The organism is Actinoplanes sp. G11-F43 (assembly GCF_050589265.1).
In the GTDB taxonomy this organism is placed as follows: domain Bacteria; phylum Actinomycetota; class Actinomycetes; order Mycobacteriales; family Micromonosporaceae; genus Actinoplanes.
On the sequence record NZ_JBNZCE010000023.1, the window covers coordinates 171209 to 282450 of the forward strand.

At 71.9% G+C, this 111242-nt stretch carries 116 protein-coding genes and 1 pseudogene (2 of these 117 running past the window's edge); 61 read left to right on the forward strand and 56 right to left on the reverse strand.

From position 1 onward, the window contains the following. A protein-coding gene (locus ACQ0O7_RS26450; RefSeq protein ID WP_430785381.1) for a response regulator crosses the window boundary here: on the reverse strand, window positions 1-477 show its 5' portion. Its footprint begins 150 nt before the window's first position; only the first 477 of its 627 coding nucleotides appear in the window; it begins with the start codon at window positions 475-477; the stop codon falls past the left edge of the window. After that, window positions 474-1262, reverse strand: a complete 789-nt coding sequence (locus ACQ0O7_RS26455; protein ID WP_430785383.1) for a sensor histidine kinase — start codon at window positions 1260-1262, stop codon at window positions 474-476. Before ACQ0O7_RS26455 ends, ACQ0O7_RS26450 begins: the two co-directional genes overlap by 4 nt. Before the next feature lie 227 nt (window positions 1263-1489). Between ACQ0O7_RS26455 and ACQ0O7_RS26460 the strand changes: the two genes are divergently transcribed. Next, complete coding sequence (locus ACQ0O7_RS26460) at window positions 1490-2611, forward strand: ABC transporter substrate-binding protein (RefSeq protein WP_430785385.1); 1122 nt, start codon at window positions 1490-1492, stop codon at window positions 2609-2611. A 27-nt stretch (window positions 2612-2638) separates the two neighbouring features. Here ACQ0O7_RS26460 and ACQ0O7_RS26465 read toward each other — a convergent pair whose 3' ends face one another. The 3 genes from ACQ0O7_RS26465 to ACQ0O7_RS26475 all read right to left on the reverse strand — a co-directional run bounded on the left by ACQ0O7_RS26465 (window position 2639) and on the right by ACQ0O7_RS26475 (window position 5332). Beyond that, on the reverse strand, window positions 2639-3772 hold the full coding sequence (locus ACQ0O7_RS26465; RefSeq protein ID WP_430785387.1) for a MinD/ParA family ATP-binding protein: 1134 nt from the start codon (window positions 3770-3772) through the stop codon (window positions 2639-2641). Between the two features lie 73 nt (window positions 3773-3845). Then, a complete protein-coding gene (locus ACQ0O7_RS26470; protein ID WP_430785389.1) occupies window positions 3846-4511 on the reverse strand; it encodes a class F sortase in 666 nt (221 codons plus the stop codon). Then, on the reverse strand, window positions 4508-5332 hold the full coding sequence (locus ACQ0O7_RS26475) for a DUF4397 domain-containing protein (RefSeq protein WP_430785391.1): 825 nt from the start codon (window positions 5330-5332) through the stop codon (window positions 4508-4510). Before ACQ0O7_RS26475 ends, ACQ0O7_RS26470 begins: the two co-directional genes overlap by 4 nt. 163 nt (window positions 5333-5495) lie before the next feature. Between ACQ0O7_RS26475 and ACQ0O7_RS26480 the strand changes: the two genes are divergently transcribed. From ACQ0O7_RS26480 to ACQ0O7_RS26495, 4 genes are all read left to right on the forward strand, one after another. Next, a complete protein-coding gene (locus ACQ0O7_RS26480; protein ID WP_430785393.1) occupies window positions 5496-6074 on the forward strand; it encodes an RNA polymerase sigma factor in 579 nt (192 codons plus the stop codon). After that, complete coding sequence (locus ACQ0O7_RS26485) at window positions 6028-6720, forward strand: anti-sigma factor (RefSeq protein ID WP_430785395.1); 693 nt, start codon at window positions 6028-6030, stop codon at window positions 6718-6720. Before ACQ0O7_RS26480 ends, ACQ0O7_RS26485 begins: the two co-directional genes overlap by 47 nt. A gap of 307 nt (window positions 6721-7027) precedes the next feature. Next, window positions 7028-12067: a fibronectin type III domain-containing protein gene (locus ACQ0O7_RS26490; protein ID WP_430785397.1), complete on the forward strand. Its 5040-nt coding sequence runs from the start codon at window positions 7028-7030 to the stop codon at window positions 12065-12067. 110 nt (window positions 12068-12177) lie between these two features. Beyond that, window positions 12178-13560 carry a hypothetical protein gene (locus ACQ0O7_RS26495; protein WP_430785399.1) on the forward strand — a complete coding sequence of 461 codons (1383 nt, stop codon included), beginning with the start codon at window positions 12178-12180 and terminating at the stop codon, window positions 13558-13560. A 52-nt stretch (window positions 13561-13612) separates the two neighbouring features. On the opposite strand, the gene ACQ0O7_RS26500 is transcribed toward ACQ0O7_RS26495, so the two are convergent. Next, window positions 13613-16141, reverse strand: a complete 2529-nt coding sequence (locus ACQ0O7_RS26500) for a tetratricopeptide repeat protein (protein WP_430785401.1) — start codon at window positions 16139-16141, stop codon at window positions 13613-13615. A 205-nt stretch (window positions 16142-16346) separates the two neighbouring features. Here ACQ0O7_RS26500 and ACQ0O7_RS26505 point away from each other — a divergent pair, with 205 nt between their 5' ends. Beyond that, on the forward strand, window positions 16347-18113 hold the full coding sequence (locus ACQ0O7_RS26505) for a BTAD domain-containing putative transcriptional regulator (protein ID WP_430785403.1): 1767 nt from the start codon (window positions 16347-16349) through the stop codon (window positions 18111-18113). On the opposite strand, the gene ACQ0O7_RS26510 is transcribed toward ACQ0O7_RS26505, so the two are convergent. The 3 genes from ACQ0O7_RS26510 to ACQ0O7_RS26520 all read right to left on the reverse strand — a co-directional run bounded on the left by ACQ0O7_RS26510 (window position 18035) and on the right by ACQ0O7_RS26520 (window position 21409). Next, window positions 18035-18436: a protein kinase domain-containing protein gene (locus ACQ0O7_RS26510; RefSeq protein WP_430785405.1), complete on the reverse strand. Its 402-nt coding sequence runs from the start codon at window positions 18434-18436 to the stop codon at window positions 18035-18037. The two genes, ACQ0O7_RS26505 and ACQ0O7_RS26510, sit on opposite strands and share 79 nt — an antisense overlap. 61 nt (window positions 18437-18497) lie before the next feature. Next, window positions 18498-20861: an aminopeptidase N gene (pepN, locus tag ACQ0O7_RS26515; protein WP_430785407.1), complete on the reverse strand. Its 2364-nt coding sequence runs from the start codon at window positions 20859-20861 to the stop codon at window positions 18498-18500. Window positions 20862-21109: 248 nt separating this feature from the next. Next, a complete protein-coding gene (locus ACQ0O7_RS26520; protein ID WP_430785409.1) occupies window positions 21110-21409 on the reverse strand; it encodes a hypothetical protein in 300 nt (99 codons plus the stop codon). Window positions 21410-21578: 169 nt separating this feature from the next. On the opposite strand from ACQ0O7_RS26520, the gene ACQ0O7_RS26525 reads away from it, so the two are divergent. The 4 genes from ACQ0O7_RS26525 to ACQ0O7_RS26540 all read left to right on the forward strand — a co-directional run bounded on the left by ACQ0O7_RS26525 (window position 21579) and on the right by ACQ0O7_RS26540 (window position 24680). After that, window positions 21579-22040 carry a GNAT family N-acetyltransferase gene (locus ACQ0O7_RS26525; protein WP_430785411.1) on the forward strand — a complete coding sequence of 154 codons (462 nt, stop codon included), beginning with the start codon at window positions 21579-21581 and terminating at the stop codon, window positions 22038-22040. A gap of 70 nt (window positions 22041-22110) precedes the next feature. Next, entirely contained in the window at window positions 22111-22848 is a 738-nt protein-coding gene (locus tag ACQ0O7_RS26530) for an SDR family oxidoreductase (RefSeq protein ID WP_430785413.1), read from the forward strand. A 19-nt stretch (window positions 22849-22867) separates the two neighbouring features. Continuing rightward, window positions 22868-23497, forward strand: a complete 630-nt coding sequence (locus tag ACQ0O7_RS26535) for a TetR/AcrR family transcriptional regulator (protein WP_430785415.1) — start codon at window positions 22868-22870, stop codon at window positions 23495-23497. A 292-nt stretch (window positions 23498-23789) separates the two neighbouring features. Then, window positions 23790-24680, forward strand: a complete 891-nt coding sequence (locus ACQ0O7_RS26540) for a DUF1963 domain-containing protein (protein WP_430785417.1) — start codon at window positions 23790-23792, stop codon at window positions 24678-24680. 362 nt (window positions 24681-25042) lie between these two features. On the opposite strand, the gene ACQ0O7_RS26545 is transcribed toward ACQ0O7_RS26540, so the two are convergent. Then, entirely contained in the window at window positions 25043-25321 is a 279-nt protein-coding gene (locus tag ACQ0O7_RS26545; protein ID WP_430785419.1) for a hypothetical protein, read from the reverse strand. 251 nt (window positions 25322-25572) lie between these two features. Here ACQ0O7_RS26545 and ACQ0O7_RS26550 point away from each other — a divergent pair, with 251 nt between their 5' ends. The 3 genes from ACQ0O7_RS26550 to ACQ0O7_RS26560 all read left to right on the forward strand — a co-directional run bounded on the left by ACQ0O7_RS26550 (window position 25573) and on the right by ACQ0O7_RS26560 (window position 28520). After that, complete coding sequence (locus ACQ0O7_RS26550; RefSeq protein ID WP_430785421.1) at window positions 25573-26214, forward strand: MerR family transcriptional regulator; 642 nt, start codon at window positions 25573-25575, stop codon at window positions 26212-26214. Between the two features lie 191 nt (window positions 26215-26405). Further along, window positions 26406-27092, forward strand: a complete 687-nt coding sequence (locus ACQ0O7_RS26555; protein WP_430785423.1) for an alpha/beta fold hydrolase — start codon at window positions 26406-26408, stop codon at window positions 27090-27092. A 45-nt stretch (window positions 27093-27137) separates the two neighbouring features. Further along, complete coding sequence (locus tag ACQ0O7_RS26560) at window positions 27138-28520, forward strand: hypothetical protein (RefSeq protein WP_430785425.1); 1383 nt, start codon at window positions 27138-27140, stop codon at window positions 28518-28520. On the opposite strand, the gene ACQ0O7_RS26565 is transcribed toward ACQ0O7_RS26560, so the two are convergent. The 3 genes from ACQ0O7_RS26565 to ACQ0O7_RS26575 form a co-directional block, all read right to left on the reverse strand. After that, window positions 28447-29409 carry a hypothetical protein gene (locus tag ACQ0O7_RS26565; protein WP_430785427.1) on the reverse strand — a complete coding sequence of 321 codons (963 nt, stop codon included), beginning with the start codon at window positions 29407-29409 and terminating at the stop codon, window positions 28447-28449. The two genes, ACQ0O7_RS26560 and ACQ0O7_RS26565, sit on opposite strands and share 74 nt — an antisense overlap. Then, window positions 29363-30013: an MFS transporter gene (locus tag ACQ0O7_RS26570; protein ID WP_430785429.1), complete on the reverse strand. Its 651-nt coding sequence runs from the start codon at window positions 30011-30013 to the stop codon at window positions 29363-29365. Before ACQ0O7_RS26570 ends, ACQ0O7_RS26565 begins: the two co-directional genes overlap by 47 nt. A 300-nt stretch (window positions 30014-30313) precedes the next feature. Next, the gene (locus tag ACQ0O7_RS26575) at window positions 30314-30751 is read right to left on the reverse strand and encodes a hypothetical protein (protein ID WP_430785431.1); all 438 of its coding nucleotides are present in this window, start codon (window positions 30749-30751) and stop codon (window positions 30314-30316) included. Between the two features lie 459 nt (window positions 30752-31210). On the opposite strand from ACQ0O7_RS26575, the gene ACQ0O7_RS26580 reads away from it, so the two are divergent. Beyond that, the gene (locus tag ACQ0O7_RS26580; protein WP_430785649.1) at window positions 31211-32212 is read left to right on the forward strand and encodes an RNA polymerase subunit sigma-70; all 1002 of its coding nucleotides are present in this window, start codon (window positions 31211-31213) and stop codon (window positions 32210-32212) included. Here ACQ0O7_RS26580 and ACQ0O7_RS26585 read toward each other — a convergent pair. Then, on the reverse strand, window positions 32198-32869 hold the full coding sequence (locus ACQ0O7_RS26585; protein ID WP_430785433.1) for a TetR/AcrR family transcriptional regulator: 672 nt from the start codon (window positions 32867-32869) through the stop codon (window positions 32198-32200). The two genes, ACQ0O7_RS26580 and ACQ0O7_RS26585, sit on opposite strands and share 15 nt — an antisense overlap. Window positions 32870-32968: 99 nt before the next feature. Between ACQ0O7_RS26585 and ACQ0O7_RS26590 the strand changes: the two genes are divergently transcribed. Beyond that, a complete protein-coding gene (locus tag ACQ0O7_RS26590; protein WP_430785435.1) occupies window positions 32969-33880 on the forward strand; it encodes an SDR family NAD(P)-dependent oxidoreductase in 912 nt (303 codons plus the stop codon). A gap of 267 nt (window positions 33881-34147) precedes the next feature. On the opposite strand, the gene ACQ0O7_RS26595 is transcribed toward ACQ0O7_RS26590, so the two are convergent. After that, window positions 34148-35197, reverse strand: a complete 1050-nt coding sequence (locus ACQ0O7_RS26595) for a pyridoxal-phosphate dependent enzyme (RefSeq protein WP_430785437.1) — start codon at window positions 35195-35197, stop codon at window positions 34148-34150. Then, on the reverse strand, window positions 35194-36285 hold the full coding sequence (locus ACQ0O7_RS26600; RefSeq protein WP_430785439.1) for an amidohydrolase: 1092 nt from the start codon (window positions 36283-36285) through the stop codon (window positions 35194-35196). The genes ACQ0O7_RS26595 and ACQ0O7_RS26600 overlap by 4 nt, the downstream gene beginning before the upstream one ends. Window positions 36286-36422: 137 nt before the next feature. Between ACQ0O7_RS26600 and ACQ0O7_RS26605 the strand changes: the two genes are divergently transcribed. Then, entirely contained in the window at window positions 36423-37334 is a 912-nt protein-coding gene (locus ACQ0O7_RS26605) for a LysR family transcriptional regulator (protein WP_430785441.1), read from the forward strand. On the opposite strand, the gene ACQ0O7_RS26610 is transcribed toward ACQ0O7_RS26605, so the two are convergent. Next, on the reverse strand, window positions 37226-37597 hold the full coding sequence (locus ACQ0O7_RS26610; RefSeq protein WP_430785443.1) for an ankyrin repeat domain-containing protein: 372 nt from the start codon (window positions 37595-37597) through the stop codon (window positions 37226-37228). The two genes, ACQ0O7_RS26605 and ACQ0O7_RS26610, sit on opposite strands and share 109 nt — an antisense overlap. Before the next feature lie 54 nt (window positions 37598-37651). On the opposite strand from ACQ0O7_RS26610, the gene ACQ0O7_RS26615 reads away from it, so the two are divergent. After that, entirely contained in the window at window positions 37652-38311 is a 660-nt protein-coding gene (locus ACQ0O7_RS26615; RefSeq protein ID WP_430785445.1) for an MSMEG_1061 family FMN-dependent PPOX-type flavoprotein, read from the forward strand. Between the two features lie 49 nt (window positions 38312-38360). Then, complete coding sequence (locus tag ACQ0O7_RS26620) at window positions 38361-39047, forward strand: FKBP-type peptidyl-prolyl cis-trans isomerase (protein WP_430785447.1); 687 nt, start codon at window positions 38361-38363, stop codon at window positions 39045-39047. 340 nt (window positions 39048-39387) lie between these two features. Here ACQ0O7_RS26620 and ACQ0O7_RS26625 read toward each other — a convergent pair whose 3' ends face one another. Continuing rightward, a complete protein-coding gene (locus ACQ0O7_RS26625; protein WP_430785449.1) occupies window positions 39388-40095 on the reverse strand; it encodes a hypothetical protein in 708 nt (235 codons plus the stop codon). Between the two features lie 178 nt (window positions 40096-40273). Between ACQ0O7_RS26625 and ACQ0O7_RS26630 the strand changes: the two genes are divergently transcribed. Next, a complete protein-coding gene (locus ACQ0O7_RS26630) occupies window positions 40274-40765 on the forward strand; it encodes a hypothetical protein (RefSeq protein WP_430785451.1) in 492 nt (163 codons plus the stop codon). Between the two features lie 65 nt (window positions 40766-40830). Here the strand turns inward: ACQ0O7_RS26630 and ACQ0O7_RS26635 are convergent, their stop codons facing one another. Next, on the reverse strand, window positions 40831-41316 hold the full coding sequence (locus ACQ0O7_RS26635; RefSeq protein ID WP_430785453.1) for a topology modulation protein: 486 nt from the start codon (window positions 41314-41316) through the stop codon (window positions 40831-40833). Window positions 41317-42785: 1469 nt separating this feature from the next. Here ACQ0O7_RS26635 and ACQ0O7_RS26640 point away from each other — a divergent pair. After that, window positions 42786-43091, forward strand: coding sequence for a hypothetical protein (locus tag ACQ0O7_RS26640; protein ID WP_430785455.1), 306 nt, complete (start codon window positions 42786-42788; stop codon window positions 43089-43091). A 445-nt stretch (window positions 43092-43536) separates the two neighbouring features. Beyond that, window positions 43537-44250, forward strand: coding sequence for a hypothetical protein (locus ACQ0O7_RS26645; RefSeq protein WP_430785457.1), 714 nt, complete (start codon window positions 43537-43539; stop codon window positions 44248-44250). On the opposite strand, the gene ACQ0O7_RS26650 is transcribed toward ACQ0O7_RS26645, so the two are convergent. Then, window positions 44213-45319, reverse strand: coding sequence for a DUF418 domain-containing protein (locus tag ACQ0O7_RS26650; protein WP_430785459.1), 1107 nt, complete (start codon window positions 45317-45319; stop codon window positions 44213-44215). The two genes, ACQ0O7_RS26645 and ACQ0O7_RS26650, sit on opposite strands and share 38 nt — an antisense overlap. Before the next feature lie 81 nt (window positions 45320-45400). Here ACQ0O7_RS26650 and ACQ0O7_RS26655 point away from each other — a divergent pair, with 81 nt between their 5' ends. Together ACQ0O7_RS26655 and ACQ0O7_RS26660 are read left to right on the forward strand one after the other, a co-directional pair. Next, a complete protein-coding gene (locus ACQ0O7_RS26655) occupies window positions 45401-46558 on the forward strand; it encodes a sensor histidine kinase (protein ID WP_430785461.1) in 1158 nt (385 codons plus the stop codon). Continuing rightward, window positions 46555-47220, forward strand: a complete 666-nt coding sequence (locus ACQ0O7_RS26660) for a response regulator (RefSeq protein ID WP_430785463.1) — start codon at window positions 46555-46557, stop codon at window positions 47218-47220. The genes ACQ0O7_RS26655 and ACQ0O7_RS26660 overlap by 4 nt, the downstream gene beginning before the upstream one ends. On the opposite strand, the gene ACQ0O7_RS26665 is transcribed toward ACQ0O7_RS26660, so the two are convergent. Then, on the reverse strand, window positions 47195-47989 hold the full coding sequence (locus ACQ0O7_RS26665; protein WP_430785465.1) for an aminoglycoside N(3)-acetyltransferase: 795 nt from the start codon (window positions 47987-47989) through the stop codon (window positions 47195-47197). The two genes, ACQ0O7_RS26660 and ACQ0O7_RS26665, sit on opposite strands and share 26 nt — an antisense overlap. A gap of 174 nt (window positions 47990-48163) precedes the next feature. Between ACQ0O7_RS26665 and ACQ0O7_RS26670 the strand changes: the two genes are divergently transcribed. From ACQ0O7_RS26670 to ACQ0O7_RS26685, 4 genes are all read left to right on the forward strand, one after another. Further along, complete coding sequence (locus ACQ0O7_RS26670) at window positions 48164-49039, forward strand: class I SAM-dependent methyltransferase (RefSeq protein WP_430785467.1); 876 nt, start codon at window positions 48164-48166, stop codon at window positions 49037-49039. Beyond that, complete coding sequence (locus ACQ0O7_RS26675) at window positions 49026-49628, forward strand: hypothetical protein (protein ID WP_430785469.1); 603 nt, start codon at window positions 49026-49028, stop codon at window positions 49626-49628. The genes ACQ0O7_RS26670 and ACQ0O7_RS26675 overlap by 14 nt, the downstream gene beginning before the upstream one ends. A 105-nt stretch (window positions 49629-49733) precedes the next feature. Then, window positions 49734-50174, forward strand: coding sequence for a hypothetical protein (locus ACQ0O7_RS26680; RefSeq protein ID WP_430785471.1), 441 nt, complete (start codon window positions 49734-49736; stop codon window positions 50172-50174). A 119-nt stretch (window positions 50175-50293) separates the two neighbouring features. Beyond that, a complete protein-coding gene (locus ACQ0O7_RS26685) occupies window positions 50294-52333 on the forward strand; it encodes a prolyl oligopeptidase family serine peptidase (RefSeq protein ID WP_430785473.1) in 2040 nt (679 codons plus the stop codon). A gap of 60 nt (window positions 52334-52393) precedes the next feature. Here ACQ0O7_RS26685 and ACQ0O7_RS26690 read toward each other — a convergent pair whose 3' ends face one another. Beyond that, window positions 52394-52741: a VOC family protein gene (locus ACQ0O7_RS26690; RefSeq protein ID WP_430785475.1), complete on the reverse strand. Its 348-nt coding sequence runs from the start codon at window positions 52739-52741 to the stop codon at window positions 52394-52396. A gap of 254 nt (window positions 52742-52995) precedes the next feature. Here ACQ0O7_RS26690 and ACQ0O7_RS26695 point away from each other — a divergent pair, with 254 nt between their 5' ends. Next, a complete protein-coding gene (locus ACQ0O7_RS26695; RefSeq protein ID WP_430785651.1) occupies window positions 52996-53832 on the forward strand; it encodes a phosphotransferase family protein in 837 nt (278 codons plus the stop codon). An 80-nt stretch (window positions 53833-53912) separates the two neighbouring features. Here the strand turns inward: ACQ0O7_RS26695 and ACQ0O7_RS26700 are convergent, their stop codons facing one another. Then, complete coding sequence (locus ACQ0O7_RS26700) at window positions 53913-54365, reverse strand: MarR family winged helix-turn-helix transcriptional regulator (protein ID WP_430785477.1); 453 nt, start codon at window positions 54363-54365, stop codon at window positions 53913-53915. 64 nt (window positions 54366-54429) lie between these two features. On the opposite strand from ACQ0O7_RS26700, the gene ACQ0O7_RS26705 reads away from it, so the two are divergent. Next, on the forward strand, window positions 54430-54798 hold the full coding sequence (locus ACQ0O7_RS26705; protein ID WP_430785479.1) for a VOC family protein: 369 nt from the start codon (window positions 54430-54432) through the stop codon (window positions 54796-54798). A gap of 404 nt (window positions 54799-55202) precedes the next feature. On the opposite strand, the pseudogene ACQ0O7_RS26710 reads toward ACQ0O7_RS26705, so the two are convergent. The 4 genes and pseudogenes from ACQ0O7_RS26710 to ACQ0O7_RS26725 all read right to left on the reverse strand — a co-directional run. After that, a pseudogene (locus ACQ0O7_RS26710) lies at window positions 55203-55247 on the reverse strand (hypothetical protein); the annotation flags it as partial. Next, window positions 55244-55405, reverse strand: a complete 162-nt coding sequence (locus tag ACQ0O7_RS26715) for a hypothetical protein (protein ID WP_430785481.1) — start codon at window positions 55403-55405, stop codon at window positions 55244-55246. The gene ACQ0O7_RS26715 and the pseudogene ACQ0O7_RS26710, both read right to left, overlap by 4 nt. Window positions 55406-55407: 2 nt before the next feature. Further along, on the reverse strand, window positions 55408-55728 hold the full coding sequence (locus ACQ0O7_RS26720; protein ID WP_430785483.1) for a transcriptional regulator: 321 nt from the start codon (window positions 55726-55728) through the stop codon (window positions 55408-55410). Beyond that, on the reverse strand, window positions 55725-56408 hold the full coding sequence (locus ACQ0O7_RS26725; RefSeq protein ID WP_430785485.1) for a hypothetical protein: 684 nt from the start codon (window positions 56406-56408) through the stop codon (window positions 55725-55727). Before ACQ0O7_RS26725 ends, ACQ0O7_RS26720 begins: the two co-directional genes overlap by 4 nt. A gap of 86 nt (window positions 56409-56494) precedes the next feature. Here ACQ0O7_RS26725 and ACQ0O7_RS26730 point away from each other — a divergent pair, with 86 nt between their 5' ends. Further along, window positions 56495-57763: a cytochrome P450 gene (locus ACQ0O7_RS26730; protein ID WP_430785487.1), complete on the forward strand. Its 1269-nt coding sequence runs from the start codon at window positions 56495-56497 to the stop codon at window positions 57761-57763. Window positions 57764-57911: 148 nt separating this feature from the next. After that, the gene (locus ACQ0O7_RS26735) at window positions 57912-58301 is read left to right on the forward strand and encodes a hypothetical protein (RefSeq protein ID WP_430785489.1); all 390 of its coding nucleotides are present in this window, start codon (window positions 57912-57914) and stop codon (window positions 58299-58301) included. Window positions 58302-58389: 88 nt separating this feature from the next. Here the strand turns inward: ACQ0O7_RS26735 and ACQ0O7_RS26740 are convergent, their stop codons facing one another. Together ACQ0O7_RS26740 and ACQ0O7_RS26745 are read right to left on the reverse strand one after the other, a co-directional pair. After that, a complete protein-coding gene (locus ACQ0O7_RS26740; RefSeq protein ID WP_430785491.1) occupies window positions 58390-59577 on the reverse strand; it encodes a HEAT repeat domain-containing protein in 1188 nt (395 codons plus the stop codon). Window positions 59578-59624: 47 nt separating this feature from the next. Beyond that, window positions 59625-60737, reverse strand: coding sequence for a hypothetical protein (locus tag ACQ0O7_RS26745; RefSeq protein WP_430785493.1), 1113 nt, complete (start codon window positions 60735-60737; stop codon window positions 59625-59627). A gap of 50 nt (window positions 60738-60787) precedes the next feature. On the opposite strand from ACQ0O7_RS26745, the gene ACQ0O7_RS26750 reads away from it, so the two are divergent. The 3 genes from ACQ0O7_RS26750 to ACQ0O7_RS26760 all read left to right on the forward strand — a co-directional run bounded on the left by ACQ0O7_RS26750 (window position 60788) and on the right by ACQ0O7_RS26760 (window position 62525). Then, a complete protein-coding gene (locus ACQ0O7_RS26750; protein WP_430785495.1) occupies window positions 60788-61450 on the forward strand; it encodes an AzlC family ABC transporter permease in 663 nt (220 codons plus the stop codon). Continuing rightward, window positions 61447-61761: an AzlD domain-containing protein gene (locus ACQ0O7_RS26755; RefSeq protein WP_430785497.1), complete on the forward strand. Its 315-nt coding sequence runs from the start codon at window positions 61447-61449 to the stop codon at window positions 61759-61761. Before ACQ0O7_RS26750 ends, ACQ0O7_RS26755 begins: the two co-directional genes overlap by 4 nt. Window positions 61762-61871: 110 nt before the next feature. Beyond that, complete coding sequence (locus ACQ0O7_RS26760; protein WP_430785499.1) at window positions 61872-62525, forward strand: DUF998 domain-containing protein; 654 nt, start codon at window positions 61872-61874, stop codon at window positions 62523-62525. 24 nt (window positions 62526-62549) lie between these two features. Here the strand turns inward: ACQ0O7_RS26760 and ACQ0O7_RS26765 are convergent, their stop codons facing one another. From ACQ0O7_RS26765 to mraY, 5 genes are all read right to left on the reverse strand, one after another. Beyond that, a complete protein-coding gene (locus ACQ0O7_RS26765) occupies window positions 62550-63701 on the reverse strand; it encodes a M50 family metallopeptidase (protein ID WP_430785501.1) in 1152 nt (383 codons plus the stop codon). After that, window positions 63686-64222 (reverse strand): TetR/AcrR family transcriptional regulator, encoded by a 537-nt coding sequence (locus ACQ0O7_RS26770; RefSeq protein ID WP_430785503.1) that lies wholly within the window; start codon window positions 64220-64222, stop codon window positions 63686-63688. The genes ACQ0O7_RS26765 and ACQ0O7_RS26770 overlap by 16 nt, the downstream gene beginning before the upstream one ends. A gap of 250 nt (window positions 64223-64472) precedes the next feature. Further along, window positions 64473-64613, reverse strand: a complete 141-nt coding sequence (locus ACQ0O7_RS26775; protein ID WP_430785505.1) for a hypothetical protein — start codon at window positions 64611-64613, stop codon at window positions 64473-64475. Continuing rightward, entirely contained in the window at window positions 64610-65533 is a 924-nt protein-coding gene (locus ACQ0O7_RS26780; RefSeq protein WP_430785507.1) for a DUF2332 domain-containing protein, read from the reverse strand. The genes ACQ0O7_RS26775 and ACQ0O7_RS26780 overlap by 4 nt, the downstream gene beginning before the upstream one ends. Before the next feature lie 172 nt (window positions 65534-65705). Then, entirely contained in the window at window positions 65706-66809 is a 1104-nt protein-coding gene (mraY, locus tag ACQ0O7_RS26785; protein WP_430785509.1) for a phospho-N-acetylmuramoyl-pentapeptide-transferase, read from the reverse strand. Window positions 66810-66902: 93 nt separating this feature from the next. Here mraY and ACQ0O7_RS26790 point away from each other — a divergent pair, with 93 nt between their 5' ends. Beyond that, window positions 66903-67670, forward strand: coding sequence for a GNAT family N-acetyltransferase (locus ACQ0O7_RS26790; RefSeq protein WP_430785511.1), 768 nt, complete (start codon window positions 66903-66905; stop codon window positions 67668-67670). A gap of 59 nt (window positions 67671-67729) precedes the next feature. On the opposite strand, the gene ACQ0O7_RS26795 is transcribed toward ACQ0O7_RS26790, so the two are convergent. The 4 genes from ACQ0O7_RS26795 to ACQ0O7_RS26810 form a co-directional block, all read right to left on the reverse strand. Then, window positions 67730-68398 (reverse strand): alpha/beta fold hydrolase, encoded by a 669-nt coding sequence (locus ACQ0O7_RS26795; protein WP_430785513.1) that lies wholly within the window; start codon window positions 68396-68398, stop codon window positions 67730-67732. Between the two features lie 483 nt (window positions 68399-68881). Continuing rightward, on the reverse strand, window positions 68882-69355 hold the full coding sequence (locus ACQ0O7_RS26800; protein ID WP_430785515.1) for a macro domain-containing protein: 474 nt from the start codon (window positions 69353-69355) through the stop codon (window positions 68882-68884). Between the two features lie 497 nt (window positions 69356-69852). Next, a complete protein-coding gene (locus ACQ0O7_RS26805) occupies window positions 69853-70599 on the reverse strand; it encodes an SAM-dependent methyltransferase (RefSeq protein WP_430785517.1) in 747 nt (248 codons plus the stop codon). 483 nt (window positions 70600-71082) lie between these two features. Continuing rightward, window positions 71083-72006: an EamA family transporter gene (locus ACQ0O7_RS26810; protein WP_430785519.1), complete on the reverse strand. Its 924-nt coding sequence runs from the start codon at window positions 72004-72006 to the stop codon at window positions 71083-71085. Between the two features lie 83 nt (window positions 72007-72089). Here ACQ0O7_RS26810 and ACQ0O7_RS26815 point away from each other — a divergent pair, with 83 nt between their 5' ends. Together ACQ0O7_RS26815 and ACQ0O7_RS26820 are read left to right on the forward strand one after the other, a co-directional pair. Next, window positions 72090-72563, forward strand: coding sequence for an Lrp/AsnC family transcriptional regulator (locus ACQ0O7_RS26815; protein WP_430785521.1), 474 nt, complete (start codon window positions 72090-72092; stop codon window positions 72561-72563). Between the two features lie 70 nt (window positions 72564-72633). Continuing rightward, window positions 72634-73401: an AfsR/SARP family transcriptional regulator gene (locus ACQ0O7_RS26820; RefSeq protein WP_430785523.1), complete on the forward strand. Its 768-nt coding sequence runs from the start codon at window positions 72634-72636 to the stop codon at window positions 73399-73401. Window positions 73402-73410: 9 nt separating this feature from the next. Here the strand turns inward: ACQ0O7_RS26820 and ACQ0O7_RS26825 are convergent, their stop codons facing one another. Then, on the reverse strand, window positions 73411-73818 hold the full coding sequence (locus ACQ0O7_RS26825) for a hypothetical protein (protein ID WP_430785525.1): 408 nt from the start codon (window positions 73816-73818) through the stop codon (window positions 73411-73413). A 156-nt stretch (window positions 73819-73974) separates the two neighbouring features. Between ACQ0O7_RS26825 and ACQ0O7_RS26830 the strand changes: the two genes are divergently transcribed. Genes ACQ0O7_RS26830 through ACQ0O7_RS26840 form a run of 3 tightly spaced genes read left to right on the forward strand, consistent with a single transcriptional unit; the run spans window position 73975 to window position 76297 of the window. After that, window positions 73975-74574, forward strand: coding sequence for an RNA polymerase sigma factor (locus ACQ0O7_RS26830; protein ID WP_430785527.1), 600 nt, complete (start codon window positions 73975-73977; stop codon window positions 74572-74574). Continuing rightward, the gene (locus ACQ0O7_RS26835; RefSeq protein ID WP_430785529.1) at window positions 74564-75049 is read left to right on the forward strand and encodes a hypothetical protein; all 486 of its coding nucleotides are present in this window, start codon (window positions 74564-74566) and stop codon (window positions 75047-75049) included. The genes ACQ0O7_RS26830 and ACQ0O7_RS26835 overlap by 11 nt, the downstream gene beginning before the upstream one ends. A gap of 18 nt (window positions 75050-75067) precedes the next feature. Beyond that, window positions 75068-76297 carry a S8 family peptidase gene (locus ACQ0O7_RS26840; RefSeq protein ID WP_430785531.1) on the forward strand — a complete coding sequence of 410 codons (1230 nt, stop codon included), beginning with the start codon at window positions 75068-75070 and terminating at the stop codon, window positions 76295-76297. A 4-nt stretch (window positions 76298-76301) separates the two neighbouring features. On the opposite strand, the gene ACQ0O7_RS26845 is transcribed toward ACQ0O7_RS26840, so the two are convergent. Continuing rightward, entirely contained in the window at window positions 76302-78944 is a 2643-nt protein-coding gene (locus ACQ0O7_RS26845; RefSeq protein ID WP_430785533.1) for a CHAT domain-containing protein, read from the reverse strand. A 212-nt stretch (window positions 78945-79156) separates the two neighbouring features. On the opposite strand from ACQ0O7_RS26845, the gene ACQ0O7_RS26850 reads away from it, so the two are divergent. Beyond that, on the forward strand, window positions 79157-79603 hold the full coding sequence (locus ACQ0O7_RS26850) for a VOC family protein (RefSeq protein ID WP_430785535.1): 447 nt from the start codon (window positions 79157-79159) through the stop codon (window positions 79601-79603). Between the two features lie 769 nt (window positions 79604-80372). Here the strand turns inward: ACQ0O7_RS26850 and ACQ0O7_RS26855 are convergent. Beyond that, on the reverse strand, window positions 80373-80753 hold the full coding sequence (locus tag ACQ0O7_RS26855; protein WP_430785537.1) for an NUDIX hydrolase: 381 nt from the start codon (window positions 80751-80753) through the stop codon (window positions 80373-80375). 325 nt (window positions 80754-81078) lie between these two features. Between ACQ0O7_RS26855 and ACQ0O7_RS26860 the strand changes: the two genes are divergently transcribed. From ACQ0O7_RS26860 to ACQ0O7_RS26885, 6 genes are all read left to right on the forward strand, one after another. Continuing rightward, window positions 81079-81852: an alpha/beta fold hydrolase gene (locus tag ACQ0O7_RS26860; RefSeq protein ID WP_430785539.1), complete on the forward strand. Its 774-nt coding sequence runs from the start codon at window positions 81079-81081 to the stop codon at window positions 81850-81852. 436 nt (window positions 81853-82288) lie between these two features. After that, entirely contained in the window at window positions 82289-82867 is a 579-nt protein-coding gene (locus ACQ0O7_RS26865) for a sialidase family protein (RefSeq protein ID WP_430785541.1), read from the forward strand. Then, entirely contained in the window at window positions 82830-83270 is a 441-nt protein-coding gene (locus tag ACQ0O7_RS26870) for an exo-alpha-sialidase (protein WP_430785543.1), read from the forward strand. Before ACQ0O7_RS26865 ends, ACQ0O7_RS26870 begins: the two co-directional genes overlap by 38 nt. After that, window positions 83267-83896 carry a lipoprotein gene (locus ACQ0O7_RS26875; RefSeq protein WP_430785545.1) on the forward strand — a complete coding sequence of 210 codons (630 nt, stop codon included), beginning with the start codon at window positions 83267-83269 and terminating at the stop codon, window positions 83894-83896. Before ACQ0O7_RS26870 ends, ACQ0O7_RS26875 begins: the two co-directional genes overlap by 4 nt. A gap of 103 nt (window positions 83897-83999) precedes the next feature. After that, window positions 84000-86252, forward strand: a complete 2253-nt coding sequence (locus ACQ0O7_RS26880) for a hypothetical protein (RefSeq protein ID WP_430785547.1) — start codon at window positions 84000-84002, stop codon at window positions 86250-86252. A gap of 40 nt (window positions 86253-86292) precedes the next feature. Next, window positions 86293-86607 carry a hypothetical protein gene (locus ACQ0O7_RS26885; protein WP_430785549.1) on the forward strand — a complete coding sequence of 105 codons (315 nt, stop codon included), beginning with the start codon at window positions 86293-86295 and terminating at the stop codon, window positions 86605-86607. On the opposite strand, the gene ACQ0O7_RS26890 is transcribed toward ACQ0O7_RS26885, so the two are convergent. From ACQ0O7_RS26890 to ACQ0O7_RS26900, 3 genes are read right to left on the reverse strand one after another with little or no spacing between them, the layout of a single operon-like run. Then, window positions 86600-87154 carry a DinB family protein gene (locus ACQ0O7_RS26890; RefSeq protein ID WP_430785551.1) on the reverse strand — a complete coding sequence of 185 codons (555 nt, stop codon included), beginning with the start codon at window positions 87152-87154 and terminating at the stop codon, window positions 86600-86602. The two genes, ACQ0O7_RS26885 and ACQ0O7_RS26890, sit on opposite strands and share 8 nt — an antisense overlap. Window positions 87155-87166: 12 nt before the next feature. Then, the gene (locus ACQ0O7_RS26895) at window positions 87167-88330 is read right to left on the reverse strand and encodes a molybdopterin molybdotransferase MoeA (RefSeq protein ID WP_430785553.1); all 1164 of its coding nucleotides are present in this window, start codon (window positions 88328-88330) and stop codon (window positions 87167-87169) included. 46 nt (window positions 88331-88376) lie between these two features. Continuing rightward, the gene (locus tag ACQ0O7_RS26900) at window positions 88377-89213 is read right to left on the reverse strand and encodes an NAD(P)H-binding protein (RefSeq protein WP_430785555.1); all 837 of its coding nucleotides are present in this window, start codon (window positions 89211-89213) and stop codon (window positions 88377-88379) included. Window positions 89214-89458: 245 nt separating this feature from the next. Between ACQ0O7_RS26900 and ACQ0O7_RS26905 the strand changes: the two genes are divergently transcribed. The 7 genes from ACQ0O7_RS26905 (at window position 89459) to ACQ0O7_RS26935 (ending at window position 94171) form a co-directional block, all read left to right on the forward strand. Further along, window positions 89459-89851, forward strand: a complete 393-nt coding sequence (locus tag ACQ0O7_RS26905; RefSeq protein ID WP_430785557.1) for a VOC family protein — start codon at window positions 89459-89461, stop codon at window positions 89849-89851. A 135-nt stretch (window positions 89852-89986) separates the two neighbouring features. Then, window positions 89987-90583 (forward strand): DUF6518 family protein, encoded by a 597-nt coding sequence (locus tag ACQ0O7_RS26910; RefSeq protein ID WP_430785559.1) that lies wholly within the window; start codon window positions 89987-89989, stop codon window positions 90581-90583. 9 nt (window positions 90584-90592) lie between these two features. Beyond that, window positions 90593-91852: a serine hydrolase domain-containing protein gene (locus tag ACQ0O7_RS26915; RefSeq protein ID WP_430785561.1), complete on the forward strand. Its 1260-nt coding sequence runs from the start codon at window positions 90593-90595 to the stop codon at window positions 91850-91852. 89 nt (window positions 91853-91941) lie between these two features. Beyond that, window positions 91942-92379: a hypothetical protein gene (locus ACQ0O7_RS26920; protein WP_430785563.1), complete on the forward strand. Its 438-nt coding sequence runs from the start codon at window positions 91942-91944 to the stop codon at window positions 92377-92379. 27 nt (window positions 92380-92406) lie between these two features. After that, a complete protein-coding gene (locus ACQ0O7_RS26925; RefSeq protein WP_430785565.1) occupies window positions 92407-92865 on the forward strand; it encodes a DUF1992 domain-containing protein in 459 nt (152 codons plus the stop codon). Then, window positions 92853-93509: a hypothetical protein gene (locus tag ACQ0O7_RS26930; RefSeq protein ID WP_430785567.1), complete on the forward strand. Its 657-nt coding sequence runs from the start codon at window positions 92853-92855 to the stop codon at window positions 93507-93509. The genes ACQ0O7_RS26925 and ACQ0O7_RS26930 overlap by 13 nt, the downstream gene beginning before the upstream one ends. Before the next feature lie 491 nt (window positions 93510-94000). Further along, window positions 94001-94171, forward strand: a complete 171-nt coding sequence (locus tag ACQ0O7_RS26935) for a hypothetical protein (RefSeq protein ID WP_430785569.1) — start codon at window positions 94001-94003, stop codon at window positions 94169-94171. A 532-nt stretch (window positions 94172-94703) separates the two neighbouring features. On the opposite strand, the gene ACQ0O7_RS26940 is transcribed toward ACQ0O7_RS26935, so the two are convergent. The 3 genes from ACQ0O7_RS26940 to ACQ0O7_RS26950 form a co-directional block, all read right to left on the reverse strand. Further along, window positions 94704-95585, reverse strand: a complete 882-nt coding sequence (locus ACQ0O7_RS26940) for a hypothetical protein (RefSeq protein ID WP_430785571.1) — start codon at window positions 95583-95585, stop codon at window positions 94704-94706. Between the two features lie 281 nt (window positions 95586-95866). Further along, window positions 95867-96535, reverse strand: coding sequence for a DUF4166 domain-containing protein (locus ACQ0O7_RS26945; protein WP_430785572.1), 669 nt, complete (start codon window positions 96533-96535; stop codon window positions 95867-95869). Beyond that, entirely contained in the window at window positions 96532-97161 is a 630-nt protein-coding gene (locus ACQ0O7_RS26950; protein WP_430785573.1) for a hypothetical protein, read from the reverse strand. The genes ACQ0O7_RS26945 and ACQ0O7_RS26950 overlap by 4 nt, the downstream gene beginning before the upstream one ends. A gap of 127 nt (window positions 97162-97288) precedes the next feature. Between ACQ0O7_RS26950 and ACQ0O7_RS26955 the strand changes: the two genes are divergently transcribed. Together ACQ0O7_RS26955 and ACQ0O7_RS26960 are read left to right on the forward strand one after the other, a co-directional pair. Then, the gene (locus ACQ0O7_RS26955; protein ID WP_430785575.1) at window positions 97289-98005 is read left to right on the forward strand and encodes a helix-turn-helix domain-containing protein; all 717 of its coding nucleotides are present in this window, start codon (window positions 97289-97291) and stop codon (window positions 98003-98005) included. After that, entirely contained in the window at window positions 98002-98925 is a 924-nt protein-coding gene (locus tag ACQ0O7_RS26960) for a sigma-70 family RNA polymerase sigma factor (protein WP_430785577.1), read from the forward strand. The genes ACQ0O7_RS26955 and ACQ0O7_RS26960 overlap by 4 nt, the downstream gene beginning before the upstream one ends. Here the strand turns inward: ACQ0O7_RS26960 and ACQ0O7_RS26965 are convergent. From ACQ0O7_RS26965 to ACQ0O7_RS26985, 5 genes are all read right to left on the reverse strand, one after another. Further along, on the reverse strand, window positions 98900-99463 hold the full coding sequence (locus ACQ0O7_RS26965; RefSeq protein WP_430785579.1) for a dihydrofolate reductase family protein: 564 nt from the start codon (window positions 99461-99463) through the stop codon (window positions 98900-98902). The genes ACQ0O7_RS26960 and ACQ0O7_RS26965 overlap by 26 nt on opposite strands. 55 nt (window positions 99464-99518) lie before the next feature. Beyond that, window positions 99519-100331, reverse strand: coding sequence for an inositol monophosphatase family protein (locus tag ACQ0O7_RS26970; RefSeq protein ID WP_430785581.1), 813 nt, complete (start codon window positions 100329-100331; stop codon window positions 99519-99521). 9 nt (window positions 100332-100340) lie between these two features. Beyond that, window positions 100341-100823 (reverse strand): GAF domain-containing protein, encoded by a 483-nt coding sequence (locus ACQ0O7_RS26975; RefSeq protein WP_430785583.1) that lies wholly within the window; start codon window positions 100821-100823, stop codon window positions 100341-100343. Between the two features lie 68 nt (window positions 100824-100891). Then, window positions 100892-101287 carry a hypothetical protein gene (locus ACQ0O7_RS26980; RefSeq protein WP_430785585.1) on the reverse strand — a complete coding sequence of 132 codons (396 nt, stop codon included), beginning with the start codon at window positions 101285-101287 and terminating at the stop codon, window positions 100892-100894. Between the two features lie 40 nt (window positions 101288-101327). Next, the gene (locus tag ACQ0O7_RS26985; RefSeq protein WP_430785587.1) at window positions 101328-102398 is read right to left on the reverse strand and encodes a hypothetical protein; all 1071 of its coding nucleotides are present in this window, start codon (window positions 102396-102398) and stop codon (window positions 101328-101330) included. 122 nt (window positions 102399-102520) lie between these two features. On the opposite strand from ACQ0O7_RS26985, the gene ACQ0O7_RS26990 reads away from it, so the two are divergent. After that, the gene (locus tag ACQ0O7_RS26990) at window positions 102521-103495 is read left to right on the forward strand and encodes a hypothetical protein (RefSeq protein ID WP_430785589.1); all 975 of its coding nucleotides are present in this window, start codon (window positions 102521-102523) and stop codon (window positions 103493-103495) included. Window positions 103496-103561: 66 nt separating this feature from the next. Further along, on the forward strand, window positions 103562-103768 hold the full coding sequence (locus tag ACQ0O7_RS26995; protein WP_430785591.1) for a DoxX family protein: 207 nt from the start codon (window positions 103562-103564) through the stop codon (window positions 103766-103768). 127 nt (window positions 103769-103895) lie between these two features. Here ACQ0O7_RS26995 and ACQ0O7_RS27000 read toward each other — a convergent pair whose 3' ends face one another. Further along, a complete protein-coding gene (locus tag ACQ0O7_RS27000) occupies window positions 103896-104135 on the reverse strand; it encodes a hypothetical protein (protein WP_430785593.1) in 240 nt (79 codons plus the stop codon). 151 nt (window positions 104136-104286) lie between these two features. Between ACQ0O7_RS27000 and ACQ0O7_RS27005 the strand changes: the two genes are divergently transcribed. Further along, window positions 104287-104892: a DNA-binding response regulator gene (locus ACQ0O7_RS27005; RefSeq protein ID WP_430785595.1), complete on the forward strand. Its 606-nt coding sequence runs from the start codon at window positions 104287-104289 to the stop codon at window positions 104890-104892. Here ACQ0O7_RS27005 and ACQ0O7_RS27010 read toward each other — a convergent pair. Both ACQ0O7_RS27010 and ACQ0O7_RS27015 read right to left on the reverse strand, forming a co-directional pair. After that, window positions 104868-107444: a tetratricopeptide repeat protein gene (locus ACQ0O7_RS27010; protein ID WP_430785597.1), complete on the reverse strand. Its 2577-nt coding sequence runs from the start codon at window positions 107442-107444 to the stop codon at window positions 104868-104870. The two genes, ACQ0O7_RS27005 and ACQ0O7_RS27010, sit on opposite strands and share 25 nt — an antisense overlap. A gap of 244 nt (window positions 107445-107688) precedes the next feature. After that, the gene (locus ACQ0O7_RS27015; protein WP_430785599.1) at window positions 107689-108747 is read right to left on the reverse strand and encodes a LacI family DNA-binding transcriptional regulator; all 1059 of its coding nucleotides are present in this window, start codon (window positions 108745-108747) and stop codon (window positions 107689-107691) included. A gap of 59 nt (window positions 108748-108806) precedes the next feature. On the opposite strand from ACQ0O7_RS27015, the gene ACQ0O7_RS27020 reads away from it, so the two are divergent. Beyond that, window positions 108807-110012: an MFS transporter gene (locus ACQ0O7_RS27020; RefSeq protein WP_430785601.1), complete on the forward strand. Its 1206-nt coding sequence runs from the start codon at window positions 108807-108809 to the stop codon at window positions 110010-110012. 210 nt (window positions 110013-110222) lie between these two features. After that, window positions 110223-110690, forward strand: a complete 468-nt coding sequence (locus ACQ0O7_RS27025) for a hypothetical protein (RefSeq protein WP_430785603.1) — start codon at window positions 110223-110225, stop codon at window positions 110688-110690. Between the two features lie 339 nt (window positions 110691-111029). Here the strand turns inward: ACQ0O7_RS27025 and lexA are convergent, their stop codons facing one another. Continuing rightward, window positions 111030-111242, reverse strand: partial view of a transcriptional repressor LexA gene (lexA, locus tag ACQ0O7_RS27030; RefSeq protein ID WP_430785653.1) — the 3' end only. 528 nt of this gene lie beyond the right edge of the window; the window shows 213 of its 741 coding nt (coding positions 529-741); its start codon lies beyond the right edge, outside the window; it ends in the stop codon at window positions 111030-111032.

Sequence of the window (111242 nt, forward strand, 5' to 3'; positions counted from 1 at the left end):
CCCCCGGGCCACCAACCGCATCACCTCCACCTCACGGCGGCTGAGCGCCGACTCCGGATCGATGAGGTGGCTCAGCATGTGCGCCGCCGCGGTGGGACCGAGGCTCACCTCACCGCGGGCGGCCGCGCGGACCATCCGGAACAGCTCCTCCGGTTCGCCGGCCTTGAGGGCGTAGCCACGTGCTCCGGCCTGCATCGCCCGCAGTACGTCGGATTGCGTGCTGTAGCTGGTGAGCATCACCACGGGAGTGCCGGAACCCACCGTGATCAGGCGGGTGGCCTCGACCCCGTCGACCCCGCCGTCGGCCAGGCGCAGGTCCATCAGCACCACGTCGGCCGACGACGTGGCGGCCAGCCGGACCGCGTCGGCGCCGTCCCCGGTCTCGCCGACGATCTCCAGGTCCGTCTCGCTCTCGAGCAACGCTCGCAGGCCGGCCCGGAACATCCGGTGGTCGTCGACGAGCAGCAGCCGGATCATCCGGCGACGGCGAGTCTCGTCGCGGGCAGACGTCCGGTCAGCACGGTGCCGCCGCCGAGCGTGCTTTCGACGCTCAGCTCGCCACCGTGTGACCGGAGCCGCTGCCGCATGCCCGCCAATCCGTACCCGCGTGCCGGCTCGCCGGTGGAGCCGGGCATGGTGAAGCCGCTGCCGTCGTCGCTGACCCGGAGCGCGACTTCGCCGTCGCGGTGTTGCAGGGTGATCCGGACGTGGCGGGCGTGGGCGTGTTCCCGGACGTTCGCGAGCGCGCCCTGGGCGATACGCAGCAGCGTCGCGGTCTCCGGTGGCCCCAGCACCGGTGGATCGCCGATCGCCTCGAACTCGACCTCGGCCGCGGTGCCGCGGGCCCGCTCGCGCTCGCACAGCAGATCCAGAGCCGACACCAGGTCACGATCCTCCAGCTCGTACGGGGTCAGATCAGCGATCATGCGGCGTACCTGGGTCAGGTTGTCACCGAGTGACTCGGTGACGCTGAGCATCCGGCCGCGCGCCCGCTCGGGGAACGCCGGCCAGTCCCGGTCGGCGGCCTGCAACAGGGTGCGGTGCGCGGCGAGATCCTGTGCCAGCGTGTCGTGGATCTCCCGGGCCAGGCGGGCCCGCTCGCTGAGGACACCGGCCTGGTGCTGCCGGCGGGCCAGTTCCTCGCGGGCGCCGCGGAGCTGGTCGATCAGGTTCTGGCGCAGTTCGGCGTCGCGCATCTGACCGCGGTACAGCGCGGCGGTCGCCCAGACGACGGCGATCGGCGCGGCGGCCAGGTCGACCACGACGGCGCCGGGCTGGAACGCGCGATGAGGAAGAAGGCCGCGTGCAACAGGCGTTCGGCGTGCATGCCGGCCTCCCCATTCTCCGAAGATCGTCGGCACCACGATAACCATACCGGCGCGGTGTCCATCGAAAGGTTGAATCCGGGTTCAGTCGTAGCCGTGACGCGGCTCGGCCCCGGTGACCGGCACAGTTGCGGTCGTCGACAAGATCAGAAGGGAACGATGTGATGACCAGCTTCAGCAGACGCCGGGTGCTCGGCGCGGGCGCGGGCGTCGCGGTCGGGGCGACGATGGGCTCGGCCGGGTGGGCCGCACCCGGCAAGTCGTCGAAGGGCGCCACCGAGGAGCGTCGTTCGCTCGACGAGTTGTACGCCGACGCGCTGCGCGAGGGCGGCGAGCTGATCGTCTATGCCGGGGGAGACACCCCGGATCAGCAGCAGTTCACGCAGCAGGCGTTCCTGTCCGCCTTCCCCGCGATGAAGCTCACCATCGTGGTCGATTACAGCAAATATCATGATGTACGGGTCGACAACCAGATCGCCACCAAGACCCTGGTCCCCGACGTGGTGCAGTTGCAGACCGTCCAGGACTTCGTCCGGTGGAAGGAGGCGGGCGTCCTGCGGCCGTACAAGCCGGCGGGCTTCTCCGCGTTGTACCCGGCCTTCCGGGACCCGGACGGAGCGTGGACCGGCATCTCGCTGATCGGCTTCAGCTACCTGTACGACGCGGCCCTCAGCAACGCCCCGGCATCCCCGCGCGACCTGGTCGACCCACGCTGGAAGGGCGCGATCGCCTCGGCCTACCCGCACGACGACGACGCCGTGCTGTACCTCTACCGGCTCTACGTCCAGGCGTACGGCTGGGAGTGGGTGGCGAAGCTCGCCGCGCAGCAGGTGCGGTTCGCCCGGGGCAGCCACAGCCCCGGCGCCGCCGTCGCGAGCAAGGAGAAGGCGATCGGCATCGGCGGCGCCGGCTCCCTGACGGCCGCACCGACCGCGCCCGTGCGCTGGGCGGTGGCCGACGGTCATCCCTTCATGGCGTGGGCGCAGCGGGCCGCCATCCTGGCCGGCGCCCGCCACGTCGCCGCCGCGAAGCTCTACCTGAACTGGCAGATCTCCCGGGCCGTCCAGGAGAACACGTTCAACGGCTGGTCGGTGCGCACCGACGTCCGCCCACCCGCCGGGCTCCGGCCGATCTGGCGGTATCCGAACGCCAACCTGAGCGGGTTCCCGCGTTTCATGGCCGACCGGGCCGAGGTCGAGCGCTGGAAGCAGACCTTCGCGCTGTACTTCGGGGAGGTACAGGGCGCGCCGACACCCGGCTCGCTCGGCCTGCACCCGGGCCGCTGAGCCGGTCCGGCCGGCCGCCCGGCGGGTTCAGAGCCCGTCGGCGACGGCGGCGGTCACCCGCAGCCAGGCGGAGCGGCTGGCGGGGCTGAGAGCGTCGTAGGCGACCGGCCCGCCGGCGACCAGGGCGGGATCGTGCGGCACGTCGAGGACGGCCCGGGTCAGTTTGCCGAAGTGCCGGTGCAGCCGGTCGCGCAGTGCCGTGTCGGGGGTGCGGGTGGGTGCGGCCAGGACCGTGACGGCGTTCTCCACCAGGGCTTCGTGGCCGGTGGCGCGCAGTGCGTCGGCCAGCCAGGCGGCGCTCTGTGAGGTGTCCTCACGGATGGTGGAGACGATGACGAGCTGGTCGGCGGTCTCGATGGAGGCGCGCCAGTTGGAGGCCCGCATGTTGTTGCCGGTGTCGATGCACAGGATGCGGTAGAAGCGGCTGAGGGTGCGGTGCATCTGGCGGAAGGCGTCGGCGTCGATGCTGGCGGCGCCGGCGGCGTCCTCGTCGCTGGCCAGCACGTCGAACTGGGCGTCGCCCTGGCTGCGCACGTAGTTGTCGAGGTCGCCGACCCGGGAGCTGCGGTCGTTGAAGCGGTCCAGGTCGCCGAGCAGGTCGACGGCGGTGTTGGTGTGCCGGGCCGGGGTGGCGCGCCAGCCGAGCGTGCCCCGGGTCTCGTTGTTGTCCCAGGCCAGGACATAACCGCCACGGTGGACGCCGAAGGTGGCGGCCAGCAGCAGGGTGGCGGTCGTCTTGTGGGCGCCGCCCTTGGGGTTGACGACGACCACCGTCTTGGGGCCGCGCAGGCTGCGCTGCACGGACTGGACGGCGAGGCGGTGGCTCAGTTCGGCCGGCCCGGGGCCGGGGGTGATGAGGCCGCCGGTGACCCGGCCGACCGCCGCCCGCCAGCCGGTCCTGGCCGGGCCGGTCGGTGGGGCCGGCCGGTCGGCGAGCAGGTCGTCGAGCGTGGGCGGTGGTTCGGCGCGGTGCGGCCCGCCGGCCGGCGGCGCCCCACCGGCCGGCGACGGCGAGCTCCTGATGACCGCCGGGGAGGAGACGGCCGCGGGGGAGGGGCCGGTGGTCCACGGCGACGCCGGCCTGCCGGCCGCGGGCGAGGCGTTGTCGACAGTGGTGTCCAGACCGTCGTGTGGCCAGGTCGGGTCGGCGGTGTCAGGCATGCGTCCTCCGTGCTCAGGCGGTGGTGGCGTGCGGCGTCTCGGATGTCACGGCCGCCCCCCATACATCGACGATCTACTCTCGACTGCCGAGAGTAGCCGGGTCCACCGCCTTCGGTGACCCGAGAGCCTCGGCCGCTGTGATCACGACGTTGTCCCGGTAGTGCCGGGTGGCGGTGTCGAACGGTCCGCCGCAGGTGATCAGGGTGAGCCGTGGGGCGCCGTCCCGGGCGAAGTAGCGGTCCAGCGGGATCGCCGTCTTGCGGTACCGTTCGCGGGCCACCACCGCGAACGCCCGGGTCCGCCCACCCGGCCCGGTCAACGTCACGGTGTCTCCCTCGGCCAGCGAGCCGAGCCGGAAGAAGGCGCCCTCGCCCTGATCCGCGCTGTCCACGTGACCGGCGATCACGATCGAACCGCCGGTGGCGGCGAAGCCCGGCCCGAACCGGTACCAGCCGACCGACGCCACGTCGGCGGGGATCGCGACCTCACCGGTCCGGTCGTCGACTCCCACGGCCCGGACCGGCGCGTCCACCCGCAGGGCGGGAATCCGGAGCCGGGCCGGCGCCTGTTGAGCGGCCGGTGCCGTCGCGGTCACCGACGGCGGCACGCTGACCGGCGGTGACGCCACGGTGGTGACCACGAAGTCGGCCTCCGGCGCGGAGCCCACGACGGCCACCGCGGCCCCGCCGGTCAGGGCGAGGCCGGTGGCCACCACGAGCAGGCGGGGTACGGCACTCATCGCCGCCCGGCCACCAGGCGGGTGATGCCGAACAGGGCGAGCAGGATCCCGGCCGCCCCGATGCCGTACCAGGTGACGGGGTGGTTCTGATCGGCCCTGCCACCGTCGCCGCCGGGCACACCGCCGGGCGCCGAGTGCAGGCCCTCGATGCTCTGCGTCACCAGATCGAGGGTGTCGTCGTCGGCGGACCCGATCGCGTACACGATGGTCGCGGTGCCCTCGGCCAGGTCGAGGTCGGCCGGGCCGAGCACCCGGTCATCGGTGCCGGCCAGCACCACGTCGGCGGCGACGGTTCCGGCGTCCACGTCGGCCTTCGCCTCCTTCGGGTTGGTCAGGTCCTCGAAGACCGGCCGGCCACCGGCGCGGACGTCCACCGCGGGCGCCGCCGCGGTGTGCCGGACGATCAGGCGGGCCTTGCCCGCGCCCACCTTGCCGGTGTCGTTGACGAACGGGGTGAGCACCGGCTCGCCGTCCGTGCCGAGATGGGCCACCAGGCTGACGTTCGCGCCGCCCGGCACCGCGGCGTCGTCCACCGTCAGCAGCGCGTCGCCGATCGGATCACCGGGCTTGGTCAGGGCGATGTCGTACTCGCCGGCCGGCAGGCTCAGCGGTCCGGCCGTCTTGCCCGGCTGGAAGTCCGGGACCGTCTTCTTCCCGTCCACCCACACGTCGACCGGCTGGCCGGGGATGCCGTGCACGACGGTGACCTTCGCGTTCGCCGCCGCCGCGGCCGGGGAACCACCGAGCGCGCCGGTGGCGCCCAGAGCGATCAGGGTGACCGTGCCGGCCGCGGCCGTGCGGAGCGGGGACATGATGCGCATGCTGACTCCTTCGTGGTGACGCCGGTGGATCTCGTCGGCTGTGCCCGGTCCTTCGCCGTGGAGCCGGCCGGCGGATGCGGGCCGCGGATGTGAGCAATCTCGTGCATCCATCGGCGCCCTCCGCGACGAAGGAAAGAGAGGCCTAGGGAAGGAAGGGGGGTCGATGGGTTCCGATGACGAGCTCGCCCAGCGGTTACGCGACGGTGACGAGAAGGCGCTGCGGGTGGCGTACGACCGGCACGGTGCTGCCGTGCTGTACCTGGCGCAGCGGCTGCTGGGCAACCGGGCCGACGCCGAGGACATCACCCAGGTGACGTTCGTGGCGGCGTGGAACGGGCGCGACGGCTTCGATCCGCGGCGCGGATCGATGCTGAGCTGGCTGCTGGGCATCGCCCGGCGCAAGGCCGTCGACCGGATCCGGGCGGCGGTGCGCGAGGACCGGGTGGTCGAGTCGGTGCGGGAGCAACCGCCGCCCGGCACGGATGGGGAGACACCCGAACGGATCGTCGACCGGCTGGTCGTCGCCGACGAACTCGGGCGGCTGCCCGACGAGCAGCGGCGCACGCTGGAGATGGCGTTCTTCGACGATCTCACGCATCCGCAGATAGCGGCGGCCACCGGGCTGCCGCTCGGTACGGTCAAGAGCCATATCCGGCGTGGAATGGCCAACCTACGACGCCGTTGGGAGGTGGACGGTGCAGCATCTGGATCCCGATCGGCTGGTCCTACTCGCGCTCTCTGAGGACCATGAGGACTCGGTCGAGGCGGATCACCTGGAGCACTGTGCCGGCTGCCGGCACGAACTGACCGCGTTGCGCGACGTCGCCGCGATCGGCGCGCAGACGCACGGCCTGCACGACCTTCCGCCGCCACCGGACCGGATCTGGCAGGCGATCGAGGCGGGCATCGCCCCGGTCGTACCGCAAGCTCCGGTCGTTGATCTGACCGCACATCGGCGCCGGCGGCCACGGTGGCTGACACCGGTGATCGCCGCGGCGGCCGCCGCCGTGCTGGCGGTGGCCGGCACGGTCGCGGTGAACCGGTCCGCGCCCGCGCAGGTGACCGCGCGGGCGACGCTGGCCCCGCTGCCCACGGTTCCGGCGGCGGCCGGCGGGGACGCCCTGGTGCTGGACGGCGGGCGGCTGCGGCTGGACGTGCGCAACCTGCCGCTGACCACCGGTTTCCACCAGGTGTGGCTGATCGACCCGGACGATCTGACCAAGATGATCGCGCTGGGCAACCTCAGCGCCGGTGCGGAGGTGGTGCTGCCGGTGCCGCCGGGCACCGATCTGAACCGGTTCCGGCTGGTCGACGTCAGCGACGAGGCCTACGACGGCGACGCCACCCACTCGGGCCGGAGTCTGCTCCGCGGAATCCTCACCAGCTGAGCGCATCCACGGCGCGGGCCGCGGGTACGGGTGGCGGCGCCGAAGCCGCCACCCGTACCGGAAAGGACGCTCGCCATGAGGGCGGGCCGCGCCGGCACCAGCGGATCCCGCTGATCGACGCCGACCGCAACCCGCGCTGAACCGCTTCGACATCGACGAGGGCGACCGGGTGCTGCGCCCGGTCGACCTGCCCTGTCGCACGGCCCACGGTGCCGGCCGCGAGACCACCGGTACGGCCCGGATGGTCCCGCGGACCGGCGGGCGCGCAATGTGCCGTGGATGTACACGTCCTCCCTACCGTCGGGCCGTGATCCGACGATGGTGTTCCGCGTTTCTGTCCTGTCTGGTGGTGACCGCCCTCGTCCTGGTGCCGTCACCGGCTCCCGCGCCGGCGGCTCTGCAGCCCGCGGCGGGGCAGTTCGTGCCGGTCACCCCAGTCCGGATCATGACCGGGGTCAAGGCCGCCGTGGCCAAGAGCGCCACGATCAGCCCGCTGGGCAAGGCCGGCGTACCGCTCACCGGGGTCTCGGCGGTGGCCTTCCAGCTGTCGGCGACCAGTGACGGCAGCGGCTGGCTGGTGGTCCATCCCAGCGGCGCGAACCGCCCGGCCGCCTCGCATCTCAACTATCAGGCGGGCGTGACCGCCACCAACCAGGTCGTCACGGCACTCGGCGCGGACGGCACGGTGGCCGCCTACAACGGTGGCACGGCCGCCGCGGTGGGACTGGACGTCGACGTCGTCGGATACTTCACCGCGGGCGCGGACCGGGGGGCGGGCTCGACGTTCGTACCGCTGGCGCCGGCCCGGATCGTGAGCGCGGTGCCGGTCAAGGCCAAGGTGGCCGCGCCGGTGGCCCCGCTGGGGATCGGCGGCATCCCCACCACCGACGTCACCGGGGTCCTCGCGCATCTGACGATGACCGCGACGGCCGACGGGACGGCCACGGTCCACTCGAGCGACGTCGCCACACCTGCCACCGTGGACGTGACGTTCGGCAGCACCCCCAACCACACCAACCTGGTGCACGCGCAGCTGGGCGCCGACGGCACGTTCCTGGTGCACAGCACCCGGGCCGCCACGATGACCATCGACATCGTCGGGTACTACCAGAAACCCGCCGGCACCGCCGTCGGGTCGAGTTACGTCGCGGTCCCGGCGACCCGGTTCATCGCCGGGGAGACGGTGGCGAAAGACAGCACGAACGACTACACCGTCGCGGGGGTCGGCGGGGTTCCGGCCGGCGGTGTGGCCGCGGTGGTGTTCAACCTGACCGCGAACCAGGCCACCAAGGCGGGCGCGCTCAGCGTCCGGGCCACCGGCACCGACCGGCCGGTGGCCCGGCAGCTGTCCTACCGGCCCGGCGGGAGCTGGCCGACCCTCCAGGTCAGCCGGGTCGGCGACGGCGGCAGGATCTCCATCTTCAACTCCGGCGACCCGGTGCGGCTGCTGGGCGACATCGTCGGCTACTACCGGACGGCGACCGCACCCGGCGCACCCGGCACGGTACGCGCGGCAGCCGACGCGGGGACGGCGACGGTCTCCTGGGACCCGCCCGCGACCGACGGGGGTGCGGCGGTCACGCGATACACGGTGACCGCCTCTCCCGGCGGCGCCACTGCGACGACCACGGGCGACAGCACCAGCGTGGCGGTGCCCGGCCTGGCGAACGGGACCGCGTACACCTTCTCGGTGACCGCCACCAACGCGGCCGGCACCTCGCCCGCCTCGGCGCCCTCCGCCGCGGTCACCCCGTCGGCGCCCGCGCCGCCCGGCCCGCCGTTCGTCACCGAGGTGCTGGCCCGCGACGGTGAGGCCGAGGTGATCTGGAGCCCGCCACCGGCCGGGGCGGGCACGGTCACCGGCTATCTGCTGGAGGCGACGCCGGGCGGGGCGTCGGCCGAGGCCGGCGGCGACGTGACCCGGGCGATCCTGCCGGGCCTGAGCAACGGCACGGCCTACCGCATCACCGTCACCGCCCGTAACGGCAACGGTGCCGGCCCGCCCTCGGCGCCCTCCGCCACCGTCGTTCCGGAACCCGGGCGGCTGCCCCTGAGCCCCATGGTCACCTCGGTCGTCGCCTTGAACCAGCGGGCCGACGTGCAATGGGTGGCACCGCCCGACGGCGGCGCGACGATCACCGGCTACACCGTCCGGGCGAGTCCCGGCGGCCAGGTGGTCCGGGTCCCGGCCGGGACGACGGTCGCCTCGGTCACCGGCCTGGCCAACGGCACCGCGACCACGCTGTCCGTCACGGCGAGCAACAGCGCCGGCGAGGGGCCCGCCACCCAGGTGACCGCCACGCCGTCGGCCTCCCGGGCGCCCGCCGCCCCGACCGACCTGCGGGTGTCGGCGACCGGCGCCGGGCAGCTCACCGTCGCCTGGAACGCGCCCGCCGACGTCGGCACCAGCACGATCACCGGGTACACCGTCACCGCGTCGCCGGGCGGCGCCACGGCCACCGTCGGCGCGGCGGCCACCACGGCGGTCCTGACCGGACTCGGCGCGACGACGGCGTACACGGTCACGGTGAAGGCGGTCAACGCCGCCGGAACCGGCCCGGCGAGCGCCGCCTCCGACCCGGTCACGCCCCAGGTGACGATGAAGGCCACCCCCGTCGTGCTGTCGGTCGCGTCGATCGCGACGTTGCGCACCGCACAGCAGGACGGCACGCTCACCTTCGAACAGCCCACCGCCCAGGTGTCGGCCCTCAAAGCCGGCACGCTGCTGATCCTGACCGCGAACCCGGTCACCCCGAAGGGCTTCTACGGCCGGGTCGCCAGCGCGTTGTCACGGTCCGGGCGGTTCGTGGTCGGCACCACCGAGGCCGGACTCGACGAGGCGTTCACCGCCGGTGGCCTGTCCGTCGACGGCCGGCTCACCACGAACGACGTCGTGTCGTTCACCCCCACGGCGCCCGGCGCCCGGCTGGCCGCTCCCACCATCGAGGGCCGCACGCTGGCCGAAGGCGCGCCACCGGTGAAGATCGGGACCCCCGACATCGGCATCCGGGACGGCGCGCTGGTGCTGGAGTACGCGTTCGCACCACAGCAGGACTCCGCCGGGCATGGCGCCCGGACCGAGATGCAGACCAAGATCACACCGAAGTACGACGGCCGGCTCGACTACCGGTTCCCGGTCGGACCGGCCGGCGAGTTCACCCTGGGCGCGAAGACCGAGAGCCAGATCCAGGCCAAGGTCGGGTATTCGGCCAACCTGCTGGACTGGCGCCGCAAGCTGGGCACGATCCGCGGCACCTGCGTGACCGTCCCGATCGGCATCGTGCCGGTGGTGATGTGCCCCGAGTTCGCCGTCGAGGCGGTCGCCAAGATCTCCGCCGGTGGTGGGTACAGCTTCTCGTTCGCCTTCGACCGCTCCTTCTCCGTCGGCATGAAGATCGACGGCACCCGGGTGACCCCGTCGGCGACGAACTGGTCGGACGGCTCGCCGAAGGCCACCATCAACGCGTTCGGCGACGCCAACGCCGAGGTCGAGTCGCCGGTGTCGATGACACTGTTCTTCTACGGCGCGGCCGGACCGAGCGTGCTCTTCACCCCGTACGTGCGCTTCTTCGCCGACACCACCCAGGATCCCTGGTGGGAGGCGCGGGTCGGCCTGCGCGTCAACGCGGAGCTGACCTCACGGCGCATCCTCGGCGTCAAACTGGAGTTCTCCAGCCCGAACATCGTCAACCTGTTCCTCACGGTGGCCCAGGCGGCCGGCCCGTACTCCGGCATCGCCATCACGCCGAAGACGCCCCGGACGTCGGTGAACGTCCCGCTCGACCTCGGCGTCACGGTGGTCGGCTGGCCCGACGACATCCCGATCGAGTGGTCGGTCGACGGCGGGCCCGGCCGCATCGACCAGAACGGGGTCTTCACCTCCCCGCAGGAGGGATCCGCCACGATCAAGGCGAGCAGCCCCGGCGACCCGCACGCCCCGCGCCCGCCGATGGAGTCCACCGTCGTCGTCACCGTCGGCGGCCGGGTTCCGGACGCGCCCCGCGACGTCACCGCGGTTCCCGGCGCCTTCTCCGCGAAGGTGAGCTGGCAGCCGGGTCCCGACAACGGGTCGGCGATCACCGGCTACACCCTCACCACGCTGCCGCCGACCACGACGGTGAGCGTGCCGGCCGCGACGAGGACCGCGCTGCTCACCCACCTGTCGCCCGGGACCGGCTATCTGATCCACGTACGGGCGACGAACGCCAAGGGTGTCAGCCAGCCCGGTTCGCCCGCGTCGCAGGTGTCACCGCGCGACGACAGCTTCCTGCCGATCGAGTCGCGGCCGGTCGACATCACCGCCGCCGACTCCGGCATGACCCGGCTGCACTCCAGCGAACCGGCCCTGTCGTTCAGCGGGCGCTACGTCGTCTACCCGCTCCGGCCGACCAGCGTGCTCGCCCCGGCCGACCTCATCGGCGCCACCGGCAGCAGCTACCTGGTCCGGCACGATCTGCTCACCGGGGAGATCATCCTGGTCAGCCGGGACACCGACGGGCGTACCCCGGTGCCGGCCGGCAACCCGTCGATGGACAGCTCCGGCACCGTCGTGTCGTATCTCGTCGGTGCCGGCGACACCGGCCGGATCCTGGTCGCGGACCTGGCCCGGGGGACGGTCCGGGACGCGACGCCGGCCGACCGGTCGGTGCGTCCCATCCGGCAGGAACTCAGTGCCGACGGCACGACCCTGCTGATCCACACGCAGGAGGCCGGCACGCTGCGCGGCGCGTTGTGGCGCCGGACGGTCGGTGCGGCCACCACCACCCGGGTGAGCCGGTGCTGGGCGGAGTACCCCTGCACCTCCGGGCCGTACGCCAAGGACGGCAAGCGGTTCGCGATCTCCGGGACCGGGCGCTACGTCGTCTACGCCGAGCAGGCCGAGAACGGGTTCCTGACCAACTATCTGTACGACGCCGCCACCGGCAACTGGAAGGAGATGACACCGCAGTCCACCGATTCCGCCGGGTACGAGGTGAGCACGATCTCCGCCGACGCCGCCCGGACCGCGGGCTTCTTCGGCACGGTCGGCAGCACCGGCACGTACACCATGGGCCCGTACGTGCGGACCGGCCGCGCCGGAACGCCCACCGCGGCCGACATCGTGCTGCGGACCACGCCCGGTCAGGTGACGTGGCTGGTGCCGCAGCTCAGTGCGGACGGCGGGGTGGCGCTGGTCTACCACGAGTCGGCGGCGGCCGGCGGCGGCAGCGGCTTCACCGTGGTGAGTGCCGGCACCACCACCGAGATCGGGGTCCCGGCGAGGTGGGGCGCGCTGAGCGGCGACGGCCGGGTGGTCGCGGTGCTGCGGGAGGACGCGGCGGGGGTGTGGCTGCAACGGGTCGGCTGATCCACCCATCGGTGTACGCGCAATGTGCGGGCGCTGTGCGACCCGTCCGTAGGTTCCGTGCGGTAGGCGATTCCAGGTACGAGGGGTAAAAAGTGCGCAGATCAAGGTTCATGAGCCTGGCGCTCGCGGGGCTGCTGGCCGGCACCGGGGTGGCCGTGACCGGTCCGGCCGGCCCGGCGGTGGCGGCGCCGGCGACCATCGAGGACACCGGTACGGTGAAGTACTCGTCCGGGTGGGGGGACTGTTCCGGCAACTGCGACAAGGCGGCCGACGGCAGTTTCAAGTGGGCGAGCACGCCCGGCGCCACGGCGATCATCGAGTTCACCGGCAAGCAGGTCTCGCTGTTCGGGATGAAGGAGCCGTGGGGCTACATCGCCACCGCCACCATCGACGGCGGCGCCCCGGCGGACGTGGACTACTACGCGCCCCAGACCAGCGCCACGACCACCAACGTGTGGACGTCGCCGGTGCTCGAGGAGGGCACCCACATCCTCGTGCTGACCCACACCAACCGGAAGAACCCGGCGTCGGCCGGTGGCCGGTCCATCGGATTCGACAAGGCGGTGGTCGACGGCGGTTCCCAGCCGGCCGGCCGGGCCAGCGGCCTGCCGTGGAGCTCGGGCGTCAACCCGCAGGATCAGACGACCCAGCGGGTCACCCAGTTCGAGCAGTTCCGGGGTGCGCCGGTGGACAACGTGACGCTGTTCCCGCCGCGTGACAACTGGTCCACCGTGTCGGACGAGAACTGGATCCGGGCCGGTCTGCCGGCGGGCTTCGTCCCGGCCCGCGACGACCTGGTGATGACGGTCCCGCTGTGGCCGGGCAGCAACAGCGTCAGCAACACCGGCACCCAGGCGCAGTGGCAGAACCTCGCCAACGTCATCGCCCGGCAGGACGCGAACGCCTACGTCCGGCTCGGCTGGGAGATGAACCTGCCGGCCTGGCACTGGAAGCTCACCGACGCCAACCGGACCGCGTGGCAGGCGTCGTTCATCCAGGCCGTCACGTGGATGAAGGCCGTGCAGCCGAACCTGCGGATCGTCTGGAACCCGAACAAGGGCGGCGACCAGACCTGCAGCAACTGCAGCCGCGCGGTGTTCCAGGCGGTGAAGAACCACGTCGACGTGTACGCCATCGACTCCTACGATTCGTGGCCGCCGGCGATCAACGCCACCAACCGCCAGGTCCACCTGCGCGACCTGCTGGGTGAGTCACTCGCCTACGCCAAGGCCAACGGCAAGAAGTTCGCCGTCGCGGAGTGGGGTGTCGCCTGCAACACCACCGGCTGCCAGTGGAGCGGCAACGCCGGTGGCGACAATCCGCTCTACATCCAGGACTACCTCGGCTTCTTCGCCGCCAACGCCGGTGACCTCGCCTTCGAGTCCTACTTCGACGAGCCCAACCCCTACATCCGCTCGGCGCTGAGCACCAACCCGATCGGCCCGAACGCGCCGGCCGCCTACAAGGCCGGCATCCAGGCCCACCGGTCCTGAGACAGCCGGGCTCCCCGGGCCGCCCGCGACACCTGTCGCGGGCGGCCCGCCGTCACGGCTCCGCCAGCGCGGCCAGCGCGCCGCGGACCAGCCCGGCCTCCGGCACCCCCAGCTCGGTGAAGATGGCCAGTGCCCGCCGGTAGTGGCCGGCGGCGGCCGCCGGATCAGCGAGTGCCCGGAACGCGTCGCCCAGGCCGTCGCGGGCCTGCGCGGCGCCGTACCGGTCACCGGTCTCGGCGCTGATGGCGATCGCCGCCTCGTGCAGCGGCACCGCGTCGGCCGGCTCGCCGCGGGCGGTGGCCGCACGGCCGAGACCGTTGATCGAGGCGGTCTCGCCCTCGCGGTCGCCGGTCTCCCGGAACATGGTCAGCGCCCGCTGGAGCACCTCCCCGGCGTGCGCCGGCTCGCCCTCGTGGATGTGCATCCGGCCCAGCCCGGTCAGGGCCCAGGCCTGGCCGGTGCGGTTGCCGAGCCGGTCGAACAGCAGCGCGGAGCGGCGCAGGTGACCCGCCGCCTCCGGGTAGCGGCCCAGCCAGGTCTTGGCGATGCCGAGGTTCGTCAGCGCCCGGGCCTCGCTGGTGCGGTCCCCGCTGCCCCGGCACAGCTCGATCACCTCCCGGAGGTGGCCGACCGCCGGTCCGTAACGGCCCAGCTTCACCTCGACGTTGCCCAGGTTGCCCAGCGCCCGCGCGATGCTCGCCGGATCATCGGCCGCCCTGCTGACCGTCAGCGAGCGTTCCAGCAGCTCCAGCGCCGGGTCGTAGCGGCCCAGACCGGTGTCGACGTTGCCGAGGTTGTTGAGCGTCCGGGCCTGGCCGAGCAGGTCACCGGCCTGTTCGAACAGCGGCAGCGCCCGCCGGAACTGCTCGCCGGCCAGCACGAACCGGCCCAGCTGACCGTGCACGGTGCCGATGCTGGTCAGGGCATGGGCGTGTGCCGCCGGGTCGCCGAGCCGTTCCGCGGCCGCGCAGGCGTTGCCGTGCACGGTGAGCGCGTCGGTGTGGTGGCCGCCGTCGAGGAACCGGAAGAGCACCGCCGACAGCTGGACCGGCACCCGGTCACCGGCCGGGGGGTGCCCGCTGAGCGCCACCAGGGAGGGCCGTTCGGCGGTCAGCCACGCCTTGGCCGCCTCCGGCGTGGCGAGGCGGGGCACGGGCGTGGCCGGCACGGCGACCCGGGGCCGGCCACGCGCCTCCGCCGGGAACAGCACGTCCATCGCGGCGGTCGCCGTGGCCAGGTAGTAGCCGCACAGGGCGGCCGTCGCGGCACGCTGAGCCGACGGTGGCTCCTCGTCGCCGGCGCGGCCCATCGCGTACGCCCGGACCAGGTCGTGGAAGCCGAAGCGCCCACCCGGCGCGGACAGCAGCAGGTGGTCGCGGGCGAGCCGGCGCAACCGCCGCCGGGACTCGGTCACGCCCGCGCCGGTCAGGGCGGCTGCCGCGTACGCGTCGGCGTCCGCGCCCGGATGCAGGGCCAGCAGCCGCAGCACGCGCTGCTCCTCGGCCGGCAGACTCCGGTAGGACAGGTCCAGCGCGTGCGTGACTCCGGTGTCCAGTCGCCGGCCGGCGTGCCGTTCGTCCAGCCGGTCGGCGTGGTCGGTCAGCGTCCAGCCGGTGGTGCCCCGGATGTGCCCGGCGACCAGGGCGAGCGCGAGTGGCAGGTGCCCGCAGCGGTGTGCGATGCGGGCGACGGCCCGCGGGTCCGGGCCGATGGGTGTCTCCCGCACCGCGTCGCTCAGCCACCGGTGCGCCTCGGCTGCCGGGAAGACGTCCAGCGGCAGGCCGGGCAGCCCGGCGAGTCGCCGGCGGCTGGTGACCAGGGTGAGGCAGCCCGGGGCGGTGGCGAGCAGGGCGGTGGCCTGCTCCTCGCCGGCGACGTTGTCCAGCACGACCAGCAGCCGGTTCCGCTCGCAGAGGCGCTGCCACATGGCCGCCCGCTCGGTGGGATCGTGCGGCACCTGCGCCGCCGGCACGTCCAGCAGCCGCAGGAACGCCTCCAGCACCGCCGCCGGCTGGGCGGGTCCCTGCGCCGGGTCGGGGTGGAAGCCGCGCAGATCGGCGAAGAGTGTGCGGTCGAACGTGTGGCCGGCGGCGAAGTCGTGTGCGGCCCGGACCGCGAGTGTGGTCTTGCCGACGCCGGCCATCCCGGAGACGGCCAGCACACGCTCGCCGCGCCCGTGGGCCCGGCGCAGCCGGTCCAGTTCGGCGGCGCGGCCCCGGAAGCGCGGCGCCGGCGGGGGCAGCACGTCGCGAACGGTGACCCGCAGTTCGGCCCGGGTCCCCACGGACACCGCGCGCAGCGTCTCCCGCCAGCGCGTCAGGTACTGGTCGTCGGGGCACAGCGCCCGGACGATCGCGAGCACCAGGTCGGTGTTGAGCCGGCGGCGGCCGGGCCGGAAGCAGTCCAGCACAGTGGTCCGCCCGACCAGTTCGGTCGCCGGCCGGCCCGCCCCGGTCCAGGCCGCGTTGACCCGGCCTTTGATCACCTCGTACGAGGGGTCGCCGGCCCAGGAGCGCAGTTGCCGTAGTCGATCGACCAGATCGTCCAGCGTCGCGGCGGGGGCCGGGTCGGGCGGCGGCATCGAGGACCCTTCTCGGCGGATGATCGTCAACGGTGTTCACAGTAGCGATCGATATAACTCTCCCCACAGCGCCCGGGGGACCGTCAAATGTGGACAAAGGCGGGCCTTGCAGTCGGGAAACCGTCGGGATCGGTCGGAATCCGCTGCTTCGTGTGCGAGATCACCGGATAGTCGCAAGCCGATGGATCAAGCCGGGGAGCGTGTGGTGACCACAGACGTACTGACGCCGGGACGGCCGGCCTTCCGGCTGCTCGGCCCGCTGGGAGTGGCCGCCGGCGGCGATCCCGTCCCGCCCGGCCGTCCCCGGACCATGCTCGTCGCCCTGCTGCTCGGCAACGGGCGGCCACTGCCGGCCGACCGGCTGGTCACCGCGCTCTGGGAGGACGAGCCACCGGTGTCGGCACGGGCCAACCTGCGCACGTACGCCGCTCGGCTGCGCCAGGCGCTCGGGCGGCACGGCAGCCGGCTGACCGGTGTGGCCGGCGGCTACGCCCTGCGTGTCGAGCCGGACGAGGTCGACCTGCACCGGTGGGAGGCCCTGCTCGCCCGGGCGAACACCGCCCTGCGGGCCGGCCGCAGCGGCGAGGCGGCCGACGTGCTGTCGGCGGCGCTGCGGCTGTGGTCCGGCCCGGCCGCCGACGGCATCCCCCGGCAGGGCCCGGTCGGCCGGCACCTGGACGCTCTCGACCAGGCCCGGCGGACCGCGGTGGAGCAACTGGCCCAGGCCTATCTGGCGACCGGCCGCAACGAGGAGGCCGCCGGCTGCCTGCGGCCGCTGCTCGTCGAACAACCCACCCGCGAAGTCGCGTGGCAGCACCTGATCACGGCGCTCGCCGGCCTCGGCGACCGGGCCGGCGCGCTGCAGGCGTACGGTCAGGCCCGCGCCGCCCTCATGGGTGAGCTGGGGGTGGCCCCGGGCCCGGCGCTGCAGCGGCTGCTGCGCCGGCTGACGGCGAACCCGCCGGAACCGGCCCGCCCCTCGGCGCCCCGCGTGGTGCGCATGCTGCCTCCGGAACCCGAACTGGCCGGCCGCGACCGCGAACTGGACGCCGTCACCACGACGCTGCGGACCCCGGGCATCGTCGCCCTGCACGGCCCGGCCGGATCGGGCAAGTCCGCCCTCGCCGTCCGGGCGGCGTGGCGGCTGGCCGCACACCACCCGGACGTGCAGCTCTACCTGGATCTGGGCGCCGGCGACCCGGCGGCCGTCCCGGTCCCGGCGGACGAGGCGGCCGGCCACCTGCTGCGGGCGCTGGGCGGGCCGGCCGCCCCGCCCACGCCGGACGCGGCCCTCGCCGACCTGGCCGCCGCCCTCGGCGGGCGCCGCACCGTCGTCGTGCTCGACAACGTGGTGGACGCCGCCCAGATCCGCCCTCTGCTGCGGGCGCTGGCCGGGGCGGCCGTCCTGATCACCAGCCGTGCCGCGCTGCCCACCCTGGACATCACCCGGTGGCTGGGCGTGGGCCGTCTCCCCGCCGGGGACGCGGTGACGCTGCTGGCCCGCTACGCCGGCCCGGGCCGGACCGCCGGGCTGCCCGAGCTGGCCACCCTCTGCGACCACCTGCCGCTCGCGCTCCGCATCGCCGGGGCGCGGCTGGCCGCCCACCCCGACTGGCCGGTCGCCGCGCTCACCGCCCGGCTCACCGACGAGCGGCACCGGCTGGACGAGCTGCAAGCCGACGACCTCGCGATGCGCACGGCACTCGCCGCGGCCTGCCGCACGGTGCGCGGGCGCCCGGCCGGGCCGGCGGCACTCGACCTGCTGGCACGCTGGGCGGCCGGTGACCCCACGGCGGTCCGGGCGGCCACCGCGGGGTCACCGGCGACGGGGGACCGTGCCCTGCTGGAACTGCTGGCCCGCGAGCGCCTGATCGAGCCCGCCGGGGCCGGCGCCTACCGGATGGACGACCTGGTCCGCGCGTACGGCCGGGAGTGCGCCGGCACCACCGGCCGGCTCTGGGGCGGACTCTGACCGCCCCCCTCGCCCATCCGGGGCCTGCCGGAGACGACCAGCTCCGTCACGATCCACGGCTCGCCTCCCTCGTGCAGCACGTCGATGACCCGGACCCCGTTCGGATGGTCGACCCGGGTGATCGCCCGAGCCTCCCGGAGCACCCGATCGCGCAGCTCGTCACGCTCGGCGGCGGTCAGGCCCCGCGGGGTGAACATCTCCTTGACCGCCACCTCGCGGCCGAGCAGCTCGTCGGGCGCGGACCGGACCCGGCCCATGCCGCCCTCGCCGATGACCTCCAGCAGCCGGTAGCGTCCATGGTGCCACGCCGGTGACGGTGACAAGCTCTCCTCCGGAGGACTCGTACAAAGACGTGGATCATGTGGAAGCCGACGGCGGTACGGGTCAGATCGCGGCAGGGCTCCAGCGGTCGTCCCACTCGTCTGACCAGAGACGCCTCAGGACCGTCGGGACCTCGCCGTCCAGGGCCTGCCGGAACCGGTCCGACTGCTCGGCGGACAGCGGGAACGCCGGGAACGCCCGGCCCACCGCCGCCGCGAAGGCCTGACCGCGTTCGGCCAGAGACGGGGCGGCCTCGAAGTACGCGTCCACGTACGGCCCGGTCAACGAGGGCTGCGACAGCGACCACAGACCGGCCGCCAGCGCCTGGAACCGGCGTACCGAGATCGTGGGATCGGTGGACATCTCGGCCCATGCCGCCGACTTCGCCCCGGCCGACGGGCGTGCGGCCAAGGCCGTGGCAGCACCCAGATCACCCGCCGCCGTGCCGTCGCGACGGCGTTCGGCCTCGATGCCCGCCGCGTCCAGACCGCCCAGCTCGGCCAGCCGGTGGATCACCGGCCAGCGCAGCTCCGGGTCGAGTCTCACTCCGGCGGCGGTCTCGCCGGTGTCCAGCCAGCGCCGCAGCAACTCCTGGTCGGAGGTGCTCCAGGACAGCCCGTGGGCCAGGGCCACCGCACGCTGCTCGTCCGGCTCGGTGTCCGCGGCGCAGGCCGCCGCGATCACGGCCAGGGCGGCCGGCACCTCCGGCGGCGGCAGCGCACGCTGCACCAGATGCCGCCGGGTCCGGTCGAGGGCCGCACTGATCAGGGTCGGTGACGTCTCATGCGGCAGCTGACGGGCGAGCAGATCCAGATCGAGGGCCGCCGACCACAGATTGGCACGGACCAGCGGATCGGGGAGTGAGGCGAGGTGGTGCGACACGGCCTCGTACGAAATCGGGTCCAGGTCTATCCGGGCGAACGTCTCACCGTGAGCGTTGGGGACGACGGCGAGCCCGGCCCACTCCGGCAGTTCGAGGGGTTCATCGGCGAGGTCGACCAGGCGGGAACCGGCCGGCACGAGCTGCGGGGTGTACGCCGTCACGGTGAACCGGTGCGGCCGGATCCCGTCCCGGACCAGCACCGGCACGTCCCCGGAGCGGGCGACCCGGATGGTGTCGTGACCGGACTGCCGCAGCCACACCCGCGCCCACCCGCGCACATCCCGGGGTGACGCCGCGTCCAGCGCGGACAGCAGATCGTCCAGGGTGGCGTTGGCGAACCGGTGCCGGGTCAGGTGCGCGTTGACCCCGGCGAGGAAGTCCCGTTCACCGAGCCACGTGACGAGCTGGCGGATGACGGCGTTGCCCTTGCCGTACGAGATCTGATCGAAAATGGTCGCCGCGGTGTCGACGTCGGGCACTTCCCCGGCGGCCGGCGCGACCGGGTGGGTGGACCGGCGGCGATCGGCGATCAGGGAGTCCGGCTTGAACCGCGCCTCGAACGACACTCGTGTGCCCGGATATCCGGCGCCGGTCTCGGCCACCTGGAAGCCCATGTAGTCGGCGAACGACTCGTTGAGCCAGGCGTCCTCCCACCACACCGGCGAGACCAGGTCGGCGAACCACATGTGTGACATCTCGTGGGCGATCACCATGGCGCGGCGCCGCCGGTCGTCGTCGGTGACCCGTTCGCGGGGGAGCAGGAACTCGTTGACGGTGACGCAGCCGGGGTTCTCCATGGCGCCCCAGTTCAGGTCGGGGACGAACACCTGGTCGTAGGAGTCGAACGGGAACGGCTCGGTGAAGATCACCGCGTAGTGGTCGTAGCAGGCCTCGGTGATCCGGCGCAGCTCGCCGACGTCGCGGTCCAGGGCGGCGGCCAGCGAGCGCCGGGCGTGCCAGCCCATCGGCCGGCCGCCGTACTCCCAGCGCACCGAATGGTACGGCCCGGCGACCACGGTCAGCTGGTCGCAGGGGATCGGCGGGGTGGTCGCGAATCCACCGTCGCCGAGGGCCCGGCCGTTGGACAGGACCGTCCAGGAGGGGTCGGCGGTGACGCGGACCGTGATCGGCGCTTTGAGGTCGAGCTGGTCGAAGCAGGCGAACAGCCGCTGGGTGATGTTCAGCCCGAGATAGGCCCCGACATACCGCTCGCCGTCGACCGGATCGGTGAAGGTGTGCAGCCCTTCACCGTCGGTCACATACCGCATCCGCGCGTCGACGACCACCTCGTGCCGCCCGGCCGCGAGACCATCGAGCAGGATCCGATTTCCGTCGTACGCCGGATCCACCCCCACCCCGTCGACGGTCATGGTGACCGTCTCGGCCCGGTGCAGTTCGAGGAACGTGTCGCCGCCGGCACTGTGGAACCGCACGGTGACCACACTGCGAAAGGCTTCCGTGGCACGCACGTCGAGCGCGAGCTCGTAGGACACCCCGGACAGCTGGGCGGCTCGCCGGCGAGCCTCGTCAAGAGTCAGCGACACCCGCCCGAGCATAGTCCCGGCGGTGGGCCGGGCCGGGGACGGTGGCGAGCACCGAACCCCGCACCGCACCATCACGCGAAGTTGATCTCGACCATGCCCAGTGCCGACGCCACCCCCAGCCCGGCGAGGAGCAGAGCCACGAGCAGGATCGCGGCGATGGCGAGGTTCATGACGACGCGGCCCATCACCCCAGGGTCGCATCATCCCGGCCGGTGACGCATCCCCGGCACCGTGGCGCTTGACGGCCGTCACAGCACGGTGAAGTAGAGGCCGGGTGCCGCGATGACGTGCACGACGCAGCTGGCGAGCAGCACCAGCCCGATCACCAGTTCGGCGACGACCCGGCGGAACAGCTCGTACCGTGCCTCCGGCTCGGTGCACCGCCGCCACCGGTGGCCGGTCCAGGACGGCACCGCGAACGCGACAGCGGGCAGCCACGAGTACAGCACGGCCTCCAGCTCCAGCGTGATCCGCCCACCGTTCACGGCGGCCCCGACCCCGGCCAGGAACAGCAGATACAGCACCAGCAGCACGGGCGCGACGACCATCAGGCCACGGTGGAGCCGGGTCACGGGCGCGGTTTCGACGTCAGTCATACCGGGGTGTACGCCCCACTCCCGGATTCGTTCGAGATCATCGGGGGCCGGGTACCGTACGCCGATGGATGGTCTTGGATCTGCCGGGTGGCCCCCGGAACCGGTCAGGAGCGAGCGGCTCGTGCTCCGGGCGTCCGAGGCGCGGGACCGGGCGACCTTCATCGAGTTGCTCGCCTCGCCGCGGGTGCACACCTACCTCGGTGGCGCCCGGTCCCGCGAGGAGCTGGAACGGGAGACGCCCGAGGTGCCGGAGAGCTGGCCCGGCAGTTTCGTCGTCGAGCTGGACGGGGCGATGATCGGCCACATCCTGCTCCGGCGGGCGTCCCGGCACCGCCCGGCCGCGGTCGGGAAGGTCGACCTCGGTTACCTGTTCCTGCCGCGGGTGTGGGGCCGCGGGTACGCCGCCGAGGCGTGCGCGGCGGCGCTCGGCTGGTTCGACGGCCGGTTCCCCGGTGAGCCGGTGGTGCTGGCCACCCAGACCGCGAACGCCGGTTCGATGCGGCTCGCGGCGAGGCTGGGGTTCGTCGAGGTGGAGCGGTTCCACGCCTGGGGCGCGGAACAGTGGCTCGGCATCCGGCAGTGATGTGGACGGGTTGTACATTTCTAGCGGGAGCATTAATGTACAACTAGTCCACATCAAGGGAGGGTTCACCATGACCGGCACCATCGACCGCGTCGCCATCGTCACCGGGGGCTCCGGCGGGATCGGGCGGGCCAGCGCCCTGCGCCTGGCCGGCGACGGCATGGCCGTCGTCGTGCACTACAACGGCAACAAGGACCGCGCCGAGGAGACCGTCCGGGCCATCACCGGCGCCGGTGGCCGGGCCGTCACCGCCGGTGCTGACATCGCCGACGAGACCGCCGCGACCGAGCTGTTCGACACCGCGGCCCGCGAGTTCGGTGGCGTCGACGTGCTCGTGCACACCGCCGGCATCATGCCGCTGGCCCCGCTCGCACAACTCGACCTGGCGGTCTTCGACCGGATCCAGCGGGTCAACGTGCGCGGCACCTTCGTCGTCGACAAGCTCGCCGCCCAGCGGCTGCGCCCGGGCGGGGCCATCATCAACTTCTCCACCTCGATCACCCGGCTGCAGCCTCCGGCGTACGGCGCGTACGCCGCCTCGAAAGCCGCCGTCGAGGCGATCGGCCTCATCCTGGCCCGGGAGCTGCGCGGTAAGGACATCACCGTCAACACGGTGGCGCCCGGCCCGACCGCCACCCCGCTGTTCCTGGACGGCAAGAGCCCCGAGCTGATCGAGCAGATCGCCGGCAACAACCCGTTCCAGCGCCTGGGCGAGCCCGGCGACATCGCCGAGGCGGTCGCCTTCCTGGCCGGCCCGGCCCGCTGGGTCAACGGCCAGACCATCTTCGTGAACGGCGGCGCCGCTTGAGACCCGCGACGGAGGCACGATGACGGACAGTACGACGGCCCGGCGAGGCAGGGGCCGCCGGCCGGCCGCCGAGGTACGCGCCAACGTCCTCGAAGCCACCGGCCGCCTGCTGCTGGAGGAGGGCATCCAGGCGATCACCTTCGACCGGGTGGCGAAGGAGGCCGGCTCCAGCAAGATGACCCTCTACAAGTGGTGGCCGACGCCCGGCGCCCTGGTGGCCGAGGCGTACTTCTCGCGGAGCCAGCCGGTCCTGGAATTCCCCGACACCGGCGACATCCGCACCGACCTGATCACCCAACTGCGGTCTTTCGTGCACTGGCTGACCGGCGCCGGCCGCACCGTCACCGAGTTGATCGGCGCCGCCCAGCTGGATCCGGAGCTGGCCCGGGCCTGGGCCCACCACTACGCGACCCCCCGCCGCGAACTGGCCCGGGCCCGCCTGGCCACCGCCCGCGACCAGGGCCAGCTGACCCCCGAAGCCGACCTGCACATCATCGTCGACCAGCTGTGGGGCGCCTGCTACCACCGCCTGCTGGTCCTGATGGTCCCCCTGGACGACACGATCGTGGAACGCCTCGTCGACCAGGCCCTCTACGGAGCGGCAAACCCTTCCGGGGGTACGCCCGGCGGCTCCACCGAAATCGGGTAGTCCCGTCTCGTCCGCGCAAACCGGGCGACCCACCGGACCGCCCGGCGACCGCCGGGCGAATGCGCCGGTCAAGGGCCCGGCAGCGCGGTCCGGCGACCAGTTCCCGCGGGAGCGCGTCATACCACGGTGGGCACCCGGTCGGCACTCATCGCCCCGCGCCTGCCGCCGCCCCGGCGCCGGCCGGTTGCCCGTGACCGTCACGGGTCCCGGCCGGCCGGGAAGTGCGCCGCTCGCGTCATGACGTGCTGTGCTCGCCGGACACCGATCCATTGATGTGACACTATGCGCGGTCATGGATCATCGAGAACGATTCCACAGGGCGGCTGTCGAGCGGGGGATTCCGGAGGAGGAGATCGCGGCGTTTGCCGGGTTTCTGCGGTTCGCCATCGGGACGGGGCCCGGCTACGACGGGGTGATCGTCGGGCAGATGGGTGGGCTGCCCCGGCTGCCTGTGGGGATGTCGTGGCCGGTCGGTGACGGCACGATGCCGCTGCCGTTCATCGCCTCCCTGGACTGTGCCGCTCTTCCCCGGGTCGATGACGTGCCGCTGCCGGCCGACGGCACGCTGCTCTTCTTTCTGCACCACGACCGGGCGTTCGACGAGCGCGAGGAGTGGGACAAGGACGACGAGAGGGAGTACGCGCGGGTCGTGTACGTGCCGGCCGGCACCCCGATGGTGAGCGCCGAGAAACCGGATCATCCCGAGGAGGTCTTCTACAACACGAGACTGTCGTTCGTCGGCGCGGAGCAGCGGCTCGCCGCAGCCGTGCACGCGGAGTTGCCGAGATGGTTCGAGGACGACGAGCCGGCGGCGCCGGCCGGGGACGACGACCACCTGGGTCTGCGGCTGCCGCACCTGGCGCAGCTGTGTGACCTCGCCCGGAAGCTGTGGCCGGAGAACCGGGCCTCCCTCCAGCTCGGCGGATACACCTGGGGCACCGGGGCGCTGGCGACCAGGCACATGTCCCACACCCCGGAGGTCGAGATGGCCGAGCGGAATCTCGGCCCCGGGAGGCGCGGCGCGGAACTGGAGCGGGAGACGCTGCGGATCATGCGGGAGTGGGTGACGCTGGCCCAGTTCGTGCCGGAGGACGTCTACCGGGCCCGGTTCCTGATCCGCCGCGACGACCTGGCCGCCGGGCGGTTCGACCGGGCGCTGTCCCTCACCGCGTTCACCGCATAGCACCCGTCAAGGGCTGACAGCCGGTTCCGGTGCTGCTGGAGGCCGGCCGGGGTGATGCCGCTCGCGGCGTGACCGCAACGGGTCGGGGCGGTCGGTTTCGGTCACGCCGGCGCCGGCCACGGTCCGTTCCCGAGAATGCGCCTCGATCATCGGCATCAGGTCCGCGAAGATCGCCCGCCCGCCCGTTCGGGGTGGTAATGGCCGGCGAGGGTCTCTCCTGTCGTCGTCGGCCGGACTCGGGAACCGACGACGACAGGAGGCGCCCGCGAGCTCAGCGGCGCACCGGGTCACCGACCCGTGTGCGGCGCGACGCCATCCCGGCTGTCATGCCGCACAGCATGGTCACCGTCGCGGCGAGCGGATCAGAACGGTGCGGGCCCACTCCCGGAGAGGGTCATCAGGATCTGTGTCGCGAGCAGTTTCCGGACGCCGGTGACGGACACCGACCCGATCTGGTCGTACGGCAGCTCCAGGGAGAGCCCTTCACCGGCGTTGCGGAGGTCCGCGCTGTTCTGATCCGGGCGGAAGGTGCCGCCCCAGCCCACGAGGCCTCCGCGCTGATTGGTGCTGAGTGAGGCCATGCCGGGCACTTGAGCGCCGTCGGCGAGGGTCAGCCTGGCCGGACCGGAGTAGGTCGTCATGCTGCCCAACGTTAACCGCCCCCTCCTGGTTGCGGTTCAACGGTGGCCGATCTGCCCGGCTCCCGATCCCACCCGAACGCCCACCGGCGGATGTCCGATCTTTCCCCGGTCGATGCCGGCCGAGATCCCGCATCGCGGCACGCGGCGACGCGGCCCGCGCCGGCCCGTCGATCCGATCGCGGCCGGAACCGGCTGCCCGGTACGGATCGGGGCGTCCGGGCCGGTGAACTTCGGCCGGTCGGTCACGTCCGGTGTGGACGGAGGCGGCCGTCCCATCCGCTCAGGTCATCCACCGGCTCCGGCAGCTCGACGTGCCGCTCGCCGCCGTCAAGTCGATCATCGCCACTGATGATCCGGAACGGCGGGCCGGGTTCATCGCCGGCCACCTGGAGCGGTTGGAGGCCGAGCTCGACCGGACCCGGCGGGCGGTGGTCTCGCTGCGGCGACTGCTGCGGCCGGAGACGGAGGAACCCGGGGTCGAGCTGCGGGCCGTGCCCGCACGGACGGTGGCGGCGATCAGCTCACCGTCCGTGCGGGTCGAGGAGTCGATCGGCTGGTTCGACGCCGCGATGGACGAACTCGACACCGCCTTTCCGGCTGCGGAACGGGACGGCGCCCCGGGCGGGCTCTACGCCAACGAGCTGTTCAGTGAGGGGGCCGGGGCGATGACGGTGTTCCGGCCGGTGCGGCTGCCCCGACCGTACGGCCGGATCCAGGTCCTTGAACTGCCCGCCGCGGAGATCGCGGTCACCGTGCACGCCGGGTCACACGACGACATGGACGTCACCTACGGTCGCCTCGGTGCCTGGGTGGTCGCGCACGCCCTCGGGGTCGACGGGCGACTTCCCGGGCGGCACCGTCGACCTGCACTACCGGTTCACCCTCGACGGTGACCGGATCACCGAGCTGATCATCGAACCGTAGCGCCGGCCGGGAACCCCGCACAGACGGGACCCAATCCGCCCGGCGTGCCTCCGGTGATGAACCAAGCCCTCATGGCTACGTCCTCCTGTTCGACAGACGCCGGCGCTGACCCTCCCCCGGGGAGGGCCGACGCCGGCCGGACCGATGAGAGGAAAGATCGATGGAGATCAGGAACGTGGTGCTGGTGCACGGCGCGTTCGCCGACGGCTCGGGCTGGCGCGGGGTGCACGACCGGCTGACCGCCCGGGGCTTCCGGGTGACGATCGTGCAGAACCCGCTCACCTCGCTGGCCGACGACGTGGCCGCGACCACCCGGGTGCTCGACCGGCAGGACGGGCCGGTGATCCTGGTCGGTCATTCGTGGGGCGGCACGGTGATCACCGAGGCGGGTGTGCACCCGAAGGTAGCCGGCCTGGTGTACGTGTCGGCGCTGGCACCCGACGCCGGGGAGACCACCGCCCAGCAGTACGAGGGGTTCGCCCCGACGCCCGACTTCGTCATCGACGTCGGCGCCGACGGGTTCGGTTTCCTCGACCCGGAGCTGTTCAAGGCCGGGTTCGCGGCGGACACCACCGACGCCGACGCCGCGTTCCTGCGCGACAGCCAGGTGCCGGTCGACATGTCGGTGTTCGGTACCGCGCTGACCAACGCCGCCTGGCGGACCCGGCCGAGCTGGGCCGTGATCGCCACCGAGGACCGGGCGTTCGACCAGGCGATGCTGCGGCACATGGCCAAACGCATCGGCGCGACGGTCACCGAGGTTCCGGGCAGTCACGCGCTGTTCATCACGCAGGCCGCGGTGGTGGCCGAGATCATCGCCGAGGCAGCCGCCGGCAGCGTCCGGTAACGATCACGGGTATGCTCCCCCGGTTTTGAGCAGCGGGGGATGCGCATGAACAAGAGGTGGCCCGGCGTGGTGGCCGCGGTGGGGCTGATCGCCGCGGTGGCGGTGGCCGTGGTGGTGACGTCCGACGCCGACGGTGAGTCGCTGGCGGCCCAGCCGATCGTCGGGGCCTCGCAGCAGGCGGCGGTGGACCAGTTGCGGACTCGGCTGCTCACCGAGCTGGTCCAACGGCGTACCCAGGCGCTGGTGTCCGGAGACGAGGCCGGCTGGCTGGCCGACGTCGACCCGCGGCGGGAGGACACCGTCGCGTACGAGCGGATGCGGTTCCAGAACCTGCGCCGGCTGGAGCCGGCCCATTTCCGGATCCTGCCGGGGGAGAGCTCGCTGCACGAGTACAAGGCGGCGCCCCTGGAGTTCGACATCCTGGTCACCCAGGTGATGCGGCTGCCGGAGGACGTGCGCAGCTCGGCCAACGACTACCGGTGGTACGTCAGCGTCACCGACGACAGGATCACCATCGGGGGTGTCGACGAGAAGCCGATGCCGGTCGGCCAGGACGCCGCCCGCAGCCCGGCCTGGGACGACGTCGCGCTGCGCACCGTCCGCGGCGAGCGGGCGACGGTGGTGTCCGCCCAGGACGGCGCCTGGGATCCGCAGGCCTACACGGCTGCCGCCGAACGTGCCGCCCGCCGGGTCCAGGAACTGTGGCGGAGCCGGAAGAGCCCGAGCCGGTTCATCGTCTTCCTCGCCGACGACAGCCAGTTCAGCAGCTGGTTCGACAACCATCGCGCGCCGATGGGCAGCACCATCGGGGTGGCCACCCTGCCGCAGATGGTCGCCGACGACGGCGGGCGCTACCCGTCCCAGCGTGACCGCAGTGCCGGGCTCGGGTCGAGCACGAAGCCGAGATATCTGGACCGTGCCGCCGGCGCCCGGATCATGCTGCGAATGTCCAAGATCAAGGACATGGCGCACGCCGAGGCCGTGATGGTGCACGAGATGACCCACGCGCTCGGCCCGCATCTGATCTCCCCGGACAGCATCGACTTCGGCACCGAGGGCCGGATGGACCAGCCGGTCTGGGCCATCGAGGGCTTCGCCCGCTACGTCGAGCACAAGTCCCGGCCGGGCACGGCAGAGCAGGGCGCCGCCTTCGTACGCCGCAACATGAGCAAGTGGGGCGCCAAGGGCTTCCCGGTCAACAAGGACTTCTACTCCGAGGACCAGGACCGGACGACGTTCAACTACGAGATCGGCGCCGCGTTCTTCCTGGCCGCCGAACGGGCCGGCAACGCCCAGAAGGCCGCCGACCTGTACATCGCCCTCACCAACAGCACCCAGCTGACCAGCGGCTTCATCAACCAGGACATCGCCGCGGCCGGCCTGGACCCGGACCGGGTCTGGGCGGCGTACCGCAAGCTGGTCGGGTAGGCCCGCTGGTCGTCATCGGCCGTCGCGGATCCGTCAGGGCCTCGGCGACCACCTGGCTCAGCCGGGCGTGCTGGTGCAGGAACATGTCGCCGAAGGCATGGTCGAGCGCGTCCGGGTCGGCCGCCCGGAGCACGGCGGTGGCTTGCGGGTCGGTGGCCAGGCCGGGGGAGAGGGCGGCGCAGACCCGGACGCCCAGGTGCGGGTCGGTCAGCCAGTCCCGGGTGGAGCCGCCCAGTTCACCGAGGTCGAGCAGCATGCCGGCCCGGTGCACCGATGTCCCGGCGGTGGCTTCGTCCCGATGGAAAGCGATCACCTGATCCCGGTGACCGCGCAGGTCCGGGTGGGACACCAAGGCCGCGGCGGCACCGGCGGCGGCCGACCGCAGGCGTTCCGGAGCGTCGGTGGCGAGCAGCGGCGACACCAGTCGGTACGTCGCGGGCAGATAGTCGTGGCAGTCCACCCGGGCGGCGGCGAGCAGCACCCGGCCCGGCTCGTCGCCGGCATCCCAGTCGAAGATCGACCGCTGCTGCCTCAGGTGCTCGTCGAGCCAGGCGTGCACCACCGGCTCGTCGCGGTGGGCGGCCACCGAACGGTCGTCGCCCAGGTCGAGGACGGCACGGGCGACGTCACGGATCCACCACAGCACGGCCCATCGCAGGCTCGGATCCGGGCCACCGAAGTCGTCAGCGGCCACCGCCGGGGCGAGGAAACGCAGGCCGAGGTACGTGGCCGGAGTGATCCGCCCACCGCAGTAGAGCGCCGACCACAGAAACGTGTACGGCTGTAGCCACCCGGCGTCCTGAACGAAGTCCGCATCCCCGGTCCGGAGCCGATCCAGCAGGTCATAGCCGGTGTCGGCCGGCCCGTACGCGTGAAAAGCCCGGTCCACCACCCACACCTCGTCCCCGGCTCAGGATAGGCGAACGCACGTCGTTCCGGGGGGTGCCGGCTGCCATCGCCACCACACCGGGTGCCAGGGCCAGCAGCGCACAGCCGGCGGTGAGAACCGTACCGGCGCCGAGCAGCACCGCGGTCCCCGCCGACACCAGGCACAGGGCCAGAGCCAGACCCGCCCACGGTACGACCATCGCCCCCAGCCCCGTGACCAGCACCGGCCCGATCAGGAACGCGGCGTCGTTGACCGCGCCGTCCAGGGACAGGGCGGTGGCCGGTTCCGGTTCGGCGATCACCCGCCAGCGTGCCGCCGACAGCGCTCCGATCGGCGGTATCGTCGCACCGACCCACCCGGCCAGCCCGGCCAGCACCGACGCCGTCATCGACTGGGCGCACGCGGCCACGAGCAGCACCCCGCCGAGGGTGAACATCCCGGCGGTGATCGAGACGACGCGGCGTTGCCCGTACCGGTCGGTCAGTCGGCCGGCCCACGGCCCGGCAACCGCCTCGCCGACAGCGAACGCCCCGGTGGCGGCCCCGGCCACCCCGAACGATCCGGACGCCCCGTGCACCGCCCACATCACCCCGAGCCCGGTCATGGCAGCCCCGATCCGCCCGACCGAGGCGGGCAGAAAAAACCGAAGGGCGCCGGGAAGCCGGAGAACACGACCTGTACGCACAGCGAAACTCCAGCGGCATCACCACCGCGAGCCGCCAGACAGGTCGGACTGGAACATCAACTCGCACGAACGCCGCAACCCTACACGGCCGTCCACAGGCATCCAGGTGTCAGCTGGTCAGCCGGCCGTCGGCGGGGTCGACCACGAAGCACGCGCAATCCGGGATCAAGCGCACGGGCGGCGGCGGATGCGGACGTGTGACCGCTGTTCGTGCCGGGCTCAGCGTCCCCGCCGCAGGTCCTGCTCGGAAAGCGTCGTCCGGCCCGCGAACCGCAACCGAGAAAACGTGAGGACCCGGATCACGTCGACGGCAGCCTCAGGCAGGTGGCTGACATCGATCGCGGACTCCGGGGCGGCGACCAGCCGATAGGGGCCGCCGTCGATGTCCGCGTCGAACGCGTACAGTCCGCGTTCCGCGACCAACTCCCACGTGTTCTCGTTCTGCGCCGCCGGCAGCGGCGCGAAGCGGGCCGAGGTGCTGGCCGGGCCGGCCAAGACGGCCCGGATCGCGTTCGCGTGGGCATCCGTGTCCAGCAAGAACGCGTCGGGCGGGTAACCACCGCCCGCGGTGGTGAACAGAGCTACGTGGCCATCCTGGTCACCGGCAAGCCAGTCATACTCGGCGCCCCAGATGTCGTCCGCGGACTTCGCACCCATGCGCCCCCCAGGCATTCATCAAGAGAATGCGCCCATCATGCCCCGCGGCCCGGATCCAAGGCAGAGTTGTCCGTTCATCGGGAGCTCAGCTGTTCAGCTCGGGCGGACAGCCTCGACGGTTCACCGCGTAGCGGGTGCGGATCACATCGGCCGGCCATCTCTCGTCCTCTTGCGGTCGCGGAGACACGGGGCGGTCATCACGTGTGCGAGTAAGGGCGTTCCCTTTCCCAGGAGGATGGGAGCGACGTTCGGTGCGGACCCGGCCAGGCTAAGCGCCGGCGAAGGGAACCGCTGACCCTGACACAGCTCAGCTACTGCCACGGCGTGTGGTCCCTGGGGCGTCCCGCCCGGCGCGGGGCCGGCGTCGGCACCCCGTTCCTGTCGCATCCCCCGGTGTGCCCAGTGGTGGCCCTGGCCCCGCCCACGGGCCGGTGATGAGTTCTCGTGGCCGCCGCCGTCATACAGGCGACGGACCCGACGAGACGTGAGGATGACGAGATGGACACGCTGACCGAACCCGCCTTCACCGGCATGGCCGAGCGGCACCGCCGGGAGCTGCACGTGCACTGCTACCGGATGCTCGGCTCGTTCGAGGACGCCGAGGACACCGTGCAGGAGACGTTCCTGCGGGCCTGGCGGCGCCGGGAGACGTACGCCGGGCGCTCCACGTTCCGGGCCTGGCTGTACCGGATCGCCACCAACGCCTGCCTGGACCTGCTCGCCAAGCACCGCCCGGAACCGGCCGGCGGCGGCGAGGTGCCGTGGCTGCAGCCGTACCCGGACCGGCTGCTCGACGAGCTGCCCGCGGCCGGCGCCGACGAGCCGGAGACGATGGCCGTCAGCCGGGAGACCATCGAACTGGCGTATCTGGTCGCGGTCCAGCATCTCGCCCCGCGCCCGCGGGCCGTGCTGATCCTGCGGGATGTGCTCGGCTGGCCCGCCAAGGACGTCGCCGACCTGCTCGGCGACACGGTCAACTCGGTCAACAGCGCCCTGCAGCGGGCCCGCGCCGGCATGCGCGCGCACCTGCCGGCCGAGCGCCAGGACTGGACCGGTGGGGACGAGGACGATCAAACCCGCGATCTGGTACGCCGATTCACCGCCGCCAGTGTGGCCGTCGACATTCCGGCGCTGGCCGCGATGATGCGTGACGACGTCCGGTGTTCGATGCCGCCCACCCCGGGCCTGCACCTGGGCCGGGACGCGGTTCTCCGGGACTGGACCGCCGAAGGCTACCCGCAGATCACCGGCCTGCGAGCCGTCCCGGCGACGGCGAACCGTCAGCCGGCCACCGCCTTCTACCACTGGCGCGAGCGGGAGAACGCCTACCTGCCGCTGACCCTCGACGTGCTGCGGATCTCCGGCGGCGTGGTCACCGAGATCACCACCTTCCACGCCGACCGTTTCCCGTCGTTCGGCCTGCCCGCCCGCCTGTCCGCCGACGGGTCAGTCGCGGGGTAGCACGCCCAGCAGGCTCGCGGTCAGGGCCAGCCGCAGGGAGTCGTCCAGGGGCATGTGGAAGCGGGCCAGCTCGGGTTCGGCCTGGTAGGCGGTCCGCAGGCTGGGCGGGGGAGTGCTGTAGGCGGACAGCGCGCCGGCCAGCACCATGGTCTGCAGGCTGAACAGGGTGGCGTTCTCGCCCAGCTCCGGAAGGTACTTGTGGATCAGATCGGTCATGGTGGTCAGCCGGTGCAGGGAGGCGCGTTTGTAGCGGGCCACCACCTCGACGGAGACGTTGTGTTCCAGGACGCCGCCCTGCGCGCCGAACAGATCGCACAGCACCACCCGGCTGGAGAGTGAGCGGCTGAGGATCCCGGCCACCGCCGTCGCCCGGTCGGGCATCGGCCGGCTCTCGTCGACGCCGGTGGCCAGCTCGCCCTCCAGCGCGGTCAGCCAGTCGCGCAGGAAGAGGTCCAGCAGTTCGAGGAGTACCGCCTCGCGGGACTCGAAGTAGCGCAGCACGTTGGGTTTGGCCAGGCCGACCCGGCGGCTGAGTTCGTTGAGGGTGACCGCGGCGACCGGCATCTCGTCGAGCATCGCCGATGCGGTGTCGAGGATGGCCCGCCGGCGGATCTCCCGCTGTTCGTCGGTTCGTGCCCGCTGGAATGTCACGATCACCAGCCTAACTTAAGTACCTTCGGTACGTTGACAGCGTACCGAAGGTACTTTAATGTCGTCCTAGCAAGATACCTTCGGTACTTTAGTGGGGAGCCCGACATGAGCGACAAGTGGACGACCGCGAACATCCCGGACCAGCACGGGCGGGTGGCAGTGATCACCGGCGCCAACACCGGACTCGGCTACGAGACCGCCAAAGCCCTCGCCGAGCGCGGCGCCACCGTCGTGCTCGCCGTGCGCGACGTGGCCAAAGGCGAACGGGCCGCGGCCGGCATGACCGGCGACGTGACCGTGCAGGCCCTCGACCTGACCTCACTCGACTCGGTCCGCACCGCCGCGGCAGCCCTCCGATCCCGGTTCAGCCGGCTCGACCTGCTGATCAACAACGCCGGCGTGATGTACACCCCGAAGCTGGCCACCCGGGACGGCTTCGAGATGCAGTTCGGCACCAACCATCTCGGCCACTTCGCCCTCACCGGCCTGCTGCTCGACCGGATGCTGCCGGTGCCCGGGTCCCGCGTCGTCACCGTCAGCAGCACCGGCCACCGCATCCGCGCCGCCATCCACTTCGACGACCTGCAGTGGGAACGGTCGTACAGCCGGATCGGCGCCTACGGCCAGTCCAAACTCGCCAACCTGATGTTCACCTACGAGCTGCAGCGCCGCCTCACCACCCACGGCACCACCGTCGCGGTCGCCGCCCACCCCGGCGTGTCCAGCACCGAACTGGCCCGCAACACCCCCACCGCCCTCCGCCTGCCGATCACCTGGCTCGCCCCACTGATCACCCAGACCCCGGAGATGGGCGCCCTGCCCACCCTGCGCGCCGCCACCGACCCGGCGGTGCTCGGCGGCCAGTACTACGGACCCGGCGGCCGCAACGAGGTCCTCGGCCACCCGCGGTTGGTGACGTCCAGCCCGCAGTCCTACGAGCCGGCGCTCCAGCAACGCCTGTGGGCCGTCTCCGAAGACCTCACCGGCGTGACGTTCCCCGCCCTCCAGCCCGTGTGAGCCCGTCCGGCGGTCCACCACAAACGTCACGGATCCCCGGGGTGATCGGACCACCCCAGGCCGGGCCGGCCCGCTGCGAGAGCCGCAGGGTCGTCGCCGTCCGGGCCGCGCGGGATCTCGAAATCGGCGGGATGGACGACGCCGTCGATCCCCGACGTGGTGTGGGCGGCGACGGAGCCGGGTTCGGGGCTGTTCTGTCAGCCACCGACGTCGAGGTTCCCATCGTCGACGATCTGGCGGTGTTCACCGGCGACGTCGTCATGGATGTCAATCGTGGGTGCGATGTTGTCCGTGGCTTCGTGCGGACGGGCTCGCCCGGAGCGGCGGGGCAGTGGCACGAGATGTAGCGGGCCCGGCCGGGTTGGCGGCGGTGCCCTCGGTGGCCAGCAGGACCACGGTTCCGGTTGTCGGGATCGCGGGCAGGGCGGCCAGCGGGGCGGCCCCGCACGGGCCCGCGTCGATGCCCGCGGCGGCCAGACGGTGGGCGGCCTCGGACACCTCGGCGTCGGTGACCACACAGCAGCCGTCCAGGCCGGGGCGGATCAGGGGCCAGGCCAGGGTGGAGACGGTTCCGCAGTTCAGGCCGGCCATCGTCGTGCGGGCGGTCGGGACCGTCACCGGGTGGCCGGCCGCCACGCTCGCCGCCACGCACGCGGCCGTGGACGGTTCCACGCTCACCACCCGGGTCCGGGCCGGGTCCGGGCGGCTGCGGTAGTGCGCCAGCGCGGCCTGCAACAGCGAACCCACCCCGGCGGGTACGAGCACCAGGTCCGGCTGCCGGGACAGTTGCGTGTCGATCTCGGCGAACAGGGTGGAGTAGCCGTCGACGATCCAGCCCGGGATCTCCTCGTACCCAGGCCAGGCGGTGTCCTGGACCAGCAGCCCACGCCGCACCGACGCGGCCGCCTTGACCGCCGTGTCGTAGTCGCCGGGGACGTGGACCACCGTGGCGCCCTCGTCGCGGATCGCGCGCACCGCGTCCGGATGCACCCCGTCGGGGACGAAGATCTCGGCGCGCCGGCCGAACCGGCGGGCGAAATGTGCCACCGCCCGGCCGTGGTTGCCATCGGTCGCGGTCACGATCGTCGCCGGGCCGCCGGTGACGTCCGGTAACGCCCGGTGGACGGCCCAGGACGCGCCGAGCGCCTTGAACGCGGGCAGCCCCAGCCGTGACGATTCGTCCTTGACGAGGACACCGTTCATCAGCGGGACCAAGGGTGTGGGGGAGTAGCCGGGCAGCGCACGGTGGAATGCCAGCACCTCCGGCGGCGCCGGCCGGCTGACCCAGCGCGGGTCCCGCCCCGGATTGGTGATCATCGGGCCGGGAGCGCGGCGCGCACCAGATTGACGTAGAAGTCCACACCGACCGGCAGGATGTCGTCGTTGAAGACGAACTCCGGACTGTGCAGGGACGCGCTGTCACCGTTGCCGAGCATCGTGAAACACCCGGGCACCACCTGCGCGAAGACGCCGAAGTCCTCGCTGCCGGTCCACGGCGCGGCCGCCCCGTCGACCCGGTCGGCGCCGACGGTGGCGATCGCCGCCCGGACCGCCTGCTCCACCGCGCCGGCGTCGTTGACGGTCGGGGTGAACTCGTGGGTGTACGTCACCGTCGCCGTCGCCCCGTGGGCCGCGCAGACGCCCTCGGCGATCCGCCGGATCCGGTGTTCCAGCAGGGCGCTCACCTCGGGGCGGAAGCTGCGGGTGTCACCGCGGATCACCACCCGACCGGGCACCGCGTTGCGCGCGCCGTCGGTGGTGATCTCGGTGCACGACACCACCGCCGGATCGACCGGGTCGACGTCGCGGGCCACGATGGTCTGCAACGCCAGGATGATCTCGGCGGCGATCGGGATCGGGTCGATCAGCATGTGCGGCCGGGAGGCGTGACCGCCCCTACCCCGTACCGCGATCTCGAAATTGTCCTCCCCGGCCATCAACCCACCGGCCCGGGTGCTGAACGTCCCGGCCGCATGCCCGGGCATGTTGTGCAGGCCGTAGATCGCCGACATCGGGAACCGGTCGAAAAGGCCGTCGGCGATCATCGCCTTGGCGCCCAGCCCGTGCTCCTCGGCCGGCTGGAACACCAGGTGCACGGTGCCGGCGAAGCCACCCTCCGACGACAGCCGGCTCGCCGCGCCGAGCAGCATCGCCATGTGCCCGTCGTGCCCGCACGCGTGGGTCACCCCGCCGGGCAACGGCAGGGCGTCCATGTCGGCGCGCAGGCCGAGCGCGGCACCCGGACCGGTGGAGATGGTGCCGACCAGCCCGGTGCCGCCCACGCCCCGGGTGACCGGCACGCCCATGGCGTCGAGGAGCGCGGCGACGTGATCGGCGGTGCGGAACTCGCGCAGGCCCGGTTCGGCGAGCGCGTGCAGTTCGTGGCGCCACTGGACGACGTTCACGAGACCACCTCGGCGCCGATCTTTCGAGCCGTATCGGATCGCGTCATGCCGTTCAGCCTGCGGCCGAGGCCCATCCGCCGTCCAGCGAATGCTTTCGAGCGGTATCGTTCGGCCCAGCCGAACAATGGGGGCCGCCGATGCTGGACCTGCGCCGCCTGCGGCTGCTGCGCGAACTCGCCCACCGGGGCACCCTGCACGCCGTCGCCACCGCGCTCAACTACAGTCCGTCGACCGTCTCCCAGCAGCTCGCCCAGCTGGAGACCGAGGTCGGCGTGCCGCTGCTGGAACACGTCGGGCGGCGGGTCCGGCTCACCCCGCAGGCGCAGATCCTGGTCGGTCACACCGAGCACATCCTGGAACGCCTCGAACAGGCCCGCGCCGACGTCGCCGCCAGCACCGAGGGGGTCACCGGGACGGTGCGGGTGGCGGCGTTCCCGACCGCCGCGTACACGCTGCTGCCGGCCGCGCTGACCCGGCTTGCCGGGGAGCATCCGCGGCTGCGGGTGCATCTGACCGTCGCCGAACCCGAGCAGGCCGTCCCGGCGCTGCTGGCCCGGGACTTCGACCTGGTGGTCGCCGAGGAGTATCCGGGGCGGCCCCGGCGGTACGACGCCGATGTGGCGGAACTGCTCAGCGACCCGATCCGGCTCGCGCTACCGGCCGGGTCCGATCCGCCGCCGGCCGGGCAGGCGTGGGTGATGGAACCGGCCGGGACCGCCGCCCGGGACTGGGCCGTCGCGGAGTGCCGGGCGGCCGGGTTCGAGCCCGACGTGCGCTACGAGTCCAGCGATCTGCTGCTGCACGTGCGGCTGGTCGAAACCGGTCACGCGGCGGCCTTCCTGCCCGACCTGGTCTGGGGCGGGCGCCCGCCGTCCGTCCCGGTTCGCCCACCGTCCGCCGAGCGCCGGATCCGCACCGTGGTCCGCCGCGGGCAGGCCGGTCATCCGGCGATCCGGGCGCTCCGCCAGTCGTTGGCGGTCATCCCGTCCCGCTCCGGGCGATCCGGGTCGGCGCCGGCCCGCAGCAGCGCCTCCGCGACGTCGTCGTGACCGTGGCAGACCGCCGCACACAGCGGTAGTCCCTCATCACCGGCGGCGCTCTCCCGGTTGGCGTCGGCACCGGATTGCAGCAGCATGCGTACGATCTCCGCCCGCCCCTGCACACTCGCCCGGTAGAGGGGAGTGGTCCCGTCGGCGTCCGGCAGATCCGGATCGGCGTGCTGGTGAAGCAGCCGCACCACGTCCCGCACGTCACCCCACCCGGCGGCCTCGACGAGCCGCCGCTGGAGTTTCTTCCGCCGTCGTCGCCGCATACCGGTAAGACTAGCCTCCTAGGATGGCCTGGCGGGTGTGCGTAGAGTCGCGATATGACCTCAGAGCTCGTCACCACCGCCTTCGACACGCTGCGTCGCGACGCCCTGACCGATCTCGACGCGCTGCGCCGGGTCTACGAGCAACCCGGCGACGCGGCCGTGCGTAAACAGATGACCGAGCTCACCGAGCAGACCCGGCAGCTGATCGCCTGCTCGTCGCTGGTGCTGGTGGCCAGCGTGGACGCCGACGGCAACTGCGACGTGTCCCCGCGCGGCGGCCCGGCCGGCTTCGTCTCCGTGCTCGACTCGCGGACCGTCGCCATCCCGGACGCCACCGGCAACAAACGCCTCGACACGTGGCAGAACGTGATCGCCACCGGCCGGGCCGGCCTGCTGTTCGTCATCCCCGGGCGCACCACCACGCTGCGGTTCAACGGCCGGGCCTGCGTCTCCACCCGCCCCGACCTGCTGTCCCAGCTGACCGCGGTCGGCAAACCGCCGGTCAGCGCGCTGATCGTGGAAGCCGGTGAGATCTACCCGCACTGTCCCAAGTCGCTGCTGCGCGGCAACGCCTGGAAGCCGGAGCAGTGGCTGCCCGCCGACGCCCAGCCCACCTCGGCCGAGGTCACCCTGGCCCAGTTGCGCGAGCCGGGCCTGACCATCGCCGACATCGAGCAGCGGGAGGCGGACGCGCTCAAATACCGCTACGAGTGACATTTGATCTTTCTGGTGACCGAAGTGCCGGGTGTCGTATTGTCGGACGGTGCCCGATACCGTTGCCAAACGTGCCGCCGCGAACTCGCCCCGTGACAGCGGCCAGCCACTGAAGACGAAGGCCGAGAAACGCGCCGAGGCCAAGGCCGCCAAGGCCCGCGCCCGGGCCGCCGAGAAACGCCGCCAGATGCTGACCGTCGGCGGCGCGGCGGCGGTCGTGCTGGCCCTCGTCGTCGGCCTGGTCATGTGGATCGGCAGCACCTCGGCGGACCCCGATCCGGCAGCGTCCACACCGGCGGCCGCCCCTGCTCCGGAGACGGCGGCCGAGCCCACCGCGGCGTTCCCGCCCGTGCCCGAGGGCGCCGACCCGGCGCTGAGCACCAAACCGGACGCCGGCAAGGGCAGCGGCACGCTGACCGAGCTCAAATCCACCACGTTGATCGAGGGCAAGGGCGCGGCCATCCAGTCCGGCCAGACGATCAACGTGAACTATGTGGGCGTCACGTTCGCCGGCGGCGAGGAGTTCGACTCGTCGTGGAAGCGCTCGGAGCCGTTCAGCTTCCAGGTCGGCGCCGGCAACGTGATCCAGGGCTGGGACCAGGGCCTGATCGGCGCCAAGGTCGGCAGCCGCGTCCAGCTCGACATCCCCGCCGACCTGGCCTACGGCGAGAACCCGTCCGGCGGCCAGCCGGCCGGCGCCCTCCGCTTCGTCGTCGACGTCCTCTCCGCCTCCTGACCCGCCGTAAACCGTGTGCCGCGTAGTGGTGCGATGCGCACCGCAACGCGGCACACGGTTCTGCTCACGGTCTCCCGCGCGACTCCGGGTTCGCGGCCGTTGACAACCCCGCTTCGGTACGCCCCACGGCCCCACCGAAATCGGGTCGCTCGGTCCGGTCCCCGCGAGCCCGGCGCGACACCGGACCGTCCGGCGGCCACCGGGCCGAATGCGGTGGTCACCGTCGTGCTGATCGGTCAGTGATGAGCCCGGTGATCCGGGTGGCGGCAGCGCTGAATCTCCCCACCGAAGGCCGGTCCCCTCCCCACCGAAGGCCGGTCCGTCGTCGGCGCCGACCGGATCAGGGCGTCAGCAACTCGGCGACCAGCTGCCGCTCGGCGGCCGGAAGAGCGAACGCACTGTCCGGATTGCGCGGCGCGTAGTCCAGCGCGGGCACACCGGTGACCCACGGCACACGTCCCCAGAAAGCCACCTCGTCGGAGACGGCCAGCGCGGCCAGGCCCGTGGTGTCTCCCACAGCTCCCAGCGTCCGCATGGCTTCCGAGAACGCCGCTCTCGCGGCCGGCACATCGGCGGCCTCGTCACCGAACGCCGGCGCGAGCAGCAGCAGAACCTGAGCCTGGCGGACCGGGCCGGGCTGCCGGGCAGCCACGGCGGCCAGCTCGGGCCAGGAGATCCCGGGGCCACGCTGATGCCCGTCCAGGCCGGCGATCTCGATCGCCTTCCGGCCGGGGCCCGGCAGGATCAGGTAGTCCACCCCCGCGTCGTCGGCGTGGTTGCGGAACGCCACAACGAGCTCGGCGCCATCACGGAGCCCGACCGGGAAGACCGGCCACGTCCGGGACGCGTAGAGATCGTTCATCCGCTCCGTCACGGTCTCCTCCGGCACACCCCACGTGTCCAGCAGCAGCTCCTCATCGTCGACGAACTGCGCCTGCCAGTGCGCCACCCTGAAGCCGGGCCGCTCGGCGAGGGGCCATCCGTCGATCACGAGGTCCGCGACGTCCACCTCGTCGGGGAACACGTCCGCATATCCGGAAAGGATCACCGGAGCAAGATAGCCCGCTGTCGGGCCGGGCCGGGGTCGGCCCACTCGCGGGGAAGGATCTCGCCGTGGCAGGGCGGGCCCTTCGTCCACGGCCCGGAGTGCAACAGTCTGGGATGGATCCGGAACGGCTGACTCCAGCGCGCCGGCTCACGACTCCACGAGTGAAGGGCAGGGCGGCGTGGACGACGTTTGGATCGAGCGGTGGTGCGCTGACGTGCGCGCGGACATCGCCGTTCTGGTGGGCACCTTCGAGTCGCGGTTCGGGTTTGCGCCGGGTGAGCATGGGGTCAGCGGTCCGGCTACCGCGGACGAGCTGGCGGGGCTGGCTGCGGTGCCCGGCGTGCCGGGTGATCTGGTGTCGTTCCACCGGGTCGTCGGCGAGGTGCGGTTGCCTGACGTGAACAACGGCTACTGGATTCACCAGCCACCGTTGCCGGGTGCGGATCCGTGCCTGCTCAGTGACGGGCGAGCCGTTGTCGTGTTCGGCTCTGACGGCGGTGGGGCGATGTTCGCACTGGGCGGTGGTTCGGGGATGCCGGTTCTCCGATTGGCTGGCGGATCCCTCACCGGCGGGGTCTACGACGCGGACTGCGCGACGGAGATCGCCGCCGACCTGTGGGAGTTCCTGGCATCCGTGCGCCGTGAGGTCGCCGAGTTCGTGGCGGAGTAGCTGACGACCGGGCGGCTGACGACCGGCGGCATGAACGACATCAGCGGGGCGGATCCCGCCGGAAGTCACCACAGGGTGGCGGCCTGGCGGCGGGTTGTCAGGGGAAGACAACGGAGATGACCGCCGTGCTGGGCGATCAGGTCGAGGACCCGGGGGCGCATCGTCCGGCGAAAACCCAGCACGTATCTGAGGAAACTCATGGTGATGCGGTCGTGGACGCCCTCGGGGTGCCGGCCTCCCCGGTACCGCCAGCGGCGCTGGGCTATGCCCCACAGGCAGGTTCGGGTGGGCAGGTCCAGGAAGATGACGGTGTCGGCACGGGCCGGCCGGATCGGCAGGGTGGCGGCGTAGTCGCCCTCGATGATCCAGCGGTCGGCGGCTACCAGCATGCGCTGGCGGCCGGCGAACTCGGGCATCGGGGTGGGGTTCCAGGCGCTGTCGTAGTAGAGCGCGTCGAGATGGGTGACCGGCAGTCCGAGGCGCCGCGACAGCCGGTTGGCCAGGACCGTCTTGCCGGAACCTCCGCAACCGATCACGGCGATCCGCTCCATCGAGAGCATGGAATCGCGTCTGGCGCAGGGTTCACCGCCCACATCGACCTCCCGGTTCGCGACGGCCCTCGACGAAGCCGAGCATAGTTTGTTCGGTGCGGCGTGGTGGTGGCCGAATCCTGTCGGTGGCTCGTTTTGGCTCTGGTCCGGGAATGCGATTTGGCATGATCGACTTCTTACACTTCTCGGCCGGGGTCCGGGACAATTTCGGTATGGCTCAGATGTCGTTGTTCAGCCGGGCCCAAACTGCTGCGATGCGGGATTGGACCAAGGCCCGGAATTACGATCCGGATCGTGCGGAGTTTCGTCGTCAGCACAAGATTCGCCGTGACTGGGGTCTGCAGCGGCGCCATGCCGAGAAGCTTCGACGTCTCCGGGAGAGCGGCATCCCGCCGCGGACTCCCGCCGACATCACCGGCATCCGGGCCCATCCCACACCGCGCCCCACACCGCCCCCGCCGACAGCAGCCTCGACACCGGCCACCCCCGTCCCGCAGCATCCACCCGTGACGCGATCGGCACCTGCAAGGCAGCCGGCGCCTGCCACGCGCTCGGCGCCCGTCACGCGCTCGGCGCCCGCGTCGTGTCCGGCGCTTGCGGCTTCACCTGGCGTTGCGCGTCACCCGGCGGTTCGGCGGCAACCATCGGCAGCAAGCAGGCGGGCTCCAGCAACCCGGCCCGCAACAGCCGCAGCGCCGGCGGTGTCCCTGCCGGCACCGCGAGCACCGCAACCCGGCGGACCTAGCCGAAGGCCGGAAACGAACCGGCAGCCTGCGGCCGCAACGCCGGCCCCGGCCCCGGTTGGGTCGGTATGGGGTTGTCTTTTCATGAATGAGTGTGGCCGACGCAGGACGATGGTCACGGTGACACTCGATGAGGGTCGAGACGGCCAGGTCATCGAGGGTCTCCGTGCGATAGTCGGGGAAGTTTCGCCCGGATTCCGGTCGGTATCTTTTGGTATTCGACAGATTTTTCGTGCGGTTTCCGTATTTCACGGCAGGTCGAATGGAATCGTTGGTCGTCGGGGAATTCTGCGACCTCTCTGTCTATTTCTTTCGTGGGTTTCATGGCAGAGCAGAGAAACCGATTGTCGGCAATTCGATGCTGGTCGGGGAGTGAGTTTGGTTGTAGGTGTCCGGATTTGGGTTTCCGCTTTGTCGCCTGCGCCGGCAGGATCCTGTGGGAGTGGATGGTTGCTGGAGTTCGTGGGGCCGAGTCCGTGAAAACGGGGGTCGATGTCGGCTGAGCTGCCCGGGATTCTGCTGATCAGCGCGGTCGGATATGCCTGAGCGTCGTTTAAGGTGTGTTTCAAAAAGTTGATAGATGCGACCGGCCTCGTTGGCAGCCCTGCTGGGGGAGGGAACCAAAAGACAGAAGCACTCGCACCTTCTATCGGTTGATGGTGAAGTCCGGCATTACCCTGGATAAGCCGGCGCCGTCCTGGTTTGAAAGTTGGTAAAGGAATGTTAGTGCCGCCGCTGGATGAGCTCCAAGAACTCGATGACATAAAAATGTATGGAGCGCTTTGCGCAGTGCGTTTAGCTCGGGTTGGTTCACTGGGAGGTTTCATCTATCAAGAATCGTTTGATCGCTACGTGGAAGGAGTTTTCGATCCTGGCCAAAGGAGTGGCACCGATCTTGGCTACTTATTGCAAGCTGCCGATTTTGAAACCAACGATGAAGCGGAAAGAGTCAAGTTCTATCAGAACAAGGCTATCCGTCTCGCGTTGCGAGTCGGCGGAGACCTGGACGATCCACGCGGGCCGCGCCGCTAGCCGCAGTTGACATAATGTTCCTGTCGTCGTATCCGTGGCAATGTATCGACTTCCTCTGCAGGGTTTCCCCCTCGGCCAATTTTGAGGAGGAGCATTTCGATCTACAGGAAACTCGGTATCAAAGTGATGACATTAATGACATCCTGGGATCCGTGAACGAGGCCGAGAAATGGCCTCGTCTTCGGGACAGGGCTCGGCTGTGCGGTGGGAAAACTGCGGCGTTGCTTGCTGGTGTCGCCCGCGAGCTGAAGTGGGCGGACGAGCCCCCGCTCCCTGGCCCTCACAATGCTGTAACTACCGAGGTTTAAGCCGCGGCGGGGCAGGGCGCGACGGGGCAGGGCGCGACGGGGCAGGGCGCGACGGGGCAGGGCGCGACGGGGCAGGGCGCGACGGGGCAGGGCGCGACGGGACTGGGTGTCTTGTGGGGGGCTGCGATGATCGCAGCGTGACGTGGCGGCGATGGTGGGTGACGGTTCGGGTTCTGGTGGTTGTGGCCTGGCTGGTGGCGGCCGGCGTGAGCTGGTGGACGGCGCCTCGGCAGGTGTCGTTCGAGCAGGCCCGTGCGGATGTCGCCGCGGACCGGGTGGTCGCCTTCCAGTGGGGGGATCGGTGGGAGGGGCGGGACGCGCAGCGGTGGTTCGCCGGTGACACGCTGGTGTCGTCGGGGACGATCGGGCCGCTGTTCGCGTGGCGTACCGGGGATGGCCGGGTGTTCTGGGCCGAGACCGGGACCTACGAGCCGGACGGTGTGGTCGAGCAGCGGGAGTTCGCCAGTGCGGGGGCCGCCGTGCTGGGCGCGGAGATCCGGGATGCGGGGGCGGAGCCGATGTTCGTGGAGCTGAAGCCGCTGCGGAATCTGGTCGGTGTCGTCGGGTTCGCGCTGACCATGCTGTTTCTCGGGGTGCTGATCGGCGGGCCGGCCCCGGTGCTGGGCACCCGATGGTTCTGGTTCTGGCTGGTGGTCGTCGTGCCGTACGGGCTGGGCCTGCTGTTCTGGATGGTGCGTGACCGTCCGTGGGTGGCCGGCGCGGACGACGGTGATCCGCGCCGGGACAACGGGTTCCTCGGGCTGCTGTACGGCCTCGTCCTGTCGGCGCTGATCCCGCTGGCGCTGGGGCTGCTCAGCGCGGCTGTCGGGGAACGCTGGGTGCCGGTATAGGCAGCCGCCACGCCCAGTGCCAGGCCAGTTCCAGGGGGCCGCGGTCGAAGCGGCGCAGCCACCAGCCGGACGCGGCGAGCAGCAGGGCCGACACCAGTGCCCACGCGACCGGCGGCCACCAGGGGCGCAGGTCGGCGAACCGGTCGGCCAGGCCGAAGCCCCAGCCGTAACAGAGGACGGCGCAGATCAGGTTCTGCAGGACGTAGCAGGAGAGCGCGGTCCGGCCCACGTCAGCCAGCCGCCGGGCCCGGGGCGCGGTGTGCAGCAGCAGGCTGGTCACGGCGGCGAGCAGGCCGACGGCGACCAGGGGTGCGCACAGGTACCTGTCGACGAAGAACCAGCGTGGTCCGGCGAACGCGGTGAGCAGGTTCAGCGGCAGCCCGATGCCGAGGCCGAGCACGATCAGGCGGGTGCGCAGGGCCGTGTTGCCGCCGAAGACTCCGGCGCGCGTCAGCCGGGAGCCGCCCAGGAACAGCAGGACCGTCAACGGGATGATCAGGATGGTTTCGGAGCGGTATATCCAGAAGTTCTCGATCCGGCCGGTGAGCTGGTCGGCGTACCCGCTGGGGTAGTCCGTGGTCGTACCGCCGCCGGTCCCGGCCAGCGTCAGCAGCGTGATGAACATCAGATGCAGCACGGCGGACACGGCCATCCAGGTGCGCACCACCCAGTCACTGCGCCCGATCATGCCGGCGACCAGGATCGACACCACGGCGTACGCCATCAGCACGTCCCATTCGAAGATCAGCAGGTAGTGCAGTGCTCCTTCGGCGAGCAGGAGCACCGCCCGCCACAGGTACCAGCCGGGCCAGCGGGTGCCGCGCCGGAGCGCCGACCGGTACTGCAACTCCAGCCCGACCCCGAACAGCAGGGTGAGCAGGGCCAGGAACTTGCCGTTGCTGGCGGTGCGCACCAGGGTCTCGAAGACGCCGGGGTCCTCGGCGGGCATCAGCGAGCCGGCGGGGCCGCGCGGATCGGTGAAGATCCAGATGTTGGTGCCGAGGGTGCCGAGGATGGCCACGCCACGCAGCACGTCGAGCACCGGAATCCGGTTGGCGGAGACGGTCATGCCCGGCATTGCACCGTGCACACCGCCGGGCGGGGAAGCCCGGAAGGTCGGTGCGGGCACGACGAAAGTAGGTTCGGACCCATGGGGAACGTGGTGCTCGCGGTCGTGGTGGCGGTAGCCGACACGTGGGTGGCGTACCGGCACTGGCATCTGGACGACGGGTTCGGCTGGGCGCTGCTGGTGGTGCAGGCCCTCGTACAGCTGGGGCTGATCTTCCGGCGGCGGATGCCGGAGGTGGTGCTCGGCGCGCTGGCCGTGGTGGCGCTGGCGCAGATGGTGCCGCAGCTGGTGTCGCCGGGTGCGGTCTGGCCGGTGGGCACCGAGCCGGTGTGGGTGGTGACGCCGGTCGGCACCGCGTTCGCGATCTACGCGACCATCGTGTACGGCCGCCGGCCCCGCCTCGGCTGGGTCCTGATCACGCTGGTCACCCTGCTGGCGGTGCGGCCGTGGCAGGCGCATGTGACGGTGGTGACGCTCGGCCTGGTGATGACGGTGATGCCGGCGCTGTTCGGGCTGTGGTCGGCGTCGCGGCGGCGGTTGCTGCTGGCCCTGTCCGAGCGGGCCGAACGCGCCGAACGGGAGCGGCATCTGCTGGCCGGGCGGGCCCGCGACGAGGAGCGGGCCCGGCTGGCCCGGGAGATGCACGACCTGGTCACGCACCGGGTGACGCTGATGGTGTTGCAGGCCGGAGCGCTGGGGGTGTCGGCCGCCGATGCGGACATCCGGCGGGCCGCCGAGGATCTGCGGGCCACCGGGTGCGAGGCGTTGGAGGAGTTGCGGGATCTGGTACGGGTGCTGCGCACCCCGGCCGGGGACGGCGAGGTCCGGCGGGAACCCGAGCCGGCCGCGCTGCCGGACCTGTCGGGACTGGTCGAGCAGTCGCGTTCGGTGGGGGTGGCGGTGGAGGTGGTGCAGGACGGGGTGCCGGTGCCGGTCGCGCCGGTGGTGGGGCGGACCGCGTACCGGCTGGTGCAGGAGGCCCTGACCAATGTGCGCAAGCACGCCCCGGGCGCGGCGGTGCTGGTGGAGGTGGGGTATGCCGCCGACCGGATCCGGTTGAGCGTCACCGACACCGGCCCGGTCACGGCCGGTGATCCGGGGCTGAGCGCGGCCGGGTCCGGCAGTGGGCTGGACGGGCTGCGGCAGCGGGTGGAGATGGTGCGCGGCGAGCTGACCAGCGGGCCCCGGCCGGGCGGCGGGTTCCGGGTGAGCGCGACCCTGCCGGTGGTGGTCGGATGATCCGGGTGGTGGTGGTCGACGACGAGCCGATGGTGTGCGCGCACCTGCGCACCATTCTGGGCGCGGCCGGCGACATCCGGGTGGTGGACGAGGCGTTCGACGGGGCGGCCGCGGTGGAGGCGGTGATCCGGCACCGGCCCGACGTGGTGCTGCTGGATCTGCGGATGCCGGGGGTGGACGGGCTGACCGCGCTGGACCGGATCGCCGGGCTGGCGCACCGGCCGGCGGTGGTGGTGCTGACCACGTTCGACGCCGACGAGTACGTGCTGCGGGCGCTGCGGGCCGGGGCGTCCGGGTTCCTGGTCAAGTCGACCCGGCCGGACGACCTGATCGGGCTGGTCCGGGTGGCCGCCGACGGGCACACCGTGCTGTCGCCGGAGGCCACCCGCGGGCTGGTCGCGGCGGCCGGGCGCCAGGACGCCGGCCGGGTGCGGGCCCGGGGGCTGCTCGGGGAGCTGACGCCGCGGGAGGTGGAGGTGCTGACGGGTCTCGGTGAGGGTCTGCCGAACGCGGGGATCGGCGCCCGGCTCGGCCTCACCGAGGCGACCGTCAAAGGCTACGTGTCGCGGCTGCTGATCAAACTGGACTGCGCCAACCGCACCCAGGCCGGGCTGCTGGCCCGGGAGGCGGGTCTGGTCAGTCGCTCACCCGGTGCTCGGTGATCCAGCCGACCGCGAAGTCGACCAGGTCGCGCTGCGGCATCAGCCGTGACTCGGCGCTGCCCACCCGCCCGACAGAGACCGGACCGATTGTTTCGTACGCCGTACCGAGCTGATCGAAGTCGGACTCGTCGGCTACCGGGGAGGACCAGGTCACCCATCGGCTGGTGCCGTCCGGGAGGCGTACCGCGGCGCTGTTCTCCTCCTGGGGCGGGTCGGTCAGGCGGCATTCGGCCAGGTGCAGTGAGGTGTTGCTGCCGTGGTCGACGCCGAGCAGCAGCACCTTGCCGCCGGCCCGGTAGATCGCGCCCAGCGGCGAGCCGTCCCCCAGCCCGTCGGTCAGGGGGTGGCCGGCGGTGATGGTGGCGGCGAGGGGGCCGAGGGCGGCGAACGACACCTCCGGATGATCGCTGCGCAACGCGCCCGGCCAGGCGCGCACGGCCTCCGGCAGGATGCCCATCCAGCGGCTCGGGGTGCGCAGCGGATCGAAGCCGGGGGTGTGCTCGCGGATCACCGGCCACCAGGCTCGCGGGACCGGCGGGTTGCTCCAGCCGGCCGGGTCGCTGTTGTCCGGGGTGTGGGTGGGCACGACCAGGGTGCCGTCCGGGCCGAGCACTTCCAGCAGCGCCTGCACGACGGCCTGCACGTGCCCGGCGACGTAGCCGACGGCGCTGAGCGAGGAGTGGACGAGCACCACGTCACCGGAGGTCAGGCCGAGGGCGCGCAGGTCGGCGGCGAGGCTGGTGGTGGTGTGCGGAAGGGGTTGTGTCACCGGGACAGTGTGCCTGCCCGCGGCCACCGTGTTCCGTCCCGGCGGCCGCGGGACGGTCCGGTGCGGCGCCGGGCGTCGCGGGGACGTCATGGGACTGGGCGGTGCGGTTGTGGGCTTTTCCGGTCGTACCCCATCAGGGTTGAAATCTTTTGAAAAGCAACATACGTTGCCTTGGTGGATGATGGACTTGAGGAGTTGAGACGGCTCACCGCGACCATCCGGGAGAGCGAGGCGCGGCGCACCCACATCGTCGGGCGGCTGCGCGGCGAGCGGGCCGCCAGCTGGGACGAGATCGGCCAGGCCTGCGGGATGACCCGGCAGGGAGCCACCCGCCGCTGGTCGAGGTCGCTGCACGCGGCGTCGTTCGGCAGCGTCGCCGGGGCCTACCACCGCGGCCGGCCCACCTACCCGGTGTCCGCCGTCGAGTGGGTGGTGCCGCGCGGCGCCCGGCGCGTCCTCGACCTGGGCGCCGGCACCGGCAAATTCACCGAGCTGCTGACCGCGGCGGGCCTGACGGTGGTCGCGGTCGAGCCGTCCGCCGAGATGCGGTCCCGGATCACCGTCGACGCGGAGATCCTCGCCGGTACGGGTGAGCGGGTCCCCCTGCCCGACCACTCGGTCGACGCGATCGTGTGCGCCCAGGCCTGGCACTGGGTCGACCCGGCCCGCGCCGTCCCCGAGATGGCCCGGGTGCTGCGCCCCGGCGGCACCCTGAGCCTGGTGTGGAACGTCCGCGACCACGCCGAACCGTGGGTGGCCGCCCTCGACGACGTGCTGCGCCGGCACACCCGCGACGAGATCGACACCGAGCCGGTGCTGGGGGAGCCGTTCGGCCCGCCGGAGCGCACCGAGATCCGCTGGCGGCACGTGCTGAGCCGGGCGGCGCTGCTGGACATGGTGCAGTCGCGCAGCTACGTGATCGTGCTGCCGGCCGATGAGCGCCGTGATCTGCTCGCCGACGTGACCGAGCTGCTCGACCGGCAGGGCTTCGGTGCGGAGATCGTTCTGCCGTACGTCACCCGGTGCAGCCGGTTCCATGCGCTTCGCTGACGACGGCCGGTGGCTGCACAGCTTCGCCGGGGAGTTCGCCGTCCGCTGCCCCCGCTGCTCGTCCCGGGCGCGGGTCCACCGGGGCTGGGACCCGTCGGCGCGGCGCTGGCTGCCCGCCTCGGTGGTGTGCGGCGGGTGCGGATACTCCCGGAGCGAGAGCCGGCGGCCGGTCTGGTTCGGGCCGGTCATGGTCTCCGCCCACCAGCCGTGCGGCAACTGCGGCCGCCGCCTGTGGACCCGGCGGCGTGTCTCGGCCCGGCCCCGTTTCCGCCTGCTGGACGTCTCCTGCGCCGGTTGCGGGGCCACCACGCGCGTGCCGTTCCGGGTCACCGGCCTGACCGTGCCGGACGCCCTGGTGGACAGCTGCTTCGGCCTGCCGCTGTGGCTGCGGGCTCCGTGCGCGGGCCACACGTTGTGGGTGTTCAACGAGGCCCACCTGGCCTATCTGAAGGCCTACCTGGAGTCGGATCTGCCGCAACGTTCCGGCAGCGCCGGCGCCACCCTGATCGAACGCCTCCCACGCTGGCTGAAGACCGCCCGCCCGGAGGCTCTGCGCGCGATCCGCCGCCTGGAGAGCAGCGGGTCGTAGGCCGTGTGCCGGCGTGCGGCGCGATCCGCACCGCACGCCCGCACACCGGTGGACCGCCAGCGGGTCCGAGCCGGGACCCGAGGGCGGTGGCGATAGGTTGTCCGGGTGAGTCTTCTGGATGATGTCGGTGAGCGGGACGGCTGGCGCTGCTGGGTGTGCGACGAGAAGGTCGACCCGGACGCGTCGGTGAACGACGACCGGGGACCGAGCGTCGACGCGCGCACCGCCGACCGCAAGGCCAAGATCGCTGAGCGGCTCGCGCACCGGGCCTGCAACAGCCGCAAGGGCGCCGTCAAGGTGGTGATCGCCTGGCCGGACCGGCTCAACGTGATCGAGCCGGCGCCGCTGATCACCGTGGCCGAGCGCCTCGAACGCAAGGGCGGCCGGGAGCTGGTGGCCCGCTGCCCCAGCAGACGCGACGCGCAGGAGGCCGCCGACTGGCTGGCCGACCGGTTCACCCGCCTCGCCCCGGGCCTGCCGGTCACCGTCAGCGTCGAGCCCGGTGGCGGCCAGTTCCTGATCGCCCTGGCCACCGGCCGCCGGTAGTCAGCGCACTGCTGGTCAGCGGCACCGGCGGATCATGCTGGTGATCCATCACCCGGACCCGGGCCCGGATGCCGCCGGGAAGCTGGTTCTGCTCGGCCCGGTTACGCGAGAGTGGGTTGATGACATCGACGTATCCCGGGCTGGTCGCCCGCACCCAGAGCTTCACACTCGGTCTCGCCCGTAAGTTCCGGATCGCGCCGGACGGGGCCCGGGTGCTGTTCCTGCGTACCGCCGGTGGCGAGGAACCGTCCGGGGACCTGTGGTGCTACCAGGTGGCGTCCGGTGAAGAGCGGCTGCTGGTGTCGGCGGCGTCGCTGGGCGGCGGCGGGCCGATGTCGCAGCGGGAGAAGGCGCGGCGGGAGCGGGCCCGGGACCGGTCGGCCGGCATCGGGGCGTTTCACACCGACGCGGCGGTACGGGTGGCGGTGTTCACCGTCGACGGCAAGCTGTACGCGGTCGACGTGGACAGTGCCGCCGTCACCGAACTGGGCGCGCAGGAACCGGCCGCCGAGGCGCGCATCGACCCGCGCGGGCACACCGTGGCGTACGTGCGTGAGACCGAACTGCGGGTGATCGGCCGCGACGGCAAGGACGACCGGCCGCTCGCCGAACCGGACGGGCCCGACGTGTCGTGGGGGCTGCCCGAGCACGAGGCGTCGGAGTCGATGGACCGGTTCGAGGGCTACTGGTGGGCGCCGGACGGCCGGTCGATCGTCGCCGCCCGGGTCGACGACGGGCCGGTGCCGGTGTGGCACGTCAGCGATCCGGCGCATCCGGAGAAGCCGCCGACCGCGCTGCGCTACCCGGCGGCCGGCACCCCGAACGCCGACGTCAGCCTGCACGTGCTCGGACTGGACGGCGGCCGGGTGCCGATCGTCTGGGACCGGACCGCTTTCGAGTACGTCACCCGGGTCACCTGGTCCGGTGAGGCGCTGCTGGTGGTGGTGCAGAACCGGCCGCAGACGGTGATGCGGATCCTGTCGGTGGACCCGGCCACCGGGGCGACCACGGTACTGCGGGAGGACACCGATCCGCGGTGGACGACGATCGTCGAGGGCGTTCCGGCGTACACCGAATCGGGTCTTCTGATCTGGACCGCCGACGAGGGGGAGACCCGGCGGCTGACCGTGGACGGTGCCCCGGTGACACCGCACGGTCTGCAGGTGGAGCAGGTGCTGTCGGTCGACGGTGACGTGGTGCTGTTCGCCGGGCGCGAGGAACCCACCGAACGGCATCTGTGGACGTGGACGCCGCACTCGCTGGCCCGGATCACCGGTGAGGCGGGAGTGCACGACGGCCGGCGTGCCGGTGGGGTGACAGTGGTCGACAGCCGCACGTTCACCGGGGAACGGATCACCGTCGACGGCCGGGAACTGCGCGCACTGACCGCCACGTCACCGGTGAAACCAGAGGTGAGGCTGCACGGCTTCGGCGATCTGGGGTTGCGCACGGCGGTGCTGCTGCCGGCCGGACACCAGCCCGGTTCCGGGCCGCTGCCGGTGCTGATGGACCCGTACGGCGGATCGGCCGCGCAGCGGGTCGTCGCCGCCCGCGGCCGCTACTGGGCCTCGCAATGGTTCGCCGACCAGGGGTTCGCGGTGGTGATCGTGGACGGGCGCGGCACCCCCGGCCGGGGCCCGGCGTGGGAACGCGCCCGCGGCGACGACCACCCGGCACCGCGCCTGCAGGACCAGGTGGACGCGCTGCACGCCGCCGCCGGGATCTACGACCTGGACCTGTCCAGGGTCGGCATCCGCGGCTGGTCGGCCGGTGGCTGGCTGGCCGCCCTCGCCGTGCTGCGCCGGCCGGACGTGTTCCACGCCGGGATCGCCGGGGCGCCGGTCACCGACCAGCTGCTCTACAGCTCGCACTGGCAGGAACGGACCATGGGCCTGCCGGCCGAGAACCCCGCGGCGTACGCCCGGGCCTCGCTGATCGACGACGCCCCCGACCTGCGCCGGCCGCTGATGCTCATCCACGGCCTGCTCGACGACAACGTGCTGCCGGTGCACACGATGAGGCTGTCGGCGGCGCTGCTGGCCGCCGGGCGCCCGCACACCGTGCTGCCGCTGCCCGGCGCCACCCACATGGGCACCTTCCACGGCGTGTGGGACCTGGAGGTCGACTTCCTGCGCCGGAGTCTGGGGATCAGCTCGTAAGCCCCGCTCCTGCTGGAGGTTCGCGACGCGAACCTCCACGGAGGCGCCCTTCTCCGGCGACTACCCGGCCTTGGGCTGACCGGTCAGGTTCACCATGTTGCCGTCCGGGTCGTGCACGTGCGCGACGCGCTGACCCCACGGCATGTCGTTCGGGTGGCCGAGCACCCGGCCACCCGCCGGCCCCACCCGCTCCAGGAACGCGTCGACGTCACCGACCTCGACACTGAGCAGAATCCGCGACGGCACCGACAGGTCCACGCCGGCCTCGCTGACCAGGCCGACCTCCGAATCCCCGATCCGCAGCCCGACGAAGAACGCCGGCCCCTCCGCGGGAAAACGGTTCACCGGCACGGCGTCGAACACCCGCTCGTAGAAGGCTTGCAGGCGGGGAACATCGGGCGTACTCACTACAGGCTGCACAGCGGACACGGATCCTCCTTCTCGATGACCTCCGGTAGACCACGCGCCACCGCGAAACTCATCGCGGCTCACACCATCGGGGTCCCTGCCGGCCGAGACCGGGACCGCCGACCGGCAGCGGTGGCGTCTTCAGGGGACCTCCGGGTGCGTACCGCCATCGATGACAGGATGGTCCGGTGGCCACAGGTGTCGGGGCTGAGATCGGCTGGGCCGAGTCGGCCTGGGGACGTCGGATCGCCGACGTGCGACCCCTCACCGGCGGCTGGACGTCAACCATGTCGGCCTTGACCGGAGACGATGGTGAGCAGGCTGTCCTCCGGCTGATGACGAAGGAGCCATGGCGTCGGCATGCCGCCGGGTTGCTCGCCAGAGAAGCGACCGTGCAGCGGCAACTACACGGCTCCCGCATTCCGGCGCCGCGGAGCATCGCTCTCGACCTCTCCGGGGACACCGCCGGAGCACCGGCTCATCTCATGTCGTGGCTTCCCGGCCGGCTTCGCCTGGACTCTGCCGCGGAAGACGTCCTGGAGGTGATGGCGCGGGTCCTCGTCGACATCCATCACTTCGAGCCGGGCCGGGACAGACCCCGGGACTACCAGTCATGGGCGCCGCCGAGCAAACGAGTCATGTCGCCGTGGATGCGACGGCCGGCGTTGTGGAATCGGGCTTTCGAGCTGCTGGAGCAGCCGGCACCGGCCTATCCGGGCACGTTCCTGCACCGTGACTTCCACCTGGGCAATCTGCTGTGGTCGCGGGGGCGCATCAGCGGCGTCGTCGACTGGGTGGAGACATCATGGGGGCCGGCCGATCTGGATGTCGCGCACGCCGCCACCTATCTGGCCATGTTGCACGGCATCGAGGCTTCGGCCGGATTCACGGACGCATACCGCCGCCGCGCTGATGGTTGTCGCGACGAGGAGCAGTTCCGGTACTGGAACGTCATGGACATCGTCGGCTATCTGCCGGACCCGGTGAAGGTCGTTCAACCATGGCGGGATTCCGGCTTGGACATCAGCGACGATCTCGCTCGCAGGCGACTCGAACAGCGGCTGGAGCATGTCTGGGCCGGCCGGCCCTGATCCATGTCCGCCGCGCGGCGACGGCCGTCACCCACAGCCGGGAGCCGTCCCGATGGCGGATCGAGGGCCGTGGGCGTGCCTCAGGCGCCGGTGTCCCGCAGGGAGTGGAGCATCGAGCGCAGCAGTCGCGAGGCCTCCGACTGGTCGGGGCCGGGCAGGGCGGACAGCATGCGGAGTTCGACCGAGCGGACCGCCACCGTCGCCTGGTCGAGCAGGGCGCGGCCCGAAGGGGTGAGGCGGGTGGGCAGGGCGCGGCCGACCGGGGCCTCGGCCGGCCGCGTCACGTAACCCTCCCGTTCCAGGGTCTGCAGCAGCGTGTTCATCGACTGCCTGGTGATGAACGCGCCGCGGGCCAGGTCGGAGTTGGACAGGCCGGGCCGCTGGGCCAGCAGCTCCAGGCAGGAGTAGCGGGTCACGGTCAGGCCGAGTGGCCGCAGCGCCTCCTCCATCGCTGTGCGCAGCGCGCTGGCCACCTCTTTCAGCAGGTAGCCCAGCGACTTCTCCAGATCGATCCCGGCTCCGTCTTGACTCATGTCAGTATTCTGACATACCTTGGTGCATGTCAGGAACCTGACAAGGAAACGAAGGAGCACCACCATGCCCGCCATCGGCCCCGACTTCATCTCGCTGCAGGTGCGCGACCTCGCCGCGTCGCAGGCGTTCTACGAGCGATACCTCGGCCTGGTCCGCTCACCGGCCGGGCCGCCGCACGCCGTCGTCTTCGGCACCGAGCCGATCGCGTTCGCCCTGCGGGACCCGCTGCCCGGCACCGACCTCGACGCCGTCGCCCAGCCCGGCATCGGCGTCGCGATCTGGCTGCACGCCACCGAGGTCCAGGCCATCCACGACACCCTCGCCGCCGACGGGCACCCCATCGTCGCCGCGCCGATCGACGGCCCGTTCGGCCGCACCTTCACCTTCGCCGACCCGGACGGCTACCGGGTGACCCTCCATGACCGCGCCTGACGGCGGCCGGCGGTTCGGGATCGACATGGTCAGCCCGGCCCACGTCGAGGCCGCCGCCCGCGGCGCCGGTACGCGTCTGCGCCGCCCCGACCCGGCGACGAGATGATCCACCGGCACATGACGATGTCAGGGTAGGAGGCAGACCACGGGGAAGGCGCGGTTCGGGCTGCGGGATCACCACCTCGTGGTCGCAAGCCGAACACCCCGATCCGGCCCGGGCCGCCCGGGGAGCGGTCGAGACGGTCGGGCGGGAACAGCAGTTCCTCGGCGTGGGTCCACGAGGTGGTCGGCGCGTCGTCGGGGACCGCGAGCCGTCCGTCCGGGAACCCGGTGTACGCGTCGTGCGGATGGTCGACGGCGGCCACCACGTAACCGTGGCCGGCCAGTTCCCGCACCACGACGGCGGCCTCGCCCCGGTGGCTGTTCGCGCCGTGCGAGCAGAGGATCAGCGGATGACGGCCGGCGCCGGGCGCGGCCGGTGCCGCGCACCGGCCATCGTGTCGCGTCCGGCGAGATGCGGGGACACCGTGCCCAGCGGGTACGGGCCGGTCGGCGGAGGCCGAATGAGCGGGGCCGGCCCGGCGGAGAGCAGGCCACGGCGGGTCACGGTCATGATTGTCCCGCGGCGGTCTCGACCCGGGCGATCAGCACCTTCAGGCGGCCGATCTCGTCGTTGAGCGCGGTGGTGCCGGTGGGGGTGAGGGTGATCCAGGTGCGGCCGCGCCTGCCCTCGTACCCCTTTTCGATCTCGATCAGGCCGGCCGCCTCCAGCACGCTCAGGTGCTTGGACAGGTTGCCGGCGGTCAGGTCGAGGCTGGTGCGCAGGTAACCGAACTCGACCCGCCGCGCCTCGTGCGCGATGGCGAGGATGCCCAGGCGGACCCGCTGGTGCACGACCTCGTCCAGCCCGGTGACGGGATGATCGGTCACCGGTGTGCCCTCCGGAAGGCGAGCGCGCCGGCCAGGAGCACCGCACCGATGATGACCTGGGGCGCCGCCAGTGAGGGCCGGGGGTCGGTGCCGAACAGGGACAGCCCCTCGGTGGTCGGCAGCACCAGCAGCGCCAGGACCAGATAGCCGGCGGTGAACAGCAGCAGCGCCAGGTGGCGTTCGACGGCGGCCAGCACCAGCAGTGCCAGCCCGATCAGGCCCCACGGTGCGATCAGCCGGTCCAGCACGATCCACCAGAACGGCGCCGGGCCGCCCTCGAACGGCGGGTTGCCCGGGAAGTACAGGGCGGCCGCCACGTACGCCGCGGTGAACACCACCGCGGTGACCGCGCCGGTGATCGCGTAGGGCAGGATCCGCGCGCCCAGCCCCCGCGCCCGGGCGGTCCGGAGGTATCCCAGGGTGATCGCCGCGTAGGCCAGCAGCAGCGCGGGCGGCCAGTAGTAGAGCATGCCCCGGCGCGCGAACGTGCAGCCGCCGGTCTCGCACCGCACGGTCATGAACCGCCAGTCGAACGGCACGGCCAGCAGGGTCACACCGGCCAGCACCAGCAGCGCCACCCAGGTCAGGCGCTGGTCGCGGCGCACCCGCCCGGTGAGGCCCCGCACTTCGGAGAGGAGCCGGCGAGGGTCGTCGCCGGCGAACGCAGCATCAGTGGTCATGGCAACAGGTTTCCACAGCAAACCTATTTGCGCTAGCGCAGGCGAGGCGGAGAGGCGTACGATAAGTAGTAATTGGGGGTTTTGTCATGGATGATCTTTTGACCTGGCTGGACGAACGACGCATCCACGGGCCGGTCCACTACGACGACATGCAGCAGGTCTGGCAGGTCACCGGGCACCCGGAGACCGCCGCGATCCTCGCCGACCCCCGGCTGTTCTCCTCCGACCTGGCCGCGATCATGCCCGCACAGGACGACTTCACGACCTTCCAGCAGGGCAATTTCGTACGGATGGACCCGCCCCGCCACCGCCGGCTGCGCGGGCTCGTCAGCCAGGCGTTCACCCCGCGCACCATCGCCGGCCTCGAACCCCGCATCGCCCAGGTCACCACCGGCCTGCTCGACGCCGTCGCCGGCCGGGACCGCATCGACCTGATCGAGGCCCTGGCGTACCCGCTGCCGGTCATCGTGATCGCCGAACTGCTCGGCATCCCACCCGCCGACCTGCCGACCTTCCGCCGCTGGGCCGACACCCTCTTCGACCAGACCGACATCGACCCGTCCGACTCGGTGCTCAAAGCCGGCGAGAAGAACCTGAACCGGGTGGCCCCCACCATCCGCGAGATGAACGGCTACCTGCTCGACCACATCCGCACCCGCCGCGCCCACCCGGCCGGTGACCTCACCACCCGGCTGATCGACGCCACGGTCGACGGCGACACCCTCGACGACGAGCAGATCATCGGCTTCGTCGGCCTGCTCCTGCTGGCCGGCCACATCACCACCACCGCCACCCTCGGCAACACGGTGGCCGCCCTGGCCGAGCATCCGGACGCGTTCGCCGACGTCCGCGCCGACCCGTCGCTGCTGCCCGGGGCCATCGAGGAGAGCCTGCGCTGCCGGACCCCGTTCCCGCGCCTGGCCCGCCTGACCACGGCCCCCACCCGGATCGGCGACACCGACCTGCCGGCCGGCGCGATCCTGCAACTGTGGGTGACCGGAGCCAACCGCGACCCGCGGGTCTTCCCCGACCCGGACCGCTTCGACATCCACCGCACCCCGAACCCGCACCTGTCGTTCGGCCACGGCATCCACTTCTGCCTGGGCGCCCCACTGGCCCGCCTGGAGGCGAAGATCGCGTTGCGCCTGCTGCTGGCCCGCTATCCGGACATCACCCTGCCCACCGACGCCCCCGCCGAACACCGCAACCCGTTCATCATGGTGAGCGTCAACAGACTTCCGATCGACGTACGCCCGGCCGGCGGCCCGCCCCTGCCCGGGGAGCCGCATCCCGCGGCGACCGGACGGGGACAGGTGCCGGATACCGCCGGTCTTCCGGCGGCGAACGCCGGATGACCCCCACGCTGCGGGGTCCCCGTGACGACGGGGTGACCGGGCTGACCATGCTCGCCGACCACCGCCGGATCCACGTGCTCGTGCCGGGCTCTTCCCGAACCGCGACGCGATCATCCGCCTCGTCGGCGCCGGCCGTACAGTGACGATCATGGACGTTGCCGGCCACCCGATTCCCGTGCTGGCCTGCTGGCTGTCCTGGCTCGCGGTGGCCACCTCGGATCAGGCGGAAGTGGTGCGGGCGTATCTCCACAGCGAACAGAACGACGGTGAGGCCTGGCTGATCGCCGAGCGTCCGGAGGCAGCGATCGGTGAGCCGTTCGGCATCGAACGCGATCTGCTCGACGCGTTCGGCATCACCGGGAAGCCCGAGGATCTCGACCCGGACGAGGACCTGGCGTCCTCCTGGGCGGCGACGTGGGGTGACTGCTGGGCGACCACCATCGCCGCCGGGCACAGCCTGGATCCCACAGCCCTCGGACCGTCGACGCCGTCAGCCGGAGCCGTGCTGATCGCCGGCACTCCGTCAGCCGGGCGTTGACCGGGGCCGTGCCCCGCACCCCCGCACCCGGCGGACCCGGCGATGGGCGGCGCTCCGGTCGGTGATGGCGATCGCACGGTCCGCGACCTCACCGGGTGATGAAGGTGCGCATGTCGTCCGCGGATCCCGGTAGGGCGTAGGCGTGCAGCAGCAGGGTGAAGTTGGTGAACACGCCCTCGCCGCCGTGCTGCCATGTCGTGGGGGAGTCGGCCAACGAGCGCAGCAGCCGCTGCTGGGGCTCGTCCAGGTCGGTGAAACCCGTCGCCGATGGGAGCTCTCCCGACGGGAACGCCCGCCTCAGTGCCTCGCCGACCACCGGCAGGGCGTCCGGGCCGCTCACCGCCGGGATGCGGACCAGCAGGGCCTCGAACGCGGCGTCGGCGTGGTCGTCGCCCAGGCGGCGCAACGCCAGGCCGGCCAGGCCGGACAGATCACCCTCCAGGTACGGGACACGGGCGTGACCGGCCGTGCCCCGCGCCGCCCAGCCCAGCAGCTCGTCCACCACCGGCCGGTCGCACGCCGGGCCCTCCAGAGCCGCCAGGGCCACCGCCGCGCCCCAGCGCACCAGTTTGCGATCGTCGTCCAGGCCGGCCCGGAGCACCCCGGGATCGGTGTCGGCCGTCAGGGCCAGGGCCACCAGCGCGGTCGCCGCCACCACCGGATCCGGGTCGGTGGCCGCCGCGGTCAGGGCCGGGCGGCTGACGGCGGTCTCCTCGGGGAACCAGGCCAGCGCGTACGCCGCGGCCACCCGCAGCCGCGGATCGTCACCGGCCAGCAGGTCCACGAAGAGAGGGACACCGGCGCGGACCGCGTCGTACGCGCTCAGCTCGATGTAGGCGAACATGCTCTCCCGGCCGTGATCGTCCAGCTGCTCCAGATAGCGGAAGACACTGTCGTCGTCGTAGGACGGCAGTGGCGCGGCCCGCAGGATCGGCTCGCCGCCGGACGCCTGCTCCCGGTAGGACGCGACCGGGAACCGGCCCGGCAGCCACGACTCGTCGAAGCCGATCGCCAGGGGAGTCAGCAACTCCAGCAGCTCGGCCCGGTCGGGGGTGACCGGGTCGGCCAGCAGCTCCAGCAGGAACGGCACGGCGTGGGCGGTCGCCTCATATCTCGTGCCCTGATGGATGATCGTCCCGTTCAGGGAGCGCCGGGCCGCGCGCCGCACCTCGGCGTCGCCGGAGCACAGCGCGCGGATCCGCTCGGGAACGTCGGCGGCCGAACCGTAGGCGTGCCCCAACCGGGCCCAGGACACAGAGGAAAGCGTCTCCAACACGCTGCGCAACCTATCCGGACCCCCTGACATTTTCGGGTACGGAATTGCTATCCGGTGACCTCCACGACACCCGCACGCAGTCCGAGATGGATGTGCGAGTGCGTCTCTCCGGTGTGGATCCGGCCGGCGACCTGGTGGAGCAGCCGGTCGGTCCCGGCCTGGTCGAGGATCTCCTCGACGGTGATCCGCGCGTCGGTGCCGTCGTGCCGTCGGCCGACGTCCCAGCTGCGGCCGGGCGACGGGCGGTCCAGCACGAGCAGGCGGCGGCCCCGGAACGGGGGGATGTCCGAGGGGCGGCCTTCGAGGGGTACGTACATGCCGTCGCCGTCGGTGATCTGGAAACGGGCCTCGATACGGACGGGGAGTTCGCACGGGCCGGTGGTGGCGGCGTACACCCAATCGGGTTCGGGGTTCTCGCCGTCGAGCAGCCCGGACGCCGGATCGCCGATCAGGGTGTCGGCGAGCAGGGTGTAGAGCTGGAAGTTGTCCGCCACCCCAGTGATCCGGACCCGGTAGCCGCGCCGCTGCTCGCGGTGCAGCACGGTCACCGTCTCGCCGTCGAGGACGGCCAGCATGTCGTACAGTTCCCGCAGGTCGTCGCGGTGTGCACGCAGGCCCCGGACCAGGGTGAGCAACTCGGCCCGGCGGGGGAAACCGGCCCGGATCCCGCCGGAGTGCAGCAGCGCGGACGCCGGCACCCGCCAGTCGTGCAGGGCGAACCAGGAGCCGGCCAGTTCAGCGGCCCGGTCCGGGGACAGGCCACGCTGCCACGGCCAGCGCCCGCTGTGGGTCAGCACGGCGACCGCCGCGTCGTACTGCCGCTGGTCGCCGTCGACGTCCGGCAGCGGCCGCCGCCACGCCGCGACGAACGCGGTGGCCCCGGCGAGCACGTCGGCCAGTGCGTCGGCGACGATCGCCGGGAACGCGCCGGCCGGGGCGCCCTTCTCCACCAGGGCGCCGCAGACGATCGCCAGGTGGGCCGAGGCGAGCCGGGGGACCAGGCCGAACAGCCCGGTCAGCCGGTCCAGGATCCCGGCCGCCTCAGCTCCGGTCACCCCCTCGATCGCGGTCCACAGGGCGGGGACGCCGTGTTGGAAGCCCGGGACGTCGCCGGCCCGGGCCACCGCGTAGAGACTCTCGATCTCCTGCTCACCAGACATGAGCCGGATTCTATGCGCATGATCAACTGACGATGGGGTACGCCTCGGTCGTGCGTCAGAGCTTTCTCGGCGGTACGCGTGTCGGGGCCGGACTGGCCGCCGCCGGTTTCGTGCTCGCCGTGACCTTCGGGGCCACCGCCCGCGACCAGGGCTGGAGCCCCCTCGAGGCGATCGTGGCGAGTGTGCTCATCTTCTCCGGGTCGGCCCAGTTCGCCCTGCTCGCCGCCGGTGGCGCCGCACTGCCGGCGGTCGCCGCCGCGCTGCTGATCAACGGACGGTTCCTGCCGATGGGCCTGGCCGTCGGGCCGAGCCTGTCCGGCGGCCGGATCCGCCGCGCGCTGCAGGGGCAGGCGGTGGTCGACGGCTCGTGGGTGGCCGCGCACCTGGGCGGGGGCCGGTTCGACAGGTGGCGGATGTTCGGCGCGACCGCCGTGCAGTGGCCCGCCTGGGTGGCCGGGACCGCCGTCGGTGTCCTCACCGCCCCGTCCCCGCACCTGGTCGAGACCCTCGGCCTGGATGTGGTGTTCCCGGCGTTCTTCCTGGCCCTGCTGCTCGGCGAGGTCCGCGGCCGGCGCCCGCTGACCGCCGCCGGGCTGGGCGCGGCCGTCGCCGCCGGACTGCTGTGGTGGGTGCCCGCCGGGATCGCCCTGGTCGGTGCGACAGCCGGCGCCCTGATCGGACTGACCGGCCGCTCCGAAGAGGTCACGGCGTGACACTGTGGCTGGTGATCGTGGCCGTCGCGGCGGGCAGCTTCCTGCTCAAGGCGGCCGGCCCGGCCCTGCTCGGCGACCGGGAGCTGCCGTCGTCGGCGCGGGCGGTGATCGCCCTGCTCGCCCCGGCCCTGCTGGCCGCGCTGGTGGTGACCGAGGTGCTGGGCCGCCGCTGGGCGTCCGTGGACGTGACCGTGCCGGCCGCCCTGGCCGTGGTGGTGGCCGCCCGGCTGCTGCGGGCGCCGATCCTGCTCGCGGTCCTCGCCGGGGTGCTCACCGCGGCCGGGTTGCGGGCCGTCCTGGGTACGGCATGACCGGCGCCGAAGCCCGGCGGATGCGCGATCCGTCACACAGAACCTAGCGTCCCGATCGTCGTGGGGCCGTGGGGCGTACGCCGATCGATCTTTGTCTCTAGAATGCCGGGATGGTGGGCGAACGGGTGCGCCGGTGGGCGTGGGTGGGTTTCGGGGCTCAGGTGTTGTTCGTGGTGACCTGGCTGGTCGCGGCCTCGTGGCAGGGCAGCCGGTACCGGGTGATGGAGCACACCATCAGCGACATGCTGTCCGTCGGCGCGCCGGGCGCCGGGGTGGTCATCGTCGCGTTCACGCTGTGCGGGCTGGGCACGATCCTGTTCGCCTGGCTGGCGGTGCGCCCGGCCCTGCGATCGGGCGGCCGCTTCGCCACGGTGGGCGCGGTGCTGCTGGCGCTGTCCATCTTCGGCGTCGGTGACCTGCTCGCGGCGGCCGAACGGCAGGGCTGCCGGCTGGCCGACCCGGGCTGCACCGGCGAGGATCAGCGGGCCAACCTGGGCGGCAAGATCGACACGATGATCACTCCGACCGGCATCCTGCTCTTCGTCGCCGCCGCCCTGGTGCTGGCGGCGGCGATGAAGCGGGCGCCGGGCTGGCAGCGCTGGGCCTGGCCGTTCCGGGGCGTCGCCGTGGTCTTCGCCGCCCTGCTGGCCGCCTTCGTCAACGCGCCCGCCGAGCTGACCGGCCTGGTGGAGCGCCTGCTGGCCGGGTTCGGCGCCGCCGCGATCGCCGCCCTGGCCCTCGGCATCATCCGCCGGTCCCGGTGACTGTCACCCGGACCGGGACCGGGGTCATGAGAGACGGACCGGGTTGACCACGTCGGCGGTGACGGTCAGCAGCATGACCGCGCCGCCGATCAGCACCAGCGCCATCGTCACCGGGTAGAGCCTGGTGAAATCGACCGGGCCCAGCGCCGGACGGCCCCGCCACCGGCGGATCGTGTCGCGCAGCCGCTCGTACCAGACGACCATGATGTGCCCGCCGTCCAGCGGCAGCAGCGGCAGCAGGTTGAACACCGCCATGAACAGGTTCAGGCCGGCCAGCAGCATCAGGAACACCTCCCACAGGCCACGCTCGACCGCCTCACCGCCGAGCCGGCTCGCACCTACCATGCTGATCGGGGTGTCCGGGGTGCGTTCGGCGCCGCCGATGGCCGCGATCACCGCCGGGATCCGCTGCGGGAACGCGATCAACTGCGTGCCGGCGCGGTGCAACAGGTCGCCGGTGAAGGTCACCGTCGCGCCGACGGCTTCGAGCGGACCATGATTGACGTACGCCGGGGGCGGCGTCGCCGTGGCCCCGATCATGCCGACCGCACCGCCGTCGCGGGACACCCGGGCCACGTCGACGGTCAGAGTCAGTGTCGCCGACCCGCGCTGGACGGTCACCGGGGTCGGCCCGGCCGCCGCCCGCACGGCGGCCAGCACATCGGTCCACAGCGGGGTGCCCACCCCGGCCACGGCGGTGATCCGGTCGCCGGGCCGCAGTCCGGCGTCCGCGGCCGGGCAGGTGGCGCCGACACAGCTGGTGCTCGCCACCACCGGCTCGGTCACCGGGTTCAGGTTGGGCAGCCCGGTGGAGACGGCCATGCCGTAGAGGATCGCCGCGGCCAGGAACACGTGCGTGACCGGCCCGGCCGCCATCACCGCGGTCCGCTTCCACCACGGCTGGCGCCACATCGCCCGGTCCCGCTCGTCCGGGGTCAGGTCGTCGAGCGTGGTCATTCCGGCGATCTCACAGAAGCCGCCGATCGGGAGGGCCTTCAGCCCGTACTCGGTGTGGCCGCGGCGGATCGAGAACAGGGTCGGCCCCCGCCCGACGAAGAACCGCCGCACCCGCATCCCGAACGCCCGCGCGGTCAGCAGATGTCCCAGCTCGTGAATCGACAGCGACAGACAGAGCCCGGCGACGAACAGCACCACACCGGTTACGTAGGCCAGCACCCGCTGATCCTAAGTCCGTCGAAGACGATCGCGAGGGTACGGGTCCGCAGCTCCTCGTCCCACTGCTGCCGGTCGGCGGTCAGGCACAGGGCGGTGATCAGCGCGAACACCTCGTCGACCCGGGCGTCCGGGCGGATCCGGCCGGCGTCCTGAGCCCGGCGCAGCAGGGTGCCGACGGTCTCCCACAGTGCGTCGTGACCCGCTTCGGCGAGGGCCCGCTCACCGGTCGACTCCTCGACGGCGAACGTCACGAACTCGGCGAACGCCGCCCCGGGATCCTCGGCGTCCATCCGGGCCCGCGCCAGCAGCCGCGCCACCCGCTCGGCCACGATCGCCTCGAACAGCGACTCCTTGGTCGGGAACTGCCGGTAGACGGTGGCCAGCCCCACCCCGGCCCGCCCGGCGATGTCGCGCATCGACGCGGCGGCGCCGTCCTTGGCGAGCACCCGCTCGGCCGCCTCGATCACCTTGAGCCGGTTGCGGGCCGCGTCCGCCCGCAGCGGCCGCGAAGAGTCCGGCATCCGTCAACTCCCGTCCGGAAACGGATCCACTGTTCCGCCTGGACGCACGATACCCCAGGGGTGTCCATACTTGCCGGGTGCGACATGAGGAGATCCTGGCCCGGACGGACTGGTCCACCGTCGAGCACGCGCGTCCGGGGAGGGACGGTGTCCTGCCGACCCCGGCGATCCTGCGGGCGCTGCTGAGTGAGGACACCGCGGGCCGGGCCGTCGGAGATCTGTACGGCCTCGTTCATCATCAGAACTCCATCTACAGCGCCACGGCACCCGCGGTGATCTTCGTGGCGGCGATCCTCGACGATCCGCGCGTCGAGTCCTCGCGTGCGGAGTTGCTCAACTGGCTGACCTCGGTCATGGAGGCGGCCGCCTCGGCCCGCAGCGCGGCGCTCATCCGAACCAGTGCAGGGCCTGGCCGTGGCCGCGCGCCCAGGCGAGGGGCCTGCCGTCCAGGGCGAGCACGTTCAGCAGGGTGTCGTCCGGTGCGGGCGGCAGGCCGTCGAACGGCACCACCTCCGGCGACTCCACCGAGATCCGATGGCCGGGCAGTGCGCCGGCCAGGTCGAGGAACGCGGCCCGCCGGACGGCCGGCACCTGGTACAGCACCGACGTGTGGAACACCACCAGGGTGGCGTCCCGCGGCGCGCGGGCGGCCAGGGTGGGCAGGTCGTCGACCAGGTCACCGCGGATCAGCTCCGGCGGGTCGGCGGCGGCGACCGCGGCCGCCGCGCGCAGCCGGTCCCGGCGGTGCCGGTGCTCCGGCCAGATCAGCGCGTCCAGCCACGGATCGGAGGCGTCCAGCGGGTTCAGGTCGAGGCCGGCCCGCCACACCACCTCCGGCAGCCGGGTGGGCGGGGCGGTGCCGGTCAGGTCGCACTCCAGCACCGGCCGCCCGGTGCCGACGGTGTGGCCGCCGTAGCGGTAGCCGTACCGGTCCGGGAACAGCCCCAGCCCGGCCGACGCGCCGACCTCCAGCAGAGCCAGCGGCTGCGGCAGCGCGGCCAGCACCGGCAGCAGCACCGCGCACCGGCCCGGCTCGTTGGTCTGGGTGGCGCGGGCCCGCAGTTCGGGTTCGATCGCGGCCCAGTGCGCCACCGTGAAGTCGTGGAACGCGGCCGGGTCACCGACCGGCCCGCCGAGCAGCCGCACCACCGCGAACAGCAGGTTCGGCTGCCGTTTCGCGGCCGGCACGGTCGCCAGCAGCTCCAGGATCGCGGGGTCGGCGGCGACGGCGTGCGCGAGCCGTTCGTAGGTGGGGGACACGCCCCGGGCCTCACGGCTCGCGAACTCGGCGTACTGCGCGGCGGTCGTCACCGGACGATCCTGGCACGACCCATCAAGTACGGCCGATCACGGTAGACGTACGGCGGGGAGACCGGCCCGGGGCAGGCCCCCGGTGAGCGAATCGGGGGCCGGGCCGGCCTGGAGGTCCCGCCCGGGGCGGCGGCTCAGCCCTCGCACGCCGGCGCCGCCCGCCCGGATGCGACTATGCCGTGGCGGCCAGGAACTCCGAGTAGAACAGGCCCAGGCCGACAGCCACGCACAGGCCGGCCACGATCCAGAAGCGGACCACGATGTTGACCTCGCTCCAGCCGGCCAGTTCGAAGTGGTGATGCAGCGGAACCATCCGGAACACCCGCCGCCCGGTGGTCCGGAACGACACGATCTGGATCACCCAGGTCACCGTGATGATGAAGAACAGGCCACCGATCAGGATCGACAGCAGGGTGGTGCGGGTGGCCACCGCGAGCCCGCCGATCAGCGCGCCCAGCCCGAGCGCGCCCACATCCCCCATGAAGATCTTGGCGGGGGAGGTGTTCCACCACAGGAAGCCCGCGCACGCCCCGGCCGCCGCCGCCGCGATCATCGCGATCTCCAGTGGATCACGGACCTGGTAGCAGTATTCGTTGGCCCGCACGTACGCCTCGTCGGCGCACCAGTGCCGGTACTGCCAGAAGCCGATGAACGCGTACGCGCTGAGCACCAGCACCGACGCGCCGGTGGCCAGGCCGTCCAAGCCGTCGGTCAGGTTCACGCCGTTCGACATCGCGGTGATCACGAAGACGAACATCATCACCGAGCCGATCTTGCCGATGTCCAGCCATTCGACGTCCCGGATGAACGAGACGTACTCGCTGGCCACGGTCTGCCCGTTGGTGCTGGCCACGAAGAGCGAGGCGATGCCGAACCCGGTGCCGACGACCGCCTGGCCGAGCAGCTTGCCCTTCGCGGACAGGCCGTCGGAGTTGCGCTGCCGCACCTTCAGGAGGTCGTCGATGAAGCCGATCACCCCGCAGAACAGGAACAGGCCCAGCAGCACCAGGGCCGTCATCGTAGGCTTCTCCTGCGCGATCTGCCGCTCCGGCAGCGTGGTCAGAGCCAGGTGCCCGGCGACGTACGCGAAAAGGGTCGCGATGATGAACACCACCCCACCCATCGCCGGGGTGCCCCGCTTGCCCTCGTTCGACGCCAGCCCGAGCGACCGGATCGGCTGCCCGGCCTTGAGCGCGGTGAACACCCGGATGGCCAGCGGCGTGCCGAACAGCGAGATGAGAAACGCGACGGCGGCCGCGACGATGACCGCCCTCACCGGCGGGCCCTACTGATATCAACGATCACGGGACGAGAGCTTGCCATCCAGCAACCGTTCGACGGTGACGAGGTCCGGAAAGGAGACTCCGACGTGTACGAGTTCGCCGAATGGTCGCTGGTCGCGCACGCAGCGGACGGTGCGATGGCCGGGTGGGCCTCGATACGGTCGTGGACCGAGGACGACGGGGTCCGGGTCTATCTCACGCGTGGTGAGGTGCGGGCCGAGGACCGGCGGCGCGGCCTCGGCGGGCGCCTGCTGGACGAGACCGAAGCGGCCGTCCGCGCCCTGACGGCCACCCAACCGGCCACCGGCCCGGTGATGCTCGGTGGCAACGCGACCGAGGGTGACCACGGACGGGAGGCGCTGCTGCTCAGCCGTGGTTACCGGCGGGCCCTCACGATGGTGGTGATGCGGCGGGAGCCGGGGCCCGTACCGGATAAGCCTCTGCCTGAGGGTTTTCAGGCACGAACGGTGACCGCCGACGACGCGGAGGCCCTGCGGCGGCTCTCCGAACGGGCCTGGGCCGGGCGCCCGTTCACCCGCCTGCCCTCGGCGGACCAGCTGCGTGACTGGCTGCGACGGTCGGATCTGACCGGATTCGAGGTCGCCACCACGGGTGACCGGATCGCCGGGTTCGCCGCGGTGGTCGGCGACGAGATCGACGACCTGCAGGTGGACCCGGACTTCCAGCGCCGGGGCATCGCGTCCGCCCTGCTCGGCCGGGCACTCACCCGGATCGGCGGGCCGGCCCGGCTGCGGACCGAGGGGCATGATCCGGCGGGCGCGCGGTCTCTCTACGAACGGTTCGGCTTCCGGGTCACCGAGAGCCACCACCGCTACCGCAAGCCGCTGCGCTGACCGGTCGTGCGCACCGGCCCATTCACCGAACGCGACCACCAGCGGCGACAGGGGGATCGTCAGGCGTCGCGCAGTAGGGCGGCCAGCTCGGCCGGCCGGGTCAGCATCGGCCAATGGCCGGAGTCGATGTCGGCGAGGGTGAGGTGCTTGACCCGGCCCAGCACCGGCAGATCACCGGCGGCGATCCACGCACGGGCCTGCTCCGGGGTGAACTCCGGGCAGATCAACACCACCGGCACGTCCTCCTCTAGGCGGCGGGCGTCGGTCCAGCGCACGACCGCGGTGGCCACCCCCTCCGGCACCGGGACCGCCCCCGCCGCGAACCTCTCCCGCGCCCGTTCGTCCAGGTCAGCGGAGTCCGGCCCGTCGAACGGCGCCCAGCCGGGAAACGCCATGAACCCGTCCTCGACCGGGAAGAACGCCGCATAACGCTCGCCCTCGGTGGTGGGCCACCCGCCGATCAGCACCACTCTGCCGATTTTGTCCGGTCGGGCGCCGGCCGCCAGCCAGGCCAGCGTGCAGGCCGCCGAATGCCCGACGACGACGGCCCTCCCGGGCACCGCGTCGACGGCCGCGACCACCGCGGCGACCTGGTCGTCCAGGGTGGTCCCGGCCTCCGCGGGCAGCGACACCGCCACCGCGTCGCCACCCAGCTCCGCCACCACGCCGTCCCACACCGACGCATCCGTCCACAGCCCGCCGACGAGCACGATCCGATCCATGGTCACCCGACCACCCTAGACCGTTTTCCGGCTCTCCAGAGGCCGGCCCGTCGCACTGAATCCCGCCGTGCCGTCCCCCTCGGTCCGCGTTTCTCCAGGTCCGCGCCGGCCGCCGGGCGGTCGGCCGCCATCGAACCGATTTCGGTACGCCGTTCGGGTCCACAGAAATCGGGGCGTCCCGTCCGGTCCGCGCGACGTCCGCGTCACTGACAGACCGTCCAGCGGCCGCCGGGCCGAATCCGGTGGCCCGGGGCCGGAGTGCCCCCGCCGGACGCACACGCTGCCGGTGTGTGGGTCGTGTGTGCCCCGGTAAGGCGCGCACGTCGGTGGATCGGGTGCTCGCGTCGGTGTCCTGGGCCCGGTGCGCGCTCACCGACCGGCGTGCGTGTGACGCCGCCGGGCCGCGATGCCGGACGTCTGCGCACGATCCGGGGAGCGTGCGCGCCCGCCGGGGTTCCGTGGGCGGGACGGACTCCGGGCCCGCCGCGCTCAGAAGTCGTAGACCGTGGTGGGGATGTCGCGTCCGGACAGGGCGGCCACGATCAGCGGCTCGATGCGGTCCCATCGGCCGCCGGCCAGGCCGCAGCCGATCCGGGGCATGTGGACCGACGCGCCCAGCCGCAGCGCGTGATCGGCGACCGTGTGCAGGCAGCGCCCGATCGCCTCGTACCGTACCGGTGGGCCGCCGCTGCCGGTGCGGATGCCGCGCTGGCCGACCATGTTCGCCACCCACACGTCCGGGGTGACCTGCACCAGCTGGGTGGCGCCCAGGCCGAAGTCGTTGCCGGCCCGCTCCCGGTGCCACTGCCGGAACGCCCGTTCCGGTTCCGGCCAGCGCCGCGACACCGCCACCACGAAACCCTTGCCCCAGCCGCCGATGTCGTTGCAGACATGCGCGATGATCTTCGGCCCTTTGGCCTGTGGGCTCGTCGCATCACCCTTGATGACCCGCAATTCGACCATCACGAGATCATCCCGTACGACGGCGAGCACCCGCTTGGCACAGTGGAGTGCCGGCCGTCGACGAGCGAGATGGGCACGGCGAAGGTTCGGGTGCCACCCCGCTGGGCGGTGCGGGGGTTCTGGGCGCTGCACCGATCGGTCTACCGGTTCGGCGGGAGCCGGATGGCGCCGTGCCCGGCGGTCCCCGGCAAGTGGGGCACGATGCGCCTGGTCACCACCGGCCGGCGTAGTAGACGGGAGAGGGCGGTCCTGCTCGCCTGTCTGGAGGACGGGCCGAACCTCTTCACCATGGCGATGAGCGGCTGGGCCGCGGCCGAGCCCGCCTGGTGGCCGAACCCGCGGAGCGATCCGGACGCGTACGGGGAAATCCCGGAAGGTCGTCGTCTGGTCCACGGCCGAGCGCGACCGCCTGTGGGAGCGGACGTGGCCGATCGACGCCGAGCTGGACGAGTATGCCGCCCAGCGCCCGGCGCCGACCGCCGTGGTGAACCGCGCGATCAACGCTTCTTCAGTGCGAACACACCCCAGCCGAGATAGCGCCGCTGATAGCGCACATAGTTCAGCGGCGCGGTGTCCAGCTCGTCCCGGAAGAAGGCGGCCAGCTCGTCGTCCGGGTTCTCGTCGAGCCACCGGCGCACGGTGAACCACTGGGCCGCCACGTAACGATCCCAGCCCGCACCGTCGGCCAGCACCATCTCCACCAGATCCCAGCCGAAGCGCCGGAACGACTCCACCAGACCGGGCAGGTCCTCGAACTGCTCCCGGGACTGCGCGCCACTGCCGTGCACGGCAGTGGCGTCGGGCGGCTCCTGACGCCAGAACGGCTCGCCGACCAGCACGATCCCGCCCGGCCGCAGACTGCGCTCCAGCAACCGCAGGGTGCCCTCGACCCCGTCACCGATCCAGGTGGCACCGACGCAGGCCGCGACGTCCACCGGGGTCGCCGCCGTGAACCCGCCCGCGTCGGCGTGCACGAACTCCAGCCGACCGGACACCCCCAGCTCGGCGGCCCGCTCCCGGGCCCCGGCCAGGAACGCCGTGCTGATGTCCACACCGGTGCCGGTGACGCCGTGGTCCCGGCTCCAGGTGCACAGCATCTCGCCACTGCCGCAGGCCAGGTCGAGCACCGACTGGCCCGGCCTCAGCCGGATCGCCGCACCCAGCGTGGCCAGCTGCCCGGCCGTGAACGGGTTGTGGATGCGGTGCTCCCGCTCGCGGACGACAAACTTACGATCCAGATCCACTTCTACGATTCCTCACGTCTTCGAAAGAACGGCTGACCGGCACGGAACCGTGGAAGACAGTCATCAGAGTCCCCTCATCGAGAAGTCGTGGTGCGGCGAATCCAGCCCCGACCGGATGATCACGCGAGCGGATTTCCGCCCTACCATCGGCGTCGTGGCGAGTTTGCCCGGAGCGCCGGCGAGCAGGACACCATCGAGGTCCGGGCGGCTACCGGCTCAGGCCTTGGTTGACCTGGATCGGGCCCGCCGTTGGTCACCAGCCACTCGCCGGTCTCCCAGTCGCCGAGCCGTCCTCGGTGCGGAATCACCGGTCGAACCGTGGTTCCAGGCCCGGCCACGGCAGGAGACGAAAACCGACCGGAAGGAGTCCTCCAGCCCGGGGATGGCCAGGCCGGCAGGATCACCTCCGACCAGGTGCCGCGTCACGCGGACCGGGATCCTCGGCGAAATGGGTGACAAGTCCTGTGGCATGCCGTCCGATCTTCAAACGGAGGCGGCTGTCTGCCGAATGGTGGCTCGCGGGCTCCGCGCCAGATTGAAGGCGAGTACACCGCCGACGATGAGGGTCAGCGCGACCGTCACGGCGGCGGTGATCGGTTCGTGGAAGAGCGGGACCGCGAGCAGGGTGGTCAGGACCGGGCTGATCGCCCCGGTCACGGCGGGGATGCCACTGCCGAGGCGGCGCACCGCGTACGCGTAACTCAGCGTGGACACGATGCCGGTGCCGATGCCCTGCAACGCCGCGAACAGTGCCACGGTGGGCAGCGGCACTGTTCCGGCGAGCAGGTTCGACGGCAGCGCCCCGGTCACCCCGAGGAGCACGCTGATCAGGGCGGACGGCACGCACAGCAGCAGTACCAGGCTGATCAGGTCGAGGCGGGTGTGCCGCAGCGCGATGGTGTAGACCGCCCACAGCAGACCCGCCGCCAGCAGCACCGCGATGCCGCCCAGGCCGGCCGCCGAGGTGGTGAGCACCGCGGTCGCCGTGATGCCCGCGACGATCGCGCCCAGGGCCAGGACACGCTGCCGGCCCAGTGCCGGCCGCCCGGCCGGGAGCAGGGCCACGAACAGCGGCACCGAGCCGGGCAGCAGCAGCCCGACCAGGGCGGCCGAGGTGAGGCTGCCGCCGAGCGCGGAGAGCAGGAAGTGCGGCAGCCCGGCCAGGCTGAGGGCGGCGACGACGGCGAGCGGTTCGGCGCGTACCGCCCGGACGGCCCGGGGGATGCCGGCGGCCAGCACGAGCACCGGTGTCGCGAAGCGCAGGAACGCCGCGTCGGCCGCGGTCAGCCCGGAGACGCCGATGCCCCGGATGGTGAGCGCGAACGACGCCCACAGCAGTACGGCCACCGCGAGGGCGGCGGCTCCCGGCCACTTCGAGCGCACCGGCATCCCCTCTCCAAGATCCATTGGACGCCACACTAGGGAACCGGGGCGGGCACACGATTGCTAAATCTGCCGCCGTAGAGCCGCACAGTGGCAGGATCTGCCACATGATCACGCTGGACTCGATCGACCGCCGGATCCTCGTCGAACTGCAGAAGGACGGCCGGCTGACCAATCAGGAACTCGCCGACCGGATCGGCCTGTCCCCGTCACCGTGCCTGCGCCGGGTCCGGCTGCTGCACGAGGCCGGGGTGATCGAGCGCTACACCGCGGTGGTGTCGCAGGCCGCGCTCGGGCTGTCGATCACCGCGTTCGCCCGGCTCACCCTGCTGTCGCACACCTCGGCGGTGGTCGACGAGGTGGAGGAGAAGCTGCGGGCGATCCCGGAGATCGTCGAGGCCTACCTGCTCGCCGGTGACGACGACTACCTGGTCAAGATCGTGATCAGATCCTTCGAGGCGTACGAGGACCTGCTGCGCCGGGAGATCCGCTCGATCCCGGCGCTGGCCTCGATCAAGACCACGTTCGCGTTCGCCGTCACCAAGCCGCAGTCCCCGCTGCCGGATCCCTCGCGTGGTTAGTTCCGGCGCGGAGCGCGCCGGAACCGACCACGCGGCCGTATCACCTCACGAGCGGGCCGCTCTACCCGGCATGACTGACATTCGTGTGCGGGCCTACCTGATGGGTGAGCCACGGGTGATCGTCGGCGGGCGGCTCGTCACGACCACCGGTGGGCGCAGCCGGGACCTGCTCGTCTACCTGATCACGCACCGGGAGACGGCGGTGCACCGGGATGTGCTGATCGACGCGTTCTGGCCCCGGGCCCGCCCGGCCGCCGGCCGCAACAGCCTGCACGTGGCCCTGGCCGGAGCGCGGCGGGCGCTCCGGGAGGTGTGCGCGGAGCCGCTGATCGAGCGGTGCGGGCAGGCGTACCGGATCCGCCGGGACGCCCCGGTCTGGACCGACGCCGACGAGTTCGAACGGCACTGCCGGTCCGGGCTGCGGGAGCGGGACCCGGAGGCGGCCGCCGGGCACTTCGAGGCGGCCGGCCTGCTGTTACGCGGCGGGTTCCTGGCCGATCGGCCGTACGCGGAATGGGCCGCCCCGCGCCGGGAGTCCCTGCGCGCGCTCGCCGTGCAGGCACAGAGCCGCCTGGTGGTGCTCTACCGGGGGCGCGGCGAGTACGGGGCGGCCGCGGCCCTGGCCCGGCGGGTGCTGGCCGACGACCCGTGCAACGAGGACGTGCACCGGTCGCTGATGGTCTGCTACGCCCGCACCGGGCTGCGTCATCTGGCGCTGCTGCAGTACCGCCAGCTGGCCGGGCTGCTCTGGGCCGACCTGCGGGTGCGCCCGGCGCCGGAGACCACCGAACTGTACGAACGGCTGCGCCGGCCGGAGCGGATGCCCCAGCCGGCGTAGCGGATGTGATCAGTTGCCGACCACGAACGGCTCGCTGAACGCGTACGACACGTCGGTGTGCGCGCCGGCGTTCACCTTGTAGGAGGCGATCGCCTGCATGACGTCGCCGGACTGGCTGTTGGCCAGCGCACCGAACGGCACCCGGAGCTGGGTGCGGCGCGGCGTGTCACGAACCGGCGTCAGGTCCTCCGCGCCCAGCTCGACCGCGACCCGGGTGCCGGTGCTCAGGTTGACGATGGACACCCGGGCCTCGTGCCGGGTGGCGAACTCGTTGATGTTCTCGCCGATCTCGACGTCGGCGAGGACGTCGAACGGCAGGTTCAGGTCCAGGACGTCGATCGAGAAGTCGGTCTTCTCGGCGACTACGTAGAGCGCCTTGATACTGGCGTCCCACGCGTTCGACGTGGTGGTGGTCATGTGTCCTTCTCCCCCTCGGATGGTTCCGGTTGACGGGGCCCATCCGACGCGCACCCGCTTACCGGGCACTTAATCCAGACTTAGTCGGCTACGCGACATTTCCTGGTGCGGACCTGGCCGGGCGCATTACTCAAAGACGACCGAAGGAGAGTCGCGATGGAGCCGATGGAGACCGCGGCCCTGGTACGCCGCGCCGCGACCGGGGACGCACAGGCGTGGGAGGCGCTGGTCGCGGCGTACGCCAATCTGGTCTGGGCGGTGGCCCGCGCCCACCGCCTGGGGACCGCGGACGCCGAGGACGTCACCCAGACGACCTGGGAGAAGTTCGCCCGCTCGCTGGGCACCCTGACCGAACCGGAGAAGGCCGGGGCCTGGCTGTCCACCACCACCCGGCGCGAGTCGCTGCGGGTGCTGGCCGCCCGCAACCGGGCCGCGCCGTCCGGGGACATGGCCTGGATCGGGCCGTCCCGGGAGGACGAGACCCCGGAGGAGCAGGTGGTGGCCCGGGACGAACGGCTGCGCCGCGACGACCTGGCCGCCCGGCTGTGGCAGGCCCTCGACCGGCTCGGTGACGGCTGCCAGCGGCTGCTGCGGGTGATGATGGCCGAACCACCGCCGTCGTACGCCGAAGCCTCCGCCGCCCTGGACCTGCCGGTCGGCTCGCTCGGCCCGACCCGGCGGCGCTGTCTGGAGAAACTTCGCCGTCTGATGGATCCGGCGGTATCAGGACCCGCGGAGCGCGGTCATGACAGGTGACACGCCCCGCGAGGAGGAGACCGCAGACATGGACCTGGACGCGGCACTGCGCGCACTGATCGGCCGGGTGGATCCGATGCCACCGGGGGTCGGCCGGTACGCGGTGGCCGCCTTCGCGTTCCGGTCCTCCGGCGAGGACTTCGCCGACCTGGAGTGGGATTCGCTCACCGACACCGGAGCGCTGACCCGCGGCCCGGACGACACCCGGATGCTGGTGTTCGGCCCGGCCGGGCCCGCCGGGGTGCGGGTGCACCTGGGCCTGACCCGGGTGGCCGGTGGGTTCGAGGTGGACGGGCTGGTCGAACCGGCCGGTCACACCGAGGCCGTGCTGCTCCACGACGGGGGCGCCGTGCGCCGGCCGATCGACTCCGGGGGCCGGTTCGACGCCGACCTGCCCTCGGTGCGGTCGGTCCGGCTGCGGCTGCGAGGCGCCGTTTCCCCACCGATCGTCACCGGCTGGGTGGCGGTCGGCTGACGCGAAAGCGAGACGACCATGCCCGAAGAGACCGCGTTCCCGAATCCGTGGGCACTCGACCCGCGGATCCGCCGGACCGGCGACACCTACTACTTCGCGGGGGAACTCCTGGTGGCGGCCCAGGACGTACCCCGGCTGACGGGTCTGCTCGGCCCGCTGCGAACCATCGGCCGTGCCTCCGGCGACCCGCTCGCCGCCTTCGTCACCCGGGTCGCGGTGCCGGACGGTGACGACGGGGTGGAGACCGACCTGCCGTCGCTGGTGTCGTCGATGCGCTCGCTCAGCGCCGGGCCCCGGATCGGGCTCAACCACGCCTTCGCCGCCAACACCGCCGCGCCGATGCTGGCCGGCGGCATCCCGATCGAGGGCCAGCCGAAACTGCACGGCGGGACGGCCACCGACCCGCTGCCGGTCGCCGACGAGCCGGACGCCGCCCCGGTGACCGGGGCCCGGACCGTCCGGGTCGCGGTGATCGACACCGGGATCGACCCGGTGGCGCTGACCACCGCCCTGTTCGACCGGCCGCTCAAGCACGGGGTGCACGAGCCGGACCCGGTCTACCAGGACCCGGCGACACACGTGATCGGGCTGATGGGTGGGCACGGCACGGCCGCTGCGGGGGTGGTGGCCCGCTACGCCCGCAACTGTGAGCTCACGTCCATCCAGGTGCTGTCGGTCAACGGCATCACCGACGAGCTGGGCCTGGCCGCCGGGATCCTGCGGGCCCACGACGCCGGGGCCGAGATCATCAGCATGTCGCTGGGCGGCACCTTCGAGGGGGAGGCGCCGCCGCTCGCGCTGGAGCTGGTGCTCGACAGCCTGCCGAAACAGACCGTGGTGGTCGCGGCGGCCGGCAACGTGGACCGGCCGGCGCCGAAGTTCTACCCGGCCAGCCGGCCCGGGGTGATCTCGGTGGCCGCGATCGACACCACCGGCCCGGCTCCGGTGCCGGCCGGGTTCAGCAACACCGGCGACTGGATCACGGTCTGCGCTCCCGGGGTGCGGGCGCACATGCCGTACGTCAGCGGGACCTGGCCGTTCGGGACCGTGCCACTGGAGTTCCACGGCGCGGTGGCGTGGAGTGGCACGTCGTTCGCGACACCGTTCGTGGCGGCCCGGATCGCGGCCACCACGATGCCGGGGCAGACCTGCCGGGAGGCCGCGGACCTGCTGTTGCAGGGACTTCCCAACCCGTTCCCTGGGTACGGCCGGTTCCTCGACGCCCCGGCCGGGTTCGTCCACCCGTAGTCCGTCAGCCGGCCCCGTAACAGACGAAAGCTGACGCGGCCGGATCGCCGGCGGACGCTCGCTGCGCCTCGGCGAGCGCCACGGACGGGGACGATCCGGCCCGCAGCCCGTCATGCAGCCGCACCATCACGTCACCGGCGGCCCCGTCCCGGATCGGGGCCACCGTGGCGATCACCGAACGGGTGCCCAGGGCCAGCAGCGCGGCGGCGAAACCGATGATCTCGTCGCCGCGGTGCACCGTGGACAGGCCCGAGTCACAGGCCGACAGCACCACCAGGTCCGGCGGGCACTTCAGCGACTCCAGGTCGTAGACGGTCAACGGCCCGTCGTCCAGCCGCAGCGTGGAGAACTGCGGATTGTCGGCCCGGAAGGTGCCGTGCGCGGCGATGTGGGTGCACGCCGAACCGTCCATCGCGGCCAGCACGGACGCCACCGTCGCCCGGTCACCGGCCAGCGGAGGGGCCGTCGCGTACCGTACGCCCAATCGGTTGATCTCGTCGGCCGCGCCCGGCAGACCCGGACCGGCCACCAGGACCGTGCCCTCGCCGGCCTCGCCCGCGGTGACCGCCCGCAGCCAGCCGGCCGCGCTCGGCGCCACCGTCACGGTCCGGTCCGCACCGCCCGGCAACAGCCGCCACGGCACCCCGTGCAACCGCCCCGACGGCACGATGACCAGCCCATCCCCGGCGATCCGGGACCGCAGCGGGCCCAGCAGCATCCGGTCCAGCCGGTCCGCGGCGGCCGCACCCGCCCGGCCCCGCAACGCCATCCGCTGCAACTCGAACCGCAGCGCCCGGATCTCCGCGTTCATCGCCGCCACCGGGCCCAGCTCGTGCCGGGTCAGCCGGCCGGACGCCAGCACCACCGCGAACAGGGTGTCACCGACCGCGACCAGCTCCACCAGCGCCCGCCCGGCCAGGCACGCGGTCAGCATCCGGGTACACAGACCACCGCGCAGCGGCCCGCCCACGATCGCGACGTCCGGACCGCCCGCCCCGACGGTCGCGAACCCGGTCGCCGCCGGGCTGGTCCGCCGGACCCGATCCCGGATCGACCGCTCCAGCACCGCCTGCCGCTGCCGATACCGGCGCGCGTCCACACCCTCCGACAGACTCTGCTCCCGCAACGCCGCCACCGCCCGCAACTCGGCGATCTCCGCGGCCAGACCGGCATCCGACGGCGGCCCGGCCGGACGCAACTGCTGCGCCGCCGCCCGCCCCCGCTCCGCCCACACCAGCAGCGACCGCGCCGACCCCGACTCCACCGCCAGCCGCAACGCCGTCGTCACCAGGTCGAACCCGTGCTCGGCCGCCCGCACCCGAAGCTCGGTGGCACCCAGCGTCAGCCGGTGCTCGTCCAGCGCCCGCAACCCGGCCCGCAACGCCGCCTCCGCCCCACGCCGGTCCCCGCCCGCGATCCGCAACAGCGCCACCGCGTGCCAGGCACTCACCCGCAACGCCGCCGGATACCCGGCCCGCCGAGCCCGGACGGTATGCCGCAACAACTCGGTGGCCTGCCCGGTATGCCCCGCCGCCAGCGCGCAGCGGGCCGCGATCAGCGCGGCATCGGCCGCCGGACCCGCCCACCCGGCCTCCCGCAACGCCGCCGCACCCCGCACCGCGTCCCGCAGCAGCGCCGGACCGCGCCGCCCGGCCGCCCAATCCGTGCGCAACCGGGTGTAGCCGGCCACCGTCGCCCAGCCCGGCCGGCCCTGCTGCCCGAACGCCCGCTCCGCCAGCCCCGCCGACCGCCGGGCCGCGGACAGATCACCACAGGCCAGCGCGGCCGCCGCCAGCAACAGCCGGGCCTCGGCCAGATCCGCCGACATCCGGCGGCGGGCCAGCTCACGCACCGCGGCCGTGGCCACGTCACGGGCCTCCTCGTACAGGCCGGCCGACAGCAGCACGTCACAGCGGTCCATCATGATCCCGGCCGGGGACAGCCGGTGCCGCACATAGTGCTCCTCGGCGGCGGCCAGGTGGGTCAGCGCGCTCACCACCCGACCGTCCCGGCCGGCGGCGAAACCACGATTCCACCGTACGTCGGCGACCGCCAGATCCTGGCCCAGCTCCTCGTACAGCTCCTCGGCCCGGGACAGATCGGACTCCGCCGGGCCCGGCTGGCCCCGGTAGGCGTGCAACACACCCCGGTTGTTGCGGACCCGGGCCTCCCAGTGCCTGTCGTTCTCCCGGCGGAAGACCGCCAGGGCGCTGCCGTACCCCCGCAACGCCTCACCGAACAGGCCACGGCGCTGCGCGATCACCGCCACCTGGTGACCCAGCCGGGCCGCCTCCAGCCCGGTCAGGAACGGCGCCGCCTCCGCACCCAGCGACATCGCCTCCTCGATGTCACCCTGATCGGCGCGCACCAGCGCCAGGGTCATCCGGGCCTGCGCCGCCACCACCGGCAGGCCCGCCTCGTCGGCCAGCGCCACCGCCCGCCGCAGATGCCGGGCCGCCGACCGCATGCTGTTGCTCTCCCGGCCGGCCAGCCCCAGCACCCGCTCACACGTCGACTCGGCCGCGGCGTCACCGGCCCGGCGGGCCGCCGCACGCACCCGCAGCGCCGCCGCCCGGGCCAGCCGCGGATCGGTCTGCACCAGGCGCAGCGCGTCGTCCGCCCGCTCCCGCACCGTCGTCTGCCCCATCGGCCCGCCCGCGTCGAGGTGGAATACCGCCGGTTCCTCCTTACCGGATCCGGCGCGTGAGGGCCACCGAGATTTCCGGGATCCCGGTAGGTCGTGCCCTGCCGGCCCTTCCCCGTAAGCCTTTCCCTGTCGGCCTTTCCCTGTCGGCCTTTCCTGGTAGGCCTTTCCTGGTAGGCCTTTCCCTGTCGGCTTTTCCTCGTAGGCTCGATGTCATGGGACATGGTCTGGTGCCGTATCTGTGCTGTTCGGACGCCGCGTCGGCGATCGGCTTCTACACGTCGGTGTTCGGTGCTGTGGAGGTGCAGCGCTGGACCGCCGACGACGGCCGGATCGAACACGCCGAGTTGGAATTCGACGGTGAGAAGCTGTTTCTGGCCGACGAGCATCCGGAGATCGGGGTGCGGGGGCCGCGCACACTGGGCGGCACCCCGGTGTCGTTCGTCCTGACCGTGCCCGACGCGGACGCCACGGTGGCGGCGGCGGTGCGGGCCGGCGCGGCCGTCGAACGCCCGGTCACCGATCAGGACGACGGCTCCCGGGCGGGCTGGCTCATCGATCCGTTCGGTCACCGCTGGAACCTGCACACCCCACCGTCCGAGCCGGTCCCGGTGGAACGATTGCGCGAACAGGTGGCCGACAAGTACACGATCACCGACTGACACATCCCGGCTCGGAAGATTCGGCCCCGAGTTGTGCGTCCCCGAGTTCTTCGGCCCGGAGTCATCCGTCCGTGATTTCTCCGGTGTTGACCTGTCCGGCGCTGACCTTCCCGGCCCGGTGGGTGCGCACGATGGCGGACCGGGTGCTCGGGGCGGTGCTCTGGGGCCGGTAGGCGACACGGTTCGGTGTGCGGGTGGCTTCGGTGGGACGGGGCTACCGGGGCGAGCACACGATTTGGAGATCGGGTGCGTTGGTTGGGGCGGGACTGCCGGCGCGAGCACACGGTTTGGAGATCGGGTGCGCTGGGGCGGGACGGACCGGGTGGGGCGTGGCGGTGACCGTCGTCTTCGCCCGGCGGTCGCCGGACGGTCCGGTGTGCCGCCTGGATCGCGTGGACTCACGCGATCGGCCATGTATTGCTTCTGTGGGAGGTGACGGGCGTACCCCCGCGGGGTTGATCATCGGCGGCGGATCCGGAGTCCGGCGTGGACCCGAGGGACCGCGGACCGCGTCGGGCGGGTGGTGAGGAAGCGGCCGGCCGCGACCCCTGCCGCCACCAGGAGCAGGAAGACGATCACGTAAGCGGTCATGCCGGTGGGGCGGCGCCGGCGAGCGCCGGGACGTAGACGCCGATGTTGTCGCCGCCGCCGTCGAACGTCACCGTGGCCACCGCCGGCACGCCCGGCGCCCCGCGCGAAGAACAACGCCAGAATCAGGATGTCATCGATGCTGGTGACCGCGAACAGGCCCACCGCCTGTCCATCGTCATCACCACAGGCGGTCGAATATCAGCTGGTCGACGGGGGAGACGCGGGGGCGGTCGTCGTACGTCAGCCAGGCCAGCTCCTCGATCTCGGCGCTCGCCGTCAGCGTGCCGGTGTAGCCCGCGCTGTAGCAGGTCATCCGCACCTGGACGCCGTCCGGATGGCCGTGTGCCGGGGCGGTGAACACGCCGAACAGCACGGCACTGGCCGGGTCGACGGTCACGTCCAGTTCCTCCCGGATCTCCCGGACCAGGGTGTCCAGGTCACTCTCCCCGGCTTCCCGTTTGCCGCCGGGCAGGTAGTAGACGTCCTTACCCCGGCTGCGGGTGCTCAGCACCCGCCCGTCGACGAGGTGAATCCACGCGATCTTGTCGATGTCGGTCATCCGGCACGAGTCTAGGGCGTCGAACGGCTGACGGAGTCGCGGGCCGGGCCGTGGGCGGGACACGCACTGGCGGCATGGGCATCGAGCGGGGATGCGCTCGGTGAGCGGGCCGAAGCCGACCTCCGCGCCCCCGACACCCTTGATGACGAGAACATCGTGGTGCTCGGCGATCTGAAGGAGACCGATCCGGCGGCCGAGAGCGAGCAACGGCGACCGGCGGTGTACGCGCTCACCGAGATCGATCGCATGATCCACGATCTGTCCCATCCGCGGTACGGAACATTCGTCCAATACGCCGGGACGGGCCGGCTCCGATCATCGGCACATGAACATGCACGTGGTCCACGACGGTGACCGCCAGGCCCCGCCGATGCTGCTCGTCCACGGCTCCGGCGCGGCCGGCAGCTCCTGGAACCCGGTGGTCCCCGCCCTGGCCGCCCACCGGCACGTCATCCGCGTCGATCTGCCCGGTTGTGGACAGTCGCCGCCGGCCGGGTCGTACGACGTACCGGCGCAGGCCGCCCGGGTGGCCGCCCTGCTGGACCACCTCGGCGTCGGCCCGGTGACCGCGGCCGGGCACTCCAGCGGCGGATATCTGGTCACCGCGCTCGCCGAGCGGCGGCCCGATCTGGTCGCCTCGCTCGCCCTGATCAGTACCGGCCCGAGTGTGGAGGCGATGCTGCCGGAGCCGATGCTGCTGCGGATGCTGATGGCCCCGCCGATCGGCCCACTGCTGTGGTCGGCGCGGACCGACACGATGATCCGGGCCGGTATCCGCTCCACAGCGGTCCAGCCGGTCGACATCGGCGACGACTGGATCGGTGACCTGAGGGCCGTACGTTATCGGGATTTTCGGGCGGTCCTGCGGGAGTACACCGCCTACCTGGCAGCCCGCAGTGTCCCCGACCGGCTGACCCCACTGGGCATTCCGCTGCTCGCGATCTTCGGTGACGCCGACCCACGATGGAACCCGGACCACGCTTTCCACTACGAGTCGGTGCCCGGCGCCCACCTGGAGATGCTGGCCGGAATCGGTCACCTGCCGATGGCCGAAGCCCCCTCCCGCATCGTCGACCTGTTGCTTACCGTGAGGCGATGACGGAGGGGGCCGTGAATGCTGGTGTGGGTGGCGTCGTTTCCGCGGTCCGGGAACACGTTTCTGCGGATCGTGCTCAACCGGCGGTTCGGCGTACGGACGTCGGTGATCTATGACCGGGACGGTGTCGCCGCGCGGGTGGGCGGGGAGCTGATCGGCTACACCGGCCGGCCCGGGACGCTCGCCGCCATGCGCGCCGACCCGGAGATCCACTTCGTCAAGACGCACCGGCCGCTCGGTGACGAGGTCGCACCGCCCGACGTGCGCTTACGAACTGCCGCCCAGCCTGCACGATCTGTTCTGGTCCCGGCCCGGCAACCGCGAGGCGATGGAACTGTCCGCCGGCTGAGACGGACGGTTCCGGGAGCTTTTCGGGCCGGACTCCGGCGGTTCACCCGGGCGTACCGGAAATGTTTGAATGTCGGGTTTGTCTGGGGCGGTGGCGAAAACGATCATCGTGGCCCGTGCGGAACCGGGCCTGCTCGCGCACTTCCCCGACGTCGTCCGGCTGCGGGACGGGCGGCTGCTCGCCGTCTACCGGGAAGGGGCCGGGCACGTCGAGTCGGCCGGTCGGATCCGGCTCACCGAGAGTGCCGACGGCGGGGTCACCTGGACGCCGCCCCGGACGGTGGCCGACGGGCCGAACGACGACCGTGACCCCAAGATCGTCGAGCTGAACGACGGTACGGTGCTGCTCAGCTGGTTCGTGCTGGACTGGACCACCCAGCCCCGGTACACCAATCACGGCACGTACACCAGCCGCAGTGCGGACGGCGGGCGGACCTGGGGCGAACCGCGTCCCGTCGGCGTCGACCGCGCCGTCTCGCACGGTGCCGCGGTGTCGCTGAGCAGCGGGGACGTGCTGCTGCCGCTCTATCTGCGGCCGGCCGGCGAGAAATGGGAGACCGCGCTCGTCGTGCGCAGCGCCGACGGCGGCCGCACCTGGGACCGGGGGGACGATCATGGCGGCCGAGGAGGGGATGAACTTCCAGGAGCCGACACTGACTGTGATCGGTGACGAGATCGTCGCCCTGCTCCGAACGACTGCGGGGTACGCCTTCCTGACCCGGTCCTTCGACGGCGGGACCAGCTGGAGCCGTCCGGAACCGACCGACATGCCGGCGTCCTCACACCACGTGCTGCGGTTGAGCACCGGCGAGGTGCTGGTCACCTACGGTGATCTCACGTCCCGGTTCTCGGATCACCGGGACACGGTCGGCCGGATCGTCACCGATCCACACGGCGGCTGGGACGGTCATCCGGATGTGGCTCTCTACGATTCGGGGCATCCGGACCAGGCCAACCCGTCCAGTGCCGAGGTGTCCCCGGGCCGGTTCCTCACCCTCGGCTTCGATGTCCGGAACGCCACCGTCGTCGGTGTGGTGACCGAGATACGTGACGGTATGCTCTCCGTCCTGTGAAGAAGATCATCAACGTGTCGGCGGTCGTCGCGCTGGCTCTGGTGGGTGGCTGCTCCGAGGCCGCGCCCGTGGAAACCCCCGCCTCCGCACCGGCCGCCGTCGCTGTCGCCGATCCCGTCGCCCCCGGTCCCCGGATCGGGGACGCCGGCAGCGCCTGCCCGATGCCGCTGTCGTTCGCCACGGCCGCCGACTGGAAGCCCGCCCCCATCAACGTCGAGGAGCTCGGCGAGATGGCCGCGCTCGCCATGGTCGGCGACTTCGCGGTGCTCTGCGAGATCGACGCCAAACCGGCCGGGAACATCGGCTTCATCCGCGTCTACCTGGCCAAGGGCCTCAGCGGGCAGCCCCGTGACCACCTGGCGGCCTACCTCGAAGCGGGCATCCGTGGTCAGGAGATCTCCGGCGAGACCTACCGGGATCTGCGGTTGGGGGCGCAGCAGGGTGCCGAGCTGATCTGGCAGAGCTACGACAAGGGCCTCGACCACAAGGGCAAATACGCGGCGTTCGCCCTCAACACCCGCGACGGCGCGGTCGTGGTGCAGCTCAGCCCGTTCGGCGCCGACGAGTACGACGAGATGCTGGGCGCGTTCCAGCTGGCCGAGACGACACTCACCGTCGTGGAGTGATCCGCCTTCCCCTACCAGACGTCCGGGAGGAGACCAGCGGCGAGACCCGCGACCGTCGGTGACCGAGCCGCCTGAAACTCCCCCGGAGGCCTACCGTGGATCCGTGGACTCATCCGGATGGGTTTCCCTGCGGCCCGGCGACCGGTTCGCCCGGCAACTGCTCGCCGCGTCGTTGTCCCGCAGCGTGCTGGACTGTCACGGCGCGGAGGTGGACGCCGACGAGATCCGGGCGGCGTGCCTGGCCGCGGGGGAGGCCGACCCGTTCGGCCTGCGGATGGCCGGAGCCCGGGTCACCGGCCGGCTCGACCTGCGGGCCTGCGAGGTTCCGGTGCCGCTGCGGTTCCGGTCGTGCGACTTCGCCGAACCGGTCAACGTGCAGGGCGCCATCCTGCGCGAGCTGGTCATCACCGCCGAGGCGGACCCGATCGGCGGCAACGTCCTGCCGGGGCTGCTGGCCGCCGGATCCCGGATCACGCGGGACCTGAACCTGTCCGGGATGGTGATCACCGGCGACCTTCCGGCGCGAGCCGAGAACCGTACCTCGGCGAGCGTCTGGCTGACCGAGGCCGACATCGGCGGCAGCCTGGTGGCACAAGGCACCCGGATCCTGCCAGCCGGCGGCCGCGCCCTGAACGGCGACCGGATGCGCCTGGGTGGCAACGTCCGCCTGCTCGACGGCTTCCTCGCCACCGGAGAGGTACGCCTGCTGGCCATGCGCCTCAACGGCGCGCTCGACGTGATCGGAGCGGAGTTCGCCCCGGCCGACGGGCGGGCACTCGACCTGTCCGAAGCGATCATCGGCGGCAGTGTCTACCTGCTGCAGTCGCCGGTCACCGGCCGCCGGTGCCGGGTCCGCGGCCGGATCGAGATGGGACACGCGACGGTCGAAGGCGAAGTGTTCATCCGGGACGCGGACCTGATCGCCCCACAGGCAGGCGGCGGCATCCACTTCTACAACGTCGCCTCCGGCGCGGCCCGGATCATGCTGCTGGCGCCGCGGCTCAGCGTGCACGGCACCCTACGGATCGAGGGCGACTCCATCGTCCACGGCGGGCTGCTGCTGCCCGGTGCCCAACTGCGTGGCGGGCTCACCCTGTCCGGTGCGGTGTGGAACCCGTCCGACGACGCCCTCGACCTGACGCAGGCCACCCTGGGCGCCGGCATCGAGGCGCCACGGGTGTCGATCGAGGGGACGGTCCGGCTCGACAACGCCCGGGTCGAGGGCCCGGTCCGGATGGAGCACGCCACCCTGGCCAAGCCCGGCGGGCACAGCGCCGTCACCGCCGTCCACCTCACCGCCGCCGGCGACGTGCAGTTCCGTGGGCTGGCGGTCCTCGGCGGCGAGCTCGACTTCCGAGGCGCCTCGATCGCCGGGATCTTCAATACCGAGGACGCCTTCCTCACCAACCCGGGGCACAAGACGATCAGCCTGCACATGGCTCATGTGACCGGGAACGTGCGGCTGTGTGGCCGTTTCCGGTCGGTGGGCCAGGTGGTCCTGAACCGGGCGGTGATCGGCGGGCGGCTCCGCGCCGACGGCGCCACTCTGATCCGGCGTCCCGCGGACGCGGAGCCGACGGTGTTCGAGGCGGTCTCCGCCGAGATCCGCGGCGGCGTCGACCTGGGCTGGCAGGTACTTTCCGGAACCGTCGACTTCACTGGTGCCGTGACGTCCTACCTGGCCGACGATCCGGACCGGGACTGGCCCGCCGGGTCGGTGATCGGCGGGTTCGCGTACGGCCGGCTCGAAGGGGTGTCCGACGCCGCCGTCCGCTCTGCCTGGCTGGCCCGGATGGAACGATACGATCAGAGTGCCTGGGAACACCTCGCGGCGGTGCTGCGAGCCGCCGGTGACAGCGACGGGGCGGACAGCGTGCTGGTGGCTCAGCGCCGCCAGACCCGGCGGCTGCGGACCGCACCCCGCCGATTCTTCGACCTGCTCCAGGATGTCACCGTGCGCTACGGTTTCCGGCCGCAACGCGCCATCTACCTGCTGCTGGCTCTGATCGCGGCGGTCACCGTCGCGCTCAGCCAGCCCGGCGTCCAGGCTCAGATGCGGGCCACCGACCAGAACGCGCTGGTCTTCGCCCCGGCCGGGGCCCGGCCGCTGCCCGGTGAGCATCAGCTGCCGCCGGGGGCGTGCGGCAACGGCAAGGTCCGGTGCCTCAGCCCGTTCTTCTACGCCGTCGACACCGTCGTCCCACTGATCGACCTGCATCAGCGGTCCACCTGGTATCCGGTTGCCGAAGACAACGGCGTCCTGCTCGAATGGCTGCTGAACCTGTGCACCATTCTCGGCTGGCTCGCTTCGACCGTGTTCGCGGTGTCGTTCACCCGCCTCGGCCGGGCCGGGTGAACCGAGCCCCGACGCGACTCGGTGTCTGTGAGGCGGGCTGATGACCGGCGACGACCTGGACAAGCTGTTGAGCGAGCAGATCGCCTACTACCGGGCGCGGGCGGGCACCTACGACGCCACGGTGGAAGATCAACTGCCGGGACAGCCCGCGCCTGCCGTCCGCCGTACCACCGCGGGCCTGGGCTTCCGTGCCGTCAAAGTCCTGCACGACCCCGGCGAACTCCGCTCCCGCCTCACCGCCCTGGGCTGGACCGCCGACATCGAGACGGTGGGCTGGCGCTTCCTCGCCGCCTCGCTGCACCGGGCTCATCCCGGCCCGATGAGCCCGGTGCAGCGAGGCGGCGAGGTCAGGTGAACTTGCGCGCGGTGGCCTCCAGCCGCTCGTGATACTCCGCCCAGGCGGGCGCGTCCAGGTCAGGCAGGTTGTCGCCGGGGGTGCGCCAGCCGGCCCGGCCGTCGATCAGCTCGCGGACGATGTCGGCGTGGCCGGCGTGCCGGTTCACCTCGGCCAGCATGTGCACCATGATCAGTTGCAGGGTCACCGGTTCGCCGCCCCACCAGCGGACCGCACCGGGCGCGTCGGCCGGAAGCGCCTCGATGGTCGCGTCGGCGTGTGCCCACACCCGGTGCCACAGGTCGATGAGATCGTCGCGGGACTCGTCGGCGGTGGCCCACATGTCCGCGTTCGGTGCCGCGTCCTCGAACAGCGCCGGCCCGGGGAACGGCCGGCCGAACGTCTCCCCGAAATACCCGGAGGCCACCAGGGCCACGTGCTTGACCAGGCCGAGCAGGTTGGTGCCGGTCGGGACCAGGGGGCGGCGTACGTCGTACTCGGAAAGCCCGTCGAGTTTGCTCAGCAACGCCTCGCGCGCCTCACGCAGATATCGATGCAGATCGTCCACGTCGGAAGCATGTCACGGCACTCGCAGCAGGGGCGCGGGCGCGCCGGGCGTCCAGTCGTCGGCCAGCACCGCCAGCCAGTCCGCGGCGGCCGCGGCCTGCAATCCGACCGGGCCGGCCGCGACCAGCGCCCCGTCGGCGGTCACCGGGACGATCCGGACCCCGCCGGGCATCAGCTTCGGCGATCCGGTCACCGGCAGCATCGGCAGAATCGCGGCGGTACGCCCGGACAGCGCGGTCAGCAGCGGTTCCAGCAGGGTCAGGGCGGCGACCAGACCGGCGTACGGGTTGCCGGGCAGACTGACCACCCAGCGCCCGTCCGGCAGCACCGCCAGCGCCTGCGGGTGACCGGGCCGGCAGGCGACCCCGCGCACCAGCCAGGTCGCACCGGCCGCGGACAGCAGCTCGTGCAGGTGATCGGCGGCGCCCGCCGACGACGAACCGCTCACCACGATCACATCCCCACCGGCCCGGTCGACGGCCCGCTGGAGCCGGTCGCGGTCGTCGGGCAGCCGGCACCGGCCGGCCATGATCCCCCCGGCCCGGCCGGTGACCGCGGTGACCAGGCCGGTGAACGTGTCGCGCACCTGGCCCGGCCCCGGCACCCCGTCGGAGATCACCTCGTCGCCGGTGACCAGCAGCGACACCGCCGGCGGCTGATGCACGGCCACCCGGTCCACCCCGGCCTGCACGACGGCCGCCGCCACCGTCGCGGTCACCGTCCGCCCGGCCGGCACCACCGGCGCGCCGACCGCCAGACTGTCCCCGGCCCGGCGGATGTGCCGGCGCGGGCCGACCGATCCGGTCACCGTGTCGCCGGAGACCACACAGTCCTCGTACGGCAGCACCGCGTCGGCACCGACCGGCACCACCGCCCCGGTGCCGATCTCCACCGCGTGCCCCGGCGCCAGGGTGCCGGCGTCGGCGGTTCCGGCCAGCACCCGCCCGGTGATCGTCCACGGGCCGTCCCCGGCGACCGCGAACCCGTCCATCGCCGCGTTGTCGAACGCCGGCACCGGCCGCGCACACCGCACCTGCTCGGCCAGCACCAGCCCGACCGCCCCGGTCACCGGCACCACCCGGCCGGGCAGCGGGCGCGCACTGTCCCGGGCGATCGCATAAGCCCGCGACCAGGCCGTCCGGGTGGACGCGCGGGGCACCGCCAGAACCTCGATCATGGTCCGCTCCTGTGGTGACTTCGGAACCCGATCGTCACCCCGGCCCTCAGCCGGCGGCAGGGCCACTCGTCCCCTCCCACAGGCCGTCTGCCGCACCGGCGGCGACATAGTCGGCGAAATCACGGCCCGGCCGGCCCAGGATCCGCTCCACCTGGCCGGTCGGCTCGGTGTCACCCCGGTCCCGCAGCGCGGTGAACCCGGCCACCAGCGCGTCGACCACCTCGTCCGGCACACCGTCGGCGCGCATCACCGCCCGGTACCCCTCCTCGGACCCGTCGAAGACGATCTCCCGCCCGGTGGCCCGCCCGATCGTGGCGACCGCCTCCCCGAACGACAGCGCCCGCGGCCCGGTCACCTCGATCACCTCACCGATCAGGTCCGGGCGGCCGAACATCGCCACCTCCACCGCCGCGATGTCGCCGGCGTCGATGAACCCCTGCCGGGCCTCACCGACCGGCACACACAGCCGGCCGTCCACCACCGCCGGGCGGAAGAACGTCTCGAAATCCTGGTGGAACCAGTCCGGGCGGACGATCGTCCAGTCGAGGCCGCTTTCGCGTACCGCGAGCTCGGTCTGCTGCAGATGGGCGTAGCCCATCACGTCGAGGCCGCGGTCCGAATGCAGCACCAGCCGCCGGACCCCCGCGTCCCGCGCGGCCGGCAGGAACGCCTCCGGCAAGCCCGTCTGATCAGGCAACAACACAAACAATTGTGGTACGCCGGACAGAACGCCCGCCCACGTGCCCGGATCCGCCCAGTCGAACCGCTGCTCGGTGTGCCGGGTCGCCACCCGCACCCGGTGACCCTCGGCCCGCAGGCGAGCGGCCACCCGGCCACCCACCGTGCCGGTGCCACCGAGGACCAGAATCAGACTGTTCCGCATCACCTCACGCTAACCCGTGCCGGTCGTGATCATGAGCCTCGGTCGGCGATGGCGCGGCCCCCGGTGGGCGCGCACGAACCGGAAGCGTGCGACCCGATCGGGCTGGAGATGTCGCGGGACTCCTCGATCGCGCTCAGCGTGGCCGGAAACCGGCTGGTGGCACACGGCCCGGTCTGCGTGGCGTTCCGGGAAGTGCACCCGGCCCTCTCAGCGCCGATACGTTCCGTAGTGGATAGCATCCCGGAATGGCATCGATGGCGCAGATCTCACTCGGGGTGGCGGACGATGAGCGGGCCGGGCGGTTCTGGTGCCAGGCGCTCGGCTATCGGCGGCGGGCGCCGCGCTGGCCCGGGGACCGGTGGGTGGTGATCGAGCCGCCGCCGGGGGAGCCGGGTGTGCCGATCGCGATGGACGTCAGCGAGAGCCCGGTGCAGGATCGGCCCCGGATCCACTTCGACCTGGACGCCGGCGGGGCCGACCTGGACGACGAGGTGGAGCGGCTGGTCGCGCTCGGGGCGAGCCGGGTGGACTGGCCGCATCGGGCCGGGCCGGGGGAGCCGGAGTTCGTGGTGCTCGCCGATCCGGAGGGCAACCGGTTCTGCGTGGCCGGGAACCGCGTGGTGGAGAAAGCCGCCTGACCCGGGAGCTCCGGCTGCGCTGGCGCGCCTACGACGCCGTCCCCGCCTCCCGGGTCGGCCGAAAGGTATAGGGCGGGCTCTGACTTCGGCCAGATCACAGCAGCTCAGCGCCTGATTAGGCTCGGCGGTGTGAGGATGCGAGAGCTTGTCGTCGGGTTTGCGCTGGGGTTTCTGGACTTCGTGTGGATCAAGTATGTGCCGTTTCCGTTCGGGGGACTGGGCAACTCGATAGCGGTGTGGGCGGTGGCCGCGTTCCTGTTCACCTACTACTCGCGGTGGTCGGTGATGCGGGCGGCGCTGAGCGCGTCGGTGATGCTGGTGGTGGCGGTGCCCAGTTACTACGCGGCGGCGGCGCTGATCCAGAACGACGACTGGTCGTACATCTGGTCGGCCTACTCCCTGCTCTGGATGGCCCTCGGCGTGGTGGCGGGCGTGGTGTTCGGCATCGCGGGGGTGCTGGCCCGCACCGTCGGGCCGCTGCGGCTCCCGTCCCTGGGCGCGCCGGGAGCGGTCCTGCTCGCCGAATTGATCATGGATGTGCGGCGGATCGGGGATCCCTCCTACGCGACGGCGGACGTGGTGGAGTACTCGGTGCTCCTGGCGGTCCTCGCGGTGCTGATCACGGTCCTGCTCGGGCGCACCTGGCGGGACCGGGCGCTCGCTCTGGCCTGTGCCGTTCCGCTGGCCGGCGTGGGTTATCTATTGATGATTGCCACCGCGTTCGGCGGGTAGCGTGTGGTGATGCTCAGTGACGTTCTGCAGGAGGCCGCCCGGCGGCACGCGGTGCCGGGTGCGGCGGCCGCCGTCCAGTTCCGGGGTGAGCTGACCGAGGCCGCCACCGGGGTGCTCAACCTCGACACCGGCGTGCCGGCGACCCCGGACAGCCTGTTCCAGATCGGGTCGGTCACCAAACCGTGGACCGCGCTGCTGGTCACCCAGCTCGCCGACGAGGGCCTGATCGACCTGGACGAGCCGGTGCGGGCCTACCTGCCGTCGTTCGCGGTGGCCGACGAGCAGGCGAGCCGGACCATCACCGTGCGGCACCTGCTCACCCACACCGCCGGATTCCACGGTGACCACTTCGACGACACCGGGCGCGGCGACGACGCGGTGGAACGGTACGTGACGCTGCTGGCGGAGAAGGGGACCAGGATCGCGGCGCCCGGCGCTCTGTACTCGTACAACAATGCCGGTTTTGTGGTCCTCGGCGCTCTGGTGGCCCGGCTGCGCGGCGGGACCTGGGAGGATGCCGTGCGCGAGCGGATCGGGGTGCGGGCCGCCCTGTTCGCCGAGGAGGCGCTGCTGTCGCGGGTGTCGGCCGGGCACATCCGTGGCGCCGTCTCCACCCGCTGGCAGATGCCCCGCTCCGGTGGCCCGGCCGGGGCGGTGATCTGTGCGGCGCCACGCGAACTCGTCCGGTTCGGTGGGCTGGTGCCCGAGGCGATGACCGCGGCGCAGGTGACGATTCCGGGTGTGCCGGGGCGCAAGGCGGTCCGCTACGGGCTGGGCCTCGCTCTGTACGACTGGGCCGGCGCCCGCGTCTTCGGCCACGACGGTGACACCATCGGCCAGGCCGCCACCTGGCGAGTACTGCCCGATCACGATCTGTCTCTGGCGGTCTGCGCCAACGGCGGGCGGGTGCCGGCGTTCTTCGACGAGGTGATCGACGCGGTGGTGCGCGAGACGGCCGGGCTGGTGGTGCCGCCACGGCCGGGGCCGCCGGCCGAGCCGACCGGGGTCGATCCGGCATCCTATGCGGGGCGGTACGAGTACCCGCTCTACACGTACGACGTGGTGGTGGCCGGGTCCGGTCTTGATCTGACCGCGACGCCGCGCGGGTTCAACGCCGCCGCCCTGGGCAGCGAACCGGAGACGATCCGGTTCACCCACCTGGCCGGGGACACCTTCGTGACCGCCGAGCCGCACGACGGCAGTTACGGGACGATGACGTTCGTCGACGGGTTCCTGCACGACGGGCGGGCCGTACCGAAGGTCACGTAGACCGGCGTTCATATGATCTTGCGATGAACATTCGGTGATCCGGTGCCGCGCTCACGGATTCGGGCACCCCCACCCCGGTCGACAACAACGTGAACATCGCCGACGTGGCCGCCGCGGCCCTGCCGAACGGCTCGCTGCACCTCTTCTCGGTCACCGCCTGGGGCAGCGTCTTCCACCGCACCGGCACCGCCTGGGGCAGCGTCTTCCACCGCACCGGCACCGCCTGGGGCAGCGTCTTCCACCGCACCGGCACCGACACCGCCTGGGACACCGAGAAGTCGACCCGGGTGCCGGTCGGGACCCCGGCGATCGGGCAGGTGCGCTCGCTGGCCGTGGCCGGCTGGCCGAGCATCCGACTCGACCTGGTCACGCTGCGATCCGGCCTCGGCATGTGGCACCAGACCTGGAACACCGGCGGCACCCGGGCGGCCCCGGTCCAGGGCGACAGCGCCCCGGGCGGCATCCAGATCTACGCCGCCCGCCCGGACGGAGCCCTGCACGTCGGCAGGATCAGCGAACTGTCCTGACCGTCGCGCCACGGCTATTTTTGACTGATGACCGAGCGCAAACCGATCGGCGTCAGTTTCGAGTCATGGGTCGACCAGCAGATCGCCGAGGCGGCCGGGCGGGGCGAATTCGACGGCCTGCCCGGCACCGGCAAGGCGCTGCCCGCCGGGGACGACGGCGAGGACTGGTGGGTGCGCGACTACGTCCGGCGGCAGGAGGTGCCGGCCGAGATGTCGCTGCCGACACCGCTGCTGCTTCGCCGGCAGGCCGACGAGATCGACGACACGGTGCGCGCGCTGACCACTGAGCAGCAGGTCCGGGCGGTGGCCGAGGATCTGAACCGGCGGGTCGAGGAGTCCTGGCGGCGCCCGGCCGAGCACGCCCTGGCCGCCCGGCGGGTCGATGTGGAGGCGCTGGTGGAGCGCTGGCGGGCCGCCCGCCCGGCACCGGACCCGGAGCCCGAGCCCGAACCGGTCGTGGTGAAGAGACCCTGGTGGCGGTGGTGACGGACCGGGAACTACTCGACACCATCCACGGCACTCCGTGGATCGCCGAACTGCTCACCCTCTTCGACTTCGACGTGGCCCGGGCCTCGGACGGGCCGGTGTCACTACTTGGCGGGCAGCCGTTGGAAGCGATCGCCGGAGACGGCACCGGCGGGACGTTCCTCCTGGTCGGGGCTGATGCCGCGGTGCGGCCGGTGCTCTATGTCGGCTCGGAGGGCGAGGGCGGCCTGATCGCCACCAGCCTGCGGTCCGCGCTGGCCCTGATCGTCGGCGTCGCCAGCCTGCACGACGCCACCGCGTATCCCGTGGACGAGGACGGCGGCCGGGCGTTACGGGACTTCCTGACCAGCGCCGACGACGAGATCCGCGCCGACCGGCCGGAACTCGACGACAACCGCGACCGCTTGCGTACGGCACTCGGCCTGCCACCGGTCGACGACGCCCTACTGAGGTCGTTGCAGTCGGTGGCGGCGGACTTCGACTACCGGCCGATCACCGGGGAGGGCGACCGCTACCGCCCGATGCTGTCCTGGCTGGAGACCGCCGGGGAATCGGAAGGCCCTGCGGCCCCACGGGTTCCACCATCCGCGCCCATCCCGACGGCTCGCCCCGAGGAGGTGCCGGGCCAACAGGCCTTGTTCTGACCTGAGCCGCGACGCCGCATCTCGGCGGTTCTCGCCACGGACCGAGCCGTTCCGACCGCAAGCTCAGCACCACAGCCAACCTCCAGTTAATCGAGAACCGGGTCGAGCGATGCGCGTTCGGATTTGTCGATGAGGGACGCCTCTGCCGTGCTAGGAAATCCGCGAAAATGTAGCAGGATTCACTGGCGACCCACGCTTCCGTCCGGCATTTTGGTGAAACCTGAAAGCCGCGAGGAAAATCTGTCGAATACCGGAAACCGCTCATAGTAATCCGGACAGAAATCTCCCCGGCCACCGCACGGAAACCCTCGGCAACCTGGCCGTCTCGGCCCACATCGAATGTCACCGTGACCACCGTCCTGCGTCGGCCACACTCATTCATGAAATGACAACCCCACGCTCGCCCAGCCGGTGCCGGGTCCCGTGCCGGGGTTGGGTCCGCGGCCGGTGCCGGTGCCGGGCTGGGACTGTGTCCGGTGTCGTGTCTTGCGGTGGGGCTGCAGGCTGCCGGTTCGTCTTCGGGCGTCGGCTGGGTCCGGCGGGTTGCGGTGTTCGCGGTGCCGGCCGGGATACTGCTGGCGCTGCGGTTGTTGCGGGCCGGGTTGCTGCAGGTGCCGTGCTTGTTGCCGATGGTTGCCGCCGGACCGCCGGGTGACGCGTAACGCCAGGTGAAGCCGTAAGAACCGGACACGACGCGGGCGCCGGTCGTGTGGCTGGCGTCGGGCGCGTGGCGGGTGCCGATTGCCTCGCAGGTGCCGGGTGCGTGGCGGGTGCCGGGTGCGTGGCGGGTGCCGATTGTCTTGCAGGCGCCGATCGTGTCACGGGTGCCGGTTGCCTTGCGGGCGCCGATCGCGTCGCGGGTGGATGCTGCGGGACGGGGGTGGCCGGTGTCGAGGCTGCTGTCGGCGGCGGTGCGGGGCGCGGCGTGGGATGGGCCCGGGTGCCGGTGATGTCGGCAGGAGTCCTCGGCGGGATGCCGCTCTCCCGGAGGCGTCGAAGCTTCTCGGCATGGCGCCGTTGCAGACCCCAGTCACGGCGAATCTTGTGCTGACGACGAAACTCCGCACGATCCGGGTCATAATTACGGGCCTTGGTCAAATCCCGCATCGCAGCAGTTTGGGCCCGGCTGAACAACGACATCTGAGCCATACCCAGAATTCTCCCGGACCCCGGCCGGGAAGTGTAAGAAGTCGATCATGCCAAATCGCATTCCCGGACCAGAGCCAAAACGAGCCAACGACAGGATTCGGCCACCATCGCGCCGCACCGGACCAAAGAACGCCATCGGCCTCTCATGTAGCCGCTGAGAAAGGTATTCCTGGGGGGGTGGATCTTAGTCCGCGTCCCGGCTGGTTGACCCGCAGCCGCTCTGGTTGCTGTTGATGGAGCGACGGGCTGATCCGTCGTGGCGTCGCATGAGGATCGGCGGTTGACCGACCTGTTCAACTGAGCGCGGCCACCACCTCGAGGACGCGGGTGATGTGTGCTCGGACGACGGGGGCCGGCCGGTGTGGTGGTAAGGCGGTCGCGTAAGGCGTCTACCAGTGTCGGGTTGGCGGTTATGTCCAGCATTGCGGCCATTCCGGAAGCGGCTTGATGGTTGCCCCGGGCTATGAATTTCGCCGTCAGCGGCAGCATGGCCAGCGTGAACGTCGCGGGGTCGGTGGTTGTCCCGGGGGCGCGGCCGTGATGGTCCAGTGCGTCGAAGAGGGTGCGGTGGCCCGCCGTGCCGTGGCCGGAGAGCAGTAGTGCGTCTCGGGGCGCGGGCAGGGTGCTGGGCCAGCTGTACCAGTCGACCCACAGGGGGAGTGGGCCGATGTCGTACATCGCGCCGACGTATCGGCCGCCGGCCGGGCCGTTGTGGGGCACCTCCAGTGTCAGGACGGCGTCGTCCAGTGGCAGATTGCCGTCGACAACCAGCAGGTCGACGTCGCTCCACGGGTCGCCCTCGCCCCGGCCCAGGGAACCGGCGAGCCAGATCGCTTCCGCGCTCAAGCCGGCCACGGTGCGTTTCAGCCACGCATCACGGGCCGGCGGCATCGACGCGACCAGGGCGTCAGCCTCCTGCCGTCGCATCAACGGAGCCTAGAGCGCGAGGCTCGGCGTGTCGCGGCGATTTTCGGGCGACGATCCCCGTGGGCGTGGGCGTGGGCGTGGGCGTGGGCGTGGGCGTGGGCGTGGGCGTGGGCGTGGGCGTGGGCGTGGGCGTGGGCGTGGGCGTGGGCGTGCCGCGTTCCGGTCCGAAGCGAACGGGATGCGGCATGCGGGTTCGACGGCGGTGAGCAGTGGCCAGACGCGGCGGGCGGGGGCCGGGGCGGGAGCGGGAACGGGCGGGAGCGGGCGGGCCGGGAACGGGGTCAGGCGGGATTTTCGCGTAGAGGGCGGACGGCGGCCGGGACCGGAGTGCCGGCCGGGGCATAGGCGGCGGTGAAGGTGCCGTGGTAGCCGAACAGGGGGCCGAAGCGGCGGTTCGTCACGGTCACCCGGATGCGGAAACACTCGGCCCGCTGGTCCCACGTCTCGTGGACCTCGGCGTCGCCGGTCAGCGTGCGGGGGCAGCGTACGCCGCCGCGGAAGGTCTGTGTGGTGCTGCGGATCCGCAGGCCGCCGGCGCCGTCGGTGGACACGTCCAGGTCGACCGCCAGGTGCTGCGTGGTGCCCAGGTAGTCGACCACCACGTCGCGGGAACTGTCGTAGACCATGGTGGCGTCGAAGCGGCGGCGGCGGTGCGGGCGGACCTGGAACGTGCGGACGAAGGTCAACGTCGGTCTGCCGTACGTGTCCGGATAGGCGTAGTTCTCGATCGTGAACGGGATGGCGCTGCCGGTCTCCGGGAACAGGATGTGCCTCAGGGTGCCCAGGTGCAGGAACGGGACGGTGAACGCCGGGCCGCGCCACACCCGGTCCATCACGCCGGTGCCGATACAGCCCTGATCCCGCACGCCGTCGACGCCGAAGCGGCGCTGCAACCTCGGGTGCAGGTGGTCGAAGTCGTCGCGCATCGCCTGCTGGAACGCCGATGTCATCGCGGGGACCTCCGGCAGCGGCGGGCGGCTGGGGTGTGCGGGTGCGGCGGCACCAGGACGGCCAGCGGTGCGAGCGGCCACCACCCGGCCGCGATGACGGCGACCGTGAACAGCAGGCGGGCGGTCAGTTCGGTGCGGGCGTTGCGAAGGGCGCGTTCGGGGGTGACGCCGTGTTCGAGCCAGAGCCGGAGACGGTCGAAGGACCAGGCGGTGGCCCAGCCGAAGAGCGGTCCGAACACCAGATCGATCAGGCGCCCGGCGGGACCCCAGCGGGTTCGGTACGCGTACCCGGTCAGGAATTTGATCTTGCCGGCGACCGGGACGTATCGCCAATAGCCGGCGCCCTCGCGGATCGGTGACCGGGGGTCCGGGGAGGCGAAGCGCAGCGCCGACACCGCCCCGCCTCCGGGGGTGCGCCGGTCGCCGGTGTGGGTGCCGGAGCCGGCGATCTCGACGCCGGGCAGGATCGCGGTGGCGTAGGTGAACGCTGCCGGTGTGCTGCCGGGCACCGGGTCGATGCGGCCGAAGCGGACGTCCCAGCGGCTGTGCTGCCGGTGATCCTGGGTGGCTGCCCAGATCCGGTCGAGTGGCGCGTCGATGGTCGTTTCGACGTAGACCCTGGCCACGGCGTACCTCCACGAACTGTTTGAGCGACTGCTCAAGACGGTAGCCGGAGTTGAGCGATCGCTCAAGAGTGTCGGGGGATGGGTTAGGGTGGCCGCGCACACGTTCGGATCGTCGAGGGGGACCGCGATGCCGGGAGGACGGCTCACCCAGCAGGAGCGCCAGCAGATCACCGCGGGGTTGGCCGAAGGGCTGGCCTACGCCGAGATCGCCCGGCGGCTGGACCGCCCCACCTCCACCGTCACCCGCGAGGTGATGCGCAACGGCGGGCCCGGCGCCTACCGCGCCGACCTGGCCCATCACGCCACCGAGCACCGGGCGCGCCGCCGCCGTGCGGTCACCCCGGGACGCCCCGGTACGGTCGCCGAGCCGTTCGGCCGGGACAGCGCGGCGGTCCGGGAGTACGAGGAGACGTTCGCCGCCGTCTTCGCCAGCAACGGACTGCCCCGGATGACCGCGCGCACCCTCGCCGTGCTTTACACCACCGACTCCGGGGGCGCCACCGCCGCCGAACTCACCGCCCGCCTGCGGGTCAGCCCGGCCTCGGTCTCCAAGGCGATCACCTTCCTGGAGAGCCAGGGCCTGATCCGCCGGGAACGCGACGACCGCCGCCGCGAACGCTACGTCGTCGACGACGACGTGATGTACCAGTCCACGATGGCCAGCGCCCGCTCCACCGCCCACCTCGGCGAGATCGCCCGCCAGGGTGTGACAGTGCTCGGGCCGGGCACCCCGGCCGCCGCCCGCCTGGAGAACATCGCCCGGTTCGTCGACTTCGTCTCGGAGAGCATCGCCCGCGCCGCCGGCCAGGCCCGCGAGATCCTGCACAGCGGTCCGGCGAATTGAGCGCTGACCCGGATTTCGCCCTCCTGGCCGAGCGCCACCGTCGTGAGCTGCAGGTGCACTGCTACCGGATGCTCGCGAACTACGAGGACGCCCAGGACATGACGCAGGAGACGCTGCTGCGTGCCTGGCACCGGCGGGAGTCGTTCCGCGGCCAGTCCTCGCTGCGGACCTGGCTGTACCGGATCGCCACCAACGCCTGCCTCGACCTGCTGGCCAGACGCGGCACGTCCCCGTTGCAGCCGTACCCCGACCGGATGCTGCCCGAGGACCCGCAGGAGTCGATCGTGGCGCGGGAGACGATCGAACTCGCGTTCATCGTCGCCGTCCAGCACCTGCCACCCCGGCAGCGGGCGGTGCTCATCCTGCGCGACATCCTCGGCTGGCCCGCCGCGCAAGCCGCCGGCACCCTCGACCTGACCGTCGCCGCGGTGACCAGCGCGCTGCAGCGGGCCCGGGTGACCCTGCGCGAACAGCTGCCCGGCCGCCGGCTCGACTGGCGGAGCCCGGCCACCCGGGAACTGTCGCCCGAAGAACGCGGGGTGGTCCGGGCGTACATGCGATGTCATGAACGCAACGACCTCGCCGGGCTGGTGTCCCTGCTCCGCGACGATCTGCGCTTCGTGATGCTGCCCGACCCCGGCACGACCAGCACCACGGCCGGGGAGGCAGTGGACGGCTGGGTCGGCGCCGGGCTCTTCCAGCACGGGTACGACGACTGGCGCGGGCTTCCGGTCACCCTCAACCGGATGCCCGCGGCAGCGCTCTACCTCCGCGGCCCCGGCGACACCGAACACCGGCTGTTCACCATCGCGGTGCTGCACATCGACGGCGGGCTGATCACCGAACTCACCGGGTTCGAGGCGGACGGCCGACCCTGGCTCGGACTGCCCCCGGTCATCGCCGCGTCTCGTACCGGGTGAGCACCACCCCGCCGGAGAGCGTCCGGGTCTCCAGCAGGTTCAGGTTCACCCAGTTGTCCAGAGCGGTGAAGAACGGGGTGCCGGCACCGATCAGGACCGGGGCGGTGAGCAGCACATACTCGTCGATCAGCCCGGCGCGCATGGCCGACGCGGCCAGGGCGGCGCCGCACAGGTCCATCGGGCTGCCGTCCTCGGCCTTCAACCGGGTGATCTCGGCGATCGCGTCGCCGGTGACCAGGCGGGCGTTCCCGTCCACCGCATCGATGGTGGACGAGAACACCACCTTCGGCATGGCGCGCCAGCGGCGGGCGTACTCGATGTGAGCCGGGGTGGCGCCCGGCTGCTGGTCGGCGGTCGGCCAGTGGGCGCTCATGCCCTCCCACAGGCGGCGCCCGTACAGGGCCAGGCCGGTCGCCGCCACCCGGTCGGACCACCACTGGAACAGCTCGTCACTCGGCACACTCCAGCCGAGGTCGTCACCGGGTGCGGCGATGTAGCCGTCCAGGCTCAGGTTCATCGCGAAGATCAGTTTTCGCATCGTGCCAACCCTCCGTGAGTCGATCTCAACGTACCGACGGGCCGGGCGCGGAAAACTAATCGGTACGGTCCAGGCCGCGCGTTTGGGAGGCGATGAGGGACAGCAGATCGGCGTGGGTACGGGCGTCGGCCGCGATCACCAGGCCGCCTCGGCCGGTGTGTACCGGGGCGCCGTCGATGTCGGTGACCACGCAGCCGGCGGCCTGGCACAGGGCTATCCCGGCGGCGAAGTGGACGCTGTCCTCGAGGTGCCCGTCGGTCACGTAGGCGGCCCGACGCCCGGCCGCCACCCACGCCACCGCCAGCGTCGTGGACACCACCCGTGGGCGGAAGCGGGCCACGAATCGGTCGTCGGCCAGCATGGTGGCGGCGCGGAAGGTGTCCCGGTTGGGGAACGGCGGGTCCAGGTTCAGGTCGACCAGGTTGGAGTCCGCCGACGGGACCAGTGGTTCGCCGCTGCCGTCGCGGCGGAGCCGGGCGTTCTCGCCGTCGGTCCAGAACACCTCGCCGGCGAACGGGTCGGCCACCGCGGCCGCCGACACCCGGGTGCCGGTGCGCAGGGCCACGTTCACCGCCACCAGCATGTTGCGGACCGCGTAGTTGAGGGTGCCGCAGAGCGGGTCGACGAGCCACAGGCGGGAGGCGGGGCCGGTACCCGTACGGCCGCTCTCCTCTCCCTGCACCTGGTCGTCCGGTCGCGCCGCCCGCAGAACGGTGAGGATCGCCTGTTCCGCGTCGATGTCGGCGGTGGTGGCGAAATCGCCGGCGAGCTTCTCGAAGTGGGTCAGCGACGAGCCGTAGTACGAGCGCACCACCTCGGCGCCGGCGTCGGCGGCGGCGATGGCCAGGTCGATGTCCGAGATCGGCATCCGGTCAAACTAGACCACCGTGAGATAGCGGTACAGCACGGTGACGATGTCGCGGGCCCCGTCGGACAGGGCGGCCAGGTCCACGTCGGTGAAGGTGTGCACCCGGTCGCTGAGCAGGCAGTGCGCGCCCACCACGGCGCCTTCCAGGACCAGCGGCACACCGGCGTAGCTGCGGATCCCGCCGACGGTGACCACCGGGTTGGTGGCGTGCACCGGGTCGCGGGCGGCGTCGCCGAGGACGTACGGCGCCCGGGTCCGCACCACCGACGCGCAGAACGACCATTCGATCGGGGTGCCGGACGCCTCGTCCAGCCACATGCCGGAGACACCGTGCGAGCCGGTGATCAGCTGGGCGGTGTCCATCACCAGGGTGGCCAGGCACATCGGCAGGCCGGTCCGGTCGGCGGTGCGCCGGGTGATCTGGTCCAGGGCGGCCCGCAGGCCGGGGTGATCGAAGTCGAGAGCGCCGATCACCCGCAGATTGTCGATCATGTCAGCCCTTTCGGCGCGTGCCGGCCCGCGGCCACACAATCGCGGGTTGCGTCTGGGGTGCGGCCGGTTCAGCCGCTCGGTGTCGGGTCGAAGTCCTGCGGGGCGGCGGCGTACCGGGCGGCGAGGGCGGCGTCGTACCGGCTGCCGTCCGGGAGGATCCGGAAGTAGACGTCGGAGAGCCGGTCCTCGGCATCGTCGTCGTCGCGGTCGCTGGCCGCCTGCGGCACGTCCTCGATGAAGGCGGCCACGTCGTCGAGCCCGAAATAGCGGGCCGCCCGCGCCGCGGCGGCCAGTTCGGCGGGTTCGCAGCTGTCCGCCGCGTGGTTCGGGCCGCCGTTCTGCACCATGTTGTCGACCAGGATCAGGGCGGCCAGATGCCGGTCACCGACTCCGGAGCCGCCCTGTTCACAGGCCCGGTTCCAGATGTCACGAAGGATGTCGCGGACGGAGTCACCATCGGTCACCCGGCCATTCTGCCCGCCGCGGACACCGCCGGGACCGAAGTCAGCCGAGCCGGCGGCGGATTCCGCGCCGGACCCGGGCCAGCACGCCGGAGTGCCCCGGCGGGATCATCTGGCGCAGCTCGTCGGCGTGGCCGATCATGCCGACGATGGTCTCGACGGCCGCGTCCAGGAGCTGACGGTCGGCCAGCTCACCGGGACTGTGCGAATCGGTCATCACGGCCGGCCGCAACTCGTCCAGATCTCCGACGATGTGACAGTCGTACGCCCGCAATTGGTTGATCTGCTCCTCGGCCAGGGCCATCACCCAGTCGGCGCGGTCCAGTCCGACCCCGAAACGCACGTTGTTGGCGCGTTTCTGCAGCACCGCCTTGACCAGATGCTGCTGGACCACCCGCTGGTACGGCATCCGGTGCGGGTACCGGTCGCCGAGCGCGGCGTTGACCCGGCGCAACAGTTCGATCTCCGGGGCGCCCAGTGACGGGTTGGCGGTCGGTTCGGTCATCTCGCACAGGCCGTCGGGGATGCCGAACACCCCGGCGAACCGCTGCCACAGCAGGTCGTGCGACACCCCCGGCGGCGGGACGGTGACCAGGTGACGCTGCGCGGGTGGCACCAGATCGCCCCAGCGCAGGAACATCCGGTTGGCCGTGTAATGCTCCCAGAACCCCTCGAACTCGCCCTTCTCCACCGCGGCCAGGAAGTCCTCGAACCGCCAGGTGCCCCGGGCCCGGATGCTCTGCTGCCACATCGACGGGAAGGTGCGCCACAGGTCGCGGGCGGCCACCACCACGTGCACCTCGGCCGGCTGCAGGCTCTCCACCGCGCGTTTGGCCTGCTCGGCGCTGGCCGCGCCGAATCCCTCGCTGGTCAGGATGACGTCACCGCGGAACGCGGCGGCCTTCTCGGCCAGCAGATCCCACGTCCAGTACGCCTCCGGGTCCCGCCACGGCACCTCCCGCAGATCGGTCATCGCCTGGTCGTGGGCGGCGAACGTGGCCGGGATCAGGATGCCCGCCTTCTCCAGCCGCTCGGCGTTGTCGAAGAGCACGTTCTGCACATAGGTGCTGCCGGTCTTGGGTGCCCCGATGTGCACGAACACGCGCCGCGGCATCGCCATCTCCTTGTCGTCCCCCGTACATGTCCGGTGAATGATCAACAAGGCAGATGAAATGTTGATGACACAGCCTCGTATCAAGTGTCAACGTCGGGTGACGACCGCTTTTTGTCGTACCCGTGCTCGATGATGATCGGGTGATCTATTTCGTCTACCGCTCTCCCTATCAGGGTCTCCTCGGCAAGCACGTGCGGCGGCTGCCCGACGCGACCGTGCTCGACTGGTTCCGCCGGGCGTGCGAGGAGTCCGGCGACGACCCGGCCGCCTGGCTGGAGACCGAGCTGGGCGTCGACGTGTACGGGCTGCACACCGCCTTCGACGGCCGCCCGGCCCCACCGAAGTCGATGCGTGAGCTGCGCAAACTGCTGAAGAAGCAGCTGTACGTGGAAGGCAAGGTGATCGTCGATGAGCGCAGTGTCCGGGCGCTGACCGACGACGACGAGGTGCCCCTGGCGTATTTCTTCCTCGATCAGAGCCTGGTCGACGAGTGGCCGAACCGGCTCGCCTACCCGGTGCACGAGCAGTGGCCGCTCCCCGAGGAGTCCACCCGCCCGAGTGACACCGAACCGGTCACCACCGTCGTCGCGTCCCAGCTCGGCGACGTCGACTGGGACACCCAGGGCGTGTCGGTGAGGCTGCCCGGCGTGCGCGTCCCCGAGCTGGCCGCCTGGCTGCGCCGTTCCGACGTGCACGGCGACTGGCCGTACGAGGTGGTCCTGCTGCGCGCCGCGATCGGCCCCGACGACGATCTGGCCGCCGCCCTGGACCGGGTCAACCGCTGGGGCGCCTGGCACGACCAGGTCCTCGACGTCGACGGCATGGCCGGCGACCAGGCCGAAGCCCACCGGATCGTGCTGGAGGTGATGGCCCGGGTCGAGGGCCGCGACGAGATCCCCGGCCCGCTGGGCAGCCGGTTCCCCGCCAAGGGCCGCGTCCTGGTCGGCGAGCACCTGGCCCAGGCCAGCCTGCACCTGCACGACGAGTACGGCCACCAGCAGCTCTTCCTCTACGACGACGTGTGGGCGGCCAACCACACCGACCTGGCCAAGTCGTTGCGGCGCTGGTTCGTCAAGTCGTGGGATCCGCTGAAGTAACACGCCCGGTGTCACATTCCGGCGGCGTGCCCCGTCCTCCTCCGAACCGCCCACAGAGGAGGAACCGTGCACGCCGCCCATGTCACTGTCACCCTGCTCGCCGGCTTCGCGCTCCCCGCACTGGGCACCGCCGCCGCGATCGGGCTGGTCCTGTACTTCACCGGCGCGCTGATCGCCCACCTGCGGGTCGGCTCCCGCGACCTGGCCGGCTGGGCGATCTTCTTCGTCACGGTCGTCACCAATCTGGTCGTCAACCTGGTCCACCTCTATTAACCTGCGCTGATGCGGCTCGTGCACATCAGCCGGCACCGCGACGCCGTCCGTCCGGCCCCGCAGCTGGGACGCCGGCTATTTGATGGCCGTCCCGCCGGACTTCAGCCTCACCCAGCAGTGGTTTTCATCAGCGTTGATTCGGCAGGTTGTATTTGCGAAGGACCCAGTTCACTTCCGGCATCGTGACGTTGCCGATCTGCCGCCGGGCTTCCGCCAGAATGGCGTTCCGTCCCAGGCCGGAGTAAGTCTGGGCGAATCGCAGGATGAATTCCTTCGCCTTCTCGGACGGCTCCCTGGTGGGAAGCCTCGCATCGTCGCTGCGAGGCTCGGACGGCCTGATGTGACGTTCGTCGTCGTCCTGGACCACGTGCGGCTCCCTCGGTGATGGGGCTACCTCCATTGACCGTAGGCAGACCGTTTCCGGCAGGTCCAGGACATGTTCGAGGGCAGCCCACCCCCCGCTGCTGACCGGAACCTGACACGATGCTCATCCGGCATGACGAAAGGACAACACCGGGGTGGGCGTCCGTGTCGCGATCATGGACCCGCTACCGATCTTCCGGCAAGGTGCGGTGGCGGCCCTGTCCGCAGCCGGCCATCAGGTCGACACCCCGGCCGACATAGTGCGGTGGGCGGATGATCCGGCCGGCGGCATCGTGGTATTGACCGTGGTCTCCGAGGACGACTGGCTTGAGCTGACCCGGCTGGGTGCGGACCGGTCGCCGGTGAAGGTACTGGCGCTCTTGGAGGATTCCGCCGTTGCCGTGGGGATGCGGGCGGTCCGGGCAGGGGCGATCTCGTTGCTTCCCCGCCACGCGACCCCGAAAGTCCTGTGCGGCTCCGTCGACGCCATCATCGACGGCCGTGCCGTCCTGCCGGTCGAGGTGGTCACGTCGCTCGCCGCCCAGTCGCGGGGACGTGACGTGCCGGTGCCGGTCTCCCCGCGCCGGATCGCCTGGCTTCGCGAGCTGGCGTCCGGTCTCACCGTGGCGCAGCTCGCCGACCAGGTCGGGTATTCGGAACGGGCGATGTACCGGCTGCTACGTTCGCTGTACCGGGATCTGGGAGTGGCCAGCAGAGTGGAGGCGCTGGTCCAGGCTCAGGAGCGGGGTTGGCTCCGCTGATCCACACCGGCTGCCGCACGCAGAGCGGGATAGGACGCCGATCCGGCGGCGACGATACCGAGCATGTATCTGAGGCGCTCCTTGAGGACGGGAAAGTCCGAGGAGATAGCACGTGCCCTGGCGAACGCCTGCATTGCTCGGGCCGCCTGGCCATCCCGGTCCACGCCAAGCCCACAGATGGCGATCGCGTGCAGATCCCAGGCCGCGAAGTCCAGCGGATCGTGCTCACACCGCTCGGCCGTCTCCTGCTCCAGCTTCTTGAAGTGTTCTCGGGCATGTCCGTCCGGGGCCTGCCGGAACGCGATCAGCGCCTGAAGAGCGAGGACGATGAGCGATCGGTTCTCCCGCCGGTACCAGCTCGCCCGGTCGATCTCGGCCCGGGCCTCGTCCGGGCGGTTGTCACGCAGTGCGGCCATCGCCAGTGTCGTCCGGGCTTGCAGAACGGTGACCGGGTCGTGTATCACCAAGGCCTTCCGGAGCGCCTCGACCGCATGTAGGCGGGACGTGGCGAAGTCCCCCTGATCCAGGTAGAGGTCCGCCTCGCCATCGAGGATCCGGGCATCCAGCGAGCGGTCAGCATATCGCTCGGCGACCAGGCGAGCGTCCTCCATGACCGTCCATGCCTGTCTGCTCTCGTTCTGCTCGGACAACCACCGGGAGATCTTGACGGCGAGGTCGACCTGTTCCACCGGGAGACCCATCACGGTGGCCAGGGACAGTGCGGTACGGCCGTGCCGGATAGCCGGACCGTGATCGCCGTGCCGGCGTAGGCAGTCAGCCAGACCGGAGAGCGCCCTGAGACGGTCCGGGTCGTCACTCTCTTGCTCGGCGCTGTGCAGCGCGTCCTCGTACAGTCCCTTCGCTGTGGTGGTCTTTCCCTCTTGCCATTCGAGGTCAGCCATGTTCAAGACAATCTTGCGTCGGTCCTCGACAGCGCGACCCAGCCCCTCAGTCAGGACGAGGGCCTTCCGATAGGCCCGCCGCGCACGTTTGTGGTCTCCGCGGGACGTGCTGGCGTACCCCAGAGCGTTGTAGTTGCGCAGTTCCTCGAGGGGATCGTGGAGCTTTTCGGCGACCTGTTGACGGGACTCCATCAGCAGTCCTGAGGCGCCCCACCGGATGAGATGAGTATCGATTGTCTTGATGCGGTCGGATGCCTCGAGCCAGTCCTCGGCACTTAAAGTGATGCGAAGCTCGGTGAATAGGATGTCGAGATCCTTGGGCCCATGGATCTGGGCTGGCTGCTTCCGCTTCTGGTACAGCAGCAACGCTGCATCGTGCCGTAGCTCGTTGAGTCGCCCACTGCTGCGTTCCAGTGCGGTGATGATCTCGGGATCCATCACGCGGTATCCGGCCGAATGGCGTAACCGGATGATGACGTGATATCCGGCGAGTTCACCGAGTAGGTCCTCGACGCGTCCGGGGGACAAGCCTTTACCGAGAAGGGTCGCGACGTCCCCGGAGGTTACCGGCATGTCATAAGCGGCCACTGCGGCGACGAGACTACGGTGTTGCGAGCTGAGGGATTTCACCACCAACTGGGCCAGTGTCCGGGATCGGTCCTGCTCATCGGTCCTGCCGAGTAGTCGGCTGAGTTCCTTCGCCGATCGGCCGGCGTCGGGGATGGTGAGGGCCGCCGAGAAGAGGTTGGCGTTCCGTGGCAGGCCCTGCAGGATGTCACAGAGGTCGTCCGAGCGATCCCACAGCTCCAGAGAATCCGTGGGATCGAGGATTTCGAGGTAGCTCCGGAAATAGGGCTCGGAGAGGCGGCTCACCGGTATGTCGACGGCGGTGTCCCGGGTCCAGGTGGCACTCCCGGCGGCGACCGGGATCCGATCGGAGATCAAGATGACCTTGACCCGCCGGCTCCGGTGGGCGGCGATCACCGCGAGCGCCTCGTTGAGGTGAAGGTCGACGAAGCGGTCCGTCTCCGGTTCCAATAGCCGCTGCGCGCCGTCGACCACGATCACGACGGCCGGATCGGTCTCGTCCTCCAGGGCCACCTCCATCTCCTGCAACGGGAGCGGCTTCGGCCGTAGGCCCATCGCGGGTGGTTCGGTGGCCGTGTGGAGGATTTGGACCAGTTCCGAGGTATCGAAGACGTCCCCGGCGACAAGGTCGTATTTTTGCAGTTCCGGCCCCTCTTCCGACCTGGCGATCACCCAATTGACCAGCGTCGTCTTGCCCACCCCGGCCGGGCCGTGAACCAGGATGACCCCGGATCGGCGCGCCGCGAGCTCCTCTTCCAGCCTGATGCGCTCCGGATCGTGGTTGACCGGCGCAGCCTTGTTCAGCGGCTCCGATTCTGGTTCTGGTTCCGGAAGGGGCGGCTTCTGTGCAAGTCGAGCGCGGCGCTCGTACCAGAGCGTGAGGATCAGGGCCAGGAATGCGCTGACCCAGCTGATCCGTTCCACCCAATTCCAGAGAGGATCCGCCTTCGTGCCGGTCAGGAATCCCCACCAGCCGAGGAGGCTGCCCGTGGCGACAAGCCCGGTGATCGACGCCGCGATGAGGAGCAGGCGCCCGGTTCGTGAGATCATTCGTCGGCCCACCGGAACATCATGACTTCTGTCGATGCCGGAAGGGATCGGCCGACCGCTTACTTATCGACATTCATGACTTCCCGTGAAAGGCTGGCCGAGGACGACGCCGACGCCGGGTTCCTTCTTCTCCAGCGAGCCTTCCTGGCTGAAACCTCGCCGAAGGCGGCATCGCGGTGCGGTCGTTCGCGGACCCGCTACCGATCACTTCTGCGGAGCAGGTCGTCGACGAGGTGGTGAATCGGATCGACTGGCGTTACCAGCGCGGGACCTCGGGCGCGACCACGGACCATGGCACCAGGTGTGACCCGGTGTCCCTCGACAGGGCCGCCCGCGCACACTCCCGGCCCTGCTCACGCAGTGGGGCCGCCACCGACCAGATGCCCGCGGTGGTGGCCTCCCGTGTGCCGTCCCACCCGGTGAGCGCCACCTCCCGCCGTGCGCCGGCCGCCGCCCCGCGGGCTCCCAGGGCCAGCTCGTCGCTCATCGCGAGCATCACCACCGGGCCGGTGCCCTCCAGCGTCGCGAGCAGTGCCGCGGCGGCGTCCGTGCCGAGGTCGCGCTGGTTGCGGGCCACCACGGCGACCGGCACGTCGGCCCAGTCGTGACCGGCTTCGGTCAGTGCGTCGCGGTAGCCGGCCAGGCGGGCCCCGGTGACCGGGAAGGGGACCGCCCGCGGGTCGGTCAGGTCGGCGGGCAGGTCGTGGCCGCGCAGGACACCGCTGGTGCGGCGCCGGTCCAGGGGGAAGCTGATGATGACGGGCGTGGCCGCGGCAAGCGGTGCGGCCGCCGCGACCGCTGCCGCCGCCGCGCGGTCGTCGGGCCCGATGACCGCCAGCCCGGGGTGGGCCGGGCCGCCCTGGACGGCCGCGGGCCGTCCGCTGCCCGCGACGGCGGCCAGCACCGGATCGTCGGTGACGGTGGTCCACAGCACGTAGCCGTCCACCGCGGCGGTCAGCACCCGGTCGACGTCGGCGGCGTCCCCACGGGTGGGGATCAGCACCACTCCCAGGTCCTCGCTGACGCAGACGTCGGTGATCCCGGCCAGGAACTGTGCCGCCTGCGGGTTGTCGAACAGGTAGGACAGGTGCTCCCCGACCACCACCCCCAGCTGGCCGGCGCGCCCCGAGCGCAGGGCGCGGGCGGTCCGGTCGGGGCGGTAGCCCAGCTCGGCCGCTGCCTCCAGCACCCGGGTCAGGGTGGCCTCGGCGACCCGCGCGGGCTGGTTGAAGGCGTAGGAGACGGTCATCGGCGCGACTCCCGCCTGCCTGGCCACGTCTTTGACGGTCGGACGTCGTCGTGCGGGTGTGGTCACGACGACATCATATCGCGGTGTGTAACGTTACGACGCGAGCTTGTGTAACGTTACGAAGCATGACTGGTGACACCACCATCCGCGGGGCGCGGGCCGCCTACGCGCCTTACACCGCGTTTGCCGCGTTCGGGATCTTCTGGGGTGCGTGGGGTGCGGCCCTGCCCGCGCTGCGCACCCAGGCCGGGGTCAGCGAGGGCCAACTGGGCACCGCCCTGCTCTTCGTCGGCCTGGGCGCGCTGCCGTCGATGGCCCTGACCGGCCGTGCGGTGGACCGCTTCGGGCTCCGCGTGGTGGCCTGGCTGCTGGCCGCACTGGCCGGCGCCGGTCTGCTGATCACCGCCGGCGCCGACGGGGTGATCTCGCTGATCATCGGGATGCTCCTGGTCGGTGCCACCTCCGGCGCCGCGGACGTGGCCATCAACACCCTGGCCGGGCGTGCGGAACACGTCACCGGCAAGCCTCTGCTCACCCGCTCCCACGGGCTGTTCTCGGTCGGCGTGGTCATCGCCAGCCTGGCCGCCGGAGCACTGCTGGGCACCGGACTGACACTGCCGGCGACCTTCGCCGTCGTCGCGGCGGTGATGCTCGCCCTGGCCACGGCCGCTCACCTGACCGGCACCGCACTGCGGATCCCCACCGGCCAGGGCGAAACCGCCGGTGACCGGGCGCGGCGGGCGGGCCGGATCACGAGCCTGCTGGGTTCACCGCTGTTCGTGGTGGGGCTGGTCGCAGCCTTGGCGTACGCCGTCGAGAACGCCCACCAGAGCTGGGGCGCGGTGATGCTCACCGACGTCTTCACCGCCGCACCCCAGCTGGCGGCGGCGGCCCCGGCGACCTTCGCCGCCACCGCCGCGCTGGCCCGGCTCAGCCTGGCGCCGCTGTCCCGCAGCCACCCCACCGCGATGCTGCTCGGCGGCGGCGCGCTGGCCACCGCCGGCAGCGTGGTGCTGGCCACCGCCCCCTCGATCGCGGTGGCCCTGACCGGGCTGGTGCTCGCCGCCCTGGGCACCGCGACGCTCTTCCCCACCCTGCTCAGCCGCAGCCTGCGCGACACCGACCCGGCCCGGCACGGCCGGGCCACCTCCACCGTCGCCGCCACCGCCTATCTGGGTTTCCTGCTCGGCCCGGCCTACGTGGGCCTGCTGGCCGAGACCACCGACCTGCGTGGCGCGCTGCTCGGCGTGGCCGCCCTCGCCCTGGCCTTCACCCTGACGGCGGCACCGATCAGCACCTGGGCCGGGCGGAGGACGCCCGGCGACCACTGACTGACCGTGCGGCTATGCCGGCCTGGTGGTCTGCTGCGCACTTCCGCAAGGCCGCCGGCAGGACCGCGGCCGTCTGCTCGACGGCGGCCGGCACCGGCGTCCCGGGATCGCGCCTCACGAGCGCGGCGATCTCAGCCCGCGCGCCGGCCTCCGCCAGGACCATTCGTCGTCGATGCGGTACCGCCTCCAGACCGCCGCGGGGGAGCCGGGGTGCGGGCCGAGGACACCGCGGCAAAGCGGGTGACGCTCATGTCGAGGCCGCGTAGTTCGGGCCGGCGCCGGTGGGTAGTGTTCCAAAGTGGTGCCCATGCCGCCGCAGATCGCCATGATCCGCAGGAGGCGGCCGGTGTGATCGATCAGATCGTCGTCCACGCCGGGGCCGGTGATCGCCGCGTGCAGGTGGGTGGCGGTGGCTACCTCACCGGCGAAGTAACCGTTGAGGTGGTCGCCGTCGCAGGCGTGGCGCAGCAGTTACGCCCGGGAGATGGCGGTCCCCCGGCGGCACAGCGCCTCGACGACGTGGACCCGCCCCCAGCCGGTGACCCGGTCGGCCAGCCAGATCAGCGCTCGCGCACCGCTACGGCGGCGTTGCAGTGCCTCCGCGGCCAGCGGGGCGAACTGGTCCGACAGCAGCCCGATGGTCTGGATCAGCGGGATGGCGGCTCGCCGTCCGGATAGGGCTCACCGGCGTCCGGAAGGGGGCCGTCGGGATGCCGCCGATGCAGACGCAGAGCGTGGCCGAACAGAGTGCCAGGGGGTCCGAGCGGCATGGGCTCGGTCGGCACGCTCACCGGCGGGCGGAGGGCTCGATTCGCTCGATCATGGACGCGATGATGCCAGTCCCCGCACCCGGCGGCAAGCGGAGCCAGGGCGGGGCGGGACAGCGGGTCAGGCGTGAGCGGAGGCGTGGTGGTGCGGGCGTGCGGTGCGGGCGTGCGCCGCCGCAATGCGGACGTGCGGCAGGGCGATGCGGGTGCGGGAGAGTGGGCGAGCCGCGGGCAGGGGCGGATGGAGGGGTCAGACCCGGCGCAGGACGGAGACGACCTTGCCCAGGATGACGGCCTCGTCGCCGGGGATGGGGGTGTAGGCCGGGTTGCGGGGCTCCAGGAAGACGTGGCCGGAGCGGCGCTGGAACACCTTCACCGTGGCCTCATCGTCGATCATGGCGGCGACGATGTCGCCGTTCCAGGCTTCGGACTGCTGGCGGACCACGACGATGTCGCCGTCGCA

What these genes read in the sequence shown, in the direction of transcription:
- ACQ0O7_RS26460 (WP_430785385.1), top strand. Translation starts at nt 1,490, where the DNA reads ATGACCAGCTTCAGCAGACGCCGGGTGCTCGGCGCGGGCGCGGGCGTC.
- ACQ0O7_RS26465 (WP_430785387.1), bottom strand. Translation starts at nt 3,772, where the DNA reads ATGCCTGACACCGCCGACCCGACCTGGCCACACGACGGTCTGGACACC.
- ACQ0O7_RS26470 (WP_430785389.1), bottom strand. Translation starts at nt 4,511, where the DNA reads ATGAGTGCCGTACCCCGCCTGCTCGTGGTGGCCACCGGCCTCGCCCTG.
- ACQ0O7_RS26475 (WP_430785391.1), bottom strand. Translation starts at nt 5,332, where the DNA reads ATGCGCATCATGTCCCCGCTCCGCACGGCCGCGGCCGGCACGGTCACC.
- ACQ0O7_RS26480 (WP_430785393.1), top strand. Translation starts at nt 5,496, where the DNA reads ATGGGTTCCGATGACGAGCTCGCCCAGCGGTTACGCGACGGTGACGAG.
- ACQ0O7_RS26495 (WP_430785399.1), top strand. Translation starts at nt 12,178, where the DNA reads ATGAGCCTGGCGCTCGCGGGGCTGCTGGCCGGCACCGGGGTGGCCGTG.
- ACQ0O7_RS26500 (WP_430785401.1), bottom strand. Translation starts at nt 16,141, where the DNA reads ATGCCGCCGCCCGACCCGGCCCCCGCCGCGACGCTGGACGATCTGGTC.
- ACQ0O7_RS26520 (WP_430785409.1), bottom strand. Translation starts at nt 21,409, where the DNA reads ATGGTCGTCGCGCCCGTGCTGCTGGTGCTGTATCTGCTGTTCCTGGCC.
- ACQ0O7_RS26530 (WP_430785413.1), top strand. Translation starts at nt 22,111, where the DNA reads ATGACCGGCACCATCGACCGCGTCGCCATCGTCACCGGGGGCTCCGGC.
- ACQ0O7_RS26535 (WP_430785415.1), top strand. Translation starts at nt 22,868, where the DNA reads ATGACGGACAGTACGACGGCCCGGCGAGGCAGGGGCCGCCGGCCGGCC.
- ACQ0O7_RS26540 (WP_430785417.1), top strand. Translation starts at nt 23,790, where the DNA reads ATGGATCATCGAGAACGATTCCACAGGGCGGCTGTCGAGCGGGGGATT.
- ACQ0O7_RS26545 (WP_430785419.1), bottom strand. Translation starts at nt 25,321, where the DNA reads ATGACGACCTACTCCGGTCCGGCCAGGCTGACCCTCGCCGACGGCGCT.
- ACQ0O7_RS26555 (WP_430785423.1), top strand. Translation starts at nt 26,406, where the DNA reads ATGGAGATCAGGAACGTGGTGCTGGTGCACGGCGCGTTCGCCGACGGC.
- ACQ0O7_RS26560 (WP_430785425.1), top strand. Translation starts at nt 27,138, where the DNA reads ATGAACAAGAGGTGGCCCGGCGTGGTGGCCGCGGTGGGGCTGATCGCC.
- ACQ0O7_RS26570 (WP_430785429.1), bottom strand. Translation starts at nt 30,013, where the DNA reads ATGACCGGGCTCGGGGTGATGTGGGCGGTGCACGGGGCGTCCGGATCG.
- ACQ0O7_RS26575 (WP_430785431.1), bottom strand. Translation starts at nt 30,751, where the DNA reads ATGGGTGCGAAGTCCGCGGACGACATCTGGGGCGCCGAGTATGACTGG.
- ACQ0O7_RS26590 (WP_430785435.1), top strand. Translation starts at nt 32,969, where the DNA reads ATGAGCGACAAGTGGACGACCGCGAACATCCCGGACCAGCACGGGCGG.
- ACQ0O7_RS26595 (WP_430785437.1), bottom strand. Translation starts at nt 35,197, where the DNA reads ATGATCACCAATCCGGGGCGGGACCCGCGCTGGGTCAGCCGGCCGGCG.
- ACQ0O7_RS26605 (WP_430785441.1), top strand. Translation starts at nt 36,423, where the DNA reads ATGCTGGACCTGCGCCGCCTGCGGCTGCTGCGCGAACTCGCCCACCGG.
- ACQ0O7_RS26610 (WP_430785443.1), bottom strand. Translation starts at nt 37,597, where the DNA reads ATGCGGCGACGACGGCGGAAGAAACTCCAGCGGCGGCTCGTCGAGGCC.
- ACQ0O7_RS26615 (WP_430785445.1), top strand. Translation starts at nt 37,652, where the DNA reads ATGACCTCAGAGCTCGTCACCACCGCCTTCGACACGCTGCGTCGCGAC.
- ACQ0O7_RS26635 (WP_430785453.1), bottom strand. Translation starts at nt 41,316, where the DNA reads ATGGAGCGGATCGCCGTGATCGGTTGCGGAGGTTCCGGCAAGACGGTC.
- ACQ0O7_RS26650 (WP_430785459.1), bottom strand. Translation starts at nt 45,319, where the DNA reads ATGACCGTCTCCGCCAACCGGATTCCGGTGCTCGACGTGCTGCGTGGC.
- ACQ0O7_RS26655 (WP_430785461.1), top strand. Translation starts at nt 45,401, where the DNA reads ATGGGGAACGTGGTGCTCGCGGTCGTGGTGGCGGTAGCCGACACGTGG.
- ACQ0O7_RS26660 (WP_430785463.1), top strand. Translation starts at nt 46,555, where the DNA reads ATGATCCGGGTGGTGGTGGTCGACGACGAGCCGATGGTGTGCGCGCAC.
- ACQ0O7_RS26675 (WP_430785469.1), top strand. Translation starts at nt 49,026, where the DNA reads ATGCGCTTCGCTGACGACGGCCGGTGGCTGCACAGCTTCGCCGGGGAG.
- ACQ0O7_RS26685 (WP_430785473.1), top strand. Translation starts at nt 50,294, where the DNA reads ATGACATCGACGTATCCCGGGCTGGTCGCCCGCACCCAGAGCTTCACA.
- ACQ0O7_RS26700 (WP_430785477.1), bottom strand. Translation starts at nt 54,365, where the DNA reads ATGAGTCAAGACGGAGCCGGGATCGATCTGGAGAAGTCGCTGGGCTAC.
- ACQ0O7_RS26705 (WP_430785479.1), top strand. Translation starts at nt 54,430, where the DNA reads ATGCCCGCCATCGGCCCCGACTTCATCTCGCTGCAGGTGCGCGACCTC.
- ACQ0O7_RS26725 (WP_430785485.1), bottom strand. Translation starts at nt 56,408, where the DNA reads ATGACCACTGATGCTGCGTTCGCCGGCGACGACCCTCGCCGGCTCCTC.
- ACQ0O7_RS26730 (WP_430785487.1), top strand. Translation starts at nt 56,495, where the DNA reads ATGGATGATCTTTTGACCTGGCTGGACGAACGACGCATCCACGGGCCG.
- ACQ0O7_RS26735 (WP_430785489.1), top strand. Translation starts at nt 57,912, where the DNA reads ATGGACGTTGCCGGCCACCCGATTCCCGTGCTGGCCTGCTGGCTGTCC.
- ACQ0O7_RS26745 (WP_430785493.1), bottom strand. Translation starts at nt 60,737, where the DNA reads ATGTCTGGTGAGCAGGAGATCGAGAGTCTCTACGCGGTGGCCCGGGCC.
- ACQ0O7_RS26760 (WP_430785499.1), top strand. Translation starts at nt 61,872, where the DNA reads ATGGTGGGCGAACGGGTGCGCCGGTGGGCGTGGGTGGGTTTCGGGGCT.
- ACQ0O7_RS26770 (WP_430785503.1), bottom strand. Translation starts at nt 64,222, where the DNA reads ATGCCGGACTCTTCGCGGCCGCTGCGGGCGGACGCGGCCCGCAACCGG.
- ACQ0O7_RS26775 (WP_430785505.1), bottom strand. Translation starts at nt 64,613, where the DNA reads ATGAGCGCCGCGCTGCGGGCCGAGGCGGCCGCCTCCATGACCGAGGTC.
- ACQ0O7_RS26800 (WP_430785515.1), bottom strand. Translation starts at nt 69,355, where the DNA reads ATGGTCGAATTGCGGGTCATCAAGGGTGATGCGACGAGCCCACAGGCC.
- ACQ0O7_RS26810 (WP_430785519.1), bottom strand. Translation starts at nt 72,006, where the DNA reads ATGGATCTTGGAGAGGGGATGCCGGTGCGCTCGAAGTGGCCGGGAGCC.
- ACQ0O7_RS26815 (WP_430785521.1), top strand. Translation starts at nt 72,090, where the DNA reads ATGATCACGCTGGACTCGATCGACCGCCGGATCCTCGTCGAACTGCAG.
- ACQ0O7_RS26820 (WP_430785523.1), top strand. Translation starts at nt 72,634, where the DNA reads ATGACTGACATTCGTGTGCGGGCCTACCTGATGGGTGAGCCACGGGTG.
- ACQ0O7_RS26825 (WP_430785525.1), bottom strand. Translation starts at nt 73,818, where the DNA reads ATGACCACCACCACGTCGAACGCGTGGGACGCCAGTATCAAGGCGCTC.
- ACQ0O7_RS26830 (WP_430785527.1), top strand. Translation starts at nt 73,975, where the DNA reads ATGGAGCCGATGGAGACCGCGGCCCTGGTACGCCGCGCCGCGACCGGG.
- ACQ0O7_RS26835 (WP_430785529.1), top strand. Translation starts at nt 74,564, where the DNA reads ATGACAGGTGACACGCCCCGCGAGGAGGAGACCGCAGACATGGACCTG.
- ACQ0O7_RS26840 (WP_430785531.1), top strand. Translation starts at nt 75,068, where the DNA reads ATGCCCGAAGAGACCGCGTTCCCGAATCCGTGGGCACTCGACCCGCGG.
- ACQ0O7_RS26845 (WP_430785533.1), bottom strand. Translation starts at nt 78,944, where the DNA reads ATGGGGCAGACGACGGTGCGGGAGCGGGCGGACGACGCGCTGCGCCTG.
- ACQ0O7_RS26850 (WP_430785535.1), top strand. Translation starts at nt 79,157, where the DNA reads ATGGGACATGGTCTGGTGCCGTATCTGTGCTGTTCGGACGCCGCGTCG.
- ACQ0O7_RS26855 (WP_430785537.1), bottom strand. Translation starts at nt 80,753, where the DNA reads ATGACCGACATCGACAAGATCGCGTGGATTCACCTCGTCGACGGGCGG.
- ACQ0O7_RS26860 (WP_430785539.1), top strand. Translation starts at nt 81,079, where the DNA reads ATGAACATGCACGTGGTCCACGACGGTGACCGCCAGGCCCCGCCGATG.
- ACQ0O7_RS26870 (WP_430785543.1), top strand. Translation starts at nt 82,830, where the DNA reads ATGAACTTCCAGGAGCCGACACTGACTGTGATCGGTGACGAGATCGTC.
- ACQ0O7_RS26885 (WP_430785549.1), top strand. Translation starts at nt 86,293, where the DNA reads ATGACCGGCGACGACCTGGACAAGCTGTTGAGCGAGCAGATCGCCTAC.
- ACQ0O7_RS26895 (WP_430785553.1), bottom strand. Translation starts at nt 88,330, where the DNA reads ATGATCGAGGTTCTGGCGGTGCCCCGCGCGTCCACCCGGACGGCCTGG.
- ACQ0O7_RS26900 (WP_430785555.1), bottom strand. Translation starts at nt 89,213, where the DNA reads ATGCGGAACAGTCTGATTCTGGTCCTCGGTGGCACCGGCACGGTGGGT.
- ACQ0O7_RS26905 (WP_430785557.1), top strand. Translation starts at nt 89,459, where the DNA reads ATGGCATCGATGGCGCAGATCTCACTCGGGGTGGCGGACGATGAGCGG.
- ACQ0O7_RS26910 (WP_430785559.1), top strand. Translation starts at nt 89,987, where the DNA reads ATGCGAGAGCTTGTCGTCGGGTTTGCGCTGGGGTTTCTGGACTTCGTG.
- ACQ0O7_RS26915 (WP_430785561.1), top strand. Translation starts at nt 90,593, where the DNA reads ATGCTCAGTGACGTTCTGCAGGAGGCCGCCCGGCGGCACGCGGTGCCG.
- ACQ0O7_RS26925 (WP_430785565.1), top strand. Translation starts at nt 92,407, where the DNA reads ATGACCGAGCGCAAACCGATCGGCGTCAGTTTCGAGTCATGGGTCGAC.
- ACQ0O7_RS26940 (WP_430785571.1), bottom strand. Translation starts at nt 95,585, where the DNA reads ATGCGACGGCAGGAGGCTGACGCCCTGGTCGCGTCGATGCCGCCGGCC.
- ACQ0O7_RS26945 (WP_430785572.1), bottom strand. Translation starts at nt 96,535, where the DNA reads ATGACATCGGCGTTCCAGCAGGCGATGCGCGACGACTTCGACCACCTG.
- ACQ0O7_RS26955 (WP_430785575.1), top strand. Translation starts at nt 97,289, where the DNA reads ATGCCGGGAGGACGGCTCACCCAGCAGGAGCGCCAGCAGATCACCGCG.
- ACQ0O7_RS26965 (WP_430785579.1), bottom strand. Translation starts at nt 99,463, where the DNA reads ATGCGAAAACTGATCTTCGCGATGAACCTGAGCCTGGACGGCTACATC.
- ACQ0O7_RS26970 (WP_430785581.1), bottom strand. Translation starts at nt 100,331, where the DNA reads ATGCCGATCTCGGACATCGACCTGGCCATCGCCGCCGCCGACGCCGGC.
- ACQ0O7_RS26975 (WP_430785583.1), bottom strand. Translation starts at nt 100,823, where the DNA reads ATGATCGACAATCTGCGGGTGATCGGCGCTCTCGACTTCGATCACCCC.
- ACQ0O7_RS26985 (WP_430785587.1), bottom strand. Translation starts at nt 102,398, where the DNA reads ATGCCGCGGCGCGTGTTCGTGCACATCGGGGCACCCAAGACCGGCAGC.
- ACQ0O7_RS27020 (WP_430785601.1), top strand. Translation starts at nt 108,807, where the DNA reads ATGACTGGTGACACCACCATCCGCGGGGCGCGGGCCGCCTACGCGCCT.